The 114,461-nt window shown below is 61.8% G+C and carries 98 protein-coding genes and 7 pseudogenes (1 of these 105 running past the window's edge); 59 read left to right on the top strand and 46 right to left on the bottom strand.

Going from position 1 to position 114,461, the window contains the following annotated elements; translation table 11 throughout:
• From IVB12_RS36005 to IVB12_RS35995, 3 genes are all read left to right on the top strand, one after another.
• Positions 1-474, top strand: partial view of a hypothetical protein gene (locus tag IVB12_RS36005; protein ID WP_247307349.1) — the 3' portion only. 33 nt of this gene lie to the left of the window's left edge; 474 of the gene's 507 nt are visible here — the last part of the coding sequence; the start codon falls outside the window, past its left edge; the stop codon is at positions 472-474.
• A 97-nt stretch (positions 475-571) separates the two neighbouring features.
• Positions 572-1,264 carry a response regulator transcription factor gene (locus tag IVB12_RS36000; RefSeq protein ID WP_247307347.1) on the top strand — a complete coding sequence of 231 codons (693 nt, stop codon included), beginning with the start codon at positions 572-574 and terminating at the stop codon, positions 1,262-1,264.
• Complete coding sequence (locus IVB12_RS35995; RefSeq protein ID WP_247307344.1) at positions 1,251-2,327, top strand: HAMP domain-containing sensor histidine kinase; 1,077 nt, start codon at positions 1,251-1,253, stop codon at positions 2,325-2,327. Before IVB12_RS36000 ends, IVB12_RS35995 begins: the two co-directional genes overlap by 14 nt.
• A 10-nt stretch (positions 2,328-2,337) precedes the next feature.
• On the opposite strand, the gene IVB12_RS35990 is transcribed toward IVB12_RS35995, so the two are convergent.
• Together IVB12_RS35990 and IVB12_RS35985 are read right to left on the bottom strand one after the other, a co-directional pair.
• The gene (locus IVB12_RS35990) at positions 2,338-2,709 is read right to left on the bottom strand and encodes a helix-turn-helix transcriptional regulator (protein ID WP_247307342.1); all 372 of its coding nucleotides are present in this window, start codon (positions 2,707-2,709) and stop codon (positions 2,338-2,340) included.
• Positions 2,706-3,572 carry a S1C family serine protease gene (locus IVB12_RS35985; RefSeq protein ID WP_247307338.1) on the bottom strand — a complete coding sequence of 289 codons (867 nt, stop codon included), beginning with the start codon at positions 3,570-3,572 and terminating at the stop codon, positions 2,706-2,708. The genes IVB12_RS35990 and IVB12_RS35985 overlap by 4 nt, the downstream gene beginning before the upstream one ends.
• 184 nt (positions 3,573-3,756) lie before the next feature.
• On the opposite strand from IVB12_RS35985, the gene IVB12_RS35980 reads away from it, so the two are divergent.
• From IVB12_RS35980 to IVB12_RS35965, 4 genes and pseudogenes are all read left to right on the top strand, one after another.
• Positions 3,757-4,722 carry a VOC family protein gene (locus IVB12_RS35980; protein ID WP_247307335.1) on the top strand — a complete coding sequence of 322 codons (966 nt, stop codon included), beginning with the start codon at positions 3,757-3,759 and terminating at the stop codon, positions 4,720-4,722.
• 65 nt (positions 4,723-4,787) lie between these two features.
• Positions 4,788-5,657: pseudogene (locus tag IVB12_RS35975) on the top strand (dihydrodipicolinate synthase family protein).
• 169 nt (positions 5,658-5,826) lie between these two features.
• Positions 5,827-6,912: a trypsin-like peptidase domain-containing protein gene (locus IVB12_RS35970; RefSeq protein ID WP_247307333.1), complete on the top strand. Its 1,086-nt coding sequence runs from the start codon at positions 5,827-5,829 to the stop codon at positions 6,910-6,912.
• Between the two features lie 126 nt (positions 6,913-7,038).
• Positions 7,039-9,360 carry a xanthine dehydrogenase family protein molybdopterin-binding subunit gene (locus IVB12_RS35965; protein ID WP_247307330.1) on the top strand — a complete coding sequence of 774 codons (2,322 nt, stop codon included), beginning with the start codon at positions 7,039-7,041 and terminating at the stop codon, positions 9,358-9,360.
• Between the two features lie 217 nt (positions 9,361-9,577).
• Here IVB12_RS35965 and IVB12_RS35960 read toward each other — a convergent pair whose 3' ends face one another.
• The 3 genes from IVB12_RS35960 to IVB12_RS35950 are packed head-to-tail and all read right to left on the bottom strand — an operon-like array spanning position 9,578 to position 12,794.
• A complete protein-coding gene (locus IVB12_RS35960) occupies positions 9,578-10,774 on the bottom strand; it encodes an acyl-CoA dehydrogenase family protein (protein ID WP_247307327.1) in 1,197 nt (398 codons plus the stop codon).
• A gap of 15 nt (positions 10,775-10,789) precedes the next feature.
• On the bottom strand, positions 10,790-11,938 hold the full coding sequence (locus IVB12_RS35955) for an acyl-CoA dehydrogenase (protein ID WP_247307324.1): 1,149 nt from the start codon (positions 11,936-11,938) through the stop codon (positions 10,790-10,792).
• Between the two features lie 4 nt (positions 11,939-11,942).
• Positions 11,943-12,794 (bottom strand): enoyl-CoA hydratase, encoded by an 852-nt coding sequence (locus IVB12_RS35950; protein WP_247307321.1) that lies wholly within the window; start codon positions 12,792-12,794, stop codon positions 11,943-11,945.
• Between the two features lie 142 nt (positions 12,795-12,936).
• Here IVB12_RS35950 and IVB12_RS35945 point away from each other — a divergent pair, with 142 nt between their 5' ends.
• From IVB12_RS35945 to IVB12_RS35920, 6 genes are all read left to right on the top strand, one after another.
• On the top strand, positions 12,937-13,545 hold the full coding sequence (locus tag IVB12_RS35945) for a LemA family protein (protein ID WP_247307317.1): 609 nt from the start codon (positions 12,937-12,939) through the stop codon (positions 13,543-13,545).
• Positions 13,546-13,747: 202 nt separating this feature from the next.
• Positions 13,748-14,665 (top strand): YgcG family protein, encoded by a 918-nt coding sequence (locus IVB12_RS35940; protein ID WP_247307314.1) that lies wholly within the window; start codon positions 13,748-13,750, stop codon positions 14,663-14,665.
• A gap of 3 nt (positions 14,666-14,668) precedes the next feature.
• On the top strand, positions 14,669-15,166 hold the full coding sequence (locus IVB12_RS35935) for a TPM domain-containing protein (protein ID WP_247307312.1): 498 nt from the start codon (positions 14,669-14,671) through the stop codon (positions 15,164-15,166).
• A 265-nt stretch (positions 15,167-15,431) separates the two neighbouring features.
• A complete protein-coding gene (locus IVB12_RS35930) occupies positions 15,432-16,433 on the top strand; it encodes a hypothetical protein (RefSeq protein ID WP_247307589.1) in 1,002 nt (333 codons plus the stop codon).
• Between the two features lie 91 nt (positions 16,434-16,524).
• Positions 16,525-18,066 (top strand): hypothetical protein, encoded by a 1,542-nt coding sequence (locus IVB12_RS35925; protein ID WP_247307309.1) that lies wholly within the window; start codon positions 16,525-16,527, stop codon positions 18,064-18,066.
• Between the two features lie 17 nt (positions 18,067-18,083).
• Positions 18,084-18,248: a hypothetical protein gene (locus IVB12_RS35920; protein WP_247307306.1), complete on the top strand. Its 165-nt coding sequence runs from the start codon at positions 18,084-18,086 to the stop codon at positions 18,246-18,248.
• A gap of 9 nt (positions 18,249-18,257) precedes the next feature.
• On the opposite strand, the gene IVB12_RS35915 is transcribed toward IVB12_RS35920, so the two are convergent.
• The 3 genes from IVB12_RS35915 to putA form a co-directional block, all read right to left on the bottom strand.
• Positions 18,258-18,905, bottom strand: coding sequence for a glutathione S-transferase family protein (locus tag IVB12_RS35915; protein ID WP_247307304.1), 648 nt, complete (start codon positions 18,903-18,905; stop codon positions 18,258-18,260).
• A 159-nt stretch (positions 18,906-19,064) separates the two neighbouring features.
• A complete protein-coding gene (locus IVB12_RS35910) occupies positions 19,065-20,270 on the bottom strand; it encodes a CoA transferase (protein ID WP_247307302.1) in 1,206 nt (401 codons plus the stop codon).
• 115 nt (positions 20,271-20,385) lie between these two features.
• Positions 20,386-23,385, bottom strand: a complete 3,000-nt coding sequence (gene putA, locus IVB12_RS35905; RefSeq protein WP_247307300.1) for a bifunctional proline dehydrogenase/L-glutamate gamma-semialdehyde dehydrogenase PutA — start codon at positions 23,383-23,385, stop codon at positions 20,386-20,388.
• Positions 23,386-23,499: 114 nt separating this feature from the next.
• Here putA and IVB12_RS35900 point away from each other — a divergent pair, with 114 nt between their 5' ends.
• Complete coding sequence (locus IVB12_RS35900) at positions 23,500-23,961, top strand: Lrp/AsnC ligand binding domain-containing protein (RefSeq protein ID WP_247307297.1); 462 nt, start codon at positions 23,500-23,502, stop codon at positions 23,959-23,961.
• Between the two features lie 174 nt (positions 23,962-24,135).
• Here IVB12_RS35900 and IVB12_RS35895 read toward each other — a convergent pair whose 3' ends face one another.
• From IVB12_RS35895 to IVB12_RS35880, 4 genes are all read right to left on the bottom strand, one after another.
• On the bottom strand, positions 24,136-24,336 hold the full coding sequence (locus tag IVB12_RS35895; protein WP_008563500.1) for a cold-shock protein: 201 nt from the start codon (positions 24,334-24,336) through the stop codon (positions 24,136-24,138).
• A 298-nt stretch (positions 24,337-24,634) separates the two neighbouring features.
• Positions 24,635-24,943 carry a cytochrome c gene (locus tag IVB12_RS35890; RefSeq protein ID WP_247307296.1) on the bottom strand — a complete coding sequence of 103 codons (309 nt, stop codon included), beginning with the start codon at positions 24,941-24,943 and terminating at the stop codon, positions 24,635-24,637.
• A gap of 12 nt (positions 24,944-24,955) precedes the next feature.
• Positions 24,956-26,155 (bottom strand): molybdopterin-dependent oxidoreductase, encoded by a 1,200-nt coding sequence (locus IVB12_RS35885; RefSeq protein WP_247307293.1) that lies wholly within the window; start codon positions 26,153-26,155, stop codon positions 24,956-24,958.
• A 344-nt stretch (positions 26,156-26,499) separates the two neighbouring features.
• Entirely contained in the window at positions 26,500-28,230 is a 1,731-nt protein-coding gene (locus IVB12_RS35880) for an adenylate/guanylate cyclase domain-containing protein (RefSeq protein WP_247307290.1), read from the bottom strand.
• A 260-nt stretch (positions 28,231-28,490) separates the two neighbouring features.
• On the opposite strand from IVB12_RS35880, the gene IVB12_RS35875 reads away from it, so the two are divergent.
• Complete coding sequence (locus IVB12_RS35875; protein ID WP_247307586.1) at positions 28,491-30,125, top strand: glycosyltransferase family 39 protein; 1,635 nt, start codon at positions 28,491-28,493, stop codon at positions 30,123-30,125.
• Here IVB12_RS35875 and IVB12_RS35870 read toward each other — a convergent pair.
• Positions 30,034-31,062, bottom strand: a complete 1,029-nt coding sequence (locus tag IVB12_RS35870) for a TIGR01620 family protein (RefSeq protein ID WP_247307287.1) — start codon at positions 31,060-31,062, stop codon at positions 30,034-30,036. The genes IVB12_RS35875 and IVB12_RS35870 overlap by 92 nt on opposite strands.
• The gene (locus IVB12_RS35865) at positions 31,059-32,531 is read right to left on the bottom strand and encodes a YcjX family protein (protein ID WP_247307285.1); all 1,473 of its coding nucleotides are present in this window, start codon (positions 32,529-32,531) and stop codon (positions 31,059-31,061) included. Before IVB12_RS35865 ends, IVB12_RS35870 begins: the two co-directional genes overlap by 4 nt.
• A 179-nt stretch (positions 32,532-32,710) precedes the next feature.
• Here IVB12_RS35865 and IVB12_RS35860 point away from each other — a divergent pair, with 179 nt between their 5' ends.
• The gene (locus IVB12_RS35860) at positions 32,711-33,406 is read left to right on the top strand and encodes a hemolysin III family protein (RefSeq protein ID WP_247277411.1); all 696 of its coding nucleotides are present in this window, start codon (positions 32,711-32,713) and stop codon (positions 33,404-33,406) included.
• 53 nt (positions 33,407-33,459) lie between these two features.
• Positions 33,460-34,254, top strand: a complete 795-nt coding sequence (locus tag IVB12_RS35855; protein ID WP_247307281.1) for an SDR family oxidoreductase — start codon at positions 33,460-33,462, stop codon at positions 34,252-34,254.
• A 151-nt stretch (positions 34,255-34,405) separates the two neighbouring features.
• Here IVB12_RS35855 and mdlC read toward each other — a convergent pair whose 3' ends face one another.
• From mdlC to IVB12_RS35835, 4 genes are all read right to left on the bottom strand, one after another.
• Positions 34,406-36,028 (bottom strand): benzoylformate decarboxylase, encoded by a 1,623-nt coding sequence (gene mdlC, locus IVB12_RS35850; RefSeq protein ID WP_247307279.1) that lies wholly within the window; start codon positions 36,026-36,028, stop codon positions 34,406-34,408.
• An 87-nt stretch (positions 36,029-36,115) separates the two neighbouring features.
• Positions 36,116-36,967, bottom strand: a complete 852-nt coding sequence (locus IVB12_RS35845) for a MaoC family dehydratase N-terminal domain-containing protein (protein ID WP_247307261.1) — start codon at positions 36,965-36,967, stop codon at positions 36,116-36,118.
• Positions 36,968-36,981: 14 nt separating this feature from the next.
• Positions 36,982-38,085 carry a CaiB/BaiF CoA-transferase family protein gene (locus IVB12_RS35840; RefSeq protein WP_247307257.1) on the bottom strand — a complete coding sequence of 368 codons (1,104 nt, stop codon included), beginning with the start codon at positions 38,083-38,085 and terminating at the stop codon, positions 36,982-36,984.
• 10 nt (positions 38,086-38,095) lie between these two features.
• Positions 38,096-39,265 carry an acyl-CoA dehydrogenase family protein gene (locus tag IVB12_RS35835; protein WP_247307254.1) on the bottom strand — a complete coding sequence of 390 codons (1,170 nt, stop codon included), beginning with the start codon at positions 39,263-39,265 and terminating at the stop codon, positions 38,096-38,098.
• Positions 39,266-39,390: 125 nt separating this feature from the next.
• On the opposite strand from IVB12_RS35835, the gene IVB12_RS35830 reads away from it, so the two are divergent.
• Entirely contained in the window at positions 39,391-40,311 is a 921-nt protein-coding gene (locus IVB12_RS35830) for a LysR substrate-binding domain-containing protein (protein ID WP_247307252.1), read from the top strand.
• Positions 40,312-40,606: 295 nt separating this feature from the next.
• On the opposite strand, the gene IVB12_RS35825 is transcribed toward IVB12_RS35830, so the two are convergent.
• Positions 40,607-41,881 carry a cytochrome P450 gene (locus IVB12_RS35825; RefSeq protein ID WP_247307249.1) on the bottom strand — a complete coding sequence of 425 codons (1,275 nt, stop codon included), beginning with the start codon at positions 41,879-41,881 and terminating at the stop codon, positions 40,607-40,609.
• A 65-nt stretch (positions 41,882-41,946) separates the two neighbouring features.
• Positions 41,947-43,212, bottom strand: a complete 1,266-nt coding sequence (locus tag IVB12_RS35820; RefSeq protein ID WP_247307246.1) for a cytochrome P450 — start codon at positions 43,210-43,212, stop codon at positions 41,947-41,949.
• A 307-nt stretch (positions 43,213-43,519) separates the two neighbouring features.
• On the opposite strand from IVB12_RS35820, the gene IVB12_RS35815 reads away from it, so the two are divergent.
• Both IVB12_RS35815 and IVB12_RS35810 read left to right on the top strand, forming a co-directional pair.
• On the top strand, positions 43,520-44,665 hold the full coding sequence (locus IVB12_RS35815; protein ID WP_247307583.1) for a YjgN family protein: 1,146 nt from the start codon (positions 43,520-43,522) through the stop codon (positions 44,663-44,665).
• Positions 44,666-44,668: 3 nt separating this feature from the next.
• Complete coding sequence (locus tag IVB12_RS35810; RefSeq protein ID WP_247307243.1) at positions 44,669-45,781, top strand: M48 family metallopeptidase; 1,113 nt, start codon at positions 44,669-44,671, stop codon at positions 45,779-45,781.
• Between the two features lie 11 nt (positions 45,782-45,792).
• Here the strand turns inward: IVB12_RS35810 and IVB12_RS35805 are convergent, their stop codons facing one another.
• The 4 genes from IVB12_RS35805 to IVB12_RS35790 all read right to left on the bottom strand — a co-directional run bounded on the left by IVB12_RS35805 (position 45,793) and on the right by IVB12_RS35790 (position 49,394).
• On the bottom strand, positions 45,793-46,005 hold the full coding sequence (locus IVB12_RS35805) for a hypothetical protein (protein ID WP_247307240.1): 213 nt from the start codon (positions 46,003-46,005) through the stop codon (positions 45,793-45,795).
• A gap of 67 nt (positions 46,006-46,072) precedes the next feature.
• Positions 46,073-46,702: a uracil phosphoribosyltransferase gene (upp, locus tag IVB12_RS35800; RefSeq protein WP_247307237.1), complete on the bottom strand. Its 630-nt coding sequence runs from the start codon at positions 46,700-46,702 to the stop codon at positions 46,073-46,075.
• 189 nt (positions 46,703-46,891) lie between these two features.
• Positions 46,892-48,130, bottom strand: a complete 1,239-nt coding sequence (locus IVB12_RS35795) for a URC4/urg3 family protein (protein WP_247307234.1) — start codon at positions 48,128-48,130, stop codon at positions 46,892-46,894.
• A gap of 7 nt (positions 48,131-48,137) precedes the next feature.
• Entirely contained in the window at positions 48,138-49,394 is a 1,257-nt protein-coding gene (locus IVB12_RS35790; protein WP_247307231.1) for a GTP cyclohydrolase II, read from the bottom strand.
• A gap of 382 nt (positions 49,395-49,776) precedes the next feature.
• Between IVB12_RS35790 and IVB12_RS35785 the strand changes: the two genes are divergently transcribed.
• Together IVB12_RS35785 and IVB12_RS35780 are read left to right on the top strand one after the other, a co-directional pair.
• Positions 49,777-50,901 carry a threonine synthase gene (locus tag IVB12_RS35785; protein ID WP_247307228.1) on the top strand — a complete coding sequence of 375 codons (1,125 nt, stop codon included), beginning with the start codon at positions 49,777-49,779 and terminating at the stop codon, positions 50,899-50,901.
• Positions 50,902-51,125: 224 nt separating this feature from the next.
• Positions 51,126-51,932 carry a class I SAM-dependent methyltransferase gene (locus tag IVB12_RS35780; protein WP_247307225.1) on the top strand — a complete coding sequence of 269 codons (807 nt, stop codon included), beginning with the start codon at positions 51,126-51,128 and terminating at the stop codon, positions 51,930-51,932.
• A gap of 206 nt (positions 51,933-52,138) precedes the next feature.
• Here the strand turns inward: IVB12_RS35780 and IVB12_RS35775 are convergent, their stop codons facing one another.
• A complete protein-coding gene (locus IVB12_RS35775) occupies positions 52,139-52,954 on the bottom strand; it encodes a DUF2927 domain-containing protein (RefSeq protein ID WP_247307222.1) in 816 nt (271 codons plus the stop codon).
• An 80-nt stretch (positions 52,955-53,034) separates the two neighbouring features.
• The gene (locus tag IVB12_RS35770; protein ID WP_247307218.1) at positions 53,035-53,613 is read right to left on the bottom strand and encodes a L,D-transpeptidase; all 579 of its coding nucleotides are present in this window, start codon (positions 53,611-53,613) and stop codon (positions 53,035-53,037) included.
• Positions 53,614-53,879: 266 nt separating this feature from the next.
• Here IVB12_RS35770 and IVB12_RS35765 point away from each other — a divergent pair, with 266 nt between their 5' ends.
• Together IVB12_RS35765 and IVB12_RS35760 are read left to right on the top strand one after the other, a co-directional pair.
• Positions 53,880-55,427: an acetolactate synthase large subunit gene (locus IVB12_RS35765; RefSeq protein ID WP_247307215.1), complete on the top strand. Its 1,548-nt coding sequence runs from the start codon at positions 53,880-53,882 to the stop codon at positions 55,425-55,427.
• A gap of 181 nt (positions 55,428-55,608) precedes the next feature.
• On the top strand, positions 55,609-56,127 hold the full coding sequence (locus IVB12_RS35760; RefSeq protein ID WP_247307208.1) for a hypothetical protein: 519 nt from the start codon (positions 55,609-55,611) through the stop codon (positions 56,125-56,127).
• Between the two features lie 39 nt (positions 56,128-56,166).
• On the opposite strand, the gene IVB12_RS35755 is transcribed toward IVB12_RS35760, so the two are convergent.
• On the bottom strand, positions 56,167-56,400 hold the full coding sequence (locus tag IVB12_RS35755) for a DUF3551 domain-containing protein (protein WP_247307206.1): 234 nt from the start codon (positions 56,398-56,400) through the stop codon (positions 56,167-56,169).
• Between the two features lie 261 nt (positions 56,401-56,661).
• Here IVB12_RS35755 and IVB12_RS35750 point away from each other — a divergent pair, with 261 nt between their 5' ends.
• The 4 genes from IVB12_RS35750 (at position 56,662) to IVB12_RS35735 (ending at position 59,061) form a co-directional block, all read left to right on the top strand.
• Positions 56,662-56,997, top strand: coding sequence for a hypothetical protein (locus IVB12_RS35750; protein ID WP_247307203.1), 336 nt, complete (start codon positions 56,662-56,664; stop codon positions 56,995-56,997).
• A gap of 241 nt (positions 56,998-57,238) precedes the next feature.
• A complete protein-coding gene (locus tag IVB12_RS35745) occupies positions 57,239-57,709 on the top strand; it encodes a hypothetical protein (RefSeq protein WP_247307200.1) in 471 nt (156 codons plus the stop codon).
• Between the two features lie 64 nt (positions 57,710-57,773).
• Positions 57,774-58,256, top strand: coding sequence for a transcription elongation factor GreA (greA, locus tag IVB12_RS35740; protein ID WP_247307198.1), 483 nt, complete (start codon positions 57,774-57,776; stop codon positions 58,254-58,256).
• Positions 58,257-58,383: 127 nt separating this feature from the next.
• Positions 58,384-59,061 carry a hypothetical protein gene (locus IVB12_RS35735; protein ID WP_247307196.1) on the top strand — a complete coding sequence of 226 codons (678 nt, stop codon included), beginning with the start codon at positions 58,384-58,386 and terminating at the stop codon, positions 59,059-59,061.
• 106 nt (positions 59,062-59,167) lie between these two features.
• Here the strand turns inward: IVB12_RS35735 and IVB12_RS35730 are convergent, their stop codons facing one another.
• Entirely contained in the window at positions 59,168-59,941 is a 774-nt protein-coding gene (locus IVB12_RS35730) for an SDR family NAD(P)-dependent oxidoreductase (protein WP_247307580.1), read from the bottom strand.
• A 118-nt stretch (positions 59,942-60,059) separates the two neighbouring features.
• Positions 60,060-60,296: a hypothetical protein gene (locus IVB12_RS35725; protein WP_247307194.1), complete on the bottom strand. Its 237-nt coding sequence runs from the start codon at positions 60,294-60,296 to the stop codon at positions 60,060-60,062.
• Between the two features lie 490 nt (positions 60,297-60,786).
• On the opposite strand from IVB12_RS35725, the gene IVB12_RS35720 reads away from it, so the two are divergent.
• From IVB12_RS35720 to IVB12_RS35700, 5 genes are all read left to right on the top strand, one after another.
• Positions 60,787-62,145: an integrase arm-type DNA-binding domain-containing protein gene (locus tag IVB12_RS35720; protein ID WP_247307191.1), complete on the top strand. Its 1,359-nt coding sequence runs from the start codon at positions 60,787-60,789 to the stop codon at positions 62,143-62,145.
• A 1,090-nt stretch (positions 62,146-63,235) separates the two neighbouring features.
• Entirely contained in the window at positions 63,236-63,538 is a 303-nt protein-coding gene (locus IVB12_RS35715) for a helix-turn-helix transcriptional regulator (RefSeq protein WP_346015850.1), read from the top strand.
• The gene (locus IVB12_RS35710) at positions 63,535-64,782 is read left to right on the top strand and encodes a HipA domain-containing protein (protein WP_247307189.1); all 1,248 of its coding nucleotides are present in this window, start codon (positions 63,535-63,537) and stop codon (positions 64,780-64,782) included. The genes IVB12_RS35715 and IVB12_RS35710 overlap by 4 nt, the downstream gene beginning before the upstream one ends.
• Before the next feature lie 653 nt (positions 64,783-65,435).
• A complete protein-coding gene (locus IVB12_RS35705) occupies positions 65,436-66,524 on the top strand; it encodes an HD domain-containing protein (protein ID WP_247307186.1) in 1,089 nt (362 codons plus the stop codon).
• On the top strand, positions 66,508-67,446 hold the full coding sequence (locus IVB12_RS35700) for a nucleotidyltransferase domain-containing protein (RefSeq protein ID WP_247307184.1): 939 nt from the start codon (positions 66,508-66,510) through the stop codon (positions 67,444-67,446). Before IVB12_RS35705 ends, IVB12_RS35700 begins: the two co-directional genes overlap by 17 nt.
• 276 nt (positions 67,447-67,722) lie before the next feature.
• Here the strand turns inward: IVB12_RS35700 and IVB12_RS35695 are convergent, their stop codons facing one another.
• Complete coding sequence (locus tag IVB12_RS35695; protein WP_164719086.1) at positions 67,723-67,863, bottom strand: hypothetical protein; 141 nt, start codon at positions 67,861-67,863, stop codon at positions 67,723-67,725.
• Between the two features lie 260 nt (positions 67,864-68,123).
• Here IVB12_RS35695 and IVB12_RS35690 point away from each other — a divergent pair, with 260 nt between their 5' ends.
• The 4 genes and pseudogenes from IVB12_RS35690 (at position 68,124) to IVB12_RS35675 (ending at position 71,249) form a co-directional block, all read left to right on the top strand.
• A complete protein-coding gene (locus IVB12_RS35690) occupies positions 68,124-69,053 on the top strand; it encodes a TauD/TfdA family dioxygenase (protein WP_247307180.1) in 930 nt (309 codons plus the stop codon).
• 173 nt (positions 69,054-69,226) lie between these two features.
• Positions 69,227-70,120: an ABC transporter substrate-binding protein gene (locus IVB12_RS35685; RefSeq protein ID WP_247307175.1), complete on the top strand. Its 894-nt coding sequence runs from the start codon at positions 69,227-69,229 to the stop codon at positions 70,118-70,120.
• Positions 70,117-70,635, top strand: a pseudogene (locus tag IVB12_RS35680) (ATP-binding cassette domain-containing protein); the annotation flags it as partial. The gene IVB12_RS35685 and the pseudogene IVB12_RS35680, both read left to right, overlap by 4 nt.
• 68 nt (positions 70,636-70,703) lie before the next feature.
• Complete coding sequence (locus IVB12_RS35675) at positions 70,704-71,249, top strand: ABC transporter permease (protein WP_247307172.1); 546 nt, start codon at positions 70,704-70,706, stop codon at positions 71,247-71,249.
• A 1,032-nt stretch (positions 71,250-72,281) separates the two neighbouring features.
• On the opposite strand, the gene IVB12_RS35665 is transcribed toward IVB12_RS35675, so the two are convergent.
• Positions 72,282-72,674: an avidin/streptavidin family protein gene (locus IVB12_RS35665; RefSeq protein ID WP_247307169.1), complete on the bottom strand. Its 393-nt coding sequence runs from the start codon at positions 72,672-72,674 to the stop codon at positions 72,282-72,284.
• Between the two features lie 301 nt (positions 72,675-72,975).
• Positions 72,976-73,431 carry a DUF3892 domain-containing protein gene (locus IVB12_RS35660; RefSeq protein WP_247307165.1) on the bottom strand — a complete coding sequence of 152 codons (456 nt, stop codon included), beginning with the start codon at positions 73,429-73,431 and terminating at the stop codon, positions 72,976-72,978.
• Positions 73,432-73,794: 363 nt separating this feature from the next.
• On the opposite strand from IVB12_RS35660, the gene IVB12_RS35655 reads away from it, so the two are divergent.
• Together IVB12_RS35655 and IVB12_RS35650 are read left to right on the top strand one after the other, a co-directional pair.
• Positions 73,795-75,204, top strand: a complete 1,410-nt coding sequence (locus IVB12_RS35655; RefSeq protein WP_247307162.1) for a hypothetical protein — start codon at positions 73,795-73,797, stop codon at positions 75,202-75,204.
• A 15-nt stretch (positions 75,205-75,219) separates the two neighbouring features.
• Positions 75,220-76,467 carry a DUF2235 domain-containing protein gene (locus IVB12_RS35650; protein ID WP_247307160.1) on the top strand — a complete coding sequence of 416 codons (1,248 nt, stop codon included), beginning with the start codon at positions 75,220-75,222 and terminating at the stop codon, positions 76,465-76,467.
• A 161-nt stretch (positions 76,468-76,628) separates the two neighbouring features.
• Here the strand turns inward: IVB12_RS35650 and IVB12_RS35645 are convergent, their stop codons facing one another.
• Positions 76,629-76,826 carry a hypothetical protein gene (locus IVB12_RS35645; RefSeq protein ID WP_247307158.1) on the bottom strand — a complete coding sequence of 66 codons (198 nt, stop codon included), beginning with the start codon at positions 76,824-76,826 and terminating at the stop codon, positions 76,629-76,631.
• 652 nt (positions 76,827-77,478) lie between these two features.
• Entirely contained in the window at positions 77,479-77,859 is a 381-nt protein-coding gene (locus tag IVB12_RS35640; RefSeq protein WP_247307156.1) for a hypothetical protein, read from the bottom strand.
• Between the two features lie 174 nt (positions 77,860-78,033).
• Here IVB12_RS35640 and IVB12_RS35635 point away from each other — a divergent pair, with 174 nt between their 5' ends.
• Positions 78,034-79,239, top strand: coding sequence for a Fic/DOC family N-terminal domain-containing protein (locus tag IVB12_RS35635; protein WP_247307154.1), 1,206 nt, complete (start codon positions 78,034-78,036; stop codon positions 79,237-79,239).
• 411 nt (positions 79,240-79,650) lie between these two features.
• The gene (locus tag IVB12_RS35630; RefSeq protein ID WP_247307152.1) at positions 79,651-80,475 is read left to right on the top strand and encodes a DUF4238 domain-containing protein; all 825 of its coding nucleotides are present in this window, start codon (positions 79,651-79,653) and stop codon (positions 80,473-80,475) included.
• A 50-nt stretch (positions 80,476-80,525) separates the two neighbouring features.
• On the opposite strand, the gene IVB12_RS35625 is transcribed toward IVB12_RS35630, so the two are convergent.
• Positions 80,526-80,861: a hypothetical protein gene (locus IVB12_RS35625; protein WP_247307150.1), complete on the bottom strand. Its 336-nt coding sequence runs from the start codon at positions 80,859-80,861 to the stop codon at positions 80,526-80,528.
• 611 nt (positions 80,862-81,472) lie between these two features.
• Here IVB12_RS35625 and IVB12_RS35620 point away from each other — a divergent pair.
• A complete protein-coding gene (locus IVB12_RS35620; protein WP_247307147.1) occupies positions 81,473-81,655 on the top strand; it encodes a hypothetical protein in 183 nt (60 codons plus the stop codon).
• A 252-nt stretch (positions 81,656-81,907) separates the two neighbouring features.
• Positions 81,908-82,177: pseudogene (locus tag IVB12_RS35615) on the top strand (IS110 family transposase); the annotation flags it as partial.
• A 372-nt stretch (positions 82,178-82,549) separates the two neighbouring features.
• Here IVB12_RS35615 and IVB12_RS35610 read toward each other — a convergent pair.
• Positions 82,550-84,412, bottom strand: a complete 1,863-nt coding sequence (locus IVB12_RS35610; RefSeq protein ID WP_247307145.1) for a reverse transcriptase domain-containing protein — start codon at positions 84,410-84,412, stop codon at positions 82,550-82,552.
• A 1,055-nt stretch (positions 84,413-85,467) separates the two neighbouring features.
• Here IVB12_RS35610 and IVB12_RS35605 point away from each other — a divergent pair.
• A complete protein-coding gene (locus IVB12_RS35605) occupies positions 85,468-85,701 on the top strand; it encodes a hypothetical protein (RefSeq protein ID WP_247307144.1) in 234 nt (77 codons plus the stop codon).
• A 355-nt stretch (positions 85,702-86,056) separates the two neighbouring features.
• The gene (locus IVB12_RS35600) at positions 86,057-86,494 is read left to right on the top strand and encodes a hypothetical protein (protein ID WP_247307142.1); all 438 of its coding nucleotides are present in this window, start codon (positions 86,057-86,059) and stop codon (positions 86,492-86,494) included.
• Here IVB12_RS35600 and IVB12_RS35595 read toward each other — a convergent pair.
• From IVB12_RS35595 to IVB12_RS35570, 6 genes and pseudogenes are all read right to left on the bottom strand, one after another.
• Positions 86,495-88,123, bottom strand: a pseudogene (locus IVB12_RS35595) (IS66 family transposase).
• A gap of 54 nt (positions 88,124-88,177) precedes the next feature.
• A complete protein-coding gene (gene tnpB, locus IVB12_RS35590; RefSeq protein WP_247307140.1) occupies positions 88,178-88,528 on the bottom strand; it encodes an IS66 family insertion sequence element accessory protein TnpB in 351 nt (116 codons plus the stop codon).
• 199 nt (positions 88,529-88,727) lie between these two features.
• Positions 88,728-88,926 (bottom strand): annotated as a pseudogene (locus tag IVB12_RS35585) (transposase); the annotation flags it as partial.
• A 371-nt stretch (positions 88,927-89,297) separates the two neighbouring features.
• Entirely contained in the window at positions 89,298-89,780 is a 483-nt protein-coding gene (locus IVB12_RS35580; RefSeq protein ID WP_247307138.1) for a GNAT family N-acetyltransferase, read from the bottom strand.
• 71 nt (positions 89,781-89,851) lie between these two features.
• Positions 89,852-91,042 carry a hypothetical protein gene (locus IVB12_RS35575; protein ID WP_247307136.1) on the bottom strand — a complete coding sequence of 397 codons (1,191 nt, stop codon included), beginning with the start codon at positions 91,040-91,042 and terminating at the stop codon, positions 89,852-89,854.
• A 20-nt stretch (positions 91,043-91,062) separates the two neighbouring features.
• Positions 91,063-92,535, bottom strand: a complete 1,473-nt coding sequence (locus tag IVB12_RS35570) for a coproporphyrinogen-III oxidase family protein (protein WP_247307134.1) — start codon at positions 92,533-92,535, stop codon at positions 91,063-91,065.
• 1,567 nt (positions 92,536-94,102) lie between these two features.
• On the opposite strand from IVB12_RS35570, the gene ybgC reads away from it, so the two are divergent.
• A complete protein-coding gene (gene ybgC / locus IVB12_RS35565; RefSeq protein ID WP_247307131.1) occupies positions 94,103-94,546 on the top strand; it encodes a tol-pal system-associated acyl-CoA thioesterase in 444 nt (147 codons plus the stop codon).
• Positions 94,547-94,913: 367 nt separating this feature from the next.
• Here the strand turns inward: ybgC and IVB12_RS35560 are convergent.
• The 4 genes and pseudogenes from IVB12_RS35560 to IVB12_RS35545 all read right to left on the bottom strand — a co-directional run.
• Positions 94,914-95,761 (bottom strand): annotated as a pseudogene (locus IVB12_RS35560) (IS110 family transposase); the annotation flags it as partial.
• Positions 95,762-96,217: 456 nt separating this feature from the next.
• Positions 96,218-97,597, bottom strand: a complete 1,380-nt coding sequence (locus tag IVB12_RS35555) for an aspartate aminotransferase family protein (RefSeq protein WP_247307128.1) — start codon at positions 97,595-97,597, stop codon at positions 96,218-96,220.
• Between the two features lie 603 nt (positions 97,598-98,200).
• Entirely contained in the window at positions 98,201-98,422 is a 222-nt protein-coding gene (locus IVB12_RS35550; RefSeq protein ID WP_247307126.1) for a hypothetical protein, read from the bottom strand.
• A 1,476-nt stretch (positions 98,423-99,898) separates the two neighbouring features.
• Entirely contained in the window at positions 99,899-100,183 is a 285-nt protein-coding gene (locus IVB12_RS35545) for a hypothetical protein (RefSeq protein ID WP_247307123.1), read from the bottom strand.
• A 224-nt stretch (positions 100,184-100,407) separates the two neighbouring features.
• Here IVB12_RS35545 and IVB12_RS35540 point away from each other — a divergent pair, with 224 nt between their 5' ends.
• The 13 genes and pseudogenes from IVB12_RS35540 (at position 100,408) to IVB12_RS35480 (ending at position 114,313) form a co-directional block, all read left to right on the top strand.
• Entirely contained in the window at positions 100,408-101,280 is an 873-nt protein-coding gene (locus IVB12_RS35540) for a type I restriction enzyme HsdR N-terminal domain-containing protein (protein ID WP_247307121.1), read from the top strand.
• 92 nt (positions 101,281-101,372) lie between these two features.
• Entirely contained in the window at positions 101,373-102,098 is a 726-nt protein-coding gene (locus IVB12_RS35535; RefSeq protein WP_247307119.1) for a TIGR02391 family protein, read from the top strand.
• 237 nt (positions 102,099-102,335) lie between these two features.
• Entirely contained in the window at positions 102,336-102,692 is a 357-nt protein-coding gene (locus IVB12_RS35530) for a hypothetical protein (protein WP_247307116.1), read from the top strand.
• Positions 102,693-103,737: 1,045 nt separating this feature from the next.
• The gene (locus IVB12_RS35525; protein WP_247307113.1) at positions 103,738-105,000 is read left to right on the top strand and encodes a SidA/IucD/PvdA family monooxygenase; all 1,263 of its coding nucleotides are present in this window, start codon (positions 103,738-103,740) and stop codon (positions 104,998-105,000) included.
• A complete protein-coding gene (locus IVB12_RS35520) occupies positions 104,997-106,892 on the top strand; it encodes a class I tRNA ligase family protein (protein ID WP_247307110.1) in 1,896 nt (631 codons plus the stop codon). The genes IVB12_RS35525 and IVB12_RS35520 overlap by 4 nt, the downstream gene beginning before the upstream one ends.
• Positions 106,889-108,127 carry an ATP-grasp domain-containing protein gene (locus IVB12_RS35515; RefSeq protein ID WP_247307106.1) on the top strand — a complete coding sequence of 413 codons (1,239 nt, stop codon included), beginning with the start codon at positions 106,889-106,891 and terminating at the stop codon, positions 108,125-108,127. Before IVB12_RS35520 ends, IVB12_RS35515 begins: the two co-directional genes overlap by 4 nt.
• A 3-nt stretch (positions 108,128-108,130) precedes the next feature.
• Positions 108,131-109,327 carry a saccharopine dehydrogenase C-terminal domain-containing protein gene (locus IVB12_RS35510; protein ID WP_247307102.1) on the top strand — a complete coding sequence of 399 codons (1,197 nt, stop codon included), beginning with the start codon at positions 108,131-108,133 and terminating at the stop codon, positions 109,325-109,327.
• Positions 109,257-110,492: an ATP-grasp domain-containing protein gene (locus tag IVB12_RS35505; RefSeq protein WP_247307099.1), complete on the top strand. Its 1,236-nt coding sequence runs from the start codon at positions 109,257-109,259 to the stop codon at positions 110,490-110,492. The genes IVB12_RS35510 and IVB12_RS35505 overlap by 71 nt, the downstream gene beginning before the upstream one ends.
• A gap of 20 nt (positions 110,493-110,512) precedes the next feature.
• On the top strand, positions 110,513-111,736 hold the full coding sequence (locus tag IVB12_RS35500; RefSeq protein WP_247307096.1) for an MFS transporter: 1,224 nt from the start codon (positions 110,513-110,515) through the stop codon (positions 111,734-111,736).
• Positions 111,737-112,416: 680 nt separating this feature from the next.
• Positions 112,417-112,542: pseudogene (locus IVB12_RS35495) on the top strand (IS630 transposase-related protein); the annotation flags it as partial.
• A gap of 331 nt (positions 112,543-112,873) precedes the next feature.
• Complete coding sequence (locus IVB12_RS35490) at positions 112,874-113,314, top strand: YbgC/FadM family acyl-CoA thioesterase (RefSeq protein ID WP_247307093.1); 441 nt, start codon at positions 112,874-112,876, stop codon at positions 113,312-113,314.
• Between the two features lie 21 nt (positions 113,315-113,335).
• Positions 113,336-113,767 (top strand): YbgC/FadM family acyl-CoA thioesterase, encoded by a 432-nt coding sequence (locus IVB12_RS35485; protein WP_247307576.1) that lies wholly within the window; start codon positions 113,336-113,338, stop codon positions 113,765-113,767.
• A gap of 78 nt (positions 113,768-113,845) precedes the next feature.
• Positions 113,846-114,313 carry a nuclear transport factor 2 family protein gene (locus tag IVB12_RS35480; protein WP_247307089.1) on the top strand — a complete coding sequence of 156 codons (468 nt, stop codon included), beginning with the start codon at positions 113,846-113,848 and terminating at the stop codon, positions 114,311-114,313.
• The last annotated feature ends 148 nt before the right edge of the window (positions 114,314-114,461 follow it).

Here is a 114,461-nt window from a genome sequence, read left to right as displayed (position 1 = left end):
GCGGCAGTTGCCGCAACGCTGGCGGTCGCATCGCCCGTTCTTGCCCGCGCCGGCGGTGGCGGACATGGCGGGTTTGGCGGCGGTGGCCACTTCGGGGGCGGCGGCATGCATGTCGGTGGTGGCGGCATGGGTGGCGGGGGCATGCGAGTGGGCGGCATGGGCGGCGCTCATTTCGGTGGCGCGCGCTTCGCCGGTTCACCAATGGCCGCCCGCGCCGCCATCGGGCCGCGCTTTGCCGGTGCGCCATTCGCGACCCGCACCGCCTTCGGCCCGCGGTTTGCCGGCACGGGCTGGCACGGCAGGCCCTTCATTGGCCGGCATGCTTTCTTCTTCCGCCATCATCATCGCTTCCACCGCTTCGCCTTCTTTGGCGCGCCTTTCATCTATGCCAGTTACTATGACGGCTGCTGGCGCAGGAGCTGGACGCCCTATGGCTGGCGATGGGTCAATGTGTGCGGAGACTATTGGTACTAGCATCGCCGGACCGCACCATTGTCGCGGTCGCCACCGGGCAGTTCCGCTCAGCCCCGGAACGGGATAGTCTGGTGGCGATCGTCGCGCGGAGTTCGTCATGACCGGAGGTCACCGCCGCATCCTGGTCGTCGAGGACGATCCGGAGACCGCAGGCCAGCTCGTCGAGGAACTGACGACCTCCGGCTACGAGGTCGATCTCGCCGGCACGGGACGCGAAGCGCTTCACCAGGGCGGCGCCCGCGACTATGCCGTGATCACTATCGACCGCATGCTGCCCGATATCGACGGCATCACGGTGATGCGCCAATTGCGCGACGACGGCATCGCTGCGCCGTTCCTGATCATTTCCGCGCTTGGCGAGGTGGATGATCGCGTGCGCGGCCTGCGCGCCGGCGGCGACGATTATCTCGTCAAGCCGTTCTCGTTCGTCGAGCTACTCGCACGCTTGGAGGCGCTTGGCCGCCGCAGCGAGACCATCGCCAAGGAAACGCTGCTGCGGGTCGGGGATCTCGCCATCGACATGATCGCACGCAGCGCCAGTCGCCGCGGCCGTAAGATCCCGCTGCTACCGCGCGAATTTCAGCTGCTCGAATATCTCGTTCGTAACGAGGGCCGCGTCGTCTCCCGCGCCATGCTGCTCCAGCACGTCTGGGACCTGCATTTCGACCCCTCCACCAACATCATCGACGTCTATGTCGGGCGCGTTCGCCGCAAGGTCGACGATGCCCAGGCCTATCCGCTGATCCACACCATCCGCGGCATCGGATATTGCCTCCGTGCTCCTGGCTAAGACGCTCCGCTCCTCGACCTTCCGCCTGGCGCTGATCGCGATCGCGGCGTTCGGGCTGATCGTCGCAGCGATCATGGCTTACGTCTATTTCGGCACGCTCGCCTATGTGAAGAGCCGGCTCGGCGAGACCGGCGATCACGATGCCTTCGCGCAGATGATCGAGCTCGCGATCGCTGCGGTCGCCGTGCTGCTGCTGGTGCTCGCCGGGCTCGCGGCCGTGCTGGTGACGCGGCGCACGGTCGGGCGGATCGAGCAAATCAACGCCACCAGCCGCGCCATCATGCTCGCCGGCCTCGACCAGCGCATTCCCTTGCGCGGCAGCAACGACGAATGGGACCGCGTCGCGGAAAACCTCAACCAAATGCTCGACCGCATCGAGACGCTGATGGGGGAGGTCAAACAGGTCAGCGACAACGTCGCCCACGATCTGCGCACCCCGCTGACGCGCATGCGCGGACGGCTGGAAAAGGCCTATCACACCCCGCGCAACAGCGAGGCGGATGCGGCGCTGATCGGCGACACCATCGCCGATCTCGACGCCGTGCTCGGCATGTTCGCTTCCATCACCCGGATATCGGAGATCGAGACCCGGGCCCGCACCGGCGCCTTCCGCGGGCTCGACCTCGCCGAGATCGCCGGCGAGGTCGTCGAGCTCTACGACGCCGCCGCCGAGCAGGTCGCCACAAAGCTCAGTCTCGCCAGCGATCGCGAGGTGCCGGTGACCGGCGACCGCGACCTCTTGTTCGATGCCATCGCCAATCTCGTCGACAACGCGATCAAGCACGGCCGCAAAGGCGGGCAGGTGACCGTCACCTGCCGTAGCGCCGATGGCGGCGCGGTGATCGCGATCGCCGACGACGGCCCGGGCATTCCCGCGGAGGAACGCGATTACGTGTTCAAGCGCTTCTACCGGCTCGAGCAGAGCCGCTATACGCCGGGCAATGGCCTCGGCCTCAGTCTCGTCGCCGCAGTCGCGCGCCTCCATGGCGCCGAGATCGCGCTGCATGACAATGCGCCGGGCCTCACCGTCCAGCTCAGCTTCAAGGCGGCATCAGCGACGTGAAGCGGTGGTGTCACAGATCGATCACGCCGCGGCGCGCCGCATGCGCGACCGCGTCGGTGCGGCCGGTGGCATCCAGCTTGTCGAGCAGCGAGCCGACATGGAATTTCACGGTGTGCACGGAGATGCCGAGCTGGCGCGCGATCATCTTGTTGGAGGCGCCCTCGGCCATCAGCGCCAGCACGTCGAGCTCGCGCTGGGTCAGCGCGATGTCGCCGGGCATGATGCGCGGATCGCGGGCAACAATCGTCGCCGCGGCGTCTTCGCCAGGCGCGACGAGGCGAAGTCCGGCGACGTTGCCGAGCAGCTTGGCCAGGCGATCGGCGAGGGCTGGGTCGTCGATCTCTAGGGCCAGCACGATCTCCGGCGCGTTGTCCTCGCTCACGCCTCCGGCCTCTCGCCGACCGTGACCTTGAAGCTGACCGGCTCGCCGCCGCGGCGAACCGCGACCTCGACCACCGCGCCGACGCTGGAAGGTCCCAGCGTCCGCGACAGCGCGCGCACGCCGGACAGTTTCTGGTCGTTGACCGCCACGATCACGTCGCCTTGCCGGATGCCGGCCGCGGCCGAAGGTCCGGTCCTGTCGACATTCATCACCATCGCACCGATACCGTCGTCGAGCCGCACCGGCTGCAGCCCTACGCCGAGATAACCGCGCGCGATGCGGCCGCGCGCCTCGAGCTGCGGCGCGACGCGCGCGATCGTCGCCGTCGGGATCACCAGCACCCGCCGCGGTCCGAGCACGGCCATGCCGAAGGCTTCACCCGACGCATCGAGCGCAAGTCCGCCCTGCTGGCTACCGCGCAGGCGGACGTCGAGCTCGATCCGCGCATCGATGTCGCCGCCGCGTAAGGAGCGCCAGCTCTTGCCGGACGCCGATACCATCCCGAGCGCCGCACTCGGCGCATCGCGGTTGGTTGCGACAACGATCGACAGCGTGCCTAGCGCAGGGACTGATGTGGTCAGCTTGACCGGGGCAATCGCGGCCTCAGTGCGCAGCAGCGCGATATCGGTCGTATGGTCGCGGCCGGCGATAGCGGCGGCCACTCGGTTGCCGTCGGGAAGGCCGATCTCGACCGCGCCCTCGTCGGCGAGGGCCTCGTCGGCCGTGACGATCAGGCCCGGCTTCCACACGAAGCCGCTCGCGCGGGAGCGGTGCGAGTAGACGGAGACGACGGACGGTGCGGTGCGCGCCACCATGTCCGCGAGCGCGGACGACAGTGAAGACAGAGGAGTTGGGTCGGTCATGGCAGGCTCCTGTAAGCTGTCCTCAATCTGGGATATCGCAGGCGGTCCGGAAACTGGCCGCGTGGCCAGGGCAGCGTCAGCGCCGGCCGACGAACATGTGATTGGGACCCGCTCACGGAAACGTGTAGCAATCGGCCCGACATTGCGCTGTACGGCCTCAACCATTTCCGCGAGCCCTGACTGAATGAGCATGGATCTCACCCGCCGCACTCTGCTTCAGCTCGCCGGCGCGGCCTCTCTCGCAATGGCGGCCGCTGCCGCGGCGCGCGCCGAGGACAATGCGCAGGGCGGCGGGCCGACTTATGCCAGCCGCACGCCGATGCGGGTCGGCATGGTGACGCTCCGGGTGAAGAACCTCGACAAGCTCGCCGATTACTACCGCGACGTGATCGGGCTCACCGTGATGGAGCGCTCGGCGACTGGCGCGAAGCTCGGCACGGCCGGCGTCGCGCTGCTGGTGCTGGAAGCCCGTCCCGATGCCGCAATCGAGCCGCGCAACGCCGCCGGCCTCTATCACACCGCCTTCCTGATGCCGACGCGCAAGGATCTCGCGCGCTGGCTGGTGCATGCCGCCGCTCACCGCGTGCCGCTGTCGGGATTTGCCGATCACCTTGTCAGCGAATCCGTCTATCTCGACGACCCCGAAGGCAACGGCATCGAGGTCTATGCCGACCGCGATCCCTCGCAATGGCAGTGGAGCGAGGGCGGCGTGAAGATGGCAACCGACGAGCTCAACATCCCCGACTTGCTGTCGCTGACCAATACGCGCGTGGCCGACTATGCCGGCGCGCCGGAAGGATTGCGCATCGGCCACATGCATCTGCGCGTCAGCGATCTCGCGCAGGCCGAGAGCTTCTATCACGCCAGCATCGGCCTCGACCCGACCCGCCGCCGCAGCGGTGCCGCGTTCCTCTCCTCGGGCCGCTATCATCATCACCTCGGCATGAATGTCTGGCAGAGCCAGGGTGCCGGCCAGCGCGACGATCAAATGACGGGTCTTGCCTGGTTCTCGCTGGTGACCGAGAAGCAGGACATCCTCGCAGCCCAGGAGGAGCGCCTGCGCAAGGTTGGCGCACGGGTCAGGGCGCTTGCGGGCGGCCTGGAGGCCGTCGATCCCTGGGGCACGCGGGTGCGCCTTCTCAGGGTTTGATCGCCGGCGCAGGCGTTGGTAATACGCCTCAGGCGCAAACCAATTGACCGGGGTCCACGCCCGATATGTCCGAATTCCACGGTGTCTTTCCCTATCTCGTCTCGCCCGTCGATGCCGACGGCACGGTGCGCACCGAAGTCCTCGGCAAGCTCTGCGACGATCTAATCGCCGCCGGCGTGCACGGTCTGACGCCGCTCGGCTCGACCGGCGAGTTCGCCTATCTCAATGCCGCGCAGCGCATGGCGATCGTGCAGACCACGATCGAGGCGGCCAAGGGCCGCGTGCCGGTGGTCGCGGGCGTCGCTTCAACCTCGATCGCGGACGCTGGCGCAGGCGAAAGCGTACCAGAAGCTCGGTGCCGACGGCATCCTGGCGATTTTGGAGGCCTATTTCTCGCTCGCCGATGCCCAGGTCGAATCCTACTTCCGCGCCATCGCCGATGCCGTGGACATTCCCGTCGTCATCTACACCAATCCGCAATTCCAACGCTCCGACCTCACCCTCGATGTCATCGCGCGCCTCGCCGAGCATCCGCGCATCGGCTAAAGGACGCCTCGACCAACACCGGCCGGCTGCTCTCGATCATGAACCGCTGCGGCGATGCCTTGCGGGTGTTCTCGGCCTCCGCCCATATCCCGGTCGCGGTGATGCTGATCGGCGGTCTCGGTTGGATGGCAGGTCCGGCCTGCATCATCCCGCGCCAGAGCGTTGCGCTGTACGAGCTCTGCAAGGCTGGTCGCTGGGAGGAGGCCATGAAGCTTCAGCGCCGGCTGTGGCGCATCAACGAGGCCTTTGCCCGCTTTAATCTCGCCGCCTGCATCAAGGCGGGGCTTTCGATCCAGGGCTACGACGTCAGCGACCCTGTCCCGCCGCAGGCCGCGCTGACGGCCGAGCAGCGCAGGATGGTGGAAGCGGCGTTGCGGGAGCTGGCATAGCCGATTGTCACGCGGCAATATGCCCCCAGGTGCTGCCGCAAGCCGAACTATTCCCTATCTGCTTCGATCAGGAAACTTCCAGGCGCTTGCGACGTTGCTGCGTGAGCGAGATCCGCCACCTTAGGATGAGCATCTGAGCATTGTCTTCAGTATACCGCGGTGATCACCCATGAATCGTCGCTACGGAATTGCCGCGGCAGCTCTGGCCGCTCTGCTACTCGTGGTCACTGCCGCGAAAATCCAGCATGCGCCGTGGACCACGCCCGCCGCGCGAGCCGTCGAGCAGCGCGGGCCGCTGTCGGAGGCCGAAAAGGCCACGATCGACATCTTCGAGCGCGTATCGCCTTCGGTTGTCCAGGTAGCGGTGAAATCGGCGGCCAGTCCTCTCATGGGTGAGGAGGGCCAGGGCGGCGCTTCCGGCACGGGATTCGTTTGGGACGCCGAGGGGCACCTGGTGACGAACAATCACGTCGTGGCCAATGGCGGCGAGATCGCCGTGCGCTTTGCGTCCGGAGAGGTGGCCCAGGTCGACCTGGTCGGTACCGCTCCCAACTACGATCTTGCGGTCCTGCGAATCCGGAGTGTGCGCGAACTCCCTCCGCCGGTGGCTCTCGGCAGTTCGAACGATCTGAAGGTCGGGCAATCCGCCTTTGCGATTGGCAATCCCTTCGGGCTGGATCAATCCATGACCAGCGGCATCATCAGTGCTCTCAAGCGCAGGCTTCCGACCCATGGCGGCCGGGAGATTGCCAACGTCATCCAGACTGATGCCGCGATCAACCCAGGCAATTCAGGCGGGCCGCTGCTGGATTCCGCAGGCCGCCTGATTGGCGTCACAACGGCGATCATATCGCCGTCCGGCTCGAACGCCGGCATCGGCTTTGCGGTGCCGGTCGATGTCGTGAACCGGATTGTCCCCGAACTCATCCGCAACGGTCGCGTGCCGACGCCCGGTATCGGCATCGTGGCCGCCAGTGAGGATGTTTCCACGCGGCTTGGCGCCCAAGGGGTGATCGTGGTGCGGACCGCCCCCGGCAGCCCTGCGGAGCGGGCGGGGATTCGCGGGGTCAACTTTTCGACTGGCGCGGTCGGAGACATCATCACCGCGGTGGAAGGCAAGCCGGTGCGGCGCCTCTCCGACTTGACCGATGCGCTGGAGCAGGCCGGCGCCGGGAAGACCATTCGCCTCACTGTCAAGCGGGGCTCGGACACCCGCGACGTGAATGTGGGCATCATCGACATCGAGCGTTCCTGACGTCGCAATCTGCGCGGCCAATGGAGGCGTGGCACGCAATGCTGATGTGCTGCGGCTCGGTTGTATCGACTGCAAAATCGGCTAAAACCGCCGCGGTCGTTTTCCGGATTTCAAGGACATAACGGAATGAACATTCTTCCCGGCAATTTGCGTTTCGGAGCGGGCCAGCCCGTCAAGCGTTTGGAAGATCAGCGGCTGCTCACCGGGAAGGGGCAATTCATTGACGACAAACCGGCGGACGGCGCGCTGTGGTTGCACGTGCTGCGCTCGCCGCATGCGCACGCGAAGATCGTCTCGATCGACACCAGCGCCGCGGCGTCGATGCCTGGCGTCACCGCGATCTATACCGGCGCCGACCTCGTCAAGGACGACATCGGCAGCATTCCGACGCTGAACATCTTCAAGCGTCCCGACGGCAAGCCGATGACGGTGCCGCCGCGCCGGCTGCTGGCCCATGAAGTCGTGCGCTACGCCGGCGAAGCGGTCGCCGCCGTCGTGGCCGCCTCGCGCGTGGAGGCGCAGAGCGCGGCCGAAGCGATCGTGGTCGAATACGACGTGCTGCCTGCGGTGGTCGACCCGGTGGAGGCCGTAAAGCCCGGTGCGCCCGTGGTGTGGCCGGACGCGCCCGATAACATCGTCGGCGCGATGAGCTATGGCGATGCAGCCAAGGTGGACGAGGCCTTTGCCAAAGCGGCGCACACGGTCGAGCTCGATCTCGTCAGCCAACGCCTCGTTCCATCCGCAATGGAGCCGCGCTCGACCATCGCCGAAATCGACAAGAAGACGGGACGGCTCCTGCTGCACGTGCAGTCGCAGACACCGGCCTCGACTCGTGACGTGCTGGCGGAGGCCGTGCTCAAGCGTCCCAAGGACAGCGTGCGGGTGCTGGTCGGCGACATCGGCGGCGGCTTCGGCCAGAAGACCAACCTCTATCCCGAGGACGGCATCGTCGCCTATGCCGCGACCAAGCTGAACAAGAAGATCCGCTGGCGCGGCGACCGCACCGACGAGTTCGTCGGCGGCACCCATGGCCGCGATCTCACCTCGACCGCTTCCTTCGCGCTGGATGAAAAGGGCAAGGTGCTGGCCTATCGCGTCAAGTCGATCGGCTGCACCGGCGCTTATTCCTCGGGTGCGGCCAATATCATCCCGCTGGTGCTCGGGCCGTTCGTGCAGACCGGCGTCTACGATCTGCCGCTGGTGCATTTCGAGGTGAAGTCGGTGATGACCCACACCGCCCCGGTCGGTGCCTATCGCGGTGCGGGCCGTCCCGAAGCCGTCTTCATCGTCGAGCGCCTGTTCGACGCGGCTGCGCGAAAGATCGGCATGGATCCGCGCGCGATCCGCAAGGCCAACTACATCAAGCCGGCGCAGCTGCCTTATACGAATGCCGCGGGCCAGGTTTATGACTCCGGCGCCTTCGCGCACATGCTCGACCGCGCCGTGAAGCTCGCCGACTGGGACGGCTTTGCCGCGCGCAAGAAGGCGGCCAGGAAGAAGGGCCTGCTCTATGGCCGCGGTCTCACCTCCTACATCGAATGGACCGGCGGCCGCGCCCATACCGAGAAGGTCAGCCTGCACGCGACCTCGCAAGGCCGCGTCGTCCTGCATTCCGGCACCATGGCGATGGGGCAGGGCTTGCAGACCACCTACACCCAGATGATCTCCGACACCCTCGGCATTCCCATGGACAAGATCGACGTCGTCCAAGGCGACACTGATCTCGCCATGGGCTTTGGCAGCGTCGGCTCCCGTTCGCTGTTCGTCGGCGGCACCGCCGTGGCCGTCTCCTCCAACGACCTCATCCAGAAGGCGCGCGAGAAGGCCGCGAACGTGCTGGAGACCTCGATCGAGGACATCGAATATCAGGGCGGCATGCTCACCGTGGTCGGCACCGACCGCCGCATCAGCCTGTTCGATCTCGCCGAGAAGGAGACCGGCGCCAAGCTCAGCGTCAATTCCGAAGGCGAGGTGGATGGGCCGAGCTGGCCGAACGGCACCCATATCTGCGAGGTCGAGATCGATCCCGAGACCGGCGTTTCCCGCGTCGTGCGCTACACCACCGTCGACGACGTCGGCGTTGCCGTGAACCCGATGCTGGTCACCGGGCAGATCCATGGCGGCGTTGTGCAAGGCATCGGTCAGGCGTTGTATGAGGGCGTGTCCTACGATGCCGACGGTCAGCTCCTCACCGCGAGCTACCAGGATTACTGCATCCCGCGCGCCGACGACGTTCCGCCGATTGTGGTGACGCTCGACGATTCCGCGCCCTGCCGCACCAATCCGCTCGGGGCCAAGGGCTGCGGCGAGTCCGGCGCCATCGGTGGTCCGCCCTGCGTCACCAATGGCGTGATGGACGCGCTGGCCGAGCTCGGCATCACCCAGCTCAATACGCCGCTGACGCCGCAGAAGATCTGGCAGGCGATCCGGGACGCGAAGGCGGGGTAGGCCTGGCGCGTTGTTGCGTTAGCTGCTGCGTCAAGCTCAGCTCGTCATCCCGGGGCGCGCAAAGCGCGAACCCGGGATCCATAACCACAGAGAGTGGTTTGGTGGGAAGCTGGTAACTCCGAGTCCCCGTAACCACCTCTCGCTGTGGTTATGGATCCCCGCCTCCGCGGGGACGACACACGGAGCAAGGGGCTCCATCTGGGCTACGAAGCCAGATTCAAATCCCCAGCATCATCTTCGCGATGATGTCGCGCTGGATCTCCGAGGTGCCGCCGAAGATCGTATATGCTCGCCCGTTGAGATATTCCGGGATCACCGTCAGCATCTCCTCCGGGACCGGCGGCTCGTGGTTGAGCCTGTAGAGCGGCCGCATCGGCTCCACCGCGAGGGCGTCGTGACCGATCACGTCGGCCCCTAATCGCGTCACGGCTTGCCGGATTTCGCTGTTGCGCAGCTTCAGGATCGACGACACCGCGCCGGGATTTTGTCCGGTCTGCAGCGCCGAGAGCACGCGCAGCTCGGTCATTTCAAGCGCGTCGATGTCGACCTCGACCTCGGAGATGCGCGTTGCGATGTCAGGACTGTCGATCGCGCGGCCCGTGAGGTCGGACCCGGCAAGATCCGCGATCGCCCTCAATCCCTCGCGCAGCTTCGCCGAGGCGATGCCGGAGCCGCGCTCGAACTCGAGCAGATATTTGCCATAGGTCCAGCCCTTGCCTTCCTCGCCGACGCGGTTGGCGACGGGCACGCGCACGTCGTCGAAGAACACCTGGTTGACCTCGTGGTCGCCGCCGATGGTGAGGATCGGGCGCGTGGTGATACCAGGCGTGTTCATGTCCATCAGGATGAAGCTGATGCCGTCCTGCTGCCGCGGCCCGTCGCTGGTGCGCACCAGTGCGAACATGCGGTTGGCGTGGTGGGCATGCGTGGTCCAGATTTTCGTGCCGTTGATGATGTAGTCGTCGCCGTCGCGCACCGCGCGCGTCTTCAGCGACGACAGATCGGAGCCCGAGCCTGGCTCGGAATAGCCCTGACACCAATAATCGTCACCTGAGAGAATACGCGGCAGATAAAAATTCTTCTGCTCGGGGCTGCCGAAGCCGATGATGACGGGGCCGACCATCTTCACGCCCATCACATTGACGTTCGGCACGCCGGCGCGTGCGCATTCGGTCTCGAAGATCCAGCGCTGCGCCGGGGTCCAGTCCGGCCCGCCATATTCGACCGGCCAGCCCGGCGCGCCCCAGCCCTGCCGGTGCAGCGCGCGCTGCCAGGCCTTGCCGATGTCAGGATCGGAGAACACCGAGGGCGTCAGCGCGGTTGCGCGCTTCATCTCCTCGGTGAGGTTTTTCGCAATGAAGCCGCGCACCTCGTCCTGGAAGGCGCGCTCCTCGGCATTGAACGACAGGTCCATGAAGCGCTCCTCGTATCAGGCCGGCAGTTTGGTACGGCCAAGCTGGGCGTGGCGGGCATAGTGGTGCGCGCTGCCGCCGAACAGCGTGTCGAAGGCGACCAGCCGCTTGAAATAGGCGCCGACCTCGAGCTCCTCGGTGACGCCCATGCCACCATGGAGCTGGATCGATTGCTCGCCGACGAAGCGCGCACACTTGCCGATCTTGGCCTTCGCACCCGACGCAGCCCGCGCGCGCTCAACGGGTTCGGCGTCGGCTTTCAGTGCGGCGCGCAGCGCCATCGAGCGCGCCTCGTCGACCTGCATCGCCATGTCGGCCAGGCGGTGGCGGATCACCTGGTTGGCCGAGAGCGGACGGCCGAACTGCTTTCGGATCTTGGTGTATTCGAGCGTGGTGTCGAGCAGCGTCTGCATGATGCCGACGGCTTCCGCACCTAGCGCAGCCATGGCGCGGTCGACGGCCCATTCGATCGCGGGCAGAGCATCGCTGCCGTCGCCAAGCAGGGCGCCTTCGGGAAGCTGCACGTCCGACAGCTCGATGTTGCAGGCGCGTCCGCCGCCGAGGCGAGCGTAGTCGGCGATTGTGAGGCCCGGTGCCGTCGCCGGCACCACGAACAGGCCGATCCGTTCCGAAGGTCCGTGATGGTCATGCATGAGTGCGGAGACGATGATCTCGTCGGCAGCATGCCCGTCGAGCACCGCGATCTTTTTGCCGGCCAGATGCCAGCCCTGCGACGTCTTGTTGGCGCTGGTTGCGACCTTGGCGAGATCGAACCGCGCCGCGCGCTCGGAATGTGCCAAGGTGAGCTTCAGTGATCCGTCGCCGACCTTGGGCAGGCTCGCCTGCTTTTGCGCCGTGGTGCCGCATCTAGCGATCAGCGCGGCCCCCAGCACCACGGTTGCGACATAGGGCTCCGACACCAGCCCGCGGCCTAAGGCTTCCATCAGGATGCCGACATCGACCGCCCCGCCGCCGAGCCCACCGAACTCTTCGGGAAGCGGCAACGCCAGCCAGCCGAGCTCGGCGAACTGCCTCCAGATGGCCGGGCTGAAGCCGAGCGGATCGCTTGCCATCGTGCGGCGGTGAGCGGCATCGTAGCTTTCGGCTACGAAGCGTTCCGCGCTCTCGCGCAGCAGGCGCTGCTCGTCACTGAGATTGAGGTCCATGTGCCTACTCCGCCGCCGGCGGCTTGCGCACCGAGGGATGCAGGCCGGAGGGATCGACGATCATGCCGTACTCCTGGAGATTGTGGGCATGGCAGAGCTGATGCAGTGCAAAGGCCTGGTCGATCGCGGCAGGCTGGCCCATCACGTCCACCGAGCGGTTGACGGCCTCCTTGGTTAGCTTCAGCGCGAAGGACGGTTTCGTCGCGATCCGGCGCGCCAACGCCAGCACGCTTGCTGACAGCTCCGCGCGTGGGACGACCTGATTGATCATACCGAGCTGATGCGCCTCCTGGGCGCTCCAGCTATCGGCGGTGAACAGGAACTCCTTGGCCTTGCGTGGGCCGAGCTCCCAGGGATGGACGAACCATTCGACGCCGCAGACGCCCATGGTGACGACAGGGTCGCAGAACTGCGCATCGTCGCTGGCGATAATGAGGTCGCAGGCCCAGGCCAGCATCAGCCCGCCGGCGATGCACTTGCCGTGCACTTCGGCGATGGTCGGCTTGGCGAGGTTGCGCCAGCGCCGCGTGATCTGGAGATAGATCTCCTGCTCGCGCGCGAAGCGGCCGTGAGCATTGGGCTCGGCAAAGCCACCCCAATTTCCGATCGGCGGAAAATCGACGCCCGCGGCATTTTTAGCCCCGGGACGCAGATCATGCCCGGACGAAAAGTGCGGACCGTTGCCGGCCAGGATGATCACCTTGACCGCGTCGTCCTGCACGGCCGCATCGAAGGCGGCGTTGAGGTCATAGGTCATTTGCAGGTTTTGCGCGTTGCGCGCGTCGGGCCGGTTCATCACGATCCGGGCAATCGGCGGCTCCGGCCGCTCCACGAGGATGGTCTCGAACGAGCTCATCGCTTTCCCTTGCCGTTTCCGTTCTTGTTTTATCCGAGTTGACTATGTCGTCCAGGGATAGGCAAGAGGCTTGCGTCAGTCGGCTGCTTTTCTCACGCGCCCAATCTGGTAGCTTGCGCCAGATTCCACCGGGAGAAATTTGATGCGCAAGATCCTGACCGTGCTGGCAGCGCTGGCCTCGCTGAGCTTGGCCAATTGCGGCTACAACGCGATCCAGAGCGAGGACCAGCAGATCAAGGCCAATTGGTCCGAAGTCGTGAACCAGTATCAGCGCCGCGCCGATCTCGTCCCCAATCTGGTCAATTCGGTGAAGGGGTTTGCCCAGCAGGAAAAGGACGTGCTGCTCGGCGTCACCAATGCGCGCGCCAAGGTTGGCAGCGTCCAGGCAACGCCGGAGGTGCTGAACGATCCCGCAGCCTTCCAGAAATTCCAGGCCGCCCAAAGCGAGCTCTCCAGCGCGCTGTCGCGGCTCCTCGTCGTCACCGAGAATTATCCGCAGCTCAAATCGGATGCCCTGTTCAAGGATCTGATGTCGCAGCTCGAAGGCACCGAGAACCGCATCACTGTGGCGCGAAACCGCTACATCAAGGCCGTGCAGGAGTACAACGTCACGGTCCGATCGTTCCCGACCAACCTCACCGCGATGGCATTCGGCTACAAGGAGAAGCCGAATTTCTCGGTCGAGAACGAGAAAGAGATCTCGACCGCGCCGAAGGTGGACTTCAACCCGGCGCCGGCGCCGTCGAAGTAGGCGCGTCGTTTCGCGAATGCGCCAAGTCTCAATCACCGCTCTCATTCCCCGCGAAAGCGGGGAATCCAGTACGCCGCGGCCTCTCCGTATCTCGCCTGCGTCTCTGGAATACTGGATCGCCCGGTCCCGGCTCCGCCAAGGGCTTCGCCGGGCACCTCGGTATTGGGCCGGCGAAGCGTCAGCGAAGACGGCAAGCCGGGCGATGACAGCGAGGGTGTGGTGGGCCCTTTCGGTCTTCTCGTCGTTTGTTCTCGCCGTCGCACTTCTTTTCGCCTTCGCGCTCCCCGCCCACGCAGACATCGCCATCCCCCAACTGACCGGCCGCGTGGTTGACCAGACCGGCACGCTCTCGAGCGCCGAGATCGCTACGCTGTCGCAAAAGCTGCGCGACTTCGAGAATCGGAAGGGCAGCCAGCTCGCCGTCCTGATCGTGCCGACCACACAGCCGGAGACGATCGAGCAGTTCTCGATCCGCGTTGCCGAGGCCTGGAAGATCGGACGCAAGAAGGTTGACGACGGCGCCATCCTCATCGTCGCCAAGAACGACCGGCATTTGCGCATCGAGGTCGGCTATGGCCTCGAAGGCGTGCTCACCGACGTCACTTCGAGGCGGATCATCGATGAAGTCATCACGCCGAAATTCAGGACCGGCAATTTCAGCGGTGGCATCTCGGATGGTGTCGATCGCATGATGCGGGTCATCGATGGCGAGCCGTTGCCGTCACCCTCGCGCAGCGTCAACTTCGCCCACAATCTGGACGATCTCGTGCCGGCATTTGCCGTGGCGCTATTCGCTTCCATAGGCATCGGCGGGGTCTTCCGCGCGATGCTGGGGCGGCTGCTCGGATCATTGGTGACCGGCGGCATCATTGCCGCGGTGACTTGGCTCATCCTCGGCTCTGCCGCGCTCGCCGCGGCGGTCGGCGTACTCGGCTTTATCATCGGGTTTATCGCCGATCTGTTTTCGGCGGCAACGCCAGGCACGGGCCGCTCGCGCGGCGGCTCATGGTCGAGCGGCTCATCGGGAGGCGGTTGGAGCAGCGGATCGTCGAGCAGCGATGATAGCTTCAGCGGCGGCGGGGGCAGTTTTGGCGGCGGCGGCGCCTCGGGGAGTTGGTAGGTCATGAGCATCAAGCGCATCACCAGGCACCTCGTGCAGCATCATTGGCGGGCGAAGCGGATTTTTCCGCAGGCCGTGCTCGACCGCATCGAGCAGGCGATCAAGCGGGGCGAAGCCACCCATTCCGGCCAGGTCCGCTTCGTCGTCGAAGGCGCGCTCGATGGTGCGCCGCTGTTCCGCAACCAGCCGGCGCGCGCGCGCGCGCTCGACATGTTCTCGCATCTGCGCATCTGGGACACCGAGCACAACAACGGCGTTCTCATCTACCTCCTGCTCGCCGACCGCGACGTCGAGATCGTCGCCGACCGCGGCATCGACGCGAGGGTTGGAGCCGAGCGCTGGGAGAGCATCTGCCGCGCGATGGAGACCGAGTTCAGGGCGGGCCAGTTCGAACGCGGCGTGATCGCGGGCATTGAGGCCGTGTCGCGCGAGCTGGCGCGGCATTTCCCGCCGCAAAGACCGCATTCGAACGAGCTGCCGGATGCGCCCGTGGTGATGTGATCTCGCTGGTCTTGGCCAAGGCCAGGACCACGTCGGAGAGGCGCCCTGCCTCGCGAATGAATCCTACGGGCGCAATGCGCCCCAATGCCGCCTCCGCTGACAATTTGTTGCACGCCGCCACGCCGGTTCCACTTTCCCGGCCAAATTCGGCCTCGGACGAGTTCCTAAAACTTCGGTAAGCGGGTCCCGAGGTAAGGATTTCGCAAGCAATGAAAGTTACCAAAAGGTCAACCTAGACTGGAGTATTTGAGCCGTGAGCGAACCAATGCCCGAGCAGGCCGCCCTGGATCATGGCGCCGTCGAAGCCGCAGCGACCGCGTCGCAGACCGTCGAGGCCGCCGGGATCGACGCCCCCTCGATCGCCCCTGACCACGAGGCGCCGCCCAAAGCCGACCCGGTCAAGATCGAGCCGCCAAAAATCGAGGCATCAAGGATCAAGGTGCCGAAGTTCGAATCCAAGACTGAACCCAAGGCTCAGTCCAAAGCTGAGTCCAGGACTGAACCCAAGCCCGAGCCCGGCAAGCTGATTGTAATGGCACCTTCGGAACGCTCCTGGGATCGCGAGGACTTTGCCCCGCATGTGAAGGCGGAGGAGCCGCGCGAAACCGGCGGCAAGCGCCGCCTGTCGGCGATGGCTGCGGTGGTGGCGATCGCTGCTTGCGTCGGCGCGATCAGCGGCGCGCTCGCGACCGCCGGGATGATGCACTTTGCCGGCCCGGCCCCGGCGCCGGTACAGGTCGCCGATACCAGCGCGCTGGACGCTTCCGTCGCTCGGATCGATGCCGACCTCGTCGCGCTGAAGGCCAATGTCGAGCGCTCCTCCAAGACCGACGTCAGTCAGTTCAACCGGACCAACGACCGCCTCGACAAGCTCGAGAAGGCGCAGGCCGAGCCGTTGGCCAAGATCGCAAAACTGTCGGAGACCGTCGACAAACTCCGCGCCGCGCCGCCAGCGGCCCTTGCGCAGGCCGCAGCTGCCGCGCCCGCCAAGGAGACCACCGGCTCGATCGCGCCGGCCCAGGTTGCGACCGCCGCAGCTGCGCCGGCACCCGCCGCGCCCAAGACCGAGGTCGGCCGCCTGCCGACGATCGAAGGCTGGAGGCTGCGCAACGCAGCCAATGGCGGCGCGCTGATCGAAGGCCGCGACGGCCTCTACGAGGTATATCCCGGCGATCCCATCCCCGGCGTCGGCCGCGTCGATGCGATCCGCCGCCAGGACGGCCGCTGGGTGGTCGTCACCAGCAAGGGCCTGATCGTCGCGCGTTGAGCCCTCTATCCGGCCTTCGAAAAGGCGCTTCACCACCGCGTGAGACGCCTTTTTGCTTGAATAGGCTGGTCGGCGCGGTGTTACTTGGGGCATGAGCCGCGCCTTGCGAATTGTCGTTGCCGCCGCCGCATTCTTTGGCGGTGTCGTCTCGCTTTCCGCGGCGGAGAGCGCGCAATTGACGCGCGGCACGGCGATCACCGATCCTGATCTGTTGCGCCGGCTCGATCAGAGCGATGCTCTCACGATCGTGAGCCTGCTAAAGCCGGAACGGAACGCCGACGTTCCGCTCACGACGGACCTGCTGTTCTCGTCGTTGCCGCAGCTCAAAGCGATTCCGCCGGCGATCGATGCGGAATTGGACCGCTACATCGCTCGGTACAAGGCGACATACCCGGGCGAGACCATCGGCGTCGGCGAGGGCTTTGACGTGCAATTGTTCGACCGAGCCAATCTGAAATCGCCCGACACGCGTTTCGTGCTGGCCGGCATCGTCAACCGTATGGACCGCGCCTATGTCTCGGAAGAGTCCTGCGGCGAGATCCGGCTGATCTACCGTCTCGCGCGTTACGAGAGCAGGCCGGAGGGCGGCAACACCGCAACGCGCCTGCCGATGACGCTCAATCTGGTGATGAAGGCGCGCGACGCGCGCCAGACGGACGGGAACAATCGCGTCACCTGCGCCGAGATCGCGCGCCGCTGGCTCGACAATGGCGACTGGCAGGAGTTGATCGGCAGTCGCTCCTCGCCTGCCATGCTCGACCGCATCGAGACTAACATCCAGGTCTCCATCGCGCCGAAATCGGCGCTGCACGATTTTCGCTCCGACTATCTGCTCAAGGTGTTCAAGTACGACGCTGCGAGGAAAACGTTCGAGGAAGCGACGCTGGAGAACCAAATCGACCGCGACCGAATCCTTGCCGACGATGCGCTTCGGCGCGAGTTCAGGGATTGGCTGCTCGCGCCCGAAAACCTGCGCGAGTTCGATCGCGGCACGGTGCTGATCCCGGAAAAATTCCTGGCGACATCTGCGGTGGTGCCGACACCTGCCGGGCTCGATGCCTCGGTGTTGCAGCCAGAGTTCGGCATGATGCAAGGAGAAGGAAAAGGGGAGGGCAGCGACGTTCCCGTTTTCGGCGATGACGATGTGGTCGGTGCCTTGAACCAGGCTGCCGCGCGCGGCATCGAGCTGCAGAACGTCCGCTCGGCCGCGGGCTTTCAGCGCCGTCTCAACGACGTCACTTGTGCCGGCTGCCACCAGACCCGCGGCATCGGAGGCTTCCATTTCCCGGGCGTGGATTGGCTTGCGGACAAGTCCTCCAACTCCGCCAACGTGCCGGCCTCGCCGCATTTCTTCGGCGACCAGCTCCGCCGCCGCGACATCCTGACCGCATTCGCCGCGGGCAAACGTCCCGATTTCTCACGCGGATTTGCCAGCCGGCCACAGACCCGCGGTGGCCACGAACTGGCCGGGACCGAATATCAGGACGGCTGGGGCGCGCATTGTTCCCTGCAAAATGCGGGATCGGGAACGACGGACAAGAGTTTTACGTCATGGAGCTGTGCTAAAGGCCTTACCTGTCAGGCTGCTGCGGCCTCGCGCCGCATCGGCATGTGCTTCATCAAGACGCGCTAAACCGATTTGGATGACCCATGACGGATCCGAGCGAAGCCAACAAGGAGCGCAATCGCGAGATTGCGCACAACGAGGAAGCCAAGCAGGTCACCGGCAGCATCCGCGTTAGCACCTGGGCGGTCGCGATGGTGGTCATCATCGGCGGGATCCTGTTTACGCTCGGCTGGCTGGCCGTGCGGTAGTCGGCGCCCTCACTTGGCGTAATTCGTCATCCGTTTTCCTGGCAGCAGTTCATAGGCCGGCTTCCAGCCGGGCAGTGCGGCCATGCGGCCGAGCCAGGCGTGGATGGCCGGATGGCTCGCCGCGAAGTCGAAGCCGTGCTCGTCACTCGGATAATGCAGATAGGCCATCATCGAGATATCGGCGACCGTCGGCTTTGCGCCGATCGCGAATTCATTGTGCTGGAGGTGTTCATCGAGGATGCCGAGGAAGTCCTCGAGCCGTCGGCGAAAATGCTTGAGCACCTGCGGATCGTTTTTGGCGGTGAAGGCGCGCATGAAGCGATAGGTCGCCATGTAGCCGGTGAGCTTGTGGTTGTCCCAGAACAGCCAGCGCAACAGCTCGAATTTTTCCTCGTCCGTATCAGCGCCAAAGCGCCCGTACTGATCGGCAAGCTTGAGCAGGAGCGGCGCGGTCTGCGTCATCTTCACGCCGTTGATTTCGAGCACGGGGATCTCACCCATCGGGTTCACCGCCCTGCGCCATTCCGCGGTGCGCGTGACGCCGCCGCCGAAATCGGTCCAGACCGGCTCGAATTTCTCGCCGCAAAGCGTCAGCATCAGCGCCAGCTTGTAGCTGTTGCCGGATTCGGGGAAGTAGTGCAGGCGGTAGCTGGGCATGGGACCTCGCAGGCAGACGGGATGCGCTGCCGATCATTATACCGAGACGGTCTCGCGCCGTCATTGCGAGCATAGCGAAACAATCCAGCAATGCATCCGCGGGGGGATTCTGGATTGCTTCGCAGCGCTCGCGATGACGATGCCGTGCGAGTGCGGCTCCTAACCCACCGCCCCCGAACCCCGCAGCTGCTTGATCGCCGCCTCGTCGTATCCCGCCTTGCGCAAAATCTCGTCACTGTGCTCGCCGACAGCGGGCGGCTTGCGCGGCTGCACCTTCCTGGCGCCGTCGATCCAGATCGGGCTGTTGATGGTGAGCATGGTGTCGTTCTCGAACGGCACCAGAACCTCATTGTCGAGCATTTGCTTGTCGTTGGGGATGTCGTCGAGAATGGCAACGACGCCGAACACGAGGCCATTGCCGTCGAGGATCCTGCGCCATTCGGCGAGATCCTTGGTGGCGAAGGTGTCGTCCAGAATCTTGATCAGCTCGACCGAGCGGGCGTGGCGGTCGGCCTTGGTGACGAAGCGCGGATCGTCGATCAAGTCCTCGCGCCCGAGGCAGCGCGCCAGCGTCGGCCACTGCCGCTCCTCGTTGAGCAGGGACAGGATCAGCCAGCGGCCGTCCTTGCACTGGTAGTGGTTGGCCACCGCGTTCAGCGCGCGCTCGCGCGGGCGCCGCTCGCCGAACTTGGCGCCGCAGAGTTTCGCCTGCGCCAGCACGCTCGCGGCCCAGACGCCATTGGCCATCAGATTGGAAGCGACATGCGAGCCCTTGCCGGTCTTCTCGCGCTGATACAGCGCGGTGACGATGGCGCCATAGAAGGCCATGGCGCAGGGATGGTCGCCCATGCCGGCGACGGAGCGGGCCGGTGTCGTGTCGGTATCGGCGCGGACGAGGTCCATCAGGCCGGAGCGCGCCCAATAGGCATTGCTGTCGAAGCCGGGCTTGTTGGCTTCCTCGCCCTTCTCGCCATAGCCGGTGAAGGAGGCGTAGATCAGCCGGTCGTTGAGATGGGCGAGGTGGTCATAGGTGATGCCGAGCTTGGCGCGCACCGGCGGCGGCATATTGGTGATGAAGACGTCGGCCTCCGCCACCAGCTTATAGAGCACGGCCTGCGCTTCCGGCTTGGAGAGGTCGAGCGCGATGCTCTTTTTGTTGCGCGCCTCCAGCAGCCAGGCGAAATTGTGCTCACCGGTCGGATAGCCCGGAAGGTTCGGCAGATTGCGGTAGGGATCCCCAGTGCCGGGCGGCTCGATCTTGACGACGTCGGCGCCGAAATCCGACAGCACGGTCGCGGCCGCGGGCGCTGCGATGAAGCTCGCGCAGTCCAGAACCTTCAGCCCGGCAAAGATGCCCTTTTCCATCGCGGCGTTGCTCCCTCGCTCTTGTCGTTTCCCGCGCGCTGGAATTGGCGCGGGCGCCTCGTGGGAGCATTAGACCGATGTTTCGGCAGGATGCAACGGCGCCCGCTGCAGGGCCTCACTCCTCCCCCGCAAGCAACGCAGCATTGCCGCCGGCCGCCGCGGTGTTGATGGTCACGGTCTGCTCGGTCGCAAAGCGCGCGAGATAGTGCGGGCCGCCGGCCTTGGGGCCAGTTCCGGACAGGCCATTGCCACCAAACGGCTGCACGCCGACGACGGCGCCGATCATGTTGCGGTTGACGTAGATGTTGCCGACCTGGACTCGATCGATGATGGCCTCGATAGTGTCGTCGATGCGGGAGTGGACGCCGAGGGTGAGGCCGTAGCCGGTGCGCTCGATCGCTTGCAGGACCCGTTCCAGATTCTCGGCGCGGTAGCGTACGACATGCAGGATCGGCCCAAACACCTCCTCGGTGAGCTGGCTGGCTTCTTTGAGCTCGAAGATGTGCGGCGCGACGAAGCAGCCCTCCGGTGCGTGCCCTGCAAAGTGCAGCCGTGCCTCGCCCTTCATTCGCGCGATGTGTGCATCGAGACGCTGCTTGGCCTCGCGATCGATCACCGGCCCGACATGGGTCGCGACATCGCTGGGGTCGCCGATTCTGAGCTCGCGCGCCGCGCCCGCGATCATCTCGATCATGCGGTCGGCGACGTCCTCCTGCACGAACAACAGCCGCAGCGCCGAGCAGCGCTGGCCGGCGGAACGGAAGGCAGAGGTCACGACATCGTCGGCGACCTGTTCGGGCAGCGCGGTCGCGTCCGCAATCATGGCGTTGGTGCCGCCGGTCTCCGCGATCAGCGGCACGATCGGTCCGTCCTTGGCGGCGAGCTCGCGGTTGATGCTGCGAGCGACCTCGGTCGAGCCGGTAAAGACAGTTCCCGCGATGTCAGCATGCGCGGTCAGCACGGCACCGATGCGGCCGTCGCCGGTGACGAGATGCAGCGCGCTCTTGGGGATGCCAGCCTGGTGCAGCAGGGCTACGGCCTCGCGCGCGATGCGCGGCGTCTGCTCGGCAGGCTTTGCGACAACGCTGTTGCCGGCCATCAGCGCCGCTGTGACCTGGCCGAGGAAGATCGCGAGCGGAAAATTCCACGGCGAGATCGCGACGAAGACACCGCGGCCGCGCATAGCGAGCGCATTGCTCTCGCCGGTCGGGCCGGGCATGGCGGCGTCAACGCCGAACAATTTGCGGCCCTGCGCGGCATAATAGCGGCAGAAATCGGCGGCCTCGCGCAGCTCCGACAGCGCGTCGTCCAGCGTCTTGCCGCCCTCGGCTTGCAGCAGCGCGATGAAATGGGCCCTGCGGCTTTCCAAAAGATGCGCAGCCTGCTCCAGCGCCGCCGCGCGCGCAGCCGCCGGCGTCCGGCTCCAGGCGACAAAGCCGGCGCGCGCGGCAGTCACCGCTGCGTTGGCCCGATCCGGTGTGGCATCGGGGATGGGCTTGAGATCGATCGCCTCGGCCCTGATGTCGGCCAGCAGCTGGTCGAGTGCGGCACGCTCACCGAATTCGACCCCGCGCGAATTGCGGCGCTCCGGCGCAAAGAGACCGCGGGGCAGCGGAATCCTGGGATGAACCGCCTGTTGCGGACGCTCGATGGCATCGGCCGGACGCTGCAACAGCGCCGACACCGGCACGCGATAATCAGCGGCCTGCGCCACGAAGGAGGAATTGGCGCCGTTCTCGAGCAGTCGTCGCACCAGATAAGCGAGCAGGTCGCGATGGCTGCCGACAGGCGCATAGGTGCGGTAGGCGATGTCAGCATGGTCCTTGGCAAGCTGCTCGTACAGCGCTTCGCCCATGCCATGCAGGCGCTGGAATTCGAAGCCGCCACTGCCTTGCGCAAGCTCCAGCACAGTCGCGACGGTTAGCGCATTATGGGTGGCGAATTGCGGGAAGATGCGCGGCCTCAATGCCAGCAGCTTCGAAGCGCAGGCGACGTAGTTCAGGTCCGTCATCGCCTTGCGCGTGAACACGGGATAACCGTCGAGCCCGCGCTCCTGTGCACGCTTGATCTCGGTGTCCCAATAGGCCCCCTTCACCAGCCGCACCATCAGCTTGCGCTCATGCGCGCGGGCCAGCGCATCGACATAGTCGATCACCGCGCTCGCGCGCTTCTGATAAGCCTGGATCGCCAGGCCAAATCCGTCCCAGCCGCTCAGCGAGGCATCGGCGAGTGTTGCCGCGATCACGTCGAGCGACAGCTCCAGCCGGTCGGCTTCCTCGGCATCGACGGTGAAGTTCAAATCATGGGCTTTGGCGCGCTGCGCGAGGTCCAGCAGCAGCGGCACCAGTTCGCGCATCACGCGTTCGCGGCTGATCGCCTCGAAGCGCGGATGCAATGCCGAGAGCTTGACCGAGATGCCGGGCCGATCGGGCAGGGGATGGTTGCCCGCGGTCTTGCCGATGCTCTCGATCGCGCGCGCATAGGCCTCGAAATAGCGCTTGGCGTCCGCCGCCGTGCGTGCGCCTTCGCCGAGCATGTCGAAGGAATAGCGCGGCTTCTGGCCGGAGCGCGGCCGGCCGCGCTCGAGGGCCTGCTCGATCGTCTCCCCCAGCACGAAATGATTGCCCATCAGCCGCATCGCCTGGCGCGTGGCGGTGCGCACGGCGGGCGCCCCCAGCCGCTTCACCAGCCGGCCGATGGTGCCGTCAGGCGTCTCGCCGGGCTGGATCACCCGTGCCGAGAGGCCGAGCGCCCAGGCCGAGGCATTGACCAGGAAGGCGGTGGACTTGGTTTCGTGATGGATGAAGTCGCCCTCGCCGAGCTTGTCCTCGATGAACTGGTCGGCGGTGCGCGCATCGGGCACGCGCAGCAGCGCCTCGGCCAGCACCATCAAAGCGAGCCCCTCCTTGGTCGAGAGCGCGAATTCCCGCAGCATGTCCTCGACCCCACCGAGCCGGTCGTCGCGCTTGCGGATCGCCTCGATCAGCCGCGTCGCGGTGCGGTCGATCCGCGCCTCCTGCAGCGGGCTGAGATGCGACGCCGGCAAGAGGCGGGCGGCAATCTCGCTATCATCGGCCGCGTAGCGCGCGGAGAAGGGCGGTGGGATGTTCGGCATGGCGTGTCCTGTGGCTGAAATCCAGGATAAGGCCCGCGTTACCGTAGCTCGATAGACAATTTAGCCAAGTTGCCTTAGAAAATGAAGATCATTGGCTATTTGGCCCTGTAAGATATGGAACTTGACCGAATCGACCGGAAAATCCTCTCGATCTTGCAGGAGGATGGGCGCATCGCCAATGTCGAGCTCGCCGAGCGCATCGGGCTGTCGCCGACCTCGATCGGCGAGCGGTTGAAGCGCTTGCAGCGCGAGGGGTTTGTCGAAGGCTACGGCGCCCGCCTCAACCCGCACCGGCTTGGCCTCGGTCTCTTGGTGTTCGTCGAGGTCCTGCTCGACAAGACCACGCCCGACAATTTCGAGCGTTTTGCGCGCGCAGTGAAGCTGGCGCCTGAGGTGCTGGAATGTCATATGGTTGCCGGCGGCTTCGACTATCTTGTCAAGGCGCGGCTGGCAGACATGACCGCCTATCGACGTTTCCTAGGCCAGACCCTGCTGTCGATGCCGGGCGTGCGGGAGACGCGGACCTATGCGGTGATGGAGGAGATCAAGCGCGACGCACCGTTGCCGGTGGGCTGACGAAATGCCGTCGCGATTGTCATTGCTGTGGCGTTGGATGAGCGGTCTTCACGGGAAAAATAGCTGTCCTTGTGCAATCGCAACGCCTGTCGTCGAATGCACTGGCCGTCTTCTGAAATTTTTCTTGGCCCAGCTCCCGGACGGATCCGGGAGGCAGCAAAGGCTGACGCGGGCTTATACTTTGAGGTTCTCTGCGGAGGTCTTGCCCCGGTTTGCGATCTCTTCGTATTCCACCGTCTGTCCCTCGTTAAGTGTGGACAGACCCGCCTTCTGCACTGCCGAGATATGCACGAACACATCCTTGCCACCCGACGCAGGCTGGATAAATCCATAACCCTTCGTCGGGTTGAACCACTTGACCGTACCTTTAGCCATCACGACTTCTCCGCGGGTCTTCCTCCGAGATCTCGAATCGCCAGTCCCCGCCAACCGGCCGGTTCGGTCCTAACAGGATACGCGGAATGTGGCAGGCTTGGTAGCTCAAACCACATCGGCATTTCGCCGAATTCCGCTCAACTTCGCAGCGATTTTGCCGGTTTTGCCCGTTTCGCGGTCAAATGGCCCGTGTGCTGCGGATCTACTATCGAGAGGGATCGCGTAGCCGTTCTTCCTTAACCCTCCCCTGGAGGGCCCTCCAGGGGAGGGTAAGAGAAAACGCGGTTGATGCGGTCCTTCAGTACGTCGCGGCCAGATAATCGACGATCTTGCCGACGTCGGCATCGTCGATCGGTGCGCCATAGACCTTGATCATCTTGGTCACCTCGGCCTGCCAGAAGCCCTTCTTGTCCTTCATCGGCGGCTGCGTGGCGACGTAATCCGATGAGTGGCAGGCGCTGCAATTGCCCTGCACGACCTCAAGATTGGGCCCGGGCTTGAACGCCGCGACCTCGTCTGGGGTCTTGTAATTGACCGGCGCCGCCAGTGCCGAACCGATCACGGCGGCGAGAGCGAGCGAGATGGCGAGGAGAACGGTGCGCTGCATGGTCATTCTCCTTCAGGCCACGGTCACGCGGACGGTTTCGACCACGTTGTGCAGATAACCCGCCGGGTTCCAGCGCGGCGTATCCGGCTGGGTCTCGCCGCCATTGCCGGTGGCGCGGACCTTGAGCTCATGGCTGCCGGCCGCGAGCTTCACCGGCAGCTTCCATTCGCGGAACGAGTACTTGCCCAGATCCTTGCCGAGCTTGGCGCTGGTCCAGGTCTTGCCGCCGTCGGAGGAGACCTCGACCTCCTTGATGCCCTTGCCGCCGTCGAAGGCGATGCCGCGCAGAATCGCAGTTCCCGCCTTCAGCTTGGCGCCGTCGGGGACGCTGGTGATGAAGGAGCGGATGGTGAATCGGTTGATCGGGATCGTCGCCTTCGGCGCGGTGCCCGGCTCGACCGCGTTGTTCGGCGTGTCAGGGATGCGATAGGCCGACTTCATCCAGAAGCCGTCATAGACGTTGTCGATCACCGTGATCTCGTTGAGGTGCTTGACCCAGTAGGTGCCGTAATAGCCCGGCACGATCAGGCGCAGCGGGAAACCGTTGAGGAACGGCAGGTCCTCGCCGTTCATGCCATAGGCCAGCATCACCTCGCCGTCGGTGGCGTGATCGAGATCGAGCGCCTTGACGAAATCCGGCGTCTTGTCGCTGACCGGGCCGTCCATGCCGTTGAGGGTGACCTGTTTGGCGCCGGCCTGCACGCCCGCCATTTCCAGCACCGCCTTCAGTGGCACGCCGCGCCAGCGCGCATTGCCCATGGCGCCGTTGGCGAGCTGGCCGCCGGCGACACGTGGCTCGAAGAAGCCGCGGCTGTTGCCCGAACACTGGTTGACGGCGACGATCTCGGTCGCCTTCATCTTCTTGATGTCCTTCAGCGACAGCTTCAGCGGCTTGTCGACCTTGCCCTTGACCTCGAGCGTGAACTTATCGGGGTCGAGATTGTAGGGCAGGTCGGAGAGATGATAGCGCACGAAGAATGCGTTGTTGGGCGTGATCGGGCCCTCGTTGAACACCGCGAACGGCGTCTCGAGCTGCGGCGGCCGGCTGGTCAGGCCGATCATCGGCCGCTTCTGTGGATATTTCACCAGCGGCCGTTCGCCATTCGCAAAGGGCAGGATGACGGTGTCGAGCGCCAGCGCTCTGGTTGAGTTCAGTGTGGCCGCAAGGGCGGAAAGGCCCGCTCCTTTGAGCAGGTCGCGTCGATCGAACATTCTCATCCCCTCCCGGAGCTTTTCGTCGGATCGCGGTCATCACCGCGATCCCGCACTCATCTGTTGCAACGATTTGGACGAAGTCAATTCGTGCTTTCGCAGCAAGCCCATGCCGCTGCGTTGCAGCAGGCCGGTGTTACGGGAGTAAGGCGAGGGCGATGAGATGGAGTCGAGTTGTAACCGCGGCGCCGGCGCGCTCCACCTCTCCCGTTTGCGGGAGAGATCGGCGCGAAGCGCCGGGTGAGGGTTCTCTCCTCTAGGGGATTGTCCCGTTGCGGAAGCACCCTGTCCCCAACCCTCCCCCGCAAGCGGGGAGGGAGTGCACTTTCCGTGTGGCTTACGCGCTACGCGGCAACGCGCTCGCCTCGGTCGACGAGCGCCGTCAAGTCCCTCGCATCCGCGACGACACGCACGGCAAGCGGCTCATCGCGACCGCGGATCGCGACCTCCTGCTGCGGCAGGGCGTCGTCGGCAAGGCCCGCGGTGCGGCGGACTTCCTCCGAGACAATAGCCTCGCAAGCGAGCGTCTTGGTCATGTCCTGAAGCCGGGCAGCGACGTTGACAGCATCGCCAAGCGCGGTGAAGACGATGTGATCGCGATAGCCGATGTCGCCGATGATGACCTCGCCGCCGTGGATGCCGATGCCGAAGCGGATCGGCTGGCGCAGATCGTGGCTCAGGAGCTCGTTGAGCTCGTCGATACGCGTCGCGATGCCGGAGGCCGCCTTCAGCGCCTGCCGGCAGGCCGCTTGCGGCTCGGCCGACAGCCCGAACAGCGCCAGCATGCCGTCGCCGATGAACTGGTTCGGTTGACCGCCGTTCTCGATCACCGCCTGCGACACCGCGCCGAGGAAGCGGTTGACGATGAAGAGGGTGTCGAACGGCAGCTGCTTTTCCGCGAGCCGGGTCGAGCCGCGCATGTCCACGAACAGGCTGACCAGATAACGCTCCTGGCCAATTCTGGCGGGCGTCGAGGCTTGCGCATTCGCGGAGAGTGTGTGCGGTGTGAAGAGCTGAAAGAAGGAGAGGTCGGACGTCGGCCGCAGCTGGCAGGCGAGCCTGATCGAAGGGTCGCTGGCGCCGACACGGGTCAGCACGAAGACCTCGCGCGGCGACGGCTCGGGCAGGGCGCCATGATCGCCGATGATGCGGATGCGGCAGGTCGAGCAGCGGGCGCGGCCGCCACAGACGCTGGCATGCGGCACATTGTGGCGCAGGCTTGCTTCCAGCACCGACAGCCCCTTGGGGACCCGCACCGTTTTCCCATTGCCGTAGGACAGCGCGATCATGCCGCCGCGCCGTTCGCGTAACGCGCGCACGCCGCGCGCCGCTAGCGCCAGTCCGAGCAGGCCGAAATAACCTATGGTGAGGCTGCCGGTGATGCGGTCGAGCGTATTGCCTTCGGCGACCGTGCCGACCTGGCGGCGGGTGAGATTGTGCGTACGCCATTCTCCATCGTCGCTCTCGACGGCGACGCTGCGCCCGCCCTGGTAGATGCCGAGCAGCGACAGCGTCGGAATCAGCACGGCAGCCGCGAGCAGATAGGGTGCCGCGCGCGTGAACAACGGTTTGAGGCGAAGCCAGAAGAAGATCCCGATGCAGCCGTGCACCCACGCAATCAGAAGCAGGATCGTCATCTGCCAGAGCCGGCCGGGCGAGGCGACGAAGAACAGATAGAGCTCCTGCGGATAGAGTTTCTGGTGTCCGTACAGCGTCTGGCCGAGCCGCACTCCGATCACATGTCCCATAATCAGGACGGGAATGCTCAAGCCCAGCACCAGCTGTAGCGGCTCGATCGCCCGCCAGCGGAACTGCCGGCGCTGGTACAGCGCGTAGAGGCCAAGCCCCATATGGGTAAGTGCGGCCGTGTAGAAGACGATCGCGACGGGGAGGAACCGCCAGAATACGGTGTGGTAGTAGACCCCGACCTCCATGGCATCGACCGAGATGTTGCCGAGCGCATGGTTGAGGAAGTGGCTGACCACGTAGCAGAACAGGATGACGCCGCAGACGAGGCGCACCTGCCGCACGCTGGTGGCACGGACGGCAGACATCTGTATGCGAGCGGTGGCCATGATTCGACTGTATCAGTTCATGAAAGAGAACCGCCAGCGTAGCGTTTAATTCCGGAGGTGGACAGCTTTGGAGATCACATGCGGGGCAAGGAGCCACACACTCCGCCGTCGTCGGGGACGAGCGCGCGTCGATCCGGGACGACAGGGAGAATGGAGCTCCCGCATTGACTCCCCGTTACAGGTTGGCGAAAAGCGCGGCCGTGACGACAGCCCCTGATATCACCGTTTCCCTTCGCGGCGCCGCGCGCCGGCCCCTCGTCATGGCCGCAGCGATCATCGCCGCGATGACTGTGCTGCGGATCGTCTACGCCTCCGAGATCGAGTTGCGGACCGACGAGGCCTATTACTGGACCTGGTCAAAGGAAACGGCGCTCAGCTTCCTCGATCATCCGCCTGGCATTGCCTGGCTCATTCGCTTCGGCACCGCGATCTTCGGCGATACCGCGCTCGGCGTCCGCTTCGGCGGCATCGTCGCGATGCTGATGACGCAGCTGCTGCTCGCCGACATCGTCCGTCGTCTCACCCATGACGCACGGACAATCATGATCGCGGTGCTGATGCCGGAGGCCGCGCTCTATTACGGCCTGCTGATGGCCAAGGTCGCGCCCGATGTCGCCATGATCCCGTTCGCAATGGCGATGATGTGGTCGCTGGTGCGGCTGGCGCAAAGCGGCGATGGACGCTGGTGGCTTGCGGCCGGGCTGTTCGCGGGCCTGTCTATGCTGTCGAAATTCACCGCGATCCTGTTTGCGCCCGCGGTGGCTGCCTTTCTGCTGGTGCCGGATTGGCGTCGGCGTTGGTTGCGCAGTCCTTACCCTTACCTCGCTGTGCTGGTCGCGACTCTCGTGTTCTCGCCGGTGCTGATCTGGAATGCGCAGCACGACTGGGCCTCGTTCCGCTTCCAGGGCGTGCGCGCCACTGCCAATTACGGCATTTCGCTGCGCACCATCGGTGATTACATCGGCCTGCAATTCGGCCTGGTTGGCTTCGTGATGCTGCCGGTGATGCTAACGGGCCTGGTGCTGACGGCGTGGCGCGGCTATCGCACGCGCGAGCCGGTCGCGATCCTGTTGTCGACCGCGGTGCTGGTGCCGTTTCTCTATTTTTTGGTCAAGTCGACGACGCTGCGGGTCGGCGACACCTGGCCGATGTTCATGTGGCCGGTCGGCTTTGCCGCTGCGGCTGTGAACCTGGCAACGATGACGAAGGAGAGATGGTCGGCTCGCATGGTCAGATCGTCGGCGTTCTGGGCCAGGACATCCATCACGACGGGCATCGCCTTCGTCGTCATCGTGTTCCTCTATTACGTCGCCGCGCCCTGGAATCTCCTCGGCAAGATCGATCCGATCGGCGCCGAAGCCGGCTACGAGCAGGTCGCCGCGCGCGCGCAGGCCGCACTCGATGAGACCGGCGCGACCTGGATCGCGACGACCGACTACCGCACCTACGCCATGATGCGCTGGCTGTTCAGGGGCCGCGTGCCCGTCGTCGAGATCAACGAGCGCGGCCGCTTCCAGGATTTCCGCGATCCCGGCATGGACCGGATCAGGGACCACGCCGGCATCTATGTCGGGCGGGAGCCGGATCATCGATCATTGCTGTGGGAGAGCATCCCGGCGAAACGCAAGCAGCTTGGCCAAGTCGAGCGCCGCTGGCGCGGGCTCGTGATGGACACCTATGTGCTGGAAAAGCTCACCGGCTGGACCCCGGAGCTCTCACCGCCGAAGGACTCGCCGCTGTTCCAGTGGCGGGTGCTGGCGGGGGCATCCCATAGCCCTCCAGGGGAGGATAAGAGAGGGCGCGCTACTCCTCGTCGTCTTTCCGCCGCAGCAGATCCGTCGCGAGATCCGCGAGCTTCGGCGGCGGCAGCGCCGCGAACGGCAGCGGGCGCGTGACATCGATCGCGGCCAGCCCCAGCCGCGCCGTCAGCAACCCATTGAGCACGCCTTCGCCGAGCCGCTGTGACAGCTTCGCCGCGATGCCGTGGCCGAGCATCTGCTGAACCAAACTATCGCTCGCGGCCATGCCGCCCGTGATGGCGAGGTGGGCGATGACTTGGCGGAGCAGTCGGACCATGCCGAGCGCGCCAGGGCGGCCGCCGTAGAGATAGGCGAGCTGGCGGATCAGGCGCAGCGCAGCGACGAACACGAACAGTACGTCGATCGCCGCGCGCGGCGAGACTGCCGTGACGATCGAGACCTTTTGCGCGGCTGACGACACCAGCCGCCGCGCCTCTGCGTCGAGCGGCGACATCAACTCGCGCTCGGCGAGGCGGATCATATCGGCGCCGTCGATGATCTCGCCAGCATGGCTCTCAAGCGTCGCGCGGGCGCGGGCGAGCTGCGGGTTCTGGTGCGCAATCTTCAGGAGGTCGTGCACGATGAGGCGGCTTTCCTTGCGATCATCATTGGCAAGGACGGCGGCGGCGCGCTGATGCAGTTTCTCGATCGTCGCGAGCCGCGCCAGCCCGAACGCCTCGCGCCCGATCACGACCGCGAGCGCAAGTGCGGTGACGAACGCGAAGGCAAGGCCAACCATGCCGAGGCTGTCGCTGCGCGCAAATAGATCCTCGATCAGACGAACGACACCGAGCCCGGTACCGAGCAGCGTCAGCCCGGCGAGGCCGGACCAGAACAGCGCGCCCCAGGGAAAGCCGCGCCGCGCCGGAAGCGTGGTTTGAACTGGTACCGGCAGCGCCAGCGGATCGGGCTCCGGCGTGATCTGGATCGTGCCACGACCGACCCGTCCCGTCTCGTCGGCCTCGGTGACGACGACGCCGGGATCGTCCAGCCGGAACGTCGCCGGCCGCCGCTGCTGGGATCGCTCGTTCATGAGAGCTTGTCTCCGATCAGGAACTGAAAGGCACGGTCGAGGCGAATATGTGGCAGCGCCGGCTCTTCGGTGCCTTCTTCGTGCTCGAGCTTTGGCGGCCGGAAGCGCAGGAAGCGGAAATCACTCTTCTCGGCAGCTTGCGTCGCGAGTCCGCGGAACGCAGCCGTACCATTGAACAGCGGCTCGGGATCCAGCGGTAGATCGCCTGGAAAGGTCGCAACCTCGGTGTTGCCGTCGAAGAACTCGCCGCCAGCGCTTTCGCCTGCGGACGGTGTTCCTAAAATCGACGGCAATTTGTCGCGGCCATGCGCCACCTGCGCCTCGCGCGTGGCGCGGACGGCGGCGAGCGCGACGACGTCGATCTCCGCGCCGGTATTTTCGGCGCGCATAACCGCGCGGGTGACCGCACGGCGCAGCACGGCCTCGAGCCGGTCGTGGCTGGAATGATGCAGATGGTCCGCCTTGGTTGCCGCGAACAGGATGCGGTCGATGCGCGGCCGAAACAGGCTGGAGAGCAAGGTGCTGCGGCCGATGTTGAAACAATCGAGAATGCCGGCAAGCGCAGCTTCGAGGTCGTGCAGCGCTTCGGGTCCGGAGTTGAATGCCGTGAGCGCATCGGCCAGCACGATCTGGCGGTCGAGCCGGGCGAAATGATCACGAAAGAACGGCCGCACCACCATGTCCTTGTAGGCCTCATAGCGGCGCACCATCATCGCCCACAGCGATCCCTCGGGCGCCTGCCCGCCAGCGGGCACGTCGAGCGGCGCAAAGGTCAGCGCCGGCGTATCTGCGAGATTGCCGGGCATCAGGAAGCGGCCGGGCGGCAAGAGGCTCATCGCAAAACGCTCGTCGCGGCAGGCGCGTAAGTAATTGGTGAAGAGCTTGGCGGCCGTGAGCGTCGCCTGCTCGTCCTCACGTGCCTCGGGCTTGAGCGTTGCAAGATGCGCGTGCCAGTCTGCGGCAAGATGCGCGCGCGGCGCCTCGCGCGACAGTGTCAGGCTTTCGGCCGACCATTGTTCGTAGCTCTTCTGCAGCAGCGGCAAATCGAGCAGCCATTCGCCGGGATAGTCAACGATGTCGAGCGTGAGCGTGCGGTCCGCGCCGTTCCGGCGCTGATAATCGATGACGAGGCGGAGCTCGCTGATGTCGACGGTCGAGTTCGGCCAGCGCCGCTCCTCGATCAGCGCGCGGAGATGGGCCTCATAGGCAAAGCGCGGCACGGCATCGTCCGGCTGCGGCGCCAGATGCGCCCGTGCGATCCGGCCCGAGGCATAGGCGTCGAACACCGGAAACCGGCCGCCGCGGGTAAGGCCGTGGATCAAGGCGGTGATGAACACCGTCTTGCCGGCCCGCGACAGGCCGGTGACCCCGAGCCGCACCGTCGGATTGAAGAAATGCTCGCCATAGTCGATCAGCGCCCTCGCCGACAGCCGCGCCTCCTCGACCATATCCTGGAAACTGAATGCCATATGAACGCTGAGTGATCTCGGGCGGGAGGAATGTGCGACCGTTCACAAAAGTGGCAATTGCGTGAGGAAAATCAAGTTTCATACTTCCACCGCCTTTCTCGGCAAATCAGCCGCTTGAACGACGCGCCGGTCGCGAAACACCCATACAAGAAGGGCATTGCCTCACGTTGCGGATTGCCATGACCGTCTTCCAACTGAAACACTTCGCATCCTCCTCAGTCCATGCCGCGGCCGACGCGATCGGCTGGGATTATGACCGCGCCGAGCTGATCGCCGACGGTGTCATTCACGCCATCGGCGTGCTCGCCGGGCTCATCGCCGCGACCGTACTGGTGGTGCTGGCGGCGGTTTATGCCGACGCCACCGACATCGTCGGCGTCTCGATCTATGTCGCCGGCCTGCTTTCGATGCTGGTGCTGTCGGCGACCTATAATCTATGGCCGGTGTCGCCGGCCAAATGGGTGCTGCGGCGGTTCGACCATGCGGCGATCTATCTCCTGATCGCGGCGACCTACACCCCCTTCATCCTGGAGCTGAAGGACAGCGTGTTCGCGCTGCTACTGCTCACCGGCGTCTGGTGCGTCGCGATCCTCGGCATTGTGCTGAAGCTGTTCTATCCCGGCCGGTTCGACCGCATCTCAGTCGGCATCTATCTCGCGATGGGCTGGAGCGGCGTCATGCTCTACGACGCCGTGGTCAGGGCGCTTCCTGCGCTGGCGCTGGGCTTCATCCTTGCGGGCGGCCTGCTCTACAGCTTCGGCGTGATCTTCCACGCCTGGCGGCGGCTGCGCTTCCAGAATGCGATCTGGCACGGCTTTGTCTTGGCCGGCGCGGCGTGTCATTATACCGCGGTGCTCGACCTCGTGTTGAGCTGAGCAAGCCGCGAAGCGGTAGAAGAGACGCGGGCCAAGACAAGAGGAGACGTCGCATGCAGGTGACCGGCAAGGTCGTGGTCGTCACGGGCGGCGCCAACGGCATCGGCAAGGCGCTGTGCGAGGCTTTTCACAGGGCGGGTGCAGCCAAGGTCGTGGTCGCGGACATGGACGCCACCAACGCAAGGGCGGTCGCAGCCATGGTGGACGGTGCCGCCTTCAAATGCGACGTCGCGCAGGAAAAGGACATCGCCCACGTCATCGAGCAGACCGAGCGGCAGTTCGGCCCGATCGAGCTGTTCTGCTCCAACGCCGGCATCGGCGGCGGCTTCGATCCGATGTCGGAAAATGCCGGCGGCGATTCCGATGAGCCGTGGCAGCGGAGCTGGGCGATCCACGTCATGGCCCACGTCTATGCCGCGCGGCATCTCGTTCCGCGCATGAGGGCGCGCGGCGGCGGCTATTTCCTCAACACGATCTCGGCCGCAGGCCTGTTGTCGCAGGTCGGCAGCCCAGCTTATTCGACGACGAAGCACGCCGCGGTCGGCTTTGCCGAGAATCTCGCGATCTCGCACAAGGCGCACAACATCAAGGTCTCGATCCTCTGTCCGCAGGGCGTCGACACCAACATGCTGCGCTCGATCCCGAAAGGCCCGCAATCCGGCGACGGTGACCTGACGCCGGAGCAGGTCGCAAAAGACGTGCTCGCCGGCCTCGAACAGGAGACGTTCCTGATCCTGCCGCACCCCCAGGTGCTCGGCTACATGCGCAAGAAGACCGAGAATTACGACCGCTGGATCGGCGGCATGGCCAAGATCCAGGCGAAGATGCGGGAGGAGTTCGGGAAGTAAGGGACGCTGTTCCCGCAATTGACGCTGTCATGCCCTGCGCAGGCCGGGCATCCAGTACTCCGCGGCTTCTCGATTGATCGCTGCGGCCTCGGAGTACTGGATCGCCCGCCTTCGCGGACGATGACAGTTGAATGTGTGACGGAATTCGCCCCTAGTGCTTCTGCCCGTAAAGCACCGGCACCGTCGAATCCACGACGACCTCGATCAGGCTCGTGCCCGCAAACGTCATTCCGCGCTTCAGCGCCTCGCCCAGCTCCGCCGCCTTCGTCACCCACACCGCTTCGCACCCCATGCCTTCGGCGAGCCGCACGAAATCGATCCCTGGCAGCTCCAGGCCCGGCACGTTCCTCACCTGCATCACCTGGCTGAACGAGCGCATCGCGCCATAGCCGGAATTGTTGATGACGACGACGGTGAGCGGCAGCTTGCGCTGCGCGGCGGTCCACAGCGCCTGGATCGAATACATCGCCGAGCCGTCGCCGATCAGGCAGACCGTGCGCTGCTTCGGCTTGCCGAGCGCCATGCCGACCGCGGCGGGCAGCGAATAGCCAAGGCCGCCGCTCGACATCGTGTAAAAGCTGTCCTGGCCGCGCATCGGCATGAACTTTTGCATCGCTGGCCGGTGCGAGGGGACTTCCTCGACCAGCGAGCTACCGTCCGGCATTGCCTGCGACAGCGCATGCAGCAGGAATTCGACCGGCAGCGGATCGGCGGCCTGCGGCGCCGGCGGCAGCGCGCGGCCCTTTGGCGCGGCGCGTTTGCTCTCCGGCAGAAGCTCGAGCAGCAGGCTCAGTGCAGGCTTCATCGTCGCGATGATGCTGGTGCCGACCGGCGTCACCGCCGCTGCATCCGGATCATCGGTGATCTGGAAGATCGTCGCACTGCCGTCGAAGATCGCGGCATGGCCCTCGACATGAAAGGTGAACACCGGCGCGCCGATCACGACGATCAGGTCGTGATCGCGTAGTGCATCGGACAGCTGCGCGGGCGAAGCATGCAGGAAGCCCGCGAATTGCGGATGGCGCTCGGGGAACGAGCAGCGCGCCGAGAACGGGCTGACCCAGACGCTGGCTTTGGCCTTCTCGGCCACGCGCACCATCAGATCGACTGCGCCGGCGCGATCGACGCCGGGGCCAACGACGACGGCAGGGTGCTTGCTAGACGTCAGCGCTTTCACCAGCGCCTGCATCGCATCAGGTTCGGGCCCGATCTCCCGGCTGACCTTGCGCGCCTCGATCGGAGATGCCGCATGCGCCCAATCGTCGATCGGGATCGACACGAAGGTCGGCCCGCACGGCGCCTGCATTGCGGTGTAATAGGCGCGCGCGATCGCGGCCGGCACGTCCTCGGCCCGTGCCGGCTCGACGCTGTATTTGACGTAAGGCCGCGGAAACTCCGACGCGCGCTCGGCGTAGAGAAACGCCTGCAAGGGAAGGATCGAGCGCGCCTGCTGGCCAGCGGTGATCACGAGCGGGGTCTGGTTGCGATGCGCGGTGTAGATGTTGCCGAGCGCGTTGCCGACGCCGGCCGCCGAATGCAAATTGACGAAGCCGGCATTGCGCGTGGCCTGGGCGTAGCCGTCGGCCATGCCGACCGCGCTGGCTTCCTGCAGCGCCAGCACATAGTCGATGTCGTCAGGCCAGTCGCTGAGGAACGGCAGCTCGGTCGAGCCGGGATTGCCGAACACCCTGTCGATGCCGAAAGAGCGCAGCAGGTCGAGCGTGGCCTGCTTCACGGTGACGGACTTGCTGCCGGTCTTGCCGTTCTTGGACATGGTTTCGGTCCCTTCTCGATCCTCAGGGTGAGGGTCTAGATTCCCGTATCGTCGCTGCGCTCGCAATGACGAGGAGGGAGCAGTGCACTACCACACCGCCGTGCCCTTCATCGTCGGCTGCCCTTCCGCGTTCGCGGTCCACAGCTCCATGCTCTCGCCGCTGTCGTTCGCGTTGATCGAGAACTCCGTGCCCTCGAACAGCGGCTGCACGCCCCGATAGGTAAATTTCTTCGGCGCCTTGCCGCCATGCGACCGGGCCGCCATTTCGATGATCAGCGCCGCCTGCAACGGGCCGTGGAAGATCAGGCCCGGATAGCCCTCGACCTTGGTGACGTAGTCGCGGTCGTAATGGATGCGGTGACCGTTGAAGGTCAGTGCGGAGTAGCGGAACAGCAGCACGGGATCGGAGACATGAGTCTCGCGATGCTGCGCCTTCGGTGGCGGGGGCGGAGCCTTGGCGGGCGCGGGCGCGCTGCTCGTCATCTCGCGATAGACGATGTCCTGCCGTTCGCGAATGGCGAGCCCGCGCGGCGAGGAAATGCTGTGCTCGACCGAGACGAAGCACAGCGTGCCGGTCGAGCCCGATTTCACCTGCACGTCGGCGATGCGTGAGGTGCGCGTCGATTCATCGCCAACGCGCAGCGGCTCAAGGAACTCGATCTCACCGCCGGCCCACATCCGGCGTGGCAGCGGCACCGGCGGCAGGAAGCCGCCGCGGGTCGGGTGGCCGTCGGGCCCTAACATCGACATTGGAAACACCGGCTGTGCCAGGCACCAATGCACCGTGAACGGTGCGGCATCGCCGTTCCTGGGCTCGCCGACCTCCTGGAACAGCGTCGCGCGCAATCCTTTCACGAGCTGCGCGGTGACGATGTCGGTGGCCTCTTGGCTGCGGCCGATCCATTGCCGCAAATGATCGATGTCGAGCTTCTCGGTCATGACGCCTCGCTCTGCTATGTCTTGGATTGGGGACGTTCGCCGATCGCCGGCACCGGCCCATAGCTGCGCGTCTCGCCAACGATGATCGGCGCCGGCGCGGGATAGCTGACCCGGCCGTTGGGCGTATCGACCTCGATGCGGCGCAGATGCGGATGGTTAGTGAGGTCGGCCATGGTGTTGACCTCGGCAAAGGCGATGTCGGCGTCGGACAGCCGCTTCAGCAGCTCGTCGCGCGTCATATGACTGAAGGCGTCCGCGACGGTCTTGTCGGTGAAGTCGCGGTTGCGCACGCGCTCGACCATGTTGGCGACGCGCGGATCGCTTGGCAGGTCCGGCTGGTTCAGCACCTTCGCGCAAAGCGTCTTCCACTCGCGCTCGCTCTGGATCGAGATCAGAATGTCCTTGCCGTCCTCCGAGGTGAACACGCCATAGGGCGCGATCGACGGATGGCGCAGGCCCATGCGCTTTGGAGGATTGCCGGCCTCCGAGTTGAGCAGCGGCACGGTGCACCAATCCGCCATCACGTCGAACATGGAGATGCGGATGTCGGCACCTTTGCCGGTACGCCCGCGCGCGATCAGCGCCTCCAGGATCGCCGCATGCGCGGTCGCGCCGGTCGCGACGTCGACGATCGACATGCCGACGCGCGAGGCGCCGTCGGGATTTCCGGTGATCGAGGCCAGGCCGCTTTCCGCCTGAATCAGCAAGTCATAGGCCTTGCGATGCGCGTACGGGCCCTCGTCGCCGTAGCCGGTGATCGTGCACGAGATCAGCTTGGGATAGTCCTTCAGCAGCCGCTCGCGCGAAAAGCCGAGCTTGTCCATCGAGCCCGGCTTGAGATTCTGGATCAGAACGTCGGCGCTTGCGATCAGCTTTTCCAGCTCGGCGCAGCCTTCTTTCGTTGCGAGATCGACCACCACCGATTGCTTGCCGCGGTTGAGCCACACGAAGTAGCTGCTCTGGCCCTTGGCTGCCGCGTCATAGCCGCGTGCAAAATCGCCCTCGGGGCGCTCGATCTTGATCACCTCCGCGCCGGCATCGGCCAGGCGCGACGAGCAGAACGGTGCCGCCACCGCCTGCTCGACCGCAATCACCCTGATCCCGTCAAGTGCTCCCATGATGGCTGCCTCAATACGAGCGGGGCATGCCGAGCACGTGCTCGGCGACGTAGGACAGCACGAGGTTGGTCGAGATCGGCGCCACCTGGTAGAGCCGCGTCTCGCGGAACTTGCGCTCGACGTCGTACTCCTCGGCGAAGCCGAAACCGCCATGAGTCTGGATGCAGGCATTGGCCGCTTCCCACGACGCGTCCGCCGCGAGCATCTTGGCCATGTTGGCCTCCGCACCGCAATCGAGCCCGGCCTCGTATTTACGCGTGGCCTCCTTCACCATCAGCTCGGCCGCACGCATCGAGGCGTAGGCCTTGGCGATCGGAAACTGGATGCCTTGATTCTGGCCGATCGGTCGGCCGAACACCGCGCGCTCCTTGGCATAGTTCGTGGCCTTCGCGATGAACCATTTGGCGTCACCGACGCATTCGGCCGCGATCAAAATGCGCTCGGCATTCATGCCGGAGAGGATGTACCGAAAGCCCTTGCCTTCCTCGCCGATCAGATTTTCCGCCGGCACCTTCATGTCGGTGAAGAACACTTCGGTGGTCGCGTGGTTCATCATGGTGCGGATCGGGCGGATCTCCAGACCATTGTTCTTGGCCTCGCGCATGTCGACGATGAATACCGAGAGACCATCGGTGCGCTTCTTGACCTGCTCCTTCGGCGTGGTGCGCGCCAGCAGCACCATCAGGTCGGAATGCTCGGCGCGGCTGGTCCAGATCTTCTGGCCGTTGACGATGTAGCTGTCGTTGCCGTCCTTGCGCGCGAAGGTCTTGAGCGAGGAGGTGTCGGTGCCGCTGGTCGGCTCGGTGACGCCGAAAGCTTGCAGGCGCAATTCGCCGCTCGCGATCTTCGGCAGATACTTCGCCTTCTGCTCGGCATTACCGTGCCGCAGCACCGTTCCCATCGTGTACATCTGGGCGTGGCAGCCGCCGCCATTGCAGCCCGCACGTTGAATCTCTTCCAGGATCGCCGCTGCGGCCGAGAGTTTCAGCCCCGCGCCGCCATATTCCTCAGGGATCAACACCGAGAGATAGCCGGCCTCAGTCAGCGCATCGACGAAAGCCTTCGGGTAAGCCATCTCGCGATCAAGCTTGCGCCAATACTCGCCGGGAAATTGCGCGCAGAGCTTGGCGACCGCTTCGCGGATGTCGGCGTAATCTTCGGTGTGGTGTTCTTGACTCATGGCGTTTCCAATCAATAGCGGCAGTTAAGATAACGCCGGCCAATCCCCCGGCGTTGTGAAAACAACGCCAGTCCCCTATGCTCATTTGCTATAGCGTATGGAGTAGCCTTCCAGGATTGGCAAGCATGGATTTCCGTCAGCTTAGGACCTTCAGTTGCGTGGCGGAGCTCGGCAGCCTGTCCAAGGCGTCCGACACGTTGCGCGTGGCGCAGCCGGCGCTCAGCCGCCAGATCAAGCTCTTGGAACACGAGCTGCGCACCGAGCTGTTCACGCGCAACGGCCGCGGCATGGTGCTGACCGAAGCCGGGCGCCTGCTGCTCGCGCGAACCTCCGGCATCGTCCGGCAGATCGACCAGATCCGCGACGACATCCAGTCGGCCAAGGGCCCGCCATCCGGCCAGGTCGTGCTTGGCCTGGTTCCGACCGTGAGCTGCGTGCTGTCGGCGCGCTTTGCGCGGCGCTGCGTCGAGAAATTTCCCGGTATCTCGCTGCGTATCGTCGAGAGCTACAGCGGCCATCTCGTCGAATGGCTGCATCGCGGCGAGATGGACTTGGCCATCCTCTACGGCCGCTCGGCCGACCTGCATCTCAACGTCGAGAGTCTCGGCCGCGACAACATCGTCGCTGTCGGCCCGCGCGGCTGTGGTCTCGCGCGCAGGAAGAGCGTCGACATCGGCTGGCTGCTGCGGCAACGGCTGGTGCTGCCCAGTCATTCGCACGGCCTCCGCGCGCTGATCGAGCACGCGGCGGCCCAGCGCAAGATCAAGCTCGACGTCCAGTTGGAAGCGGATTCGTTTCGCGTGCTGACGAGCCTGGTCGAGGAGGGCCTCGGTTTCGCGCTGCTGCCGCCATCATCCGTCCACGGCGAGGTCGCGGACGGCCGGCTGGAGACCGCGCCCGTATCCAAGCCGATGACGCGCGAGCTCATTTTCGCTTCTCCGATCGATCGTCCGGCCTCGACGGCCTCGCTCGCCATCACCGGACTTTTGCGCGAGGAGGTCGCGGCCTGCCGCAAGGAGGGCCTGTGGGACATCAGGCTGAGTTAAGTGCGCTCGTGCTTAGAACAGCCCGGTGCCAACTTGCCTTCGCATCTGGCGCGAGCTGTCATGCCGGAATTTTATAGCCGAGGTGTCGCTGCGCTTGCCGAGTATCAGGGGCGATGCGCTCTTCGCCTCACCCTCGGTGTCATTGCCCGCGAAGGCGGGCAATCCAGTATTCCAGAGGCCGCACGGCTGGAACCGAAAGGCTGCGGCGTACTGGATGCTCCGCTTTCGCGGAGCATGACAGCGGAGATTGATGAGGTCGCTTGCCCCAAAGAGCCTTCTAGGAGCGGAGCCTATCCTACCCCGGAATCCGCACCGGCAGCGACTCATACCCCTTGATGAAGCTCGAGTAGATCCGCTTGGGCTCGCCGACCACCTCGATGCGGTCGAAGCGCTTCAGCATCTCTTCCCAGATGATGCGGAGCTGGAGCTCGGCCAGACGCATGCCGACGCAGCGGTGGATGCCGAACCCGAAGGAGAGGTGGGTGCGCGGCCGCGGGCGGTCGATGATGAAATCGTTCGGCTTGTCGAACATCTCCTCGTCCCGGTTACCGGAGACGTACCACATCACGACGCGGTCGCCCTTCTTGATGTGCTTGCCGCCGATCTCGGTGTCTTGGAGCGCGGTGCGCCGCATATGCGCCAGCGGCGTCTGCCAGCGGATCACCTCCGGCACCATGGAATCGATCAACGCCGGGTTGGCGCGCAGCTTGTCGTACTGCTCCGGGTTCTCGTTCAGCGCCAGCACTGAGCCGGTCATGGTGTTGCGCGTGGTGTCGTTGCCGCCGACGATGAGCAGGATGATGTTGCCCATGAGGTTGTCGGGGTCCATGTGGCGTGTAGCCTCGTTATGGGCCATCAGCGACAACAAATCGTTGCGCGGCTCGGAATTGACGCGCTCGTTCCACAGCTTCGACATGTAGGCATAGCACTCGTCCATCTCGCGGCGGCGCTCTTCGGCCGAGGCGACGATGCCGCTCTTGGGCAGCGCGGTCGAGACGTCGGACCAGCGCGTCAGCTTGCGTCGCTCCTCCCAGGGGAAGTCGAACAGGGTCGCCAGCATCTGCGTCGTCAGCTCGATCGAGACGCGCTCGACGAAGTTGAAAGTCTCGTTGCGCGGCAGATTGTCCAGCACGGTCTGCGAGCGCTGGCGGATCAGTTTGGCCAGTTCGTCCAGATGCTGAGGGGTGAACATCGGCGACACAGTCTTGCGCTGCGCCGAGTGCCGGGGCTGGTCCATGGCGATGAAGCTCGGCCAGTCATAACCTTCGGGCACGTCGCGGATCGAGATGCCGCCGAGCTTGGAGTCGGAGGAGAAGATGCCGTGATTGGTGTCGACGTGCATGATGTCGTTGTACTTCACCACCGACCAGTAGGGCTCGATCGGCGCGTTGGTGCAATAATGCACCGGCTCTTCCTTGCGCAGCCGCTCGAACCACGGCCATAAAGTATCGTCCTGGAACAGCCTGGGCGCGCCGGGGTGGAATTGCGACAACGGCGTCGCATAGGCCTCCTCGCGGGCCCTGCGCATGCGTTCGGCCTTGTCCACTCTAACCGGCGCTTGGATGTTCATGGTCGTGGCTCCAGTTGATCTTTCCTTCGCCTCTTTCCGCACGCGGGAGAGGGGAGTTCTTCGACTCACACGGCGATCTTCACCGGCAGCGTCTCGATACCCTTTACGAAACTCGAATAGGCCCGCCTGGGTTCGCCGACCACATCGATATGGTCGAAGCGCTTGAGGATCTCTTCCCAGATGATCTTGAGCTGGAGTTCGGCCAGCCGCAAGCCCACGCAGCGGTGGATGCCGAAGCCGAAGGAGAGATGCGTGCGCGGGCGGGCGCGATCGATGATGAAATCGTAGGGCCTCTCGATCACCTCCTCGTCTCGGTTGCCCGAGACATACCACATCACGACCTTGTCACCCTTCTTGATCTGCTTGCCGCGGAACTCGAAGTCGGAGAGCGCCGTGCGCCGCATATGCGCGAGCGGCGTCTGCCAGCGGATCACCTCCGGCACGAAGCTGTCGAGCAGATCAGGATTCTCGCGCAGCTTGCGATATTGCTCCGGATGCTGGCTCAGCGCGTAGATCGAGCCCGACATGGTGTTGCGGGTGGTGTCGTTGCCTCCGACGATCAAAAGAATGAGATTGCCGAGGAAGTTCTTCGCATCCATGTCGCGCGTGGCGGCGCCATGCGCCATCATCGACAGGAGGTCGCTCTTCGGCGGCTGCGCGATGCGCTCCCTCCAGAGGCGGGAGAAATAGGCAGCGCATTCCGTCAGCTCGGCCTGCCGTTCGTCTTCGGTCGCCACGAGGCCGTCGGGACCGGGAATGGTGGTGGCAATGTCGGACCAGCGCGTCAGCTTGCGGCGGTCCTCCCAGGGGAAGTCGAACAGCACCGCCAGCATCTGCGTGGTGAGCTCGATCGAGACGCGGTCGACCCAGTCGAACACCTCGCCGCGCGGCAAATTGTCCAGGCACTCGGCCGAGCGCTTGCGGATGTTGAGCGCGAGATTGTCCAGATGCGTCGGTGTGAACATCGGCGCCACGGTCTTGCGCTGCGCCGCATGGCGCGGCGGGTCCATCGAGATGAAGCTCTCGCGGCGCAGGTCTGGATCGATGTCGCGGATGGTGATGCCGCCGAGCGCGGAGGCGGAGGAGAACACCGAATGATTGGTCTCGATCTCCATGATGTCGTTGTAGCGCGTCACCGACCAGTACGGCCCGAACATCGAGTCCTTGCAATAGTGCACGGGATCTTCCCGGCGCAGGCGGTCGAAATAGGGCCAGAACGTATCGGTCCTGAACAGTTCAGGATCGCCGGGATCGAATTGCTCCAGCGGCAGCGACGTGGCGCGCTCGCGCAACGCGTCGAGCGTAGCCGCGCTCTCGATGGTCCCATGCATGACCGCTCTCCCTGTTGTGAACCGCGCGTCGTTGAATTCTGCGCTGCGGTATTTGATTTGCAATTACAGCCGGTTGTCTACGCCGGGGCAAGGAGAGTTTTGCCACATCCAACCTTCCCGAGAGCGTCGGGCGGACGTGACGCTGGCACGCGAACGTGACCTCGCGCACGCCGCTCAGTGGGGAATTGTGCAAGAAACCAACTGGAATCGAGGTAAATCGAACCCGGTTACCTTGGGGATCGACTAACCTCTGATCTATAGTTTGGCCGTCACAGATCCGCACCCCGAGGTTGCCGCCGTGAACGACATGCAATGGGCCCCTACCGGCTCCGAACCCATACCGCCGCCGCTGCCGCCGATGCGGGTCGATTTCACCGGCAACCGCCCCGAATTCCGCAAACTGGTCACCAGGGGTGCCATGCTCGAGCTTGTCACCTTCGGCTTCTACCGGTTCTGGCTCGTCACCGACATCCGCCGTCATCTGTGGACCAACACTGCGATCGACGGCGATGCAGCCGAATACACCGGACGTGGTAAGGAGCTTTTGGTCGGCTTTCTGTTCGCACTTGCGATCCTGGTGCCGATCTATCTCGCCTATTTCCTTGTCGGCATCGAGTTCGAACGCTGGCAGGGCTTTGCCTCGGCGCCGCTCTTCATCGCCTTCTATGCCTTCGGCCAGTTCGCGATTTTTCGTGCGCGCCGCTATCGCCTGACGCGTACGGTCTGGCGCGGCGTGCGGTTCTGGATGGACGGCTCGGGCTGGGCCTATTCGTTCCGTGCCATGCTGTGGGGCTTGCTCGTGTTCCTGACGCTGGGCCTGGCGCTGCCCTGGCGTGAGGCTGCGCTCGAACGCTACAAGATGCAGCACACCCATTACGGCGATCTCACCGGCGATTTCGAAGGCGACGGCTGGACGTTCTTCAAGCGCGGCTGGTGGCTGTGGCTGCTCAGCCCGATCGCCCTGGTGATCTTCCCGCTCGCACCGTTCTTCTACGCCGAGTTCAAGGCGCGCGAATGGGGCTGGTGGCTCGACGGCATCCGTATCGGCAGCGTCAGCCTGTCTTCGCGCCTGCCTCATGACGCCTTCTATGGCCTGTACTGGAAGGTGATCGGCTGGTGGCTGCTGCTCTCGATGGCTTTTGCCGCCTATCTTGGCGGCGCCACCATGCTCGTCGTCACGCTGAGCGGCGTTCCGGTGGAGGAGGTGTTCGGCCCGGACAATGCTGCCAAGAGCATCCCGATGCTGGTGATGATGGTGATCGGCTATTTCGCGCTCGCCCTTGCCGTCAACATCGTCATGCGCGTCTATCTCCAGCGCGATCTCTGGGCCAAGGTGCTGGAGACTGTCGAGGTGCACGACATCGCGGCCGCGGCGGATGTGCGCGGCAGCGGCGAGCTCGCTGGCGCGCTCGGCGAAGGTTTTGCCGATGGACTGGATGTTGCGGGATTCTGAGCTGTGAGCGAGTTGTTGACCGAGGCCCCGGCGCAGTCCGCAAAGCCGACGATCTTCTTCGATGGCGTCTCGAGCCGCAAGCGTCAGGTGACGCTGACGCTCGGTGACGCGCTCGAGATCGCCGAGGACGGCGAAGCGCCCGTTCGCTGGGTCTATGCCGATATCCGCCGCGCCGACAGCCCGGCCGGGGTTTTGCGTCTGGCTTCGATATCCGCGCCGCCACTCGCGCGGCTCGAGGTCCGTGATGCCGCGCTCGCAGCCGATCTAGCCGCGCGATGCTTGCGCCTCGACGAGCACCAGACCACGCGCCGTGGCGTCGCCAGGATCGTCGGCTGGTCGGTGGCCGCCGCCGTCTCGATCGTCTGCGTCGTGCTGTTCGGCGTACCGCTCGCCGCCGACCGGCTCGCGCCGCTCGTGCCGAAACCGATCGAGCGCCGCATTGGCGATGCGTCCGAGGTCCAGGTGAAGACCATTTTCGGCCGCAGCGCGTGCGAAGATCCCGCGGGCAAGGCCGCATTCACAAAGCTCGTCAACCGTCTGCGCGATGCTGCCGGCCTCGACGACGATTCCATGACGGCGGGCGTGCTGCCGAGTTCGGTGCCGAACGCGTTCGCGCTCCCAGGCGGCAAGGTGTTCGTGCTGAAGGGCCTGCTCGACAAGGCTGAAAGCCCCGACGAGCTCGCCGGCATCCTCGCGCACGAGCTCGGCCATCTCAAGCATCACGACAACATGCGTGGCCTGATCTACAACGGCGGCACTTCCTTCCTGATCGGCCTGTTGTTCGGCGACGTCACCGGCTCCTCGGCCGTGATCTTCGCCTCGCGCAGTGTGGTCGAAGCCTCCTATTCGCGCGAGGCCGAGACCGGCGCCGACACCTTCGCCATCGACGTCATGCACGCACTCGGCCGCTCGCCCAAGCCCGCGGCCGAGCTGATGTCCCGCATCACCGGCAAGGAAGGCGGCTCCGGTCTCATGACGATCCTCGCCAGCCATCCGCTGACCGAAGACCGTCTTGCGCGCATGACCAAGGAAGATCGCCCCGCCAGCGGCCCGCCGCTGCTGACGGACAAGGAGTGGCGGGCGCTGAAGGCGATTTGCGGCAGCGGAAAGGTGTGAGCCGCCGGGGCTTACTTCGCCGGCGCCGCCGGCGGGTTCGAGCCAGTGGTGACGTTCGGCGCATTGTTCGGGCTGGATGTCGTGGTCTGCTGACCGACCTCGCGCCCATTGTAGAAGAAGATGGCTGCGATCACGGCGATCACGAAGATGGCGCCGATCGCCCAGCCCACCGGGCTGTTGCGGCGGGCACGGTCAGTTCTGCGGTCATCATTCTGATAGGTCATCGTGCTCTCCATGCTAGAGCAGGAGAACCTCGCGCGACGGAAGCTGTTCCTAATGTGCGCGTAGCACTTACCGCGTTCCGTAAGCGCGGTCGCCGGCGTCGCCAAGGCCGGGCAGGATGAAGCCATTCTCGTCGAGGCCTTCGTCCACCGCGGCCGTCCAGATCGGAACGTCCGGGTGCAGTCCGCGCAGGCGCTCGAGGCCTTCCGGCGCGGCGATCAGGCAGGCGAGGCGGATGTCTCTGGCGCCGCGTTCCTTCAGCCGGTCGATGGCGGCGACGGCCGTGTTGGCGGTGGCGACTACCGGCGTTACCACGATCGCGAGCCGCTCGCCGAGATCGGACGGCGATTTGAAGAAATACTCGACCGCGGCAAAGCTGTGCGGCTCACGGTAGAGCCCGATATGGGCGACGCGCGCGGTCGGCACCAGATCCATCATGCCGTCGACAAAGGTGGTGCCGGCGCGCAGCATCGGCACGAACACCAGCTTCTTGCCGGCGATCTTGGCCGAGTGCATCATTGCCAGCGGCGTCTCGATGACCGTGTCGGCGAGCGGTAGATCGCGCGTCACCTCGTAGCACAGCAGCATGCCGATTTCCTTGATCAGCTCGCGAAATGACTTGGTCGAGATGGACTTGTCCCGCACCAGCGTCAGCTTATGCTGCACCAGCGGATGATCGACGATCGTGACGCCTTCCATGATGGGATGCTCTTCTTCTTCCCTTCTCCCCTTGTGGGAGAAGGTGGCGCGAAGCGCCGGATAAGGGGTCGTCTCCACAAGCTTCGATGAGGGATGTGCCGGCGGAGACAACCCCTCACCCGGCTTCGCCTTCGCGAAGCCACCCTCTCCACTTTCGGGCATCCCGTAGCCCACAAGGGGAGAGGGTTATTAAAAAACCGTGCCGTCGCTGATCACTTTGAGCGGCGGCGAACCGTCCGGACGGCGTGCAAAGGCGATCGCGCGGCCCGCGGCCCAGGTGCCGCCTTCCAGAATGCTGGCGAGCGGTAACGTCTGAGGCGTGCGGTCGAGCTTGGCGCGGATGCGCTCTGCCAGCCGGTCCAGCAGGGCGACGGTGAGCGCGCGCCACTCGATGACGAGCAGCGAATCCACGGCATGCGCGCGCGCGGCATCCGCGGCATCGCGCAGACGCAGCACTTCATGATCGACGAACAGGCCGCCATTGCGGTATTCGGCGAGCCCGGTCAGGCCGTCGATGTCGGTCACTTCGAAGCCCGCGCGCTGGAGCGGCTCGATCAGCGAATAACTCAGCCATTGCGACAGCTTGTGCAGCGGTACGAGACCGGCGGTGGCGTCGTCCGCCTCGATCGCCGGGTGACGCCAGCAATCGCCAAGCGGAATGCCCGCGAGTTCCAGCCGCGACGGCCAGATTGGTCCGAGCTGGTCCAGCACCGCGGAAAGGATGGCGGGCGCGGGAAGCGCGCCGCCCACGGCTTGCGCGGCGATGTGATCGAACAGGCCGCCCGGCCGCGGCGTATCGTTCAAACCGAATACCTCCGAACGCTCTGCGACCAGCTTGCCCAGACGGCGCAGCAGATCCGTGCGCCCTTCGAGTCCAAGCAGCGGATTGGCATCGCCGACCTGAAAGGCGGATGTGAGCCTGTCGCGCGGCAGCCTTGCAAGCACGTCCGCATCGGCCCTGAACGGCGCGCCGGGATCGCGCGAGAAAAGGCCGCCCGCAAACATATCAAGGCTTGCAATCGCAAGCCCCTCGGACCGGCCGATGCTTTCTCCTGTCACCGCGTCGCGATAGCGCCACGCCGCACCCGCGCCGGCATCGAGCAGCACGCTGACGATGGCGAGGTCGAACTCCGCGCGCGCCCGCGCCGCGCGATCCGGCCAGGACGTAGCGTCCGCGAGCTCCGCCCAGCGATCGACGCCGCCAAGCACGAAATGCCGCCATCGAGCATGGAAGGGAATGTCCAGCCTCGTATAGGCCTTGCGCGTCACCGCGAGCACGGCCTCCGCGACGCCGTCCATACGGTCGAGATCGATCGTGAAATGCTGGAGGCCGCCGGCAAGGCCGATCTCTAGCATCTGCGCGGCCCGCGCGCGGACCGCCGCCGCAGTGAGCAGCGCGCGCGCCCCTCGTTCCAAAGCCTCCACCATTGCGCGATCAGTATTTTTCCAGCGAACGCCCGACCACGTCGTTGACGTCCTTCTCCGGCGCGATCTCGGTCGAGTAATAGCCAGCGGCCTTCTTCGCGGCGATTTCGACATAGGCGTCGGCGGGAATGAGCTCCGGCGGGATCGGCACGCGCTCGACGATGTCGATGCCTTGCGAGGTCAGCGCGTCGTATTTCATGTCGCTCATCGACAGGAAGCGGTCGATGCGGGTCAAGCCGAGCCAGTGGATCGTATCCGGCATCAATTGCTGGAAGCGCGCGTCCTGCACGCCGGCGACGCATTCGGTGCGCTCGAAATAGGCGGCGGCGGCATCGCCGTCCTCCTGGCGCTTGCGCGCGTTGTAGACCAGGAATTTGGTGACCTCGCCAAGCGCGCGGCCTTCCTTGCGATTGTAGACGACGAGCCCGAGCCCGCCCTCCTGCGCGCCGCGCGCGGATTCCTCGATGCCGTGAATCAAATAGGGCCGGCAGGTGCAGATGTCGGACCCGAACACGTCCGAGCCGTTGCACTCGTCATGCACGCGGCAGGTGATCTTGGTGCGGTGGTCCGGTAGTTTTGTCACATCGCCGAACAAGTACACCGTGGTGCCGCCGATTGGCGGCAGGAACACTTTCATGTCCGGCCGTGTCACCAGCTCCGGGAACATGCCGGCAGTCTGCTCGAACAGCGTGCGCCGCAGCTCGGTCTCGCCGGTGCCGAAGCGAGTCGCGAGGCCCGGCAGGTACCACACCGGATCGATCGCGATCTTCACCACCGACACGCTGCCATTGGCGTGCACGACCTCGCCGTCGGCGCGTAGCCGCTTTGCCGCCAGCGCCTCGCGGATCTCCGGCAGGTCCAGTCGCGCGCGGGTTACCGCGATGCTCGGCCTGATGTCGAAGCCCTCGGCGATCTCCTGGCGGAAGTTTTCCGCAACGAGATGCCCCCACGGATCGAGCGCGACGATTTTCGTGGGATCATTCCATTGCGGGAACGGACCAATGGTCGCGGCGGGAAATGTGTTGGTGAGGTCAGGACGCCGGATCGGATCGAGCGCCCCGGCGGATACCGCGAGTGCCCGGTACATCGCGTAGGATCCGCCATGGCTGCCGATCACGTTGCGATCCCCAGCGCGCGACACCGTGCCGATGATCGGACCCCGGGCGCGCGCCTCAGTGGCGCCCCAATGGATCGGGAAGGCGGCCTTCCGGCCCGGCTCCGGATGGGAGGTCAGGCGGATGTGGTCGGTTCGGTTCGCGCGGCTCATGTCCAGGCTCCCAAAAAGCCAACGGCCCGCCGCTCGGACGGGCCTGGCTCGGTCGCGTTGCCAGTCGAGGACACCGGCGACGCGAGCTCAATCCAACATATTGTAGCGGCGAGGCACGACAGACAAGTTAATCGTGCCGGGCGGGCAGAGCCCCTTCGTGCCTAATTCCCGTCGTCAACGCGCCAGCAGCGCCGCCTTTGGCACCGCGCGCCCGCGTTGGCGGACCCGGCCGATCTACCTCTGCGGCCAGTTTAAGAGATTGAAATATTTCCAATTTTCATGTTTTCAAGGGGTGCCGAATGGGTTGGCTATGCGGACGACACGTTCTCGACAAAACCTTGACTCAGCCCAACCGTAGGATCGCCTTGCCTTGGAGACTGCCATGCCCGCCAGCTACATCGACCCCCGCAACGGACAGCTCTATCCGCTGGACCGGCCGCGCTGGTGCTCGGACGAGCGCACGCCGTTGCTGGTGACGCCGGGCGCCGGCATGTCGCGCGAAGACATCGATGGCCGCATGCGATCGCTCTGGCGTTACCGGGCGGCGCTGCCGGTCGAGATCGCAAAGCCGATCACGCTCGGCGAGGGCTGCACGCCCCTGGTCCAGCAGGATTGGGGCGAACTGCGACCGCTGTTCAAGCTCGAATGGTTCAACCCGACCGGCAGCTTCAAGGACCGTGGCTCTTCCGTGATGCTGTCCTTCCTGCGCCAGATCGGCATCAATGCGGTGCTGGAGGATTCTTCAGGCAATGGCGGCTCGTCCATGGCCGGGCTGGGTGCCGCCGGCGGCCTACGCGTGAAGATCCTCGCGCCTGCCTCGACCTCGCCGGCCAAGATCGCGCAGGTGCGCGCCTATGGCGCCGCGGTGCAGCTCGTCGATGGCCCGCGCGAGGAATCGGAGGCCGAGGCGATCCGCCAGTCGCACCAGACGTTTTATGCCAGCCACAATTGGCAGCCGTTTTTCCTCGAAGGCACCAAATCGCTCGCCTATGAGATCTGGGAGGACCTCGGCTTCCGCGCGCCCGACAACGTCATCGTCCCGGTCGGTGCCGGCAGCAGCCTGCTCGGTTGCGCCTTCGGCTTCCGCGAGCTGCGCAAAGCCGGCCAGATCGCAAAGCTGCCGCGCCTGTTCGCGGCGCAGCCGCAAAATTGCTCGCCGATCGATGCAAGCTTCCAGGCCGGCGTCGATACGCCTGTCGCGCGCGAGGTGCACAAGACCATCGCCGAAGGCACCGCCATCAAGAATCCGCTGCGCCTGCGCGAGATCATCGGCGCCTTGCGCGAAAGCGGCGGCGGCACCGTCGCGCTCACCGAGGACGAGATCGTTGCTGCCCTGCGGCGTCTTGCACGGCAAGGATTGTTTGCCGAGCCGACCAGCGCCAGCGCAGCTGCCGCGCTGGAAAAACTGTCCGCTGCCGGGGCCATCAAGGCGAACGAGACCACGGTCGCCGTCCTCACCGGCACCGGCCTGAAAGCCGCCACCACCGTTGCCGATCTCGTGCAATAGTCTTCGATCTATTGAGCCTGCAGCGGGCCCGCGCGAGGCTAGACTGTTGCAGTGGGATCGTCATGCCCAACCTTGCCCCGCGCATCCACGTTCCTCGTGCCGCTGAGCCTTGCAAGGATGGACGGACAAGGCGGACCATACGGGAAGAAGGTTTCGGTGAGCGCGTTGAACCTTCGGCGTCCGTCGTCAGCCTCATGAACATCGAGCTCGAGAAGGAGAGTTCCATGACCGCGCAGGATCCGTTTGCAGGTTTCAAGGCCGTTCAGAAGGAGGCCTGGTCGCTGTTCACCCCGATGGAAGTGTTCACCACACCGGCCGCCGCCAAGCTGGTCGGTTTTGCCGGCGTCGTCGCCGGCCAAAGGTTGCTTGACGTTGCATGCGGCACGGGTGTGGTCGCAATCACGGCCGCGCGCCGCGGTGCGAAGGTGAGGGGTCTCGATCTGTCGCCGGTTCTGATCGAGCGCGCCCGCGAGCACGCCCAGCTGGTGAACCTCGATATCGACTTCGCTGACGGTGACGCCGAAAGCCTGCCCTATGGCGACAATGAGTTTGACGTGGTGCTCAGCCAGTTCGGCCACATGTTTGCACCGCGTCCCGACCTTGCCATCGGCGAGATGCTGCGGGTGCTGAAGCCCGGCGGCACCATCGCTTTCTCCACTTGGCCGCCACATCTCTATGTCGGACGGATGTTCGCGCTGATCGGCCGCCATCTGCCGCCGCCCGAGGGTATGGCGTCGCCGGTGTTGTGGGGCGATCCGAAAACGGTCGCCGAGCGTCTCGCCGGGAAAGCACAGGACATCTCCTTCGAGATGGACATGATGACGCCGTCCGCACTCAGCCCGCAGCATTTCCGCCGCACCATGGAAACGACGATCGGGCCTTTGATCAAGCTCGTCGCCCAGTACAAGGACGAGCCGGACAAGCTCAGGAGCTTCCGGGCCGAGTTTGAGGCGTTGATCTCGGAATATTTCGATGCCGGCAACAACGTGATGCGCCAGCAATATCTGATGACGAGAGCAAGGAAGGTGTGAGGGCGCGATCTTGACGCCCGCCTTTGGCGGGCCCTCAGGATGAGGACGGAGTGTACGGCCGCAGTTTCAACGAGCACCGATGCCGCTTAGCCTCATCCTGAGGAGACCGCTGGAAGCGGTCGTCTCGAAGGACGAGGCGCGTGCTCATTCGCCGCCCAAAAACCCATATGCGATTGCCTGCTCTCCAGGGAATGGTAAGAAGCGCCTCATTCCTTCAGATCGTTCACCCGCTTCACCCAGGTGCGCACGTCGGCGAGCACCTGGGGCAGCACCGCCTTGACCTCCTGCACCGTCATGCCGGGCTTGATGCGGGGGTCGTAGAGCAGATTGAGGATGTACTGGTCGTAGACGTCGAAATAGCCCATCGAGACGTTGTCATTGAACATCGTCCACGGCACGCTGGTGGTGTCGTTGATGGGCCCGAGCGATTGCAAGAGCTCCTCATAGGCGCAGTCGAGGAAGACGAAATCGCCGTTGTCGACGGTGAGGATGACGTCGGAATGCTCGATCTCGAAATTGTCGTTCTTGCGGAAGCCGGACAGGCATTGCGGATCGAGCGAGGTGCGGATCTCGCGCGCCTTCTCGGCGCCGTAGAAGCTGGTGAGGGTGCGGTAGAGATCGCGATCGCGCACGAGCTTCACCCGCACATTCGCCGCCTCATTGGTGTCGGTCATGGCGATGTCGAGATGCTGCACGCGGGCGGCGATGTCGGTCACGACCCTTGCGAGTTGCATCTTGCGGTCGGCGCGGTCGCTCTCGGCGTACACGCGCACCGGCCCGTCGAACTTGCGGATGCGGTCGACGCGGCCGGCGAGGTGATATTCGGCGCCGAACGCCGTCTTGAGAAAACCGTCAACGATCTCGCCGTCAGTAAAGCTCTTCTTCTCGGAGCGCTGGCGCGAGGCGATCGCGGGCAGTTCGCCCGCTCGGGCCGTGGTCGCGGTGTCAGGCACCAATGTGAGCGCGGCGAGCGCCAGCACGGCGGCGCGGACGGCGGGCGCGGTCAGGTTCAATGCGCTCATTGTCGTGCGACGCTGCCGCATTCGCGTCGCGCGCACAAGCCCACAAATTCACGCGCCCTGCGGGTTCCCTCTGTGGCAGCCTAGTTGTTCAGCACCACCACGGTGGTGCCGACCGCGACCCGGCTGTAGAGGTCGGTGACGTCCTCATTGGTCATGCGGAAGCAGCCCGAGGACACGGCCTGGCCGATCGTCTCCGGCTCGTTGGAGCCGTGGATGCGGTACAGCGTCGAGCCCAGATACATCGCGCGCGCGCCAAGCGGATTTTCGACGCCGCCTTTCATGTGGCGCGGCAAATCGGGCCGGCGGGCCAGCATCTGCGCCGGCGGCGTCCAGTCCGGCCATTCCTTCTTGGCGGTGATCCTGTGCACCCCGCCCCAGCGGAAGCCGTCGCGGCCGACGCCGATGCCGTAGCGCAGCGCCTGGCCGTTCTGGAGCACGAGATACAGCCGCCGCTCGCTCGTGTTCACCACGATCGTGCCGGGCGCGTAATTGCCGTTATAGATGACGGTGGTGCGGGGGACGGGATTGGCGCCGGAACGGAAGAAGTTCGGGCCGCCGCCCATGATGTCGCGCGAGTCGAACTCTTCGGCGAGCGCGCCTCCTGCCATGGCCGACAGCAGTGCCATGGCGGCGATCGGCGCGGCAAAAAACCGGATCATTGTCTCCCCCAACAAAAAATCGATTCAATGGAAGCCAGAGGCCATATTTGCGGGCATTTCGCAAGCCACGGCCGCGTGAGGGACGCCATGCTTAACGATTGGCGTTACCAAATCGGCAACCGCGCCCATTTGCCGAAAAGAATTAGCCAAGCCGGCGCATCGTTACGCCGGGCAGGGCGGCGATGGCGGCTATTGCTTTGACGGAACGCGCGAACAATGATTGATCGCACGGATATCTGGACAATGCCTGTCGTGGGAGCCTTGGGATGAACGGTGCGGAAAGCCTGGTGCGGACAATGGTCAAGGGCGGGGTGGACGTCTGCTTCACCAACCCCGGCACCTCCGAAATGCATTTTGTCGCAGCGCTCGACCGCGTGCCCGGCATGCGCTGCGTGCTCGGCCTGTTCGAAGGTGTGGTCACCGGGGCTGCCGACGGCTATTTCCGCATGAAGGGAACGCCGGCCTCGACCTTGCTGCATCTCGGCCCCGGCCTCGCCAACGGCCTTGCCAATCTGCACAACGCGAAGAAGGCCAATTCCGGCATCGTCAACATTGTCGGCCAGCACGCCGTCTACCACATCGGCTACAACGCGCCGCTGACCTCCGACATCGAGGGCCTGGCCCGGCCGATGTCGTCCTGGGTCCGCACCTCGCCGGATTCCACATCGGTCGCCGCCGACGGCGCCGCAGCGATTGCCGCCGCCAAGAGCGCGCCGCCGCAGATCGCCACCCTGATCCTGCCCGCCGACACCGCCTGGAACGAGGCCGACGGCATCGCCGAGGTTCCGGCCGAGCAGCAGCGGGCGAGCTATTCGCCGCAGGCGGTCGACCAGGCCGCAAGGATCCTGCATGGCGACGGGGAGGGCACGCTGCTGCTGATGACCGGCAGCGCGCTGAGCGAGCAGGGCCTGGCGCTCGCCGAGCGGATCGCCGGCAAGACCGGATGCACGGTGATGGGCCCGACCTTCCGTCCCAAGATGGCGCGCGGCCGCGGCCGTTTCTCGATCGATCGCATTCACTACGTCATCGAGCAGGCGCTGCCGATGCTGGCAAAATTCCGTCACATCGTGCTGGTCGAGTCCGACGATCCCGTGGCGTTCTTCGCCTATCCGAACAAGCCGAGCATGCTCAAGCCGCAGGGCTGCGAGGTCCATCGCATGACCTCCTGGGGCGAGAACTCGGTCGCCGCACTGGAAGCGCTTGCGGGCGCCGTAAAGGCCAGCGTCACGGACGTCAAGCCGCAGGCTCTGCAGGAACTGGTCAAGCCGACCGGCGCGCTCACCTTTGCCTCGATCGCACAGGCGATCGCCTGTGCGATTCCCGAGAACGCCATCATGGTCGACGAATCCCTCACCACCGGCCGCGGCTTCTTCCCGCCGACGGCGGCCGCCGCCCCGCACGACTGGCTCCAGAACATGGGCGGCTCGATCGGCTTCTCGACGCCGCTGTCGATCGGCGCCGCAATCGCCTGTCCGGATCGCAAGGTGATCACCATGGTCGGCGATGGCAGCGCGATGTACACGATCCAGTCGCTGTGGACGCAGGCCCGCGAGAACCTCGACATCGTCACCATCGTGTTCGCCAACCGCATCTACCAGATCCTGCGCGGCGAGTTCGACAATGTCGGCGCCGGCGAGCCCGGCCAGCGCGCCAACGACATGCTGCGGCTCGATCGTCCGACGCTGGATTTCGTCGCGCTCGCGAGGGGCATGGGCGTCCCCGGCCGTGCCGTCACCAATGCCGACGAGTTCAACAAGGCGCTCGCCGAAGCCGTCGCCGAGCCCGGGCCGCGCCTGATCGAAGTTCAGATGTGAGTCTGGCCGGTCGCGCCGCGACTTCAGTCCTCATCCTGAGGAGCCCGCGTGAGCGGGCGACTCGAAGGATGCTTGCAGGTGGGATACGGGCCTTCATGGTTCGAGACGCGCGTTCCGCGCTCCTCACCATGAGGATCTGGCGGCGGCGCAACTGAGTGCGCGTGATGGGCCCGGAGGCACGATGCAGACCGAGCTGAACAAGGTGATCGCGGCGCTCCGGGACTTCTACGCGCAGGAATCATTCCTGTTCGAGAAGGACGTCGGCGAGCGCGCGATCACGCACCGCTTCGCCGTGCACTTGGAGAAGCAGTTTTCCGGCTGGTCAGTTGATTGCAATTACGACCGGCTCGGTGAGCGCACGCTGCATCTGCCGCACGGCACCATCATCTCGACCGACGACCATCTCGGCAAGTCGATCTATCCTGATGTTGCCGTGCATCAGCGCGAGATCCCGAACAATTTGCTCACGATCGAGATCCGCAAGGCGAGCAATCACACGCCGCTCGAGCACGACCAGCACAAACTGAGGGCGTTGACCGACGTGCATGTCTGGTTTCCCTATTGGATGGGCGTGCTGCTGGTGCTGGATAGGCACCAGGTCACGATGTCGGAGGTCTATGTCAGCGGGCTCGTCGATGAAGCGCTGTCGCGCTGGTTCGCGATGCGGCTGGAGGAGACCGGCCTCGGAGCTCGCGCATAGCGGAGCGCGGTGTGCGCAGTCACGCACGCCGCCTTCTTGTCAGTAATAGTACGGCTGCGAGTAGGCGTAGCGCGGGTTGATGCCGCAAGAGGCCGATGTGCCGGAGGCGGTGGCGGCACATTGCTGATAGCTCGCGAACTGGCAATTGCCGGGATAGCCCCAGTTGCGGCCTTGCAGGCAATATCTGTCGTTTGCGGCCTGGGCCGGCGCCGCCGCTAAGGACGCGGCGATCACGATTGCGAACGATGCAAGGGTGAGGATGGTGCGACGCATTTCAATCTCCTTCTGGGGCGAGGTGGAACGGCCGTGCCTCGGCGTTCCCCGTGGTCTGTCTGACGCACGGTCATGCCTATCTTGGTGTCCGCGACGCGGGATGCGTTCGAGGTGAGTTACATCCTGACGCAGCCGGCGGCGGACAATGTGATCTCCACCACAGTTCGCGCAGAGGTTCCGACCTAATCTCAACGAACTTGCACGCCTCGATCCCGTGGGACTAGGCTTGCCTCATTCGGATCAGGCATTTTGGAGGTTCTGATGCAGAGATCATATTTGCTGGCTGCGACGGCAGCGCTGGTGCTCGTGATGCAAACGCCGCTCGCACTGGCGCAGGGCGCACCGGCCGCCGTCGGAACCGCTGCGCCTGCCGCAACGAGCACTGCGCCGGCCGCGACGACGGCACCGGCTGCGACCACCGACACCTCCAGCCAGCCGACCGATTCCAAGAAGAGCGCATCGAAGAAGCCGGCGAAGAAGAAGATGACGCGGCAGCAGGAGATCGATCATTCGGTCGACACCGGCACCGTCCCCGCGCGCTACCGCAGCTCGGTGCCCAAGCAATACCAGCAATACATTCCGTTCGATAAGCAGTAGCGGATTGCGCCGCGGCGCGACCGGGATAGCGGTTGCGGCGCCGGTGCCGTCGAACGTATGGGCTTGGCCAGATTGGGTTCGACCGCATACATTGTGGCGATCCGCTTGCGGGTTCTAGCGAGAGCGTTTTCGAGCGAGTGGATACCGGTTCGCGTGAAGAAAACGCGTCAAAACAAGAATCTGGAGCTTCGGTTCAATCAGAACCGATAATACGCTAAAGGCCAAAGGTCCGGGGGAAGGAATGAGCGAGGACGGGAAGGATGCTGGCTTGGTGGCCATGATCACCAGCATCCTGGGGGGCAACAAGCGCGCAGACGTCGTGACGCCGCCGCCGCTCGCCGAGGCTCCGCCGACAGCGCCGACGAACGGGTTCGAGGCGGTCGAGCCGTCCAACACGGATGCTGCAGCGCCTGCCGTCGAGACTGTAGCAGCCGACACGCAGGTCGAGGCGCCCCCGAAAATCGTCACCACACGAGACGGCAAGCAATTGCTGCCTGCGGAAGCGATTGCCGATCTCGTGCTTGGCGAATTGCGCAAGATGGAGAATTTTCCCGCGACCGGCGCCTCCGTCACGGTCTACGGTTACAAGCACTGGAATGCCATGATCACCTTCGCGCCGTTCTCGACGACGTTCCAGAACGCGACCCGGTTCCGCCAGGCCATGCCGGACATCGTCTTCAAGCTGCGCCGTTTCGTCGAACTTGAGATATAGTCCGGGTCAGTCACCGGCGGAACGCGCTGCCGGCAGCCAGGACAGTTCGACAGGATTTTGAAAATTGAGCGTCGCCTTCACCAAGGAAGAAAGCGCCGAAACCGCGTCCGAAACGCTGTTGCCGGACCGCCCGATCTCGCCGCATCCGAACCTCGTGACGAAAAAAGGCTTGCAGGCGTTGCAGACGCAGCTTGCCGAGGCGCGCGAGGCCTATGAAGCCGCGCAAGCGATCGATGACGTCAACGAAAAGCGCCGGCAATCAGCCGTGCCACTGCGCGACGTCCGCTATCTCACCGAACGGCTGCGCACCGCGCAGGTCGTTCCCGATCCGACCTCGAGCGATGTCGTTGCCTTCGGCAGCACCGTCACCTTCAGCCGCACTGATGGCCGCGTGCAGACCTACCGCATCGTGGGCGAGGACGAAGCCGACCCGAAGGCGGGGACGATCTCGTTCGTCTCGCCAGTGGCGCGGGCGTTGATGGGGAAGGCGGCTGGCGATGTCGTGGGTGCGGGAGCGCAGGAGATCGAGATTCTGTCGATCGGATAGGCGCGCAGGGCGAAGCGAGGATTGCGTGAGCAAAGGGCGCTATCGACAGAGGCAATCTCATTCGCCTAAAGCATGATCCGGAAAAGAGCGAGGCCGCTATGTCAGCGCAACAAAGCTTGATGGTTGAATGAGACGGTTTCTGTCCGGCGCATTGCCGTTTTACGCGTTGGCCGGATTGGCCATTTGCATGTACCTCGTCCTGTACAGGACGAATCTTTTCGACTTGAACGCCATCGTCCAGGGGGCGACCGGTTCATCATGGTTTCCGGTCTTCATGTTCGTCTGCATTCTCGCCGAGTCGCTCTTCCCCTATTTTGGCTATTTTCCCGGAACTGCCCTCATCTTGATGTCCGTCGCGCTTACTCCGAAGTCCGCGGATGTCTCCGTTCTTATCGTGGCGTGGCTGGCCATCATCGTGGGCGCCGTTCTGAGTTACGGACAGGCTCGCTTTTTCAGACCGCTCCTGCAGCGCGTTGCCTCGAGAGCGGCACTGAGCCGATGTGAGTCCTTGCTCGACGCTTACGGCCGCTACGCCCGCGTTGCCTTGTTTGTCCATCCCAACGCTTGCGCGATGTATTTTACGGCACTCGGACTTCTCGGCCGGAACCTGACGCGAGAGCTCGCCCATCTTTGCGTGGGTGCGGCGGCCTCAGTGAGCGTTCTGTTCATCGTCGTGACCAGATTAGTGTCATCCGTGGGCGCCACCGATGGCGGGCAATTGCAGGTGCTGCTCGCGGCAGGGCTGGTCGCCATCGGGACCCTCGTCGGTCTGTATGCGGCATGGCGGCCGGATCGGATCGATTGAAGCTTGCTCCGTCATTGCGAGCGCAGCGAAGCAAATCCAGAGTGTGTCCGCGGAGGCAGACTGGATTTGCTTCGCTGCGCTCGCAATGACGACGAATCATCGCGCTTTACGCCTCCGGCAGCTCGACGCCCGTCAGCTTGCTCAATTTGCCGATGAGTTGGTCCTGAAATATCCGATCGCTCGCCTCACTGGCGGGCTGCTGCTGTTGGAGATGATGCCAGTAGCGCCCGCTGACCAGGGCAGCGGAATCCTCGCTCACCGCCAGCCAGGTCTGGGTCCGTTGTCCGGTGTCGAGATCGACCGGCGCGTTCGCGCCACCCATCTTCGTGCGCACCCATCCGGGATCGACGGCGTTGCTCAGGACCTTGGGCCAGCGTCGGGCCAGCGCAAAAGCGAGCGCGACGACATGCAGCTTGCTCTCGGCATAGCCTTTGGCCGAATCCCAAGCCCGCTTCGTCCAGTCGAGGTCGTCCAGCGAACCCTCTCCGCCGCGGTGCAGCCCGCTGCTGAGATACACCAATCGGTCGGGCCGCTCGATCAGGGCCGTCAGCATGTACGGCGCAAGCGTGTTGATGGCCAGAGTCTCGGCATGGCCTTCCGGTGTCGAGCCACGGCTCGGCCGCGTGTAGACGCCGGCGTTGTGGATGATCGCATCCATGCGCCCGATCGCATTGACCTGGTCGGCGATGCTCTTCGTCTCAGCGGCACTTCTGAGATCACCGACCACCATTCCGGCGGCACGCGACGCAAGCTGGCCAAGTGCTGCGGCACGATCGGCCGAACGCGCGTGCAGCACGACGCGGTGACCTTGATCGAGGAGGGATTGTGCCGCCGCGCGGCCGAGACCGTCCGCGCTGCCGGTGATGAATACGATCGCCATGCGCCGCTCCTCCGGATGTTTCAGAACGCATTCTACATTGCCCGCGCGCGTTTCCGATGTTGGTCGTCGCTCACGTTGCCGGGATCGGCGGGCGAGCGCCATCGGCTGCTTTCTCATCTCACCAAAGGGGTAGCGCGTCTGTCTCGGAAACAATGCCGACAAAGGGCAGCAGGTCGACGTCCCGCTCGTCGAGGCGTGCTTTCGTGCCGGCGGTAACAATGGTCCGTGCGCACTCGATTGAAGAGAGCTGTCCAGCCAGCATGTCTTGTGCGGATTTGAGTATCTTGCGACGGGCCGCGACGATCTCGGCTTCGTTCCAACTCATCGTCGCGGGCTTCTTCGCGGATGATGCCATCCTGCCCCTGTTTTGCCCGACGAGTCAATCGGAGATTCGGAAAAGTCGTAGAAGCCTAACCCCTTGATCCGGCTGACGTCGGCTACTGTGCATGGGGTTGTTTTCGCATTTTGGTTGAGCTTGGGGTCGCCCAACGCCATCAGCGTCGACGATCATTCGCAACCGGAAGGGTTCAGGAAAATGAATGGTGGGCGCACAAGGGATCGAACCTTGGACCTCTCCCGTGTGAACCACAATCTGTAGATCGCAGCCAACCAAATCCCGCCACAGTAAAGTTGCACAAGTGTCTGCCTTAAGGGGGCTAGCTGTCCATATGCGACCGCAATGGTCCATGGCGGGACATCCCATATTTTTGTATGCCCCCGTTGTACCCGCCGTGATTTTTCCCTGCGGGCACAATAGAGGAACGTGAAGCGAACGGGTTGTCATCGATTTATCGGCTCTCGCCTGGGATGTCGCGGGAGCGGGACAAAAGGAAAGGGTAGGGACGATGGAAGCGAGCGACAAAGCCCTCAGCGCTGGAGCGAGGACGAACTACTTCAGGCTCACTGATGCGGCGATCCGCGCGGCCGCGCTGCCGTCGGGCAAGTCCCAGCACTACTTACACGACACCGAGCAGCCTGGGTTTGCGATCAGGATGCGCGCGACTGGCGGCCGGACTTGGGTCTACCTGTTCACCAAGCCTGGGGCGAGGGGCACGCAACGCAAGACGTTGGGTGCATGGCCCAAGTTCAACGAGAAAGCCGCGCGCCAGGCCGCCACCATCGCCGCCGGCGAGGTGGCCAAGGGGGGCGATCCGAACGACGCCAAGCGTGAGGCCAAACGACAACAGCAGGCCGAGCGGGAGTGCATCACGCTGGCGAACCTGATCGTTGAGGACGGCCCCTACGAAACATCGCTGACTGGACGCCAAGTCGTCAACTGGAAGCCAGCGATGTCGGCGCTCAGGCGCGGTCTCAAGGCTCATGTCGATCTCGCCATCGGCGAACTGACGCGGCGGCAAATCATGGCGGCGGTGGATAAGATCGCCAAGACTGGCAAGCGCGGCGCAGCCAAGGACTTGCGCAAGCACGCCCACACATTCCTCGAATGGTGTGTCGGTGAAGGTTACGTCGAGCACAACGTGCTCGCCGGCTATCGCGCGCCGAAGGAAACCCGGGCGCAGCGGCTCGGCCGTCGCACAAAAGGACGGGCGCTGACCGACGACGAGATCATCAAGGTCTGGCAGGCGGCCGGCAAGCTTGGAGCGTTTGGGCTATTGACGCGCATGTGCCTGCTCAGCGGCCCGCGGCGAAGCGAGCCAACCACAATCGAGTGGCGAAAGTACATCATGGATGATCGCGTTACCTTCGATGCGGCGTGGACCAAGATGGGGCTGCACCACGACGTACCACGCACCCACCTCGTTGACGAGGTGCTCTCTGCGGCGAAATACTTCCAGCGGGCAACCTCCGACTATGTCTTCCCGTCACCGAAGACCGGCGGCCAGATGTCGGGTTTTACCAAGATGGTTAGCCGCCTGGTGAAGGAAGCAGGTGTCGCCAGATTCACCATGCATGATTTAAGGCGCAGCTTGCGCACCATCATGTCACGGTGCGGCTACGACAACGAGATCCAGCGGCTGTGCGTCGGGCAAAAGCCGCGGGGCATCGATCAGGTCTACAACCACGACGAACAGTGGATCATCCGCAAGATGGCGTTTGAAGCTGCACATGACTACATCGCGCAGTTGGTCGGCGCGAAACGGGTCGGCAAGGTCGTGCGGCTGCAGCGGACGAATCCGCTCGACGCTATTAAGGCCGAACTGCTGGGTCGTCTCCGCGAGCATTATGCGGCTGAGGGCGCCTAACAGTTTTATCGCACCCATCCAAATAGTCGCGCACTGCATCGACGCGATAGAGCGGGCGTCCATCGACGTAGCGCCATCTCAACGGGTGGTCCGGATTGCGTCGCCATTGCTCGAGCGCTCCAGGCGTACGCCGGACGATCGCGGCGACCTCCAGTGCCGTCAAATTGGAGCTGCCCGGCAGCTTATCGAAATCGAACGTCGCTGGCGGCGGCATGCCACGGTTCTTGCGTTTCACATCACGCGACATTTTCCTATTACCTCGCAACCCAAATACATCGATCCGAGTGATTTCGTCCTCGTCGCCCGTGTCTTCGACTGAACGAGGCAAAAAGATATTGGGCTTCCTTAGCAAGGAAGGAAGCTAGAGCTGGGGTAGGGCTGCCGGGTGGCTATGGCGTACAAATAGGACGAATACCCGTTAATCTGTGGGGCTTTCGCACGCACAAGCCGAGCACGGATTTATGGGGGGACAACAACCTGCCGTCACACTGCGCCGTACCAAAAGCACAATGCAACGATGGCGAACCTACTGTGGATGAGCGCGTGCAGCCATCGTTCGCGCCTCCAATGAATGATTCTCTGGAAGAGCGACAACAACGCGTTCGCTCCAGACTAACAACGGCCTGTCGCTCCATCTTGGAACCGGCTCCGCCACGAGGGTAGCGTCAATGGCGGAGTTGATGAGATCGGTGACCAGATTGTCTCTCGTCCCGTCGACCAGATGTGTCTCGACAGGCGTAACGATGCCGGTGGTCGAGGTAGCCCGAAGACACCACCAGCCGAGAGGGAGGCGTGAACGCCGATAGCCAATCGACCGCTCTCGCCGCGGGAGTGGGTCTTAAGCGGCTTCCGTATCGCCGAAGATCCGTCGCGCGCGGCATCGGAACTCCTGTCCTTCGATACGGTGTGGCTAATCGCTGCCGGCCGTTGCGCTGAATTACCGAGGAGGTATTATCCACCGCCCTAAATGATACGTTTATGGATCTTTGTTGTAAAAAAGATACATAAACGGAACATAATGGCTTGACGCTGATACCTGGGGGGATATGTATACGTATCTTTGTTTGAACAAAAGGTACGAGTACAGCTCATGGAGCGCGGTTCGGAGACCACCTTCCAGCTAGGGCGCCTCCTCCGGGATGCCAGGAAACAAGCGGGTCTGACTCAAGAGCAGGTGGCCGAACGCGCCGGGATTTCCAGGCCTCGTTACCGTGATATCGAGCAGGGCGCGGCCGCCGCGCGTGCCACGACCCTGATCAACGTCGCCCGCGCGCTGGGTATGGAGTTGATGCTGATCCCACAAGCAATGGTCCCGGGCGTCAATGCTCTGCTTCGCCCTTCCGACGACGAAGACCGGCCGGCCTTCACAACCGATCGGGACGATGATCAATGAGTGTCCAGGTCCGCGCCCCCAAAACCATCCAATCGCTCGACGTGTTCCTTCAAAAGCTACAGGTCGGAACGCTGGTACGCACCCCGGGCGATTTCAACGCCTTCAGCCTCGATCCAGCCTATCGAGCCATGGCGAGGCCTCCCATCTTGAGTCTTTCCTTGCGCTCTGTCGACGGTGGCCTTCGCAAAGATCCGAAGCCCGCGGCGCACGTCTTGCCGGCATTCTTTGCGAACATGTTGCCTGAGGACAGGCTCCGCGAGGCAATGGAGAAGCACCACGCAGGAGCGGTGAGGCCGGGTAACGATTTCGACCTGCTGGCTGCGCTTGGCACGGACTTGCCGGGCGCCGTGCGCGTCGTGCCGAGCGACGGCACCACCACGAGAGCTGCTCAAGACGATCTGCATGCGATCAAAGCTCGCTTTTCTCTGGCCGGAGTTCAGATGAAGCTCTCTGTGATGAAGAACACGGGCAGGGCAGGCGGACTAACCTTGTCCATCGGCGACGAGCAGGGCCAATACATTGCGAAATTCCCTTCAACCAATCTTGTCGGATTGTCGGAAAATGAGTTCGCCATCCTGGCACTCTCGGAGGCCATCGGTATGGATGTGCCTCAACGAGAGCTTGTTGAAAAATCCGATTTCGAGGAAATACCCGAAGAGTTCAACACCCTCTCAACCGGTAAGGTTCTGTTGGTGAAGCGTTTCGATAGGGGCCCCGAAGGCAGTCGGATACATATCGAAGACTTTGCTCAGGTTTTCGGCCGGCAACCATCCAAAAAGTACGACGACGCTTCATACCACGATATCGCCTCCGCACTGAATGTTGCGGTGTCGACAGATGCCGCACTCGAATTTGTTCGCCGCCTGGCTCTTGCCGCGCTTGTCGGGAACGGAGACATGCACTTGAAAAATTGGTCCACGATCTATCCGGGCGACGGTTGCACTCCGGCCATCGCCCCAGTGTACGACGTGCTGTCGACCACGGCCTATTTTCCAAAGGACGACATGGCGCTGTCATTGGGAGGCGAGAAGTCCTTCAAGGCACTTACTCCGGATCGTTGGCGGAAGTTTGCCAACCGGGCGCGGCTACCGGATCCCGCCGTCATCTCGGCCGTCAAGCAAGTCGTTTCATCGGTGAACGATCTTTGGTGGAAGCTTCCTGAGCGGGATGTTGTTCCGACGGCTGTCCTCGAAAAGATCGATGGAAAAATCCGCGAGATGAGCTTGGTTCTGGATCCGAGGTAAGTCTCAAATCTTTTTTGCCCTTAAGGTTCGCGAGCATTGCTGAGTTGGAAAGGCTGGCCATTATTTCAATATTCCCGCGCAACTAGCGACATCGCGCGTGACGCGGAATGATGCCGCTGCCAGATCCCGTATTGTGCTGCGGCGCGGACGCCTACGCTCCGTGCGTGTTCGGTCGCTCCTCATAAAGCATGCGCGCGCGCCGTTGACGCATTTCATGGCAAAACCGCGATCAAGCGCGAGCTCTAAAGTGCAAATTCAGTATAGATCGCCCACATCAGTGCGCGGCAAGCCGAGCTAAAACAGAAGTATGCAGCGCTGACTACCAAAATCGAGTTTTGACAGAACCTGGCTGTGCCCGGATCCCTTTCTCCGCCACATCCACCGCGGCATCCGAGGTCAGCCGACAAGGTCTCTCGGTCGATCTAAGCCAGACGAACGTGTGTCAGTTGGAGCCGCCACTTACCTCGGACCTGAGCACAGGCCAGCGTTGATCCTTGCGCGAAAAGATAGTCTCCGAGTGCATCCGGGCGGTTGACGACGAGCTGGGGAGTGCCGATCCTCAGAGAGATGGTCGCGAGAGTCGCCGATGGGGAATTTTACTTTGACCGACGCGCCGACATGCTAAAATACCATCCGAACAGATCGGATGCTAAGTGATACAAAGTTCATTTCCTTCGGCGCATATGAGTGCCGACGATCTCCACGCCTATGATTTCTCAAATCCTATGGATTTGAAATCCTGGGGCGTGGAGGATCCGTTCCTGCTTGAGATAGTTTCCACGCCAGCATTCCAGCGTCTTCGTTCCATCAGGTTCCTCGGGGGTATCGATTACGTTCTCGTGCAAAATCCGAATGGTGTTTGGGGCAATACGCGCTACACGCGCTACCAGCATAGTTTAGGTGTCGCGCGGCTCAGTCTCATGTACAGCCGCGCCTGCGGATTACCCGATCATGACCGACGACTTATCTTCGCGGCTGCCGCTCTGCATGACGTGGGCCACGCGCCGCTCTCGCACTCCCTGGAGCCGGTCTTCAAGGAGCTGTTTGAAATCGATCATCATGAAGCCACGAAGGACATTATCAGGGGTCGCGTTTCCATTGGTCAATCACTTTCGCAGACTTTGCGAACTTACGGAATAGATGCCGACAGAGTGATCGCCCTCATCTCGGGGCAAGATGCCAGCTACCACGGCTTCTTCTCTGGTCCGATCAATTTTGACACGATCGAAGGAATTCTTAGAACGAGAGCATATACGAGGCCCTCGATCAGTCCCTTGGCCCCCGAGCTCGTTGTCGCTGCCGCAGTAAACAGGTCTAGCGCCGCCGACCGGCAAACGGTCGATCAATTCTGGTTATACAAGGATCAGATCTATACGCATGTCATCAATTCGAAGGCAGGTGTATTGGCTGATCTGGCTTGCCAGGTTTTCATGAGGCAGCACTTGGCTGACATTGAACGGGAGGATTATTTCTCTACTGAGGATGCCATCTTCAGAAAGTTGCCTGGGCTCCGCAACTTGCTGAGAAGTAGGAATTTTGACGAGTTGGTTACCAGGTCCGTTAGCGGAACTATCGGAGTTACGATAAGAAGATTCTTCGTGGACCAGAATAGCGATTTCTTTGAGCGAGACGATAAAAAGCGCTATTTGCAAACACGGAGATCCGCGGCGCTGCAAGTCGACCTTCATGAAATGAAGGAAGTGCACGAAATGGGAGATCTGTTTGGTGACCGAGGCGATTGAACGAGCAAAGCATTATTCCGAGAAACAACTTGAAAAGTTGCGGAGCAATATCAAAGATCTGGTGCCCTCGGACGAAATGGTCTTCGTTAACGGCTCCTATGCGCGGCGGGAAGCTTCAGAGGGATCTGATATCGACTTCTATGTCGTAACCACCGGGCCGAAACCGGAGGAAACGCCCGATTGGGTACACAAGGTAAAATCCGAGATTGAACGGGTTGTGCCGATTGAACCCGCGGAGGATGGGGCTTTCGCAAAAATCGAGCCGCGAGAAACCCTTCTGCACAATATCGGCGGGGAAAACGACAGCAACCAGAACATCACGCGGCGCATGCTCCTCCTGCTGGAAGGCGAATGGCTGTTCAACGATGCCGGGCTCAAGAGCGTTCGTAGATCGATCCTAGAGCGATATATAGCCGACACCATCACCGATCATCAGCTCGCGCTGTTTTTGCTCAACGACATTGTTCGTTATTATCGGACCATGGCCGTGGATTACGAGTTCAAGACGGTCGAGGGTCCGAAGAAGAAGCCCTGGGGCATTAGAAATATAAAGCTCATTTTTTCCCGCAAGCTGCTTTACGCCGGCGGCTTGTTCAGCGTTGCGGCGACTGCCGATCTCCGGCGCGACAAGAAGATAGAGGAGCTCGAGAAGCTGTTCAACATGACTGTCATCGATCGTTTGCTCGACATCTGCGGTAAGCACGATTGTCGGCAGGTCTTGAGGAGTTACGACCGATTTCTGAACCAACTGGAGAAACCTGAAATTCGTGAGCATCTTAAGGGGCTCACCAAAGAGCAGCGGGATGACCCGGTTTTTCGTGATCTGAAGAATGAAGGGCACCACTTCACGCGCGAGCTGCTCAAGTTGTTTGAGCGAACCTTCGATTCAACTCATCCCATCAGGCGCGCGATCATCTTCTAACGGTGTTGAGCTAGAAGTCTGAGCTGTTGGGGGCAATCGCGTACGATGAGCTCACGAACAAAAAGCCGTCGATGGGCTGGCTGGTGAGCGTCAGCTCTGGCGATGAAATGAATTTGCTTTGTTGTGTGGCGGGCCAGCACGAACCGCGTGAGATGGCCATCCATCGCAGACGACTGCGTGCGCGCGCACGAGACACAGCATAGATTGAGGTGCTTCCGCGCGTCATTCGGTCCGATTTTGTGGTCCGCGAAGCAGTCGAAATTGCGGGCCGGCCGGTCACGATTGCAAATCTTTCAGCGGTTGGGTCACGGGCGAGGCGATCATTGCCTTGCAGCAAAAACAAAGCTGATTTCGTTTCATTGACTGGATTGCGATCGCTTTTACGATCTGCGGTGTCCAAACGAGGTCGTTCATCATGCGGCAATCCGATCAAATCTGCGTCCTTCGCAAAGCGTTGCAGCCGGCTTCGGCTCTGAACGCGCTGCGCTGTGCAGACGCGACGACGGAGAGCTGTATCACCGCGCATCGGCTACAGCGGCCTGTTCGCCGACCGCCGGAGCGCATCGCGGTCCACTAGGATCGAAGCCAGAAAATAACTCCATCCCTAACTCCGCTGTTGCTCGGGCGACCAGCGCGCGGCGGAGCTTTGTTCAGACATCCCAATCGAGAGCACAATCATGAGCAATATTACCATCATCGACAACGTCATTCCCCGTGCGGACATCGTCAAGCGCGCGGCCCGGCTCGGAGCCGAAATCAAGAACGTCAGATTGTCAGGGGATCTCCCCGACGACGTTGTTCGTGCCATCAATCAGGTGCTGCTCGAGCACAAGGTCATCTTCTTCCGCGATCAGGCACATCTGGATGACGCGGAGCAGGAGCGCTTCGCCGTCAGGCTCGGCAAGCTGGTGCCACATCCGACCGTGGGCGCAACCAAGGGAACGTCATCGATTCTGGAGCTGGATTCGGAGCGCGGCGGCGGTCGCGCGGACCAATGGCACACGGACGTGACGTTCGTCGATGCTTATCCGAAGATCTCCGTGCTGCGAGGCGTTGTGATTCCGGCCTTCGGCGGCGACACAGTGTGGTCGAACACCGCGGCGGCGTATCTCGATCTACCGGCCCCCTTGCGCAAGCTCGCTGAGGAGCTTTGGGCGGTTCACAGCAATGCCTATGATTACGCGGTGAGGACCCGCGCGAGTGAGGCGGACAGGAAGCATTTCGAGGAAGTCTTCACCGGCACGATCTATGAGACCGAGCATCCGGTGGTGCGGGTTCATCCGGAGACCGGCGAGCGGACGCTGGTGCTCGGCAACTTCGTCCAGCGTTTCGTCGGCCTGCCGAAATATGACGGGCAGAAGTTGTTCGACCTGTTCCAGTCCCACATCACGGCGCCGGAAAACACCGTGCGATGGAGCTGGAAAGCCGGTGACGTCGCGATCTGGGACAATCGCGCGACCCAGCACTATGCGGTCAACGACTACGGTGATCAGCACCGGGTGGTCCGCCGCGCCACGATCGATGGCGACGTTCCGCTCAGCGTCGATGGCCGCCGCAGCGTGACCCGCATCAAGACATCGAAGCCGCAGGCGGCGAAGGCCGCCTGATCCGATCCGAGCAACCACCAGGATGCATGCAATGATCAAATTCCTTCGTGCGGGGCACGACGCCGCGCGGCTTCTGCTCGCAGGTGCATTGAGCCTTGGCCTGATGGCCCCGGCTTTCGCTGAGCCACCGCTTTGAGAAGACCGAGATCCGCTACCAGGGTTGGGTCGGGCAGGTGACGTTCATCGAGCTTGCCGAGGACCTCGGCTATCTCGCGCCGCTGAAGCTCAAATGGGTCGGCAACACCATCAGCGGGCCGCAGGATATCCAGGCTGTCGTGACCGGCGATATCGACATCGGGGGCGCCTTCTATGGCGCGATCCTCAAGCTGATCTCGGCGCGGGCACCGATCAAGGCCGTCGTCGGCTACTACGGCTCGGACGCCAACACTTACCAAGGCTACTACGTCAAGGACGACAGCCCGATCAAGACGGCGCGAGACCTGATTGGCAAGAAGGTGGCCGTCAATACGCTGGGCGCCCACTTGGAGTTCGTCCTTCGCGAATATCTGGCGCGGAACGGCCTTAGCGCAAGCGAGGCCAAGCAGGTCACCCTGGTCGCGGTGCCGCCCGTCACGGGCGAGCAGGCGCTGCGTCAGGGACAGGTCGAGGTGAGCACGCTGAGCGGCATCTTGCGCGACAAAGCTCTGGAGCGCGGCGGAATCCACGCGCTCTTCAACGACACTGATCTATTCGGTCAATTCACCGGCGGTTCCTACGTGCTGCGGGAGAAGTTCATCAAGGACAATCCCGAAGCATCCCGCAAGCTCGTGGAGGGCGTCTCCCGCGCCATCGGATGGGCACACACAGCACCGGCTGAGGAGGTGACGGCGCGGTTCGAGCGGATCATCGCGGATCGCAAGCGCAATGAAGACGGCTCCTCGATCAAATACTGGAAGAGCACGGGCGTTGCGGCCAACGGCGGCATGATCTCGGATGCCGAGATCCAGGTGTGGATCGACTGGCTTGTGAAGGATGGCTTGTTCAAGCCGGGTCAGATCAAGGCGTCAGATACCTATACCAACGCGTTCAACTATTTCCGTCCTGGGAAGACCGCGGAGGCCAGATGACCACGTCCAAGATCCGCTTCGAGCATGTGCGCAAGGAATTCCTTGTCCGCGGCAAGGATGGCAGGCCGGCGCAGGGCTTCACAGCTCTGGATGACATCACGCTGGACGCCCGTGCCGGCGAATTCCTGGCGCTGGTGGGACCGAGCGGCTGCGGCAAGTCGACCCTGCTGGACCTGCTCGGCGGCCTCACCCGGCCGAGCAGCGGACGGATCCTGCTCGACGGCAAAGTGATCGAGGGGCCTGCGCGCGATCGGGGCATCGTGTTTCAGCAATACGCGTTGTTTCCGTGGCGTACGGCCGCACAGAATGTCGAGTTTGGGCTCGACATCGCTGGTTTAAAGACGAAGGAGCGGCGCGAACGCGCGCTGCATTACCTCGACCTGGTCGGGCTATCCGGCTTCGCCGACCGGTACCCCCACGAGCTCTCCGGTGGCATGAAGCAGCGCGTCGCCATCGCGCGAAGTCTCGCCTACGATCCCGAGGTCCTGCTGATGGATGAGCCCTTTGCTGCATTGCTGGAGAGCTCTATGATGATGTCTCCGCGAGCCTGCTACGGGCCTTGAGCGGCTTCCTGATATCAGTCGTGCTGATCGTGCCACTTGGTCTCGCTGTCGGTTGGTATTCGCGCCTCGGCAATCTCCTGAACCAGTTCATCGAGATCTGCCGGAACACGGCCCCGCTCGCGCTGTTGCCGGTGTTCATCTTGCTGCTCGGCATCGGCGAGATGTCGAAGATCACCATGGTGATCTATAGCTGCGCTTGGCCGCTTCTCCTCAACACCGTCGCGGCTGTAAAGCAGGTGGATCCGCTCCTCATCAAATCGGCGCGAACCATGGGGGCTACGCCGCAGCAACTCTTCCGCAAAGTTATTCTTCCCGCCGCGTTTCCGACCATCTTTGTCGGCATCCGCCTTGCGAGCGCGTCCGCGATGCTGGTCTTAGTGGCGTCCGAGATGGTCGGGGCGAAGGCTGGCCTTGGCTACCTCATCATCAACAGCCAGTACAGCTTCCTGATCCCTCAGATGTATTTCGGTATCTTGGGTATCACCGTGATCGGCCTCGCGTTGAATGCCATGCTTCAAGGTCTGGAGCGGCACCTCATGCGATGGAAGCCACAGGCGGCAGCCTGAAGCACCACCGATCGCTATTTCGTGCCAATCATGATCGCCCCAAGCCAGCGCGGAGGGCACATCTGCGCCGGCCGGATTATTTGAACTTGATGCCGTCGCGTCGTGCTGGTGTTCGACGGCAGACCCGCAGGCATCTGGAAAGCGGTGCGTGCAGCCGGTGTCATTCATGCGTGCCACAGGGATTTCCGCGGTACCTGGAGCGCCAGTCCGGCGGTTCGGGGTGCCTGATATACGTGTGATCGGTGTTGTGTATCGGCGGTACAGTCGGCTGCCTGATCGTGGCTGTCCCTCCTGCCGTTGAACAATCTCCGAACTTAAGACGATGTCCCGAGAAAGTGCAGGACCTATCTCACACGTCGAGCAGCGTCGCCCCGGGGGCTCTGAAAACAAACTCGCTCCAAACAGGCTTATCAATCCTTGTCCTGGTCCACCTGATTCTTTCAGTTCAACGAAAAGGTGCCAAAGTTTCGAATAGACATCTGACTGTAGCGTTTTCGTCAGCCTCCTGGTCCATCATTGTGTCACCATTGGGAGATCTCGAAAATGCTTGATGCCGCCATAACTGCGCTTCTACGATCCGTCCTCGATGAGGTCTGTGCGAGCCTTCCCCGCGATGAGACCGGCGCTCGCGCTCACGTTGCCGCAAAGATCTTAGAGGCGGCCAATACAGGTGAGAAAGCACGCGAGCGTCTGAAGCACATCGCTCGTGAGGCTCTGTCAGGAACGACTAGAAATGTCAGAGCTGGAAGCAAGAATGTTGTGCAGGTGATCTGATGTATGGTCTGCAGCAGGACCAGCGTTCACGGAAGGCAGCCGGACCGCCGAATACGATCGCTGAGCTCTGATAGGTCGGCGCGGATCGGCCTTATGCTCAAGCTCTTCTTCTTCGAGATGAGAGTAGACCCAAGTTTGCCGCGTTCGGCGCGCCACTGGCGCTCATGCGCCGGACTGAGCCCGACGCGCTGCTTCGGAGCGCTAACCCTCTGAGAGCAGTTCAGCTCTCGTCCGCCTGCGTTGCTTTAGGGTGGAAAACTACCATACGCGCCTGAATATATCCGCGCCCTTCAGCTTGCGGGGCTTGCCTTTGCTGTCAACGTAGAAAAGCGTCCATGACGTTGGCATCTGCGATCCCTTGATTGTACCCACCCAGCTAGTGAAGGAATTGCACTGGGCAAAAGTGACAACAAAATACAAGCCGGTTGGACTAACCGATCCCGATGCAGGATACGGTATGCCCTGGCAGGCGAAACCTTGGGCATGGTTTGTGAAGGTCCCTTGTAGTACCCCGCCATTGGTAGACCAAACAAACAGTTCAGAGCCGCGTTCATTTTTCCAGTAAGAGGGGGCAGGAAGCCCTTGCGCCATGGCCTCGGCGGAGAGCAATACGGATTGAACGAGCAACAAAAATCCTAGAAGTTTCTTCATATTGAAGCTCCCAAACAGACGTGGAACACCGTGCAGTCTGGTACAACCTGAGGTCACGTTCGCTGCTCATATCGTGCATTCGACAACAGAATGCGGCGCGCATGCCCCAACTCACGCTGGATCGCGGCGCAGGGCTCAGTTGAGTCCCACACTCTTACTTGCCACATGGTTTCCGGCGATGACTGCCCCGCACTCGGCTCATTGACGTTTGCGCCGAATGAGTTTTGATCGCGAGTTGGAGAGCGACTTTGGCCCGGACTTTTCGTCAAGGCATCGATTGCGTGTCTATACTGCGGCTGAGTTAGGCCGAACAGTCGTCGAGGGCGAGAAGATTGTCGTTCCAGACCCCATCGGCATAAGTCTGAATGAATTTACGTCCCGAGGGGCTTTTTCGCACGGCAACCCAGGCCGTCGAATTGCCGTTTTGCGTATAGAACCGGTGGTACTTGTTCTCGATAGAATGGACGACGTTCTCCACCTTGTCCCGCCATCGTCCTCCTTCGGGCTTGGGTCCACCCACCTCCGTGATGTGTTCATGCTGGCTCATGCGGTTCGGCTTGCGAACACAATCAATACGGTAAGTCGCCATAGTCTTAGTTTCCTTCCAACCAAGAATATATTCGGCGCGATCAAGCCCTGTGTCGGTACGTGAGGGGCTTACCGGAGCTCCTGCGAATGCGTCGCGCACGTCCTTGATCGTCAATTCAGGTGCCAGCGGCAATACCGAGAACGCGATGGCGGCTGGGGTGCCACGCAATGCTTTCAGTACTGCGTGATCCGATTTGCATCGCTAACACAACGCGATGCAGATATTCGGCAAAAAATCTCTTCTGGTCGCCGCGAATCACTATCGAACTGGTATTACGCAGCACGGAAGCCAATTGCTTACCGCGATCAGCAATGTGCGGCGCCAGTCGTCCCCGCTAGTGTCGAAGCTATGGTGAGGCCTTTACTCGACTCCATCGACAGAATTCCTGAGCTTGCGGCTAGAGCTCTAGAGATTTAGCGGCAACAATTGATGGCTTTAGTCGGGGAGAAAGAAGCTGAAACATGTAAGTTGGCTTGCGCAGCTTCTACAATCACCGGTAAATGATGATGTTTTGCTTGCCGGTGAAAATAAATGGCTCAATCCCGTATCCTTGCTGTTTACGTCGCGCTAACGGTTCTGTTTCTCTCTGCGCCGGCGAGAGGGCAGCAGGCTCAGCCGGCACAGGGTGACGGACAGAGCCCTGCGCAGTCAGCGGGCGCTAACGCCCCTCAGATCGCGCCGAGCGATCCGCAGAAGCAATGTGTCAAGCCCGGAGAGTTCGCTGTAGAACTTCGATCTGGTCGCAATCCTGTAGGCTCCCCAATCGTCCTGGCCACGAACTTCTTGCCCACCGACCAGCGGGTCGATGTCGGCGTGCGCGCGCCGTTTGTCGATGGTGTGCGCTATTTCGCGGGCATCGACTACGGAGACGAGACCTATCTTTTTAAGCGGCAAGACGTCGTCACCCACCGCGCGACGGAGACGGACGCCTTAGTCAAGAAGCATCTGCTCGAGCCCGATCAGACCATCGTCACATTGAATATGGGCGACGATCTGGCCTGGTTTTGGAGTAGGGTCGATCTCTATCTCTACACCTGCAACAGCCCAGTCGGTCAGTCGCCCTGGCGTGTATCATCCGTAAGCGTCCGCCTCAGTCCGTACTGGTTCAGCATTGGGACCGTCCTTGTCGAGGTGCTGGTTCTCTACCTCTGGATAGCCTTTGCACTCCGCAAGAAGGATCACACGTTGGGATCTTTCTTGCGCGCGTTGAACCCCGCACAGGTCTCCGCGGGCCCGGACGGCAAAGGAAGTCTGTCGACCTTCCAGACACTGGCTTTCTCTCTGGCGGTTGCTGCCCTGATTTCGCTGCTTCTCCTTCAGACCGGAACGTTGGTTGATCTGTCCGGATCGATCCTGACGCTCTTGGGCATTAGCGGCATTGGCGCAACCATAGCAAAGGGCACTGACAGCCAACGGAACACGTTGTCGGCAGACAATCGGGCATGGCTCCTGCGCCGCAATTGGCTTCCGATGGCAAAGACGTCAGTCGATCCGTCGAATGCGAGCTGGCGTGACTTCTTCTCCACTGACGGTGTCTTCGATGTGTACCGCTACCAAAGCTTTATATTCGGGCTGGTCGTGATCGGTGGGCTGATCGCGGCGGGCGTAAACCAGCTTTCGACCTTCGTCGTTCCGGACACGATCCTGGGCATCGTCGGACTTAGCCAGCTCGTCTACATCGGCGGCAAGCTGGTGACACCGACGAACATTTCCGACCTCAATGCGGCCATTGCCAGTCTCCGCTCTGAAGAGCAGAAGCTCAAGGCCGCCGCGATCGCCGCTAAGCAGGGGCAGGTGATAAGCCTGGCAGAGGCGATCCCGCTCGTGGGCCAAAGCACCTACGACGCATACCGTCAGAAAGCCAGGGATGTAGCCGCCATCTTCACCGATGCGACCGGCATTACCGTCGCAGATGCATCCCTCGAACCTCTCGTCACATGATAAAGGCAGACTGACATGGCTAAGAACATCTTGGTGTTCGCGGACGGCACGGGCAACGAAGGCGGTCTCCTGCCTGACGAGAGCCGCACGAACGTCTATAAGCTCTACCGAGCAACGCGTACCGGGCCGGATTCGATCATCGACCCAAAGAGGCAATTAGCACTCTACATTCCCGGTATTGGGACGCCTGTGCCTGGACACACCAACGCTTGGGGCAGGTTGAAAGAGACTGTCCAGCAGATGTTCGGATTCGGCATCACGAAGAAGATCATCGATTGCTATGTCGCGATTATCGGCGTCTGGGAGCCTGAAGATCGTATCTACCTGTTCGGCTTCAGCCGCGGCGCCTATACGGCGAGGTGCCTCGCGCACGTACTCGAGCTCTGCGGTATTCCGACGAAGGAGCGGGACGGTCAGCCGATCAGTCTTGATCCGGCTTCGTTGAGGAAAGTTGCCAAGGAGGCAGTCTCCTCGATCTACTGGCTTGGAATGCCAAGGGCAGCCGCGGAGGCCGACAAGCGGGCGGCGCAGTTTCGCAATGCCTACAGCTCACAGGTCGGACGTCGTGCAGGGGCTTCCGCCTATTTTATCGGAATTTGGGACGCTGTCGCCGCGATCGGTTGGCAACGCTTTTTTCCAGACTGGGCTTACGATCGACATTTTCCATCCGATATCCAGTACGCCCGGCATCTGCAATCAATCGATGAGGGCCGGAGGGACTTCAAGCGGGTACCCTGGGGTGGAAGCGGTACCGTGAAGTGGCCGGAGCGACAGGGTGAGCCCGAGCAGTTCGACCAGATCTGGTTTGCCGGCAATCACGCCGACATCGGTGGAAGCTATCCCGAGAACGAATCTCGCCTGTCTGACATCACGCTTGCCTGGATGGTGGAATTCATCACCCAGAAGATTCCGGAGACCGGTCGCGTCTTGGTCGATAGAGACCTATTAAGATTATATCCGTCGGCGGACGGCATGATGCACGATGAATGCATGATGGGTATGGGTGGCACCGCGCTCAAATGGTCAAAGGCGGTGCGCCAGGTGCCCGACACAGCGCAACTTCACCCAACCGTCTATGAGCGGCTAGCAATGAAGGCGGTGCGCAATTTTACGAGCTTCGCACCGTACCGGCCCGTCGCCTTGCAGAACCATCTTAAGGCCAAGACATACTACCAGGCTGATAGCAGCGGAGGCGGCGATACGGTCGCAACCAGCCTCGAGAAGAAGCCGGAACCTACCGCGAGTGGCACTTTGCCCAGTTGATTCGAGCGCATGCTGACCTGCATTTCCGGATGGCGATCGAATGCGACCGCCTTGAATCGTCCCTGGCCAAGAGAAAGATAAAGGAAAATGCTGCCACAGCACAGTCGGGGTCCGATATTCCAGCCCCACAAACGTAAATCGCGTTGTTCGGCGAGGACGACTTAGCTCGCCACTCGATGTCTGCGGGAGGCGACATAGTCGATCTCAGCCCGGCTGACGGCGAAATTCATCAATTCCCGATCGCTCAAATCTGACAAAGAGGCGCGCATTCTCTGGCGCTCGCGACGCGCCCTATAAACACCAGAATACTTGGAGATGATCGAGGAAAGAACCGATGCCAATGTCGCGTAGGCCGCCATTCGGCATCTCCAATCGACCCAAATAGCAAGGGCAGGACTATTAAGTCCCGTCTTGAGGTAAGTCTGCATTCCCGCGCAAGCTCGCTCAAGCTTTCTCCCCGCTCGTGCAGGGTGTTTCTTGGCCTCATTGAGCAGCTTTTACGCGCAGTTTTCTGTTTTGCCGCGGAGAATCATCTCCAGATCAGAAGAAGCTGACGGAGCGCGCCGAACCCTGGATAAGTTCGATCTGCGGGAGTGCAGTCAGCGGACACTTGCTCGACCGAGTCGCGCTCTCGTGTTCTCACCCTTTGATGGGAATGGAATTCTGTTCGAAGAGGAGATGTCAGCTGGATCGAGCATAAAATGAAAGTGCCTGTTTGTAGAGTGTCACGCCTGGAGCAGGACCGGTTCAAATGACGCAGCTCCTGAGCCCTGTACTCAGCGGGGGGTTACTACGAGTGCAAGCCCATCCCGACATCGGACCGATGTTGCCTTTGCTGTTGTTCAGCGGAGCCGGCGATATTGCTATCGCTCGTAGTGGCCATCTGCTCGCCTGAGAATCTTGGCTGCGCTTTCGCAATAGTGCCGTAGACCTAGAAGAGAAAGACCAGAGCGGAACGACGGTGGAGGCCGCGTTTCTATCTCATCCGGCAGACGAATAGGCGCGAGGCGACTACGAGAACGAGGCCCAGCAGCCGTCTTCCTCGTGACCGCCTGTTCTCCGATTGCAGGTATCATCGAGGAGCCGCTGCCCCACCTTCTTCCAGATCAACTCGGGACCGTATAGCCGCAAGGCGTCAACCTTCTGAATTTCGACCGTGCGCCCGCATCGGCGGCAGTCGACGCGCAACACGTGCCGGTTGATCTCACAGAGGCGCCGAGCCTCGGCCGAGCTGGGGGCGGGCCGCGCGTCGGCGGCAGCTTGGTCCAAAATCGCCTGCCAGTATTCCGGCGGCATCGGATCTGCCGGACCGACCGCAGGCGATATCGAGGCGGTCTTGCCGGCTTGGGGAGCGGCAGCAGCCAACTTGTCCATTTGTTTTCGGGTCGGCATGCGCCAACTCGCGGGTCTTTCGGAGGCCATTGGCGATTAGAACATATAACGAACATCGCAGTCGACTCGGAACCTGTAAAGCCAAAACAAGCAGGTCCGCGATCGCAGCATGCTATGGTTTTTCTAAAAAAACCAAAATATAACTAGAAAAGCTTGGACTTGGTATGGGTTCCCATGAAGCGCAGTGATCTCAGCCACACCATCCGCGAGACCCTTAAGAGGTTGCCCCCGCCCTACGATTCCCATTATGGGATCGTCCCGCCGGCGCCTCCGGAAGACGGCGTCTTCGCCCCTGGAGCGACCAAAACCCTTGAAGCTGCTCAAGCGGCTTTCGGGAAGGTCGACGCCATCGCGGCCCAGATGAAGGACCCCTACATCGTCAGCCGGGTCCTGACCAGACGTGAGGCGGTCAGCTCCTCATCAATCGAAGGTACCCAGAGCACCCTCGACGAATTGCTGTCCGTTGAGGAGACCGGCGATGATGGCGCCCGGGACGAAGCGCGCCAAGTCCGCAACTACGCCGTTGCCTTGGATGGCTTCATCCCGAGGGCCGCCAAGCACGGCTACAGCGTCTTCACGATGGACCTGATCAGTGATCTCCATCGCGCTGTGATGAAGGACGATCCCGACTACCAGGATGTTCCCGGCGACCTCCGCTCCCGCGTCGTGTGGATCGGCGGAAATAAGGACATCGCGTATTCAAGTCTCAACCCTCCGCCCCCCGCCGATGTCCCGGGCTGCCTCGCCCAAACGGTTGATTACCTTCGCAACGAAGGGATGCAGCAGATGACGCAAGGGTTCATCACGCGCATGGCGATCGCCCACACCCATTTCGAGGCGGTACACCCATTCCGCGACGGCAACGGTCGCGTCGGTCGCCTTTTACTTCCGCTGATGATGGCGGCGGAGAAGCATGTGCCTCTGTACCTATCGCCTTACATCGAAAGCAAAAAGGGTACGTACTACGCCTCGCTGAAGCACGCGCAACAACGGCTTGACTGGGAGCCCATCATCACATTCATGGCCGACGCTATAGCCGGTACCGTCGAAGAACTGATCCGAACCAGGACGGCGCTGTCGGAATTATCTGAGCGCTGGAGGCAGCGACGAAAATTCCGAAAGGGCTCGGCCGCGTTGCGAACCTTGGACGAACTTCACAACTATCCAGTGGTGACCGCGAAGCGACTTGGACAACTCCTCGATGTCTCCCCTGCACAGATAAATCAGGGCATCGCACAATTGCAAGAAGCCGGCATTCTGCAAGAGAGGACCGGATACGCGCGCAACCGCGTCTACGCCGCTCCGGAAGCTCTCGCCATCATCAACCGTCCGTTCGGCGAAGAGCCCATCCTTACCGAGACCGATTTCGACGAAACTTGATCCGACCGAGATCTCGGCTGGTACGAAGCGGCCTCGATCAGACCTGCGCTTGCGTATCCGATGGTCATCATGATCATCGGCACTTATGCCGTTCGATGCGTCATCATCATACTGGCGATGATCATCGCATGGCGATCATCGGTATCGTGAACCAGGCCGGCAGAGGACCGGCAGCAGCAGCAGAGTTCTTCAGGCCCGGACATCGACATTGCGCACAATGGCAGCGTGGCGTGATTTTGCGCAGCGACGACACCTCGTTGCGCCGTCCTTCAATATGTCGGACGCAGCACGAGGCGCTCGCCAACTAGCCTTGCAAGATAACCGCTCGGTTGAGAAGATGCGACAGTCGACAATCGCGACGGAAGTCAGGTCAGGGCGTTGGGGTGTCACAATGTCGGGCGAATCGCTGCGGTGTCGATCACAAGAAATAACCACTACGTCCCGCAATGGTATCAACAGGGGTTCTTTGAGCCTGGGTGCTCGTCGCTTGCCTACGTCGACACGACACCTGATCGGAAGGTCCTGGCGGACGGCCGCGTGATTACTCAAAGGGGCGCGTGGGACAGTACGCCGACCTCATTGGCATTTCGCCAGAAGGACTTGTATTCGACCTTTTTCGGAACGTCCGTCAATGACGAAATTGAGCGCCGCTTATTCGGCGATGTCGACGCCAGGGGCTCGCAAGCGGTTCGCGCCTTCATAGGCACAGACATTGGCGAATGGCACGACCATTTCCAAGACTTCTTCGAGTTTCTCGATATCCAGAAACTCCGTACGCCGAAGGGCTTGGACTGGCTCAAGGCCCAATATCCCAATCTCACGCAGAACGAACTGATGTTCGAGATGCAGGGCATCTGCATGCTGCACTGCGCGATCTGGGTCGGAGGCGTGCCCGAGATTGTCTCTGCCGAAGACTCCGACGTGAAGTTCATTACTAGCGACCACCCCGTGACGATCTACAACCACGCGGTCCCTCCCACGGATGGCGCGTGCGCGTACCCGCTTGATCCCGGAATAGCGCTGCGGGGTTCGCAGACGCTTTACCCGATGGATCGCGACCACTGTTTGATCCTCACGAATCTGGAGTACGCAAAGGACCCGAGGACTGACCCCCTCCAGAAGAGGACCTTTGCGCGCAACTACCGTTGCCATCTTCGTACAAAATCACCATCCGGTTCTCGGCAACGTCCACACCGACAATTTGCGCCTTCAGCGCTTTCCCATCGCCCTTGGTAACGAAACCGTAGATTGGCTCTCCCATCGAAATCATGCCGTTCTCCTCCCTCCTAGGCCGCCATCGCGAACGTCTGCGGGTCGCGAAGCAACCTAATAAGGTGGCGAACGAACGACTCGATATCGGTGACATGCCCCTTGTAACCGACGTTCCGGCACGCCGCTGTCAACGCGATATTCCAAGCTGATTCGAAAGAGTCATCAACGAAATATGGCCGAAGCCGCTGCCAGTCAGCGGATAAGTCGCGCGCCTCGTCCACGATCTTCTGAAGTGTACAAGCCGCAGTGAAATTGCGAGCGTCAGGCCATTTCTTTTCGATCGACGCCCGCCACGGTATGGTCCGGTTCGCTTTTCTGATGATTGAATTAATGCAGTCCGATTTTTCCATATGTTTCCCTAGGTGCGCGCCGCCGTTCGTCCCAGTACAATGGCCGGGACGTTGTGCGGCGCGGCGTTGAGGTAGTTACGCGCGGACCGCCGCAGCCAGTTCAGCAAGGGCGCGGCTAAAGCGGGTGCCTTCGTCGTCGTGAGACTTCACAGCGTCGACACGGGCAAGACCGTTGCTAGGGTCGCTAACAATCGACACCTCAAACAATTTCACCGCCTTCAAGGTGCGCCTTGCAGGATGATTCTTGCCGTGAATGACCCAAGAAGTCGCGCGGTAGCCGATTCACATGCCCGATAGAGCGCCCATCCTCATAAGTTCGTACCCGCCCCAATCTCGACGGCGCCGCCGTCGACACCGGGATCTCCGGAGTCGTTGTACCATCGTCGCTCCCGGCTGGTGATCTTGGCCAGCGGCCTTACCCGCCCCGGGGCAGATGATTGTGCGAAGAGCCGCGGCCCGTCGCTCCGCGCGCCGGCACCCTGTTCGTCTCATCGAAGTCCACAGCGCGCGATGGTTGCTACCTGCCGTTAGGCAAATGGCCCTGGCGTGCTTTGGGCGACTCACGGTACCCATCATTCCCAATCGTCCTACCAACGCACTATGGGAATAAGATGGTTGCAGCCACAGGACAATCGCCCGCCTCTGCTTATGCGCTTGAGGTGGACGGTCAACTGAAGTGTGAATTTACGACCCGAGACGGCGCCAGGGCTGGTGCAGAGGAACTCAAGAAGCGTTTTCCCATGCTTCAGATCAGGATCTATGACGCGCAGACCAATGCGCGCGAGGAAATCTAGGTCTTCCGACGAGCGGGTTCTTCCGCTTGCGCGTGCGGCGCCGCCGCATCGGGCTCGCGTGAACCGAGCCGCTTTAGCGTCTCGGCCATGCGGCGTTGATCCCTCGCGCGAAGAATGCGGAGCTCCTCGCCGGGGGCGGGAAAAGGGGTCGCCTATCGGCGATCGCTATCACTGCCCCATTCCCGGGTGCCACTCTTGAACCGGTCTCGTCGCTGCACTCGGACCCGCGTGCCCCTTCGGGTCGCTATGCTCACGGCCGGAAAGAACCGGCTCGGGGTGATTACACTCGCCGGCGACGGAATGTTGCGAACCGTCTTGGTGGCTGGCGCGACGGCTGTGATCGCAGATATGCGCCGACGGGAAAGTCGCTTTTGGCCCTGGCTGAAAGATATTATCGCACGCAAGCCGCCGAAGCTGGTGGCCATAGCGTTGGCAAATAAGCTGGCGCGGATCGCCTGGAAACTGATAGTCGGCGGCGAGCGATACCGGCCTGCAAGCAGCTTCATACCGATGCCGACATAGACTTGAACGAAATGCAGAGCTTGGCGCCAGACCGGCAGGTCTGACGCTGGGGGCGGAACTTGCAGGACGGGAAGAGGTGGTACGTTCGGCGCAAGCCGGTCAGTGAAATGCTCCGCTCGGTTTACCGGCAGAAAATGCCGCTCTCGTGTTTGAATCTCACTGTCCGCGAAGCCCATCTTGGGCGGTGGTGGCAAGACCCGAAAACAGGCCGGACATATGAGCGCAAGCGATCCGAGCATGCTGCCAGAGCCAATTCTTGCAAGTCGGTTCCGCCCACATATGAATCGAGCCGCGTAGCGTCTCGGTAGGGTAGGCGCGGGACACCTCGACGAGGATGTCCCTACGCCTCCCCCCAAACCGTGCGGGCACTTTTCAATGCACACGGCTTTCCATACGCGCATGCTCTCGACCGGACACGGTTACACGGCATGACGGACACAGGACGATGGTCTTGCGTCGCCAACCGGACCGTTTCCAAGCCGTCAGCGATCCGCTTTGCAGGTCTCCTACGCGGCGGAGGTGATGCATCTCAAATGGTCCCCTCGTATCGCCGCACGCTTCGCATCTGCGAGCGTTGAGCCGATCGACCAGATCATTTGGGCTTTTGACCCACCACGCACCTGCCGTGACGTTGTCGACAACGGGACTCGTCCAGTAGGTTTGGGTCAGATGCTTCAGTCTCCACAGCTTGATGCTGCGAAGCTTACCACGGACCACGGAGCTGACCTCGTAGTCCGTACCCTTCCACAGACGTGCCATGGTTCTCGCTCTCGTCGTTCGATGTCGCATCGCCAGCGTCTTCACAAGGCTGCGGAACACAACAAGCTCCAACAGTCCCAAGGCGCCCTTGAAGTCATCAGCAAACGAATGGTAGTTCGCAAAACCACGGAACTCTGAGTTATAGGCGAGGACGGTTGCGACATCGCTGGTGGCCAGGAACTGCTCGCGAGGACGGCCAGTTTTTCTGGCGAGATCGCCATAGCCGTGTCGCTTGCAGAACGCGGTAACCTCCTTCCGCGGCACTCGCAGGCTGACATTCCCGGTGGTCGGCCGGCGTACCACGCGCCATGTCCGTCCGTCCGGTCCCGTGCGGTTGGATTTGCGTCCAGCCCCGTAGGATGTGTATGTCGAGATGCGATAACTGAGGAAGGTCACTCCCTTTGAAGCGGCATAGACCCCACTTTTCTCGGGCGACACCGTGAGCTTCAATGTCTGCGTCAGGAATTGTTCGACACAATCCATGATCTCACACGCTTCCCGCTTGCTCCCGATTACGCCGATGAGGAAGTCGTCGGCGTAGCGGCAGTAGCGGAGCCTCTTGAAGTTAGGGTCCATCGGATCGACGGACGGCACTTTCCGTCTCTCCTTGTTGATGGCTTTGATCTCCGCGACTGCAGCGTCGATCTCGGCCCGATCCGCGCCGTCGGCGCGGAGCCGTTCAATTTTCCGGCGGAGACTGAGGACGCGCCGTTCCAGCGCCGCATAGCGCGGGAATGGACGTCGGTCGCGGCCTTTGTCGAAGCCCGTCTTCATCGTCTGCATGTGCTGGTCCAGCTCGTGCAGATAGATGTTGGCGAGCAGGGGCGAGACAATCCCGCCCTGTGGCGTGCCACTGTAAGTGCGTCCGTAGACCCAATCTTCCATGTAACCTGCCTTGAGCATTCCTTCGATCAGAGCGATGAACCTATCGTCATCGATCCGCTTCTTTAGAAGCCCAAGCAGAATGTCATGGTCGATGTTGTCGAAGAACCCACGCACATCCACTTCGACCAACCACTTGCAGCCCGTCCAGGTCTTCTTGATGGACTTGAGTGCGGTATGACAGGATCGTCTCGGGCGGAACCCATGCGACTCATCGAGGAACACAGGTTCGTAGATCGCTTCGAGCAGAATCCTGACCGCCTCCTGAACGAGCCGGTCTTCCACCGTTGGGATACCCAGCGGTCGTGTTTTGCCGTTGTCCTTTGGGATATAGACCCGCTGGACTGGCCGGAAGCGATAAGTGCCGTCTGCTACGCGCCTGGCGACATCGGCGAGCTTCGCCAGCGACATGCCGTCGAAGGTCTTACCATCTACACCCGGCGTCAGGGCTCCCTTGTTGCGGGAGACCTTTTCGTAGGCCCACTCGAAGAGATGCGGAGATCTCATCAGGCGGTGAAGGCCATTTACGCGCTTACCCGACCGCGACAAAGTCGGCAGTGATTCAATTCTTCTCTGGATGGTAGCGGCCTGCATCAGCAGAACCTCTCCGTCGAAGAATCTCTTCTACGCATACTGCAAATGCCGTTGTTGGCGGCATCGTCCTTCCCCCGATCGGAGGCGCTTTCGGTCCGGTCACCCGGCCTTATACGCATGATCGTCCACCTCGCGGCGGCTGTCCTGGCCATTACGCCGGGCGTTTGGGTACTATGACGGCTCCGTCGCCATACAGGTCCTCGAAAGAGCCTGCTGCAGGCGATCCCGTAGTTGCGTGTGCAGGAAGTTGCGGTGTGTTTAGGTGTCCCATTCGTCTCCTTGACCCACCGATGGTGGTCGTCCCACGCGGACTGGTGGCAGATCGCACTGGCCGGTGCGGTCTGCCCCGCGTGGCATAGCGTGTCAGCCGCGTTCGCTACGGCCAGCCCTTTGGCAACTGGAAACTGGGATTCAGGCAATACAGCTTTCACCATGCACACCTTACTCTGTGCTCTCCACCGGGCTGCGGCGCCCGATTTCGAGACGTTTCCCGGCATGCTTTGGTCCCGTTCTCCTTTCGGAGTTTCAGTCGTTTCCGACACCGGTAAGCCGGGCAAGTAAGAGCCATAACCAGCAGGCTCCATTCTTTCGAACACTCCCTTCTTCTCCACGCCTCAACGGCGCACGCCGTGCGGCTTCGATCCCTCGCTCGATCATGAGTCGCTCGCCGGAGGCACTCGCCCTCGGTCCCGCCGTCATTTCATGCCGGCGTCGCTATCACTGCCCTTCGTTCGGGTGCCTTCTTAAGCGGGAAGAGCGATCCGAAACTCGACAAGCTTTTGTGCCAGTGAGGAACGCCGGTTCTCGCTTGTGCTGTCGCCACCCGGAATAGGCCAGGCTGGAAGCGATAGAGGCGGGCATGGAGCGACGCGCCCAGGTGGATCACGCCGACGCCGGGCTCGATCGATGAGCTGCGCCGACCAATGGGGAACCCACGGGCGTCGACAGCGCGGCGGACCCAAGCTGATCGAGCAGAAAGACGGCGCCTAAGAAGGGTCAAACGCTGCTAATCGTCATGGTTGCAATGGTAAAGTTCCCACTGACTGGGGGGCAACATGGTTAAGGCATTTCGCAATACGGTCATGGCACTTACCTTTGTAGGAGTTGCCGGCTGCAACATGTTTTGGAATTTCATGAATGACTATATGGTCTGTGGCCTTGCGCTGGCGGCTTCAGTGACAGCCGGCTTTTGCGTTGAGCGCATCTTCATCCAGCGTTCCCGTCGGGAGATGATTCGCCTCCACGGCGCGGACTGGCATTCGGCGGAGAACCGACAGCTCGACTCATGAACGTCACCCGTCGCCCGCTCGTCGTTCTCATCATCCGATTGTTCGCATTCGATCCGAGGGGCCTGGCCCGATGATCAAACCGTCCATCCATTCCGGTTCGCTCGCATCGAGCGCCTGCGAGAGCTGCTAAACGAGACTACCGAATGGCCGTTGACCCGAATACAGGCGTGAGCACCACGAAGCTGGTGAGACCCGATCCGCAGCTGCTCGATACAGGGTGAGCGTCACGATAGGATCACCGGTGCCCGGGCTTGACTTGCGCGGAATGCTCTGGATAGCGCGGTCGGGATGATTGACGCCGCCGGCGAGCGGTGATGGGGTGACCCCCGGTTCGGAGCGGGCAACGGGGATCAGAATGACCAGCGAGTCGCATCTGCGCGAGAAGCTTCGGAAGATCGAGGCGTTGTTCGCAGGTGCCGGAACTGCTGGTGAGCGCTTTGCGGCGGAAGCCGCGCTGCAGCGGGTGCGGGCTCGGGTCGAGGAACTCGCTCGCCACGATCCACCGATCGAACAGCAATTCTCACTTCCCGACCAATGGTCTCGGCACCTTTTTCTGGCGCTTTGCCGCCGATATGGGCTGCGGCCGTTTCGTTATCGCCGGCAGCGACGCAACACGGTGATGGTCCGTGCATCACGAGGCTTCGTCGATCGAGTGCTGTTGCCGGAGTTCACCGAGCTGGAGGGTGCGCTGCAAGTGTATCTGCACGAGGTGACGCTGCGCGTGATCCGCGAAGAGATCTACGACGACGCCAGCGATGCGCAGGAAGTTCCCGACGCCTTGCCGTCGAACTGATCAAGCGGCGAGCTTTGCCTCCGAACCGTCGCGCTCGGCTTTCCAATTCCACGGCAGCAGCGCGTTCAGCTGATTGATCTTGGTGCGTCCGGAGATGATGCGCTCGAGAACATCCGTGAGATAGTGCCGCGGGTCGATGTCGTGAAGCTTTGCCGAGTTGATGAGCGATGCAAGAGTGGCCCAGGTTTCGGCGCCGCCCTCACTGCCTGCGAACAGATAGTTTTTCTTTCCCACCCCGATCGGCTTGATGCTGCGTTCGACCGTATTGCTGTCGATCTCGATGCGCCCATCATCGATGAAGCGCGTCAGGCCTTCCCAATGGTTGAGGGTGTAGCGGATCGCCTTGCCAAGGCCGGATTTCTTCGAGACTTCCAGCAGTCGCGCCCTCGAGCCAGGGCTTGAAGTCCTCGATCAGCGGTCTGGTGTTGGATTGCCGCACCGCAGCTCGCTGCGTCGCCGGCAAACCACGAATGCGATCCTCAATGGCGTAGAACATCGCGATCCGCTGCAGCGCTGCCGCGGCAATCGGTGACTTCGTCGCGACGTGAACGTCCCAGAACTTCCGGCGCGCATGCGCGAAGCAGAACGCCAGTTGTACCAGACGGCCGCCGTTCTTGATCAGCCCCTTGTACGCGGCGTAGCCGTCGACCTGCAGGATGCCGTCGTAATCTCCAAACAGCTGCCTAGCGCGGATCGCCTTGCGATCCTCGGCGAAGACGTAGACCACTGCCGGTCGCGCCGGGCCGCCCCACGGGCGGTCGTCGGTGGCGATCGCCCAGAACTGGCAGACTTTGGTTCTGCCACGGCCGGGATCGAGAACTGGCAGCGGCGTCTCGTCGGCAAACAGCCGCGGGTAGGACATCACTGCGCGGCGCAACAGCGCGTGAAGCGGCTTCAGCCACCAGGCGACGCGGCCCATCCACGAGGCCAGCGTTTGCCGGTCGAGCGTGATGCCTTGGGCGGCAAACATCTGTTCCTGGCGATACAGCGGCAGCTGGTAGCCGTATTTCATCACTGCGATGTGGGCCAGCAAGGCTTCCGTCACCATTCCACCGTCGATCGCCTGGGCCGGCGCGGGGGCCTGCAGCACACCCGGCGGCATCCACGGCAGCCGTACCGTGGACGAACAATGCGCTTGACACGGTACTGCATCGGAATGACGTCGAAGGCTTCCTTGACGGTCTCCCCGATCTTGTGCAGCCGCTCGCCGCAGCAGCGGCAGATGTGGCTCTCGATATCGATCACGACATCGATGCGCGGCAAATGCTCCGGAAGCTTCCCCCGGTTGCGTCGCGCCGGTCGCTTTCCACGGCCCTCCGCTCCGTCAGGCAGCCTGCCTCCGGTCACGTCGTCGTTGGCGGCGGCACGAGCCGCCTGTGCCGTGATGGTGAAGAGAGACAGCTGTCCGAGATCCAGTGTCTCGGAGCGGGGACCGAAGATCGTGCGCTTGTACTGAGACAGGATCATCAGGAGCTTATCGTTCTCCTGGATCGCAGCGTCGCGTTGGGCAATCGCCGCATCACGCGCGGCCGAAAGCGAGCTGCATTCCGCCGACAACGCCGCAAGCCGTGACGATAGCGCTATCACGGTTTGCCGGAGCAACGCTGGATCGGAAGGCAAATCACTCATGCAGAGTGATTCTACAACAACTCCGCATGAGTGACGAACGACTCTTGATAAGGATCAACCAGCTCGTACTGGCTGATCCACAATTCGCATCGGCACACGCTTCCAGTCCGAGCCATCGAGCAGCACCGAGAGCTGAGCATGAGATAGCGGCATGACGCCTTCCTTGATCGGCGGCCAGGTAAACTGCCCCTCGATTCTTTTGTAGTAAAGGACAAGCCCGCTTCCATCCCAAGTCAGGATCTTCACGCGATCTCGGCGCTTGGAGCGGAAGACATAAAGTCCGCCGTCGAACGGATCGGCTCCAAAGGCCTCGCTCACCAGCATCGCCAGCCAATCCATGCCGCGACGGAAATCGACCGGCTGCGTCGCAATCCAGATCGACAACCCAGGTCGAAGCCCGATCATCGACCAACCGTCCCGACTGCCGCCAGCACCTCGCACAGTGCCCGCCGGTCGACTGTCCCCCTGACATGGATGCGAACCGCGCCGACCTCGATCTCGATCGCCGCCCGCTCCTCACTCGGCAATTGGCCCCCGCAGCCGGTGATCGCGACCGGCACAAAGCCTGGTGGCAGACCTCTGTCCCCGCGCTCCGCGACCTGCGCCCGCCTGACCTGGCGACGCCAGAGAAACAACAGACTTGGACTGATGTCGTGTCGCCGCGCCAGCGCGGACACGCTTGCACCCGGCGCAAAACTCTCCGCGACAATCGCCGCCTTCGCATCGGTCGACCAGCGCCGACGCCGGCCCGTCCCGGTGATGATCTCGACACGCTGCAGCGTGTCGGCGCCGTTTTCAAGGATAGGCGTATGCCTATCCTTATCGCTATCCTTACGACTATCCTTCGACATTGTGACCTCGCGACAAACTATTCCGCGAGATCTTCCTAGCCGACCAGATCAGCCCTCAGCGCGTGGTCCCTGCATGACGATCACGATACAGGTTTGGTACTCGATCGTGATCCAGGAGAGTGCAAGCTGGGTCCTTCTCGAGGGACTAATGAGAAAGTCCTCGCGGATGATACGGCTTTCTCTGAGCGCATTCGACGTCATTCCCAAGGAGCGAGACTGGGCGTTTGGGCTAGTCAGGGGTAAGTGATTGAATTTATGCTCGTTGCGCGTCCGTAGAGCTTCACCGGATCATCCGGTCTCACAACCTCATTTGCTCAGCGAGGTCATCCTGGCCAAATGAGCCGCTTCTCGTAGAAGATCACTGCATATCCGTGCAACATCCCTTCCCTGCGGCGAACATAGCCAGCGCTCTCATAAAGTCTTTGGGCCCCTACTTGGATCGTTGTTGTATCGAGCATTATCCACTTGAAACCGAGAGCAACAGCTCGCGACTCCAATTCACGAAGAACCCTCCTTCCAAACCCTCGTCGCTGAAAGATGGGGTCGACCCGCATACGTTTTACTTCTGCGACATCATCATCAAAAGGTTTCAGCCCACCCATGGCAGCGAATCGGGCACCAATATGCGCAACTACGAAGTCTCCGCCCGAGGCGATGTATACTTCCCCAATATTGCGTAAATCATCCTCCCAAGCGCCTTCCGGGCCACACACACCAACATCCTGCGATGCGCTTCTGTGCAGATGCCATGCATCATCGCTATCCGCGGACTCGAACCGACGAAGGATCAGTTCGTCTTGAGACATCGACTATTACCTCTCGAGCGGTGGCGGACGCCTGCGCCTCTGTTTTTAGCCACGCAGAGACCACCGTCGGCTTACGGGCGCGCCTCTGTCAACAGCCGCTGAGCAAGGACAGCCTCAACACTTTCCGATACCTCAACTCCGGCAACTGGACGACCCGGCTCAACCGTATATTTTAAGGCCGTACTACGGTGCATCCGGGTAAACCGATCCAGTGCACAAACACAGGACGTGCGCAGCGTTCCGATTTCGCCGCCGTGATGCTCCACGACTGGTGAAATGGTCGCAACCCTGGGAAAGTCCGCTTTCCCCTTTAGCCAACCTGGCTTGAGCGGTGCACTTCCTTTGCCTGACGACAGCCAGCGGAATACCTCGTGAATGCATCTCTGCGGATAATATTCAGACAGCCGATACAGATCCGTATAAAATTGAGGTTTCTGGTGGAAGAGTTCTTCACCGACCAGGAGCACCGAGACCGCCACGATACGGGCCGAGAAGCGGCCGCTTGGACCAAGCGTATTCTTGTAAGGATTCTTTCCGTAAAACACACGAAATTGGCCAAATAAGTCCGGCGACATATGTTCATAAAAGCGCGTCAGAACATTGTTTGCTGACTCAAGGCGCTCCAGGCATAGTGCAAGACATTGCCCCGCATCCACGTCGGCCACATCACGCAACTTGAGCAGAGCGTCAATTGCTGACTGCAATTCGCTCTCGATAATCTGATGGCCCAAGCAAAAATCTCGCTCCTCGACCCCGGCCGCGCCGAGGCAGTATACGCGTGGATCATTCTGCAGCGGATTCGTAAGTATCATATCTTCATAGGAGAGGACCTCAATGCCAGGCTGCCGTTGACAACTCGAGCGCGCAAGGCGGATTAGTACCTCTCCCACCGTCAGCTCGGCGTCCACGGGATGAAGGCCGGCAAACGCAGACATCTGATAAGCACAATTTACGAGATATTGGATGTCTGTCTTAGCGATCTCGAAGTCCGATTGCGGCAGACTTAGCAGCTGCGCTTCATAGTCCTTCTTCGCAATCATCGCATTGATGTTACGCCCAAGAGCCTTAACCGCTTCATCTGGTCGTTCACTGCATTTGACCTCCGCAATGCAGTGCGGCAGTTGATCGGCGACAAAATTGCTGACCAGCCCAAGCGGGCGTTCTCGCTGCCGGCGATCAATGCTATCGGTCAGATGCGAAAATATGTCCTTCGCCTGGCAGGGCGACCCTTCCGGGGTGGAAACGGAAAAAGGAGCGACCATAAATGAGCGCGCCCGCGACTTCATCGAAACGCAACTTGCATTTCGGCACTTGACCCGTATCGTGCGGCCGGTGAGTAATCGTGTTTTTCGAGCAGATCAGTTCGTTTGTCTATTATCCTACTGTCGTTGTAAGCGATCCGCTCGAGTATATTGTTCGAGAAAAATAGCAGCGATACGGCGCCCGAATTGATAGTGCCGGCGGCAGTTAACGAAAGCAGGCCGTTTGAAATGCAGATGAGTCCTGCCTCATTCAAGAGTTCAAGCTCGCGGCCAAAGCATTTCTCGATGGACACCCCAAATTCCCGCTCGAAGCGGGAGAGCAACACCCCACTGCTTCGCAGGGCAAACATTACCGTTCTGCGCATGAGATCATCGTGCGACAGGACAACACCCTTCCACACAGGCTTCTCGCCCGCTTCAACCCTATACAGGTAGCGATCTAAATCTGCCTCGTTATAGAACTGGCACTGGCTCATGTAACCAAATCCGGCAACCCCAAACGGGACCAGATTATTGTCGTTCCAGGAATCGTATTTGCGGCTCTGTTGAATCGAGTGTGGCTGCGACTGCTTACTCCAATAGAAAATCGGCCCATGGCGATAGCCGAGTTTCGTGAGGATGTGCTCGGCCATAAAATGCATGATGATGCGCTCCTTAGCCCCGGCAAATTGATATCGACCCCGAGCCAAATGGCGGGCTACGGGGTCTGTAGATTTAAACATCAATGGGAATACATTGAACTTCTCTATTCCCATATCCAGTAAGCCGATAAGTGAGTCGTACCAGCTCCGGAGCGTTTGCTGCGGCAACCCATACATGAGGTCAAGCGACAGATTCTGAACGCCCATGTCATTCAGTAACTTTACGAGTTGAACTACCTCGTCCAGGTGATGCCCGCGGTTCAATATGCGTAAAATGCTCGGATCTAGACTCTGAACGCCCAATACGAAGCGGTTTACGCCCGCTCTAAGCAGTGTGGATATGCGATCTGCAGCGTCCACTTGCTTTGCAAGAGAGGGATGCAATTCGAAACTCACTTCCGACTTAGACAAATCAAAGCGCCGCCTAATCATACCAAATAGCGTTTCGAGTTGACGGTTGGTCAAGAACGAGGGAGTGCCGCCTCCAAAAAAAGCAGTCTCAACAGCTCTGCCGGCCAGCGCCGCCTCCGACCAACTCATCTCTTTATCTAAAGCCGCCAGATAGCGCTCCACTCGCCCAGAAGATGGATTGATTTCCTTGGCGAAGTGGCAAAAGGTACAATACTGATCACAAAAGGGGATGTGAAAATAGAGATCAATTGACGACGAAACCTGAAGCAACAACTTTTCGGCATTCAGGTCGCCCATTGCCTTGAGAGGCGGATATGTGCCGACAAGATAATCGTTGTGCGTGTCAAGGTGCAAATTCCGTGACCTCAACATGTCAAGGTTAATGTCGTACGAGCGGTCGATCGCGAATTCCAAGGCCTCGGAATAGGTCGGGGCGCGCATTTTTTTAACTCCTCTAGCTTTCTTGTGAAGGCAAGGCGCGATGGCAGCTGCGTTCCTCGTGTCTTATCGCGCTCTTCAGCTCGGGCTCACCGAAGTCCTGCATTTCGATCAAAGACGCGGGTTTGTCGGCTCCCACTCGAGGCAACCACCGTAGAGCAGAACGACTGTCGCCATTCGCTCGGGACACGCGGGATGATTATGGTTCGGCGAGGAAGACAGATGCCGTGGCCGAGGCCGAATGTCCTTCGGGCGTTGCGAAACGGTCCCGAGGAAGACTTCAGGCGCCGAGGAGTGCGAATACTGCTGGAGAAAATGGTGCTCCACCTCCGAGTGTGACCCGCGCCGGGTCGGGCGCCGAGCTCGATCTGCTCCAGCGTGCCATTGAACAACTTCTGTCCGCTCCCCTCTTCGAAAGGAAGCGGGCATTGCTCGATACTAAGCTTGATTTGGTTTCCTCCCGGTCCGAGGCCAACATTAGCATGCCGCTGCATGCATTCGCCACAGAGCGGCCCAAACGTGTCACACTGGTTCGGATTTGCTCGGGACTAAGCGCGCTGAATGCTAGTCGTGTCTGGTGGTCTTGAGAGCTATCCAACGCGAAGAACGACAGCGGCACCCGCGACGGACGCGGCAAGGCGTTAGGCGGGACCGCACTCAATTGCGCAGCGTCCAAGGCATTGATTTGGATGAGTCGAGCAAGTGTCATTTGAACTCCTGGGCCGGCGAATGCGAGATCGTCATGGTCGTGCGGATCCTTTTACGGTGTCCCAGCAATCCACGTGCCACTAAAGACATTTACGAGCCTGGCTTGAAGAGGGCAAAACCATGTGGTTCGTGTCCACGTCGGAATACTCGCGCCTCAGTGTCTGGTCCCGGACATTAACGTCTTCAGCCGGACACGGCTGAACACGACAACGTGGAATGTTGAATGAGGATGGCGGCCTCTCATGCCGAACTCGAACATCTGCTCCAACGGCGACCTTACGACCGAATCGCTCGGCTGATGGAGGCAGCGTCCCGGCACGTGACGGATATGCAAATGAACTCGTCGCTTTCTTGTGGCGCGGTGGCCACGGAGCGACTTCGATCTGGCAGCGCTCGGCGCGGACTTGCCAGGCGCGGTGCGTGTCGTACCGAGCGACGAGCTCGGCCGCAGAGCATCGGCCCGGCCGACTCTCCGGTCAAGGTGCCGTGGATCATTCTGCCCGGTTTCATCGATCTCCATGACCATCTCACCTGGAATATCCAGCCGCGATGGCTGACCGGCCGGAGTTTAACAACTGCCATGAATGGTAGGATTCGCGGAATAGGACTGCTGAATAATCCGCACTGCCGGGCAATCCCGACTTTGGCCTACGAAGCGCAGAATCAAGGCGCTTGCCGATGGGGCGACCTCGGTCCTCGGAATCTGGATAGGGGTTCCGGCCTCCAGCAACAGCAACCGGTCTCCGACCGGCTTTGCGCCGGGCAGCCTCCACCTGCACGCACGAAGCCCATTGGCACTTGCTGCGGAATACGCCTCTGTGCAAGACAATTGGTCCCAGAAGGGCAGTAGGGGAACCGCACTGTGACAGCTTCTCTTGATGGCGAAATCCGCGACGGCGGCCATCATATGCAGGTTCGCGTCTATGTCGAAGATACTGACTCCGGTCAGATTGTTTATCACGCAAATTTTTTGCGCTTCATGGAACGGGGTAGAACGAACTACTTGCGCCTGCTCGGAACCACTCAGCAAGCGCTACTCAAAGAAGCTAAGAACGATGCGCCCGGCTTTGCCTTCGTGGTCCGCTCCATGAAGATCGATTTTCTAAAACCGGCGGTCTTGGATGACCTGCTTGACGTCGTCACAGTCCCGCAAGAGGTGAGGGGAGCGTCGATTGCCTTGCTGCAGGAATGCAGGCGCGGAGACAATCTCCTAGTCACGGCGCGTGTACGCGTGGCGTTTATTTCAGCCGGAAAGGCGCAGCGCATCCCGAAGTCGCTGCGGCTCGCTATGGAAGAGCTTAGATAAATCCGCCGCCTCGTTCAAGCTTTTGCCTTCCAGCGCCATCAAGAGCTTGGCGAAGAATCCTTCGACGGCATTGAGCCACGAGAATGAGGTGGGCGTGAACTGGAAGGTGAAACGTCGAGGCATTTGCGGCCCTTTGGGTACTTATCACGTCTTGCAGCTTGTCGACCAAGTTGGGATCATTCGAGAGGTTGAACTGGTGGGCGAGACGGTTGCAGTCCGTGCGTCCGCCAGATGCGCTGCACCAAGGTTGAGGTGATGCCCGCCGCCTTTCGCCAGTCCTGCTCTCGTCCGGCGCCATATATCTACAGTCCGGACGAGCTGGTCCGGCTCGTTGCGGATCAACCTCGCGGCTGGGTGGACATGCAGACATATGGCGAATGTCGGCCTTGGTGATGCGGCCGCGCCTGACAGACTCCGGTCGATCGTTCGCTCGGCACTAGGCCGAGGAAACCCATGAGTTGACTGGGCTCTACGGCTCACGTCGCCAACCTCGGTCGCGAACGTCGCTGCGACGATCAAATCAACGCCTCGCAACGTTTGAAGCGCCCGCACGAGCGGCTCCAGAGACCAGCCCGAGACAAATTCTTTGATCGTGCGCTCGAGCCGGTCGACCCACTCCCTGCCGACGCGAACTGCTTCAACCATTTCTTGGAGCGCGATCTGATGTGCGGGCTGATCGAATTGTTGTTCCTGAAGCCAGCGCAGATAGCGCATCGTCCAACTCTTCTTGCGAGGACGGGTGCGGTCGTGCTTGAGCATGAAGACGCCACCTGTTGCCGGTGAACCCGCAGCGCCTCAACCGCTGCCGCTCGCGCGCGAACGAGATACCGCATCGCCTCGTGACCTTCATGGGGAACCCATACTGCCGTCAGCTCGCCAGCGCGTAGCAGCCGCGCGAGAGAAGCGGCGTCCCGGCGATTCGTCTTCACCCGATCCCCCGGCTTCCTTGGGAGCAGCGATGGTGCCAACACCGTGCATTCATGGCCCAGCAATCGGATCAGATGACAGAGGCCGTAGCCGGTCGGGCCGGCCTCGTAGCAGAAATGCACGCGGTCGAACCGGTTGGCGATCCGCGCTATGATGCGACCCATGTTGGTTGCCGAAGCATCGACCTCGCCGAAGAAACGAACTTCTCCCTCCCGGCCTGCTTCAGCAATCGGATGGCCTTTCTCAGTTGGCATCGATTCCGACGAATGCTTCCCTATAATCTGCCACGGTTCGTCCTCCTGTGATGAGGATCGGCTCGGTCCGCCCGAGCAACCCTCGGACGCGCAGTGTAAGGCGAGCTATCTCATCGGCAGAGACGGACATACGCTCTTACCGTTCATCGGGGATGACCTCTTTCCACGACCGGCTGTGTTCCACTTTCTAGAAAACAATCGTCGCCCGATTTTAAGTCGCACAACCTAACGCCTATTCACTAGAACTCACTCGTCAGTATCGCGACATAAAGAGTTTTGGTTCCATCACCATGCACGACTTGTTAGGAGTCGAGACGGCAAGCTCGACTGGGACCAATACGTTGCATACTACTTGGGAAGCCGTGCGACGCTGGCGGTATTCCAAAGGGCCAACCGACGGAAACTCGCAGGATCGCTGGAAACGATAATTCCGCCGCATTTTGAAGCGATATCGGCAGTTGCGCGAGGTCGCCAGTGTAAGGCGGACTTTTTAAAAAGTGGCAAAAACAGCATTGACTGCGTCCACTGTACTCTCGACGATGATATCAGCTTCGTGCTTTGTTAAGCACAGCGGCGGCGCGAACCCGAGAATGTCGCCCTGCGGCAAGGCGCGGCCGATGACGCCACGCTCAAGCAGCGCGGCGGCGACCTGCTCACCCACTTTTTTTGATGTATCGAAGAGGGTGCGATTATCCCTATCCTCGACAAATTCCACCGCCGCCATCAGCCCGTCGCCGCGCACCTCGCCGACGTTTCCATGATCGCCCAGCGCCTCAGTCAGTGCGGACTGGAGATAGGCTCCAATATCGCGAGCATTGTTGATCAGGTCCATCTCATCGATTAGCTCAAGATTTGCAATAGCCGCCGCCGCGCAGATAGGATGGGCAGAACAAGTCCAACCATGACCGATACTACCGAGTTGATCGGAGCCTTTCACGAGAACCTGCCAAACCTTGTCCGAAATAATGACGCCGGACAAAGGAGCGTACGCGGAGGTCAGACCTTTTGAGATTGTGATCAGGTCCGGTCTGATGTCGTAGTGGTCGGAACCAAACATCCTGCCCAGGCGGCCGAATCCGGAGACGACTTCATCCGCGATGAGTAGAATGTCGTATTTCTTCAGAACGGACTCTATCTTCGCCCAGTATCCGGTGGGCGGCGGAATAATGCCGCCAGCACCTTGGATCGGCTCTCCGATGAACGCCGCGACTGTATCGGGACCCTCGGCTACAATCATTGCCTCAAGCTTGTCGACGCAGGCTTGGACGAACTGCTCCTCGCTCATGGTCGCATCAGCGCGGCGGAAATAGTAAGGAGCTTCAGTGTGGAGGATCGGCGTACGCGGTAGATCAAAGGCGTTGTGGTACAGTTCAAGGCCTGTCAGCGAGCCTGTCATGACGGTTGAGCCGTGATAGGCTCGCCAGCGAGAGATAATCTTCTTCTTCTCCGGTCGGCCAAGCACATTATTAAAGTACCAAATTAGTTTGATGTTTGTCTCGTTCGCGTCCGAGCCTGATAGACCGAAAAAGACGCGACTCATGCCTTTGGGCGCCCGGTCGATGATCATCCTGGATAGCTTGATCGGGGCTTCTGTGCCGTGGCCATCGTATGCGTGGTAATAGGGGAGTTCGTTCGCCTGCTTTGCAATCGCCTCGGCGATCTTCTGGCGGCCATATCCGACATTCACACAAAAAAGACCCGCAAAGGCGTCAAGGCTGGTTCGCCCAGACTTATCCGTGATGTAGACTCCTTTGCCCCCGCTGATCACGCGCGTTTGAATTTCACCTCGCGCATGCGCGCCGACGTGCGTCCCCGGGTGCAAGAGGTGATCGCGGTCCCAAGCACCGAGTTCGTTGAATCCGTGGGACATTTTCTGCTTCCTCTCCTACTCTCATCAGAGGGTCTCGAGCCCGCCCCCACCTTATGGCTCGATGGGCCCACTTGCTGCCACCGAAAGATTGGAGTCGAATCCTTGTCCGTTCGGCGTTGCGCGTTCAACAATAGCGAAATCGGATGTAGCGAAAAGAGGCCCGGCGCAACCAAAGTTTGTAGTTGCGCCAAAACGATCGTGCGAGCCAAGGCTAAGAGCACGCCGACCTCAAGTAGCGCGTGAGGACGCGTGAACGGAATCGCGGGCAGCTTAGTCGGCTATACAATTTGTTGGTTGGCGGCTGGCAATATCTAACTATTGGGACAGCCAGCTCGAAAGAAGCTCAATCTCGACTGACACGGTCTCTTCGGGAGCAAAAGGCCCGACGGCTCACGCTGGCGGGCTCGACGAAAGGGCCGCAGCGATTGAGCTCGCTGCGGCCTGCGCCGTGTCAAAACGACCGGGTGAAAGAGGTAGGTGCAATATGAACGCTAGCCCCGGTTTGCCGAAGTTTCCCGGCACTTCCGGTTCCGGCCACAACAAATGTGAACAAAAAGCGCCTGCGTGTCCAAAACGCCTCAGCGGCCTGTGCGGCCTATTACATCATTCTGCGGCCTTCAGACCCTGTTCCGTGGGCTCGTAACGCTGCCCGTGCTTCATCAGCCAGCCACCTTCAACCATCTTCTGCGCCAATCCCAGCGAACATGCCGGTTGGCTGCCGCCCGGGGGATATACGCCGGCTTCGCGCTCGACCAGAAAGCCGTACACGCGCGCCAGCCGTAGCGGCTTGAGCATGCCGGGAATGAGGATGACGGAGTTCGTCATTGCTCCCAAAGCGCCCGCCCACCTGAAACGTTCCTAAGCGCTGCCTTGGACAACGAGAACAGGGCGGCGTTACCCAAACAGGAACGGCCGAGGGCCTGACGCTGACCGCGAGGAGGAGGCCCGGGGAGAATGGGATTGCCGACTGGGAAGGTTTGCTGGAGCAGGTAGGCATGCGGGACTGGACCAACACAGTGATGGCCTAAGAGGGAAAGCGCTGCCGGCTCAAAATTGCCGGTCCCCCGGCAGCGCGTTGTCTCAAAACGGGGCACTAAAATCCCAGTTGGTTTCGACTAGGCAAGGGCCGTGCCACAAGCTTGTGACGGGCGCCGCCGGTTCACGCTGGCGGGCATTTTTTAGTTTGTGCACACTAGTCAACATTAAACGCAGTGATTATTCTGGCACGATATCTCGCGTATTTTAAATTATTTAATGGGTTGAGGGATGATGAGTACCTTTGATCAAGTTGTTTTCTATCGCGCCATTTCACTGCAGAAGCGATTTGCATTTCTCGAAGGTCAGATGGCCGAATTGGCCAACCTGCGGAATCGACTGGCGCACGCTGAGTTGCGGCGTTTTCGGTTGAGGGCGAGCAAATCGGCTTTCAAGAAGGTGGCCCGGCGCCGCACCTGTAGATAACCTTCCCTCTCAACCTACACAGAATTGCCAGGCTCCCGCTTCTAAGCCCAAGCTATGGCAACGCGTGGTCGGGTGATTCATGGAGCGGAAGCCGTTTGAAAGCATGTCTCTCGAAGAACTGTGGCAACTGCACACGGTCCAATGATGTTCTCGCCCAGCGGCTAGTGGCGAAGAAAGAAGAGCTCGAACGACGACTGGAGCTGCTTAACCGAGAATACAAGGCTCCGCATTAAGCCGCCTCAGTGGCCCGCCGGTTCGGGGGCCGCTTTGTTCTCGATTCTGGCACTGGGCCTGTTTCCGACATTACTGGCCCCTTTTGATTTCGCAAGGGCCTAATTTGAGTTCTGTATCGTTTGATACTTTGCTGGCCAACGTGCCTTGCTAGTCTTTCCCAAACAGAGGGGGTATGCATGGACCGGCTAAAGCACGCGCGGGGGCAGTTTGAAGTGCCGATCTGCCCTAATTGCCAGATCGGCATGAGGTGGTTTCGATCCGAGTTGGTGCGAGACAATCCACCGACGATGATCGCTCACCTCTTCGTCTGCCCTAATTGCAAGCGCGCTCAGCGCCAGGACCGCGAGATCTCGCCGGTTTGCGTTTCTCCCGGAAAGCTAGCGAGTCCGCGCCTTCGTGTAGTCGGCGAAAATAAGTAAGGCCGCCTCAGTTGGCGGCCTGTTTCGCCTGACACGCGGCGCACGATCAAGGGCGACTGACGCATAGGCTTACTAGTGGGGAGACGGCCCCGGCTTCAGGGGGGCCTGTAGGGGTAGGCCGGGCCGCTCCGCCAGCTCGGCAGGGAGCTAGCGGGACTCACAAGCTCCCTATGGCGGCCTTTGTTCCTCAGGAATCGGCGCGATGCCCCAAGATCGCAAGTCGGGGATTGCCTCGCTCAAAGTCGGGCCGGACATCGGCGCCGCGGCTTCCGCACCACTGACAGACGAACCGCGGTTCGATATCAGATAGCCGCACCTCATCAGCCCAACGATCCGCGTCCAGTGCAACGTGATGGCCGCAGTGGCAATAGACCAGCACACCGCGCACTCCCATGCTCCGCATCTGGCCGAAGGTAATCTTCATCGGGCGGCCGTCTGCGTGTATTGGCGTGTGGCGTTTCGGGCGAGGCATGCCGCCATCCAAGCGGGTTCGTAAGTACCTCGTAAATTATGGATTCCTAGTGGCTCGGAACGCGCGCGAGCTACTGCAGATCGTATTGTGGAAAGGTCGTCTCAATCGGCAGCTAAGGTACACATCCGGCTCACTTGGACAGACAAAGCAGCAAGCCCAGGACGAGATCCCGAGAGACAGCCAAACTTTGACTAAATGGGGGCTTGTGCTCGCCGAAAGGTTGCATGATGCTCACGCCCATATTTCTGGGGCGAATCATGGCGAAACTCTCAACCAAAGTCGCGACGCGGATCATCACTCAACTCAAGAGATACCAAAGCGTATTAGCGGGGCTGCTGAAGCGCGATGTTAGTGAAGCCGACACGGTCACTGTCGTCAACGATATGCTTTCCGACATCTGCGGCTATGACAAGTATCTACATGTCACCAGCCAATATGCGATCCGCGGCACCTATGTTGATCTTGCTGTGAAAGTTGACGACGACATCCGGTTCATTATCGAGGTCAAGGCCATTGGGATCGATCTCAAGGATGCCCATGTCAAGCAAGCCATCGATTACGCTGCCAACGAGGGTATTGAGTGGGTAGTGCTCACGAACGGCGCCCACTGGCGAATCTACAAGGTGCATTTCGGCCAGCCGATTGAGAAAATCCTCGTTTGTGAGTTTGACGCTATCGAGGAAAGCGCCAAGAGCCCTGAAGCTCTTGAATGCTTCGGAAATCTGAGCCGCGAGGGCTTCTCAAAGAGCACAATGGCCGAGTTCCTGCTGCACAAGCAGGTCACGAACAAGTTCACAGTCGCAGCCGTTCTGCAGACTGACTTCATCCTGGAGATTTTGCGCCGCGAGATTCGTCGGATGAGCTCCGGCGTGAAGGTGGAGGTCGACTACCTGAAGACGTTGTTGCGCGAGGAGGTCATCAAACGCGACTTGATTGATAGTGATGAAGCGAAATCGGCTCTCCAGAACATCAAGCGTTTGCAGCGGGCTGCGACGCGGAAAAAGGCTGCACCGAAAGCTGCAGATGAAGAAGCTCCGATAGTCGCCCCGGTTGAAGATGCTTCCGCGTCCACGCCGCGAGCGGTCGCCATTCCTTGACTAACGGGGAGTTTTCGTTTGGGCGGTTTGATGGTTAGTGCGTTAGAGCGGTTTGATCGGAAGTGGGCTGTTATTGAATAAGAGCGCTGGAAGTGCCGAAGCCTTTCAACCAGTCCTTCAATTCGATTGAGCAGTTGGAGAGAGCGACGCCTGAGCAGGTCGGTGTCGCAATAGTACTTCATATGCAGGTAAATGGTGGGCGGTTCTCACCGCACAACTTTCAATCCGAAATCAACCACTTCTTCGGCTATCAAGGTTCGCCGCCGTGGCTGATGCAGAGGGTTTCGGAAGGAATGATGTGGGCCCAGCAGATGCTCCTCGCGGTGCCTGACCTGAGCCAGCCTCACGCCGTATGGTACGTTTTGAGCAGAACGGGCGTTGAGTTCGAGCCGACGACTGATCTGGAGAGACTTCAAATCGAGCGGCTTCTTCCGGAGTTTCTGTTACATCCCGATGTGCGAGACGCATCAGCGGAGATATTCAAGATAGGCCGTTACGACGCTGCCGTGTTCGAGGCGTTCAAGCTAGTGGAGACTAAAATACGAGAAGCCGCAGACTTGCCGGCGGAGGCACATGGCATGCCGATGGTGGCCAAGGCGTTCAATGCGGAGAACGGGCCCTTGATGCTCTCAGCTGATCCCGCCGGCGAGCGTCAAGGGATGCAGCAATTCATGACGGGTGCAGTGAGTGTGTTTAAGAACCCAAGAAGCCATAGGAACGTTGATCTTTCAGACCCTAAAGAGGCGGCTGAGATGCTCATCATCGCCAGTCACCTTCTGCGGATCGTTAACAGTAGGCGTGCTCAATCGAGCGCCTAGTTCAAGCGGCGATGCAAGAGGCCATTACGCTGCGGCGGCTGGTAGGCTGATGCGGCCCTAGAAGGTGCTGTAACTCAAACAAAAAGGGCCCGCAAAGCGGCCCCTGTCCAAGCACTGCAAAATAGAAACTCTTAATGGAAATTAGCCATTCTCGCGTCTTGATGTTGGCGTTCAGAGGTCACCTGCTCATCATCTTGCAAAGCGACACGATCATGGGCGACGACGACGCGCTCATTCGTGCGCCTGGCTGTGCGCTCGGCGACCTGCCTCACCTTTCCAGATCTTCCTTCCGAATTGGGACCTTTGCCACTTTCCCCTCCTGATTTGGCCACGAATCAGATTGCACTGAATTTTGATAAGGTTCCCAATGACGTCCACGACCAAACCGACACTTTTGCCCGAGCTGGTATTCGGCATCGTGGGCCCCACGGGGTGAACATCGACGCAATCCGCGACAGTCTGACCGCCGCGTTACGCGCCCTTAGCTATGAGGCCTTCCCGATACATCTGACCAAGGAGATGCTCAAGGCGCATCAATACCAGTTGCAGAAATTTCCTGTCGAAGATCCGTCGGAGCGGAAATTTCTATGCTGAGGTGACGTACAAAATCGGGTACGCAAACGCTCTGTGCAAGGAATTTGGTGATGCGGCAACGATCGCGGGGATCGCGATGCGGGCCATCTCAGATGAACGTCGAAGAATTTCCCGCAATCCCGCGACCCATCTCGTTTTACACCGATCGGCTTTTCACTCGCGCCGAGAACCCTCAACAAATTTAATGCACGTTGAACGGTCGTAACCTCACTGCCGGTTCGATGGCGATCGCTTGGGGGACGTTTGCTCATCGAAGCACCTCAGATTGCTTGCTCGAGGCGCAATAGACCTGCGGCGCTGGGCCACCGTAGGGCCGGTCATCCCGCACATAAGCCCAGATCCGGCCGGTCGTGCACTTGCTCTTGGAACGACGATCATTGGCTCGAACTACCTGCTGCCCGGCAACAATCCGTTCTACGAGCTTTCCATGAAGCTGTGGGAAGGGCTGGAAAGCACCCTTGTCAATTCGCGGTAACAGCATGGCTTCTTGCAGAGTTTATCGCGCGCGAAGAAGCGGCAGCTGGCGAGGGCGCGCTCAGGGAACGGGAGCTGCGAGGCCCAAAAAGGGAATGCAGAAGCCTCACTGAGTAGGTGAGGCAGATCAACCGGCGGTACCGCGCGCCCGCGCCGCGCGATTCCCGGAGAGAACGATTGCCGGGCTGTGCAGGCCACCGAACTCACAACGACCTTGTCGGATATGACGCAGCCCCGATCGTCAGCCTTGAGACAATTCGTGCACGTGACGCGACGCTCGATTCAAGCGTCTCGCCGATAGTTGTATCAAGCGCTTGCAGAAGCGCCGCGATTTCAGTTCGGCACGCCGCTTGCTTCATGCAAGGAGCATCACGAAGCAACCGATGATGTAGGGGCGGACCCAGCGCGTGTACCCAGCGCATCTACTCTGCGCCGGGGCCGCCTCTTCTACTCTCTCAACGCGGCACGAGCCGATTACGTTTGTCTGCTAGCTCGACTCATGCATTCAACGCACCGCCCGCACCATTTCTAGTTGGTCGTGAAGAGGGCCGGCACATGGGAGCTTCATCGCATGTATGACGTAATTGGTATCGGAATTGGTCCGTTTAATCTCAGCCTTGCCGCTCTCATGAAGCCGACCGGACTACGGTGCTTATTCATTGACGATAAGCCGAGTTTTGCCTGGCACGCCGGGATGGCATTTTCGAACGCTAAGTTACAAGTGTCACATGTCAAAGACTGTGTGTCGCTCGTAGATCCAACCAGTTCGTTTTCATTTCTCAACTTTTTGCACCGAAGTGGGCGGCTCCACGCGTTCGTCAATCGACGGTCCGGTGCAGTCTCTCGCAAGGAGTTTTTTCAGTATTTCGCCTGGGTCGCAGATCAGCTTCCGTATCTTAGATTTGGGCAAAAGGCACTGGATGTGCGGCCCGAAATATCACATTTCCGCGTCACGACCACTGAGGCGGAATATCAGGCCCGACATGTCGTACTTGGGCTCGGAATCTGCCCCGACGTGCCGGATTGCGTGCGTCCCTTGTTGGGCGAACGCGTCTATCACGTGGCAGACTATCTCAATAGGGCGCCACCGGCCGCAGGAGAACGAGTCTTGCTCGTCGGCGGGGGACAAAGCGGCAGCGAGGTGATGGAACAGCTGCTCGCGGGCCCACCCCTGAAGCAGATACTTTGGGTTACGCCGCGCGACAACCTTGAACCGAGGGACGACTGCGCATTCACCAACGAGTATTATACGCCTGCCTATTTCCGCCACTTTCAAGCTCAGCCGCTCTCACGTCGGCGCGAATGGGTGCAGGTCAAGAGGCTGAGCAGCGACGGCGTATCGCTGGATCTCGCAAATCAACTCTTCGACAAAATCTATGAACGTCGCTTCGTCGACAGTGAGAACGACGGCGTCCGGTTGATCGTCAGTGCTTGCCTCGAAGGTTTGCGGCAGAATGGAGCGGGCTTCGAAGTTACGCTCAAGTGCACCGAGACCGCAGCAACACGCAGGGCGCCGGTCGACCGTGTGATCTTGGCCACCGGTTTTGTCCGCCACACGCCGCCATTCTTCGACTGCATCATGCAGCTCGCCTGTATTGAGGATAGTTTGCCCAGGATCAGATCGGACTATTCACTGGAGAGCCGGATAGCCCTGCCAGGCAAGATCTACTTCCAGAACAGAACCAGCATCCAGCATGGTTTGCAGAACGCGAATCTGTCTCTCGTCGCCTATCGCAACGCAACGATCGTCAACAGCATCATGGGAAAGGAGTTCTATCCGGTGGACATGGATCCATCGATGTTGTCGCGTCTGGCTGAGCTGGAGGAGGAATGATGAGAAAGCTGCGCGATAACATCGTGGCACGCCATTTTAGGGCCTCTAAATTTGCCCTCGAGAGTGGCGAGTCCACGCGCTTGGATTGCCACGCCGACAACGAGATGTTGTTCGTGTTCTCCGGCACCGGCTCCGTCACCTATGGCGACGGGTCGCTCTCTACCACACAGCTCCGCCCCGGAGACATGCTGCTGATGTCTCCGTTCACTGCCCATCTTATCAAGAACGATGGGGCGGAACTCCTGGTCGTGGGAAATGCTTGGTGGGAAGACCGGCAGACCGTTGACGAAAGCGTCAAAGCCCCCACCAAGGCGCCGCGCACCCGCCTCGTTCTGCCGAGCTTTACAACGCCGAACGGGCGGATGCATGTTGGGCATCTGGCGGGGCCGGTCGTCGCTGCCGACATGTTTACGCGAGCGCAAAGGACACTTGGGCTCGACTGTTACCAGCTTTGTGGGACATTGGGCTTTCAGACGCATGTGGCGATCACCGCTGCGCGCGAAGGGCGGAGCTACCACGAAACCTCGCGCGCCTACTCGGATGATTTTCTCGCTAACTACCGTCTGCTGGGGGTAGACTTCGATGTGTTCGCGACGCTCGACGAATTGCCGCGTTTCGAACGGGTCGCTCGCGAGTTCTTAGCCACGCTGGACGCCGGCGACCATCTCATCGAGAAAACTGCCCGCGTTCCGTATTGTGAGCACGGACACGGATACTTGTTCGAAGCCCACGTGCGCGGCTCCTGCCCGCACTGTGGCGAAGGGATCAGCTCGGAATGCGAGAACTGCGCGCTGTTCGTGCCGGATGAAGAGCTGATGGATCCGGTCTGCAATCATTGCAACCGGCCGGCAGCGTGGCGGCCGCTGAAGCGCATGTTCGTGCCGCTGGAGCCGCATCGCGCCGTGCTCGAGCGATACCTGATGTCGGGGGCCTACGTCGGCAAAATGCCGGATTTCGTCGCCCGGGTGTTGCAGCGCAAGCTGCCGGACATTCCGCTCGGAATCTGTTCATCGGACGGACTTGCTCTCCCGTTGCACGGGCAAGAGGACCAGAACCTCTATTCGGCCGTCGAGCTCGCCCCCCGCTTCTTGACGGCACAGGATATGCTTGCCTCCCGTGCGGAGCTCGGCTCGGATGAGGTCGAGCTCGTGCTCTTTTTTGGCTCCGACAACGCGTATCTGCGCTGCATCACCTTCCCAATCCTGCTCCACCTTTACGACGCGAGCAGATTTCGCATCGTGGGTTTTTTTGGCAACGAATTCTACCAGCTTGACGGCCGTAAGCTCTCCACCTCGCGGGCCCATGTCATATACGCCGACGATCTCACCCGCCAGGGAATTCCGGCCGACTGGCTGCGCCTATATGTCTGCCATACCCGTCCATCGGTTGCCCCGACGAGCTTTAGCTTTCGTGAGGCCTTTGACTGGATCGAACGGCGCCGCGGCCTGCTGGCATCCGTCATTCATCACATCAGCCAGTCGGTCGAAACGCGTCACCGCGGGACGGTGCCGGAGGCCGGCACTTGGGAACGCCTGCATCGCGCATTCTATCAACAGCTTTGCGAGCGTCAGCAAGAGGGCCGGCGGCTATTCTCGGTCGAAGGATTCGACCCGCGGCGGATCGCGGAGCTAATCGACCGCTTGCTTCACGACCTTGATGGATTCGCAACAGAAGCGCTTGGCGCGCGCTATCACCCGGGCATCGAGCGCGCCGCCTGCGCCCTCAGCGTTGCCGGCCTGCGGCTGTGGGCGACGCTTGCCTGGCCGGTGATGCCCGGGCTCTGCACCGCCCTCCTGGGGCGCCTTGGCATTCGAGAACCGCCATATCTGAACCACGCTTTGCAATGGGTTCCGGCGGGGCGATCCTTCGACACCGGAGGCTGGGCTGTATGACGGAGTTTCTCCTCTATATCAATTATCGCCGACTCATACGAGAAAGCATTCGTGCATTCGAAGCGGCACATCGGCTCGGATACCACGTCGCTGTGCTTGGTCAGCCGCTGCCACCGGAACTTGCCTGCTACGTCGACGAGTGGCGCCAATGTAATCCCGCAAGCCTTGTCTCGCTCGAGAGCGCCGTCGAGGAGATCAGAAAGTGTATCCAAATTGCCGGCGTGGTCTGCTTTACGGAAACTGCTGTGGAAGCCTGCGCCATCCTTGCCGCGAAATTGCGGCTGCCCGGGTTGCCGCACGCATCCGTGTCCGCGGTGCGGGACAAATCGATACTGCGCGAGCGAACTCAGTCGGTTTCCGGCCTCACGCACCGCCTTTTGCAGAATGATAGCGATCTGGAAGAGTTCATCAGTGTGGCGGGACTCCCGGTCATCGTGAAACCGGTGAACGCCTCGGGCAGCACCGGAATCTACCTCCTTCGCGAGCCTGCCGACCTGAATGTCTTTCATTCCACTAGCAAGAAGATCGCCAATCCGTCGTACGACCCGACTTTGCGACGGGAAACGCTTACGTTCCTGGCGGAACGTTATATCGGCGGGCAGGAGGTGAGTGTGGAAGGGTACGTTTGCAGCGGTGAAGTCACCGTTGTCGGGATCACGCACAAGCTCACCTCGGATCCTTATTGCCTGGAGGTGCGGCATATTTTCCCTGCCGACCTCGATGGTGAGATGCGCAGCATGATTGAAGCAAAGACCAAAGATTACGTGCTGGCGCTGTGCCTGGACAATGCATCCTTCCACCTCGAAGGCAAGTACGACGGCCCGCAGTTCGCGCTCATTGAGGTTGCTGCCCGGCCGGGAGGCGATTACATCGCGTCGCATCTGGTCCCGCTTGCGTTGCACTATGACTTCTACGAAAACCTTGCTCGCATTGCGGTGGGCACGGCGCCTCTGCCTCCGCCCGCGCCGCAGCGGGTGGCCGGGATCCATTACGTCTTGGCCAAACAGGAAGGGCGGCTGCTCGGCTACCGCGGCCTCGAGGCGGTTCTCGATCACCCTTGGGTCGAGCAGGCGATCGTCGAAACATCGATTGGTACACACATTGTACTTCCGCCGAGCGATTTCCGTCTTCAACGTCTGATCGCGGTGATCAGCACCGCGCCGAGCCAAGCGCTGCTCACGAAGCACCTCGATTGGGTATCGGAGACGATCACCCCAGTCTTCGCCCTCGAGTGAAACATGCAGACGGACGTCATAGGCGCTGGTGCGATGGGCAGGGGAATGGCGGCGCTGCTGCGCGACGCCTTTCCGCACTGGACGGTCCGCCTCATCGACCGCGATATGAGCGCGCTCACGGCTGTGCGCGAGGCATGGAAATGTGAGATATTGTGCACCGACCAGCCGCAGCAGGCAGAACTCGCCCCCGTCGTGATCTGTGCCGCCACTTGGCCGGTCACGCTGGGTGTGATCGAGAGCCTAGCGAGCCACGCTGCACGTGGTTTGCTGGTGAGTATCAGCCGGCCTGCTGCCGAGGACGTGCCACGCGTGCAGCAAGCGCTGATCCAAGCTCCGAGTCTTGCGACGGTTCTGCCCTGCGGGCTGGAGCCGGGGCTGACGGAGATCCTGGCGGGCTATCTGCTGGAATCCACTGAGGAGGTGCAGTCCCTTCGTATCTGCTGCGGTGGGATCGTAGTGCCACGCCCGGCCAATCCTCTCGGCTACAAAAGACTCTTCGGCACTTCGCACCTCCCCCTCGCCAAGCGCGACGCCTATTGCATCCGCGATGGCGCCCTTTGCGTCGTTCCGCGGTTTTCCGATGTTCAACAACTCGCTTGGCCCGGCATCGGGGTGCTCGAGCACTGGCATGACGGGATGCAGCCGCGGCTCTCGGAGCATCCGAAATTGTCGCGGCCGGGTGTCGATGCCGACCAACGCACATTGCGTTGGGCCAGATATGTCGAACTGGTCGCATTGCTCGATCAACTCGGCGTATTGGCCGAGGATGCCGTGGACCAAAATACGGGCCTCACCCCAAAGCAGCTTTTCGAGCGGGCCACCCAGCGCACCTTCGGCTTGGCGGAGAACGAACAGACAAAGACGCTTCTGGCAATCGATCTCGCCGGAAGTCGGCACGGGCGACGGTCTGTGCAGGGTTTGCGGCTCACCTTCACCGACCGCGTCGACGTGCGCTCGATGGCTCTGGCCACCTGCTTGCCCGTGGTGTTCCTGGTCAACTGGCTGACGGGCGCCGGAAAAGCCGTTGGCGGATTTCACTATCCGGAGACCATTATCACCCCGCAGATAGCGCCGGTCATGCTCGACTGGCTCGAGCGTCGAGGTGTCGAGATAACAATGGACAGATGTGATGACGATGCGGAAGAAGGCACTGCTGGTCTTGGGCGGAGAGAGCGAGATTCAGTCCCGTCACCTCTATGATCAGGCGCGGGCGCAAGGCTTGCGGGTGGTGTTGACGGACACGCCCAAGCGTCTCGAGCAGGCCATTCAATTGCATGATCTCGCCGATGAGGTCCACCCTCTCGACTTCGAGGATGTGAGCGGCTGTCTCAGGTGGGTTGGCAAATATCCCCGACGCGAGCTTCTTGCCGGAGCATTCAGCTTCAAAGAAAAAGCGCAGCCGGCGATCGCCGCGCTGGTTCGCCGCTTTGGATTCAATGGCCCCAGCGAGCGTGCGCATGAGTGCACCACTAACAAGTTTGTCTGCCGAGACACCTTGCGGGCGGCCGGATTTGCCCAGCCGGAAGCCAGGCTGTGCCGATCCGGCGAGGCAATCGATCAGGCGTTCGCCGAGCTCTCGCGCCGGCATCGCAAACTCATCCTTAAGCCGATGATCGGGTATGGCAGCGAGAACGTCTTTCTGGTGGATAGCGCGACGGCTCTTGCCACTGCGCTTGCGCAGCTCAGGCCGGCAAGCGAGCGGCCCTTCTTGCTCGAATCGTTCGTCGAGGGCCGGGAGTTCAGCGCGGAGGGCTTGTGTGTCCGTGGCTTGCCGAGGGTCTTGAGCTTGACGCAAAAATTCGTGATCGGCGGTGGCAATTTCGTCGAGTGCGGCCATGTGGCGCCGGCCGATCTTCCGCCTGCTTTGTGTGAGCGCGCGATCACGGTCGTGCAGAGCGCCGTGCATTCCGTCGGTCTGACTTTCGGCATGTTTCATGCGGAGTTCTGGGCTTGCGATGCCGGCGAGATCGTCATGGGGGAAATTCACTCCCGACCCGGAGGCGACTACATTACGCACCTGACACAGCACGTGACCGGGATCGCTTATTACGGCAGCGTGTTTGCCCAGATGCTGTGCGCTGATGCCGGCGTGGTGATGCTTCCCGCGGCCCACTGCGGAGCCGCCGGCATCCGATACTTCGTCCCGCCCGCCGGCAGGGTGACGGAAATCACCGGATATGATCGTCTGCCCGAAATGCCTGGCTATGCCGGTGCCGCGCTGTTGATCAAAGTCGGTGACACCGTGAAGCCCGTCCGCCACTCGTTCGACCGCGTTGGTCATGTGCTTGCCACCGGGGCGAGCGCCACCGAAGTTAAGGACCGGCTCGAGCGCATGATCATGGCGGTCGCCATCACCGTTCAATGATGAACAGCCCGCGCGCAATCATGCTCAAACCGAAGCCCACGCAGCGTATGTTCTGGAACGTGTTCGCTCAGAATTTTCTCAATAACTACGGCTACTTTGCGCCGCTCTCTGTGCTCGGCATCTATCTCCTCGACCGATCGCTCTCGGCGGCTCAGGTCGCTACTCTGTTGCTGCTCCTGTCCGCTTCCGGCCGAGCGTCGCGCGCCTTATTCGCTCCACTACTGGACCGCATTCCCACGCGTTATTCCCTGACGACAACCTATCTCGTGATGGGGGCGGGCTATATCATCGTGGCGGAGAGCGCCGCGTTTGTCGGGACCGCGCTCGGACTGTTTATGGTCGGCACCGCTTACGGGTCGTGTAGCTTGCTGCTGCGCGTAATTACGGTCCGCCTGCGCGAGGATCAATCTCTCCGTTTGATGCTAGTGAAGCTCGCCGTGGGGACGAATATCGCTGCCGCGCTCGGACCGTTGCTCTCGAGCCTGCTGTACGTGCAAATGGCGCCGAGCGCCCCCTTTCTCGTCACCGGCTTGGTGATGGTGTCGGGTGGGTTAGTCTGCCATGCCTTTTTGGGGAACGAGCTGCCAGTACTGGACCGCGGCGGCAAGTGGTGGAAGTCGCTGCTGCACAGTGCAACGCGGTCCGACCTTCGCTTGGTATTCGTGGCGACTGCCTTCACGTGGTTCGCCCTGGCACAGATCTTTTCGTTTGCGCCGATCATGCTAGGCCGCTTGTTGGCCGGCCCGGAAATCGTTTGGACGATTGCCGGCCTCAATGCCGCCTTGGTGGTAGGGGCATCGATGCCGCTGATGAAGGCGCTCGAGCGCGCGCATGTCGACGACGTCGGGTCGCTGATCTTGTCGGCGGTCCTGGTCCTGGCGTGTTTCGCGCTGCTATCAGGGTTCGTGAACCTGTTCACGCTCTACCTCGCCGTCGCATTGTTGACGGTCGTGGAGATTGTCGCCCTGCCGTCGTTGTCGGTGTTGCTTGTCCAGAATACCCCGGGAAGGGATCACCTAGCCTTGCTAGGCATCAACGCCATCGGTATGGGTCTCGGAGAAGCACTCGGCAATTTTGTTGGAGCTGTGCTCGGCAGCGCGGAGCTTCACAACACGTTCGCTTTCGCGGGAATTGCCGCCCTTTATGGTCTGGGTGCGATGTGGCTGTACCGTTTTCGCAGCAAGATGCTGGATATTGGTGGCCGGAAGGCCACGCAGGATGGCATTGACGTCGAGCGATCCTAGAGAATGCGTTTTCACCGCCGGCCTGGACTTCAACGATCGGCTCGACAAGCACATGGTCCTGCTGCGCGGGTGGCCCCCAGTCGCCGCGCAAAGCTATTTCTAAGACGGCTATCTGCTATCGTTCCGTGCTGGCCATTGCGCTATTTGTGAAGATGGGCATCCCATCCGAGTACTAAGATCGTTCTTCGTAAGGGGTGCATTTACCTGTCAACCACGTTAGCGGCTTCTACCTAGCTCGTGCAGCTCCACGGAGGCGCGATCACCGGATGCTCGTTCCGCTTGATCACGGCAAGAAAGAAGTTGGATAGGGGAAATAGGAGCACACTTTAGGCCGCCCGTTGTAGGCTCGATCGGCAGGATCCGATCGTCATCATCGCAATCAAACCGCGCCCACAAACCGACGAATAAACCGCGGGAACAACAAGCAACACCGGCTCGGAAGTTGGGCTTTCGCCCCGCTCCAAGGAGGCGCCCTGATACTCCGAAAGCACAGTTAGAAAACATTCATGGTACTGGCTACGAACTGTCCTTGTTCAATTCACTCAACCGATACTCACCGTTTTCTTTGACCAGCACATGAGCGGCGGCAATTAGAGCATTTTCCGACCGGAATGAATCGGTGGGGATTCCCAAAGCGGCACGAGTCAAATTCAAGGGACATGCTGACGAAGGAGGTCAGCATGTATGACCAGCGCGCGTTTTCAGTTGATCTTCGCCAGAGGGTGGTAGCCGCGATTGACGGTGGCTTGTCCTGTCGACGGGCTGCTGAGCGTTTTGGTATCAGCGCGGCCAGCGCGATCCGTTGGCGCAGTCGCCTCGAGGAAGTGGCGACGTCGTTCCTAAACGTCAGGGCGGGGACCGCAAATCGCAGCGCATCTAAGCACACGCACAATTGATCTTAGACGCGGTGAGAGCGAAGCCGGATATCACGCTCGCCGAGCTACAAGAGCTATTGAAGCGTTGTGGCATATCGGCCGGCATCGCGTCGCTCTGGGTGTTGCGTGTCCCTACAATCAAGAGTCTAGGTGCATCCCAAGCAAAGTTCAAACCCAAAGCGATGGCGCTTGCTGAGGAAGGTGCCTCTATGCAAGACAATCGGCTCCGAAGTGCGAGAAGTGCAATAAGAGAAATCCCCCTGTGACAGTATCTCTTGACGGCGAAATTCGCGATGGCCGCCATCATATGCAGGTCCGTATCTATTTCGAAGATACGGACGCCGGCCAGATTGTTTATCACGCGAATTTCTTGCGCTTCATGGAACGCGGCAGAACAAATTACTTGCGTCTGCTCGTAACGGATCAGCAAGAGCTCCTCAAAGAAGCGCAGGAAGATGCGCCAGGCTTTGCTTTCGTAGTCCGTTCGATGAGTATCGATTTTCTAAAGCCAGCAATCCTGGACGACCTACTTGAAGTTGTCACGGTTCCAGAAGAGGTAAGGGGGGCGTCGATTACCCTGCTGCAGGAGTGCAGGCGCGGGGACGATCTTTTGGTCACGGCCCGCGTGCGCGCGGCGTTTATCTCAGGCGGAAAAGCGCAACGTATCCCGAAGGGGCTGCGGTTCGCCATGGGAGGAGCATAGAAATCTACGTTTGTTTACGCTATAGCCCTCCAACGTCCCAATGAAATCAAGGCGCTGTGTTGCGATGTTGGCAAGCCAGAGTTCTCCGGCATCGTCTATCATGCCAATTATCTGCGCTATATGGAGCGCGGGCGGACCAATCATCTGCGGCTGATGGGCGCCGAGCAGCAGGCGCTATTCGATCAGCCCGAGACCGACGGCGCCGGCTTCGCCTTCGTGGTGCGCTCGATGCATCTGGACTTTTTGAAGCCGGCGCGGATGGACGACGTGCTCGACGTCGTGACCTGGCCGATCGCGGTGAAGGGCGCTTCCATCATGCTGGCGCAGGAGGTGCGCCGGGCTGAGGATGTGCTGGTGAAAGCGGAGGTGCGCGTCGCCTTCATCAGCGGCGGCCGCGCGCAGCCGATTCCGAAATCGATCCGCACCTTGATGAAGGCCGATCAGATTTCGTGATCGCCCGATTTGCAGTGGCCTATCGACTCCGCCAATTGCAGCGATAGATTGCGGCCCCAACCAACCGATGAGGCCATCATGTCGCGCCCGCCGCTTCCGCCCTTCACGAGAGAGACCGCTGCGCAAAAGGCGCGCATGGCCGAGGACGCCTGGAATTCGCGCGATCCGGCGCGCGTCGCGCTCGCCTATACCGAGGACAGCCGCTGGCGCAATCGTTCTGAAGTCTTTCAGGGCCGCGAGGCAATCGTTGCATTCCTCACCCGCAAATGGGAGAGGGAGCACGACTACCGCCTGATCAAGGACCTCTGGGCGTTCGACGGCAACCGCATCGCGGTGCGCTTCCAGTACGAATGGCACGATGCCGGCGGCCAATGGTATCGCTCTTACGGCAATGAGCAGTGGGAGTTCGATGAGAACGGCCTGATGAAGCGGCGCGAGGCTTCGATCAACGACATTGCGATCGCCGAGAAGGACCGCCGCTTTCACTGGCCCGCGCCGGGGCCGCGGCCGGCGGATGTGCCGGGGCTGGGAACGGATCCGTTCTGATGTTTCGCGAGATAGGGCGGCGAGCGCGCTGCACCCTCTCCCACAAGGGGCTACGGGATGCCCGAAAGTGATTCCCAGCGATTTCTGGATGTGATTCAAAGCTTTGACCGGTGCGGTAGGAGCTTTGAATGTCATTCGGCGATATCCG

The sequence above is a fragment of the Bradyrhizobium sp. 179 genome (assembly GCF_023073535.1).
In the GTDB taxonomy this organism is placed as follows: Bacteria; Pseudomonadota; Alphaproteobacteria; order Rhizobiales; family Xanthobacteraceae; genus Bradyrhizobium.
Note: the sequence above shows the minus strand (reverse complement) of the source record. Positions and strands in the feature narration are given on the sequence as shown.

Excerpts from the sequence above, each read along its gene's own strand:
- IVB12_RS36000 (WP_247307347.1), top strand. The coding sequence starts at position 572 with ATGACCGGAGGTCACCGCCGCATCCTGGTCGTCGAGGACGATCCGGAG.
- IVB12_RS35985 (WP_247307338.1), bottom strand. The coding sequence starts at position 3,572 with ATGACCGACCCAACTCCTCTGTCTTCACTGTCGTCCGCGCTCGCGGAC.
- IVB12_RS35980 (WP_247307335.1), top strand. The coding sequence starts at position 3,757 with ATGAGCATGGATCTCACCCGCCGCACTCTGCTTCAGCTCGCCGGCGCG.
- IVB12_RS35970 (WP_247307333.1), top strand. The coding sequence starts at position 5,827 with ATGAATCGTCGCTACGGAATTGCCGCGGCAGCTCTGGCCGCTCTGCTA.
- IVB12_RS35965 (WP_247307330.1), top strand. The coding sequence starts at position 7,039 with ATGAACATTCTTCCCGGCAATTTGCGTTTCGGAGCGGGCCAGCCCGTC.
- IVB12_RS35960 (WP_247307327.1), bottom strand. The coding sequence starts at position 10,774 with ATGGACCTGTCGTTCAATGCCGAGGAGCGCGCCTTCCAGGACGAGGTG.
- IVB12_RS35955 (WP_247307324.1), bottom strand. The coding sequence starts at position 11,938 with ATGGACCTCAATCTCAGTGACGAGCAGCGCCTGCTGCGCGAGAGCGCG.
- IVB12_RS35950 (WP_247307321.1), bottom strand. The coding sequence starts at position 12,794 with ATGAGCTCGTTCGAGACCATCCTCGTGGAGCGGCCGGAGCCGCCGATT.
- IVB12_RS35945 (WP_247307317.1), top strand. The coding sequence starts at position 12,937 with ATGCGCAAGATCCTGACCGTGCTGGCAGCGCTGGCCTCGCTGAGCTTG.
- IVB12_RS35940 (WP_247307314.1), top strand. The coding sequence starts at position 13,748 with ATGACAGCGAGGGTGTGGTGGGCCCTTTCGGTCTTCTCGTCGTTTGTT.
- IVB12_RS35935 (WP_247307312.1), top strand. The coding sequence starts at position 14,669 with ATGAGCATCAAGCGCATCACCAGGCACCTCGTGCAGCATCATTGGCGG.
- IVB12_RS35930 (WP_247307589.1), top strand. The coding sequence starts at position 15,432 with ATGCCCGAGCAGGCCGCCCTGGATCATGGCGCCGTCGAAGCCGCAGCG.
- IVB12_RS35925 (WP_247307309.1), top strand. The coding sequence starts at position 16,525 with ATGAGCCGCGCCTTGCGAATTGTCGTTGCCGCCGCCGCATTCTTTGGC.
- IVB12_RS35920 (WP_247307306.1), top strand. The coding sequence starts at position 18,084 with ATGACGGATCCGAGCGAAGCCAACAAGGAGCGCAATCGCGAGATTGCG.
- IVB12_RS35915 (WP_247307304.1), bottom strand. The coding sequence starts at position 18,905 with ATGCCCAGCTACCGCCTGCACTACTTCCCCGAATCCGGCAACAGCTAC.
- IVB12_RS35910 (WP_247307302.1), bottom strand. The coding sequence starts at position 20,270 with ATGGAAAAGGGCATCTTTGCCGGGCTGAAGGTTCTGGACTGCGCGAGC.
- putA (WP_247307300.1), bottom strand. The coding sequence starts at position 23,385 with ATGCCGAACATCCCACCGCCCTTCTCCGCGCGCTACGCGGCCGATGAT.
- IVB12_RS35900 (WP_247307297.1), top strand. The coding sequence starts at position 23,500 with ATGGAACTTGACCGAATCGACCGGAAAATCCTCTCGATCTTGCAGGAG.
- IVB12_RS35895 (WP_008563500.1), bottom strand. The coding sequence starts at position 24,336 with ATGGCTAAAGGTACGGTCAAGTGGTTCAACCCGACGAAGGGTTATGGA.
- IVB12_RS35890 (WP_247307296.1), bottom strand. The coding sequence starts at position 24,943 with ATGCAGCGCACCGTTCTCCTCGCCATCTCGCTCGCTCTCGCCGCCGTG.
- IVB12_RS35885 (WP_247307293.1), bottom strand. The coding sequence starts at position 26,155 with ATGTTCGATCGACGCGACCTGCTCAAAGGAGCGGGCCTTTCCGCCCTT.
- IVB12_RS35880 (WP_247307290.1), bottom strand. The coding sequence starts at position 28,230 with ATGGCCACCGCTCGCATACAGATGTCTGCCGTCCGTGCCACCAGCGTG.
- IVB12_RS35875 (WP_247307586.1), top strand. The coding sequence starts at position 28,491 with ATGGCCGCAGCGATCATCGCCGCGATGACTGTGCTGCGGATCGTCTAC.
- IVB12_RS35870 (WP_247307287.1), bottom strand. The coding sequence starts at position 31,062 with ATGAACGAGCGATCCCAGCAGCGGCGGCCGGCGACGTTCCGGCTGGAC.
- IVB12_RS35865 (WP_247307285.1), bottom strand. The coding sequence starts at position 32,531 with ATGGCATTCAGTTTCCAGGATATGGTCGAGGAGGCGCGGCTGTCGGCG.
- IVB12_RS35860 (WP_247277411.1), top strand. The coding sequence starts at position 32,711 with ATGACCGTCTTCCAACTGAAACACTTCGCATCCTCCTCAGTCCATGCC.
- IVB12_RS35855 (WP_247307281.1), top strand. The coding sequence starts at position 33,460 with ATGCAGGTGACCGGCAAGGTCGTGGTCGTCACGGGCGGCGCCAACGGC.
- mdlC (WP_247307279.1), bottom strand. The coding sequence starts at position 36,028 with ATGTCCAAGAACGGCAAGACCGGCAGCAAGTCCGTCACCGTGAAGCAG.
- IVB12_RS35845 (WP_247307261.1), bottom strand. The coding sequence starts at position 36,967 with ATGACCGAGAAGCTCGACATCGATCATTTGCGGCAATGGATCGGCCGC.
- IVB12_RS35840 (WP_247307257.1), bottom strand. The coding sequence starts at position 38,085 with ATGGGAGCACTTGACGGGATCAGGGTGATTGCGGTCGAGCAGGCGGTG.
- IVB12_RS35835 (WP_247307254.1), bottom strand. The coding sequence starts at position 39,265 with ATGAGTCAAGAACACCACACCGAAGATTACGCCGACATCCGCGAAGCG.
- IVB12_RS35830 (WP_247307252.1), top strand. The coding sequence starts at position 39,391 with ATGGATTTCCGTCAGCTTAGGACCTTCAGTTGCGTGGCGGAGCTCGGC.
- IVB12_RS35825 (WP_247307249.1), bottom strand. The coding sequence starts at position 41,881 with ATGAACATCCAAGCGCCGGTTAGAGTGGACAAGGCCGAACGCATGCGC.
- IVB12_RS35820 (WP_247307246.1), bottom strand. The coding sequence starts at position 43,212 with ATGCATGGGACCATCGAGAGCGCGGCTACGCTCGACGCGTTGCGCGAG.
- IVB12_RS35815 (WP_247307583.1), top strand. The coding sequence starts at position 43,520 with ATGCAATGGGCCCCTACCGGCTCCGAACCCATACCGCCGCCGCTGCCG.
- IVB12_RS35805 (WP_247307240.1), bottom strand. The coding sequence starts at position 46,005 with ATGACCTATCAGAATGATGACCGCAGAACTGACCGTGCCCGCCGCAAC.
- upp (WP_247307237.1), bottom strand. The coding sequence starts at position 46,702 with ATGGAAGGCGTCACGATCGTCGATCATCCGCTGGTGCAGCATAAGCTG.
- IVB12_RS35795 (WP_247307234.1), bottom strand. The coding sequence starts at position 48,130 with ATGGTGGAGGCTTTGGAACGAGGGGCGCGCGCGCTGCTCACTGCGGCG.
- IVB12_RS35790 (WP_247307231.1), bottom strand. The coding sequence starts at position 49,394 with ATGAGCCGCGCGAACCGAACCGACCACATCCGCCTGACCTCCCATCCG.
- IVB12_RS35785 (WP_247307228.1), top strand. The coding sequence starts at position 49,777 with ATGCCCGCCAGCTACATCGACCCCCGCAACGGACAGCTCTATCCGCTG.
- IVB12_RS35780 (WP_247307225.1), top strand. The coding sequence starts at position 51,126 with ATGACCGCGCAGGATCCGTTTGCAGGTTTCAAGGCCGTTCAGAAGGAG.
- IVB12_RS35775 (WP_247307222.1), bottom strand. The coding sequence starts at position 52,954 with ATGAGCGCATTGAACCTGACCGCGCCCGCCGTCCGCGCCGCCGTGCTG.
- IVB12_RS35770 (WP_247307218.1), bottom strand. The coding sequence starts at position 53,613 with ATGATCCGGTTTTTTGCCGCGCCGATCGCCGCCATGGCACTGCTGTCG.
- IVB12_RS35765 (WP_247307215.1), top strand. The coding sequence starts at position 53,880 with ATGAACGGTGCGGAAAGCCTGGTGCGGACAATGGTCAAGGGCGGGGTG.
- IVB12_RS35760 (WP_247307208.1), top strand. The coding sequence starts at position 55,609 with ATGCAGACCGAGCTGAACAAGGTGATCGCGGCGCTCCGGGACTTCTAC.
- IVB12_RS35755 (WP_247307206.1), bottom strand. The coding sequence starts at position 56,400 with ATGCGTCGCACCATCCTCACCCTTGCATCGTTCGCAATCGTGATCGCC.
- IVB12_RS35750 (WP_247307203.1), top strand. The coding sequence starts at position 56,662 with ATGCAGAGATCATATTTGCTGGCTGCGACGGCAGCGCTGGTGCTCGTG.
- IVB12_RS35745 (WP_247307200.1), top strand. The coding sequence starts at position 57,239 with ATGAGCGAGGACGGGAAGGATGCTGGCTTGGTGGCCATGATCACCAGC.
- IVB12_RS35735 (WP_247307196.1), top strand. The coding sequence starts at position 58,384 with ATGAGACGGTTTCTGTCCGGCGCATTGCCGTTTTACGCGTTGGCCGGA.
- IVB12_RS35730 (WP_247307580.1), bottom strand. The coding sequence starts at position 59,941 with ATGGCGATCGTATTCATCACCGGCAGCGCGGACGGTCTCGGCCGCGCG.
- IVB12_RS35725 (WP_247307194.1), bottom strand. The coding sequence starts at position 60,296 with ATGGCATCATCCGCGAAGAAGCCCGCGACGATGAGTTGGAACGAAGCC.
- IVB12_RS35720 (WP_247307191.1), top strand. The coding sequence starts at position 60,787 with ATGGAAGCGAGCGACAAAGCCCTCAGCGCTGGAGCGAGGACGAACTAC.
- IVB12_RS35715 (WP_346015850.1), top strand. The coding sequence starts at position 63,236 with ATGGAGCGCGGTTCGGAGACCACCTTCCAGCTAGGGCGCCTCCTCCGG.
- IVB12_RS35710 (WP_247307189.1), top strand. The coding sequence starts at position 63,535 with ATGAGTGTCCAGGTCCGCGCCCCCAAAACCATCCAATCGCTCGACGTG.
- IVB12_RS35695 (WP_164719086.1), bottom strand. The coding sequence starts at position 67,863 with ATGATGAACGACCTCGTTTGGACACCGCAGATCGTAAAAGCGATCGCA.
- IVB12_RS35690 (WP_247307180.1), top strand. The coding sequence starts at position 68,124 with ATGAGCAATATTACCATCATCGACAACGTCATTCCCCGTGCGGACATC.
- IVB12_RS35665 (WP_247307169.1), bottom strand. The coding sequence starts at position 72,674 with ATGAAGAAACTTCTAGGATTTTTGTTGCTCGTTCAATCCGTATTGCTC.
- IVB12_RS35655 (WP_247307162.1), top strand. The coding sequence starts at position 73,795 with ATGGCTCAATCCCGTATCCTTGCTGTTTACGTCGCGCTAACGGTTCTG.
- IVB12_RS35650 (WP_247307160.1), top strand. The coding sequence starts at position 75,220 with ATGGCTAAGAACATCTTGGTGTTCGCGGACGGCACGGGCAACGAAGGC.
- IVB12_RS35645 (WP_247307158.1), bottom strand. The coding sequence starts at position 76,826 with ATGGCGGCCTACGCGACATTGGCATCGGTTCTTTCCTCGATCATCTCC.
- IVB12_RS35640 (WP_247307156.1), bottom strand. The coding sequence starts at position 77,859 with ATGCCGACCCGAAAACAAATGGACAAGTTGGCTGCTGCCGCTCCCCAA.
- IVB12_RS35635 (WP_247307154.1), top strand. The coding sequence starts at position 78,034 with ATGAAGCGCAGTGATCTCAGCCACACCATCCGCGAGACCCTTAAGAGG.
- IVB12_RS35625 (WP_247307150.1), bottom strand. The coding sequence starts at position 80,861 with ATGGAAAAATCGGACTGCATTAATTCAATCATCAGAAAAGCGAACCGG.
- IVB12_RS35620 (WP_247307147.1), top strand. The coding sequence starts at position 81,473 with ATGGTTGCAGCCACAGGACAATCGCCCGCCTCTGCTTATGCGCTTGAG.
- IVB12_RS35610 (WP_247307145.1), bottom strand. The coding sequence starts at position 84,412 with ATGCAGGCCGCTACCATCCAGAGAAGAATTGAATCACTGCCGACTTTG.
- IVB12_RS35605 (WP_247307144.1), top strand. The coding sequence starts at position 85,468 with ATGGTTAAGGCATTTCGCAATACGGTCATGGCACTTACCTTTGTAGGA.
- IVB12_RS35600 (WP_247307142.1), top strand. The coding sequence starts at position 86,057 with ATGACCAGCGAGTCGCATCTGCGCGAGAAGCTTCGGAAGATCGAGGCG.
- tnpB (WP_247307140.1), bottom strand. The coding sequence starts at position 88,528 with ATGATCGGGCTTCGACCTGGGTTGTCGATCTGGATTGCGACGCAGCCG.
- IVB12_RS35580 (WP_247307138.1), bottom strand. The coding sequence starts at position 89,780 with ATGTCTCAAGACGAACTGATCCTTCGTCGGTTCGAGTCCGCGGATAGC.
- IVB12_RS35575 (WP_247307136.1), bottom strand. The coding sequence starts at position 91,042 with ATGGTCGCTCCTTTTTCCGTTTCCACCCCGGAAGGGTCGCCCTGCCAG.
- IVB12_RS35570 (WP_247307134.1), bottom strand. The coding sequence starts at position 92,535 with ATGCGCGCCCCGACCTATTCCGAGGCCTTGGAATTCGCGATCGACCGC.
- IVB12_RS35555 (WP_247307128.1), bottom strand. The coding sequence starts at position 97,597 with ATGTCCCACGGATTCAACGAACTCGGTGCTTGGGACCGCGATCACCTC.
- IVB12_RS35550 (WP_247307126.1), bottom strand. The coding sequence starts at position 98,422 with ATGACGAACTCCGTCATCCTCATTCCCGGCATGCTCAAGCCGCTACGG.
- IVB12_RS35545 (WP_247307123.1), bottom strand. The coding sequence starts at position 100,183 with ATGCCTCGCCCGAAACGCCACACGCCAATACACGCAGACGGCCGCCCG.
- IVB12_RS35540 (WP_247307121.1), top strand. The coding sequence starts at position 100,408 with ATGATGCTCACGCCCATATTTCTGGGGCGAATCATGGCGAAACTCTCA.
- IVB12_RS35525 (WP_247307113.1), top strand. The coding sequence starts at position 103,738 with ATGTATGACGTAATTGGTATCGGAATTGGTCCGTTTAATCTCAGCCTT.
- IVB12_RS35520 (WP_247307110.1), top strand. The coding sequence starts at position 104,997 with ATGATGAGAAAGCTGCGCGATAACATCGTGGCACGCCATTTTAGGGCC.
- IVB12_RS35515 (WP_247307106.1), top strand. The coding sequence starts at position 106,889 with ATGACGGAGTTTCTCCTCTATATCAATTATCGCCGACTCATACGAGAA.
- IVB12_RS35510 (WP_247307102.1), top strand. The coding sequence starts at position 108,131 with ATGCAGACGGACGTCATAGGCGCTGGTGCGATGGGCAGGGGAATGGCG.
- IVB12_RS35505 (WP_247307099.1), top strand. The coding sequence starts at position 109,257 with ATGACGATGCGGAAGAAGGCACTGCTGGTCTTGGGCGGAGAGAGCGAG.
- IVB12_RS35500 (WP_247307096.1), top strand. The coding sequence starts at position 110,513 with ATGCTCAAACCGAAGCCCACGCAGCGTATGTTCTGGAACGTGTTCGCT.
- IVB12_RS35480 (WP_247307089.1), top strand. The coding sequence starts at position 113,846 with ATGTCGCGCCCGCCGCTTCCGCCCTTCACGAGAGAGACCGCTGCGCAA.